The organism is Photobacterium ganghwense (assembly GCF_017329545.1).
Taxonomy (GTDB): Bacteria; Pseudomonadota; Gammaproteobacteria; order Enterobacterales; family Vibrionaceae; genus Photobacterium; species Photobacterium ganghwense.
This window is the reverse complement of record NZ_CP071326.1, coordinates 1,092,972-1,208,314: the sequence shown is the minus strand read 5'-3', so window position 1 is coordinate 1,208,314 and position 115,343 is coordinate 1,092,972. Positions and strand designations below refer to the sequence as shown.

113 protein-coding genes and 4 pseudogenes (2 of these 117 cut by a window edge) are annotated in these 115,343 nt (G+C 47.7%); 65 read left to right on the top strand and 52 right to left on the bottom strand.

Annotated features, from left to right (window positions below; all coding sequences use genetic code 11):
* Positions 1–163, top strand: partial view of an NAD(P)-dependent alcohol dehydrogenase gene (locus tag FH974_RS21655; protein ID WP_047885894.1) — the final stretch only. Its footprint begins 890 nt before the window's first position; only the last 163 of its 1,053 coding nucleotides appear in the window; its start codon lies beyond the left edge, outside the window; it ends in the stop codon at positions 161–163.
* A 432-nt stretch (positions 164–595) separates the two neighbouring features.
* Here the strand turns inward: FH974_RS21655 and FH974_RS21650 are convergent.
* Both FH974_RS21650 and FH974_RS21645 read right to left on the bottom strand, forming a co-directional pair.
* Positions 596–853, bottom strand: a pseudogene (locus tag FH974_RS21650) (IMP dehydrogenase); the annotation flags it as partial.
* Positions 854–991: 138 nt separating this feature from the next.
* Entirely contained in the window at positions 992–2,014 is a 1,023-nt protein-coding gene (locus tag FH974_RS21645; RefSeq protein ID WP_207104247.1) for a phage integrase, read from the bottom strand.
* Between the two features lie 189 nt (positions 2,015–2,203).
* Between FH974_RS21645 and FH974_RS21640 the strand changes: the two genes are divergently transcribed.
* The 3 genes from FH974_RS21640 (at position 2,204) to FH974_RS21630 (ending at position 8,194) form a co-directional block, all read left to right on the top strand.
* Positions 2,204–3,358, top strand: coding sequence for a DNA cytosine methyltransferase (locus FH974_RS21640; RefSeq protein WP_207103760.1), 1,155 nt, complete (start codon positions 2,204–2,206; stop codon positions 3,356–3,358).
* Positions 3,359–3,420: 62 nt separating this feature from the next.
* Positions 3,421–6,498, top strand: a complete 3,078-nt coding sequence (locus FH974_RS21635) for an ATP-binding protein (RefSeq protein ID WP_207103759.1) — start codon at positions 3,421–3,423, stop codon at positions 6,496–6,498.
* A complete protein-coding gene (locus FH974_RS21630) occupies positions 6,491–8,194 on the top strand; it encodes a response regulator receiver domain (protein WP_207103758.1) in 1,704 nt (567 codons plus the stop codon). Before FH974_RS21635 ends, FH974_RS21630 begins: the two co-directional genes overlap by 8 nt.
* Before the next feature lie 69 nt (positions 8,195–8,263).
* Here FH974_RS21630 and FH974_RS21625 read toward each other — a convergent pair whose 3' ends face one another.
* A complete protein-coding gene (locus tag FH974_RS21625; protein WP_207103757.1) occupies positions 8,264–8,854 on the bottom strand; it encodes a phage repressor protein CI in 591 nt (196 codons plus the stop codon).
* 97 nt (positions 8,855–8,951) lie between these two features.
* Here FH974_RS21625 and FH974_RS21620 point away from each other — a divergent pair, with 97 nt between their 5' ends.
* Genes FH974_RS21620 through FH974_RS21595 form a run of 6 tightly spaced genes read left to right on the top strand, consistent with a single transcriptional unit; the run spans position 8,952 to position 11,299 of the window.
* Positions 8,952–9,167 carry a hypothetical protein gene (locus tag FH974_RS21620; protein WP_207103756.1) on the top strand — a complete coding sequence of 72 codons (216 nt, stop codon included), beginning with the start codon at positions 8,952–8,954 and terminating at the stop codon, positions 9,165–9,167.
* 40 nt (positions 9,168–9,207) lie between these two features.
* Positions 9,208–9,753, top strand: coding sequence for a phage regulatory CII family protein (locus FH974_RS21615; RefSeq protein ID WP_047885884.1), 546 nt, complete (start codon positions 9,208–9,210; stop codon positions 9,751–9,753).
* A 9-nt stretch (positions 9,754–9,762) separates the two neighbouring features.
* On the top strand, positions 9,763–10,044 hold the full coding sequence (locus tag FH974_RS21610; protein WP_207103755.1) for a hypothetical protein: 282 nt from the start codon (positions 9,763–9,765) through the stop codon (positions 10,042–10,044).
* Positions 10,045–10,080: 36 nt separating this feature from the next.
* Complete coding sequence (locus tag FH974_RS21605; RefSeq protein WP_207103754.1) at positions 10,081–10,662, top strand: hypothetical protein; 582 nt, start codon at positions 10,081–10,083, stop codon at positions 10,660–10,662.
* Positions 10,659–11,075, top strand: coding sequence for a hypothetical protein (locus FH974_RS21600; protein WP_047885881.1), 417 nt, complete (start codon positions 10,659–10,661; stop codon positions 11,073–11,075). The genes FH974_RS21605 and FH974_RS21600 overlap by 4 nt, the downstream gene beginning before the upstream one ends.
* The gene (locus FH974_RS21595) at positions 11,072–11,299 is read left to right on the top strand and encodes a hypothetical protein (RefSeq protein WP_207103753.1); all 228 of its coding nucleotides are present in this window, start codon (positions 11,072–11,074) and stop codon (positions 11,297–11,299) included. The genes FH974_RS21600 and FH974_RS21595 overlap by 4 nt, the downstream gene beginning before the upstream one ends.
* Before the next feature lie 54 nt (positions 11,300–11,353).
* Here FH974_RS21595 and FH974_RS21590 read toward each other — a convergent pair whose 3' ends face one another.
* Positions 11,354–11,734, bottom strand: a complete 381-nt coding sequence (locus FH974_RS21590; RefSeq protein ID WP_157038324.1) for a hypothetical protein — start codon at positions 11,732–11,734, stop codon at positions 11,354–11,356.
* A gap of 440 nt (positions 11,735–12,174) precedes the next feature.
* Here FH974_RS21590 and FH974_RS21585 point away from each other — a divergent pair, with 440 nt between their 5' ends.
* The 3 genes from FH974_RS21585 (at position 12,175) to FH974_RS21575 (ending at position 15,029) form a co-directional block, all read left to right on the top strand.
* Positions 12,175–14,487, top strand: a complete 2,313-nt coding sequence (locus FH974_RS21585; RefSeq protein ID WP_207103752.1) for a rolling circle replication-associated protein — start codon at positions 12,175–12,177, stop codon at positions 14,485–14,487.
* A complete protein-coding gene (locus tag FH974_RS21580; protein WP_047885877.1) occupies positions 14,469–14,651 on the top strand; it encodes a hypothetical protein in 183 nt (60 codons plus the stop codon). Before FH974_RS21585 ends, FH974_RS21580 begins: the two co-directional genes overlap by 19 nt.
* A 171-nt stretch (positions 14,652–14,822) precedes the next feature.
* The gene (locus FH974_RS21575) at positions 14,823–15,029 is read left to right on the top strand and encodes a hypothetical protein (protein ID WP_047885876.1); all 207 of its coding nucleotides are present in this window, start codon (positions 14,823–14,825) and stop codon (positions 15,027–15,029) included.
* 106 nt (positions 15,030–15,135) lie between these two features.
* Here FH974_RS21575 and FH974_RS21570 read toward each other — a convergent pair whose 3' ends face one another.
* Positions 15,136–15,579: an ogr/Delta-like zinc finger family protein gene (locus tag FH974_RS21570; RefSeq protein ID WP_084712596.1), complete on the bottom strand. Its 444-nt coding sequence runs from the start codon at positions 15,577–15,579 to the stop codon at positions 15,136–15,138.
* Positions 15,580–15,798: 219 nt separating this feature from the next.
* Between FH974_RS21570 and FH974_RS21565 the strand changes: the two genes are divergently transcribed.
* A complete protein-coding gene (locus tag FH974_RS21565) occupies positions 15,799–16,422 on the top strand; it encodes a hypothetical protein (protein WP_047885875.1) in 624 nt (207 codons plus the stop codon).
* 146 nt (positions 16,423–16,568) lie between these two features.
* On the opposite strand, the gene FH974_RS21560 is transcribed toward FH974_RS21565, so the two are convergent.
* Both FH974_RS21560 and FH974_RS21555 read right to left on the bottom strand, forming a co-directional pair.
* Positions 16,569–17,591 carry a phage portal protein gene (locus FH974_RS21560; protein ID WP_047886332.1) on the bottom strand — a complete coding sequence of 341 codons (1,023 nt, stop codon included), beginning with the start codon at positions 17,589–17,591 and terminating at the stop codon, positions 16,569–16,571.
* Positions 17,588–19,372 carry a terminase large subunit domain-containing protein gene (locus FH974_RS21555; RefSeq protein WP_047885874.1) on the bottom strand — a complete coding sequence of 595 codons (1,785 nt, stop codon included), beginning with the start codon at positions 19,370–19,372 and terminating at the stop codon, positions 17,588–17,590. The genes FH974_RS21560 and FH974_RS21555 overlap by 4 nt, the downstream gene beginning before the upstream one ends.
* A gap of 175 nt (positions 19,373–19,547) precedes the next feature.
* Between FH974_RS21555 and FH974_RS21550 the strand changes: the two genes are divergently transcribed.
* From FH974_RS21550 to FH974_RS21440, 23 genes are all read left to right on the top strand, one after another.
* Complete coding sequence (locus FH974_RS21550) at positions 19,548–20,480, top strand: GPO family capsid scaffolding protein (protein WP_047885873.1); 933 nt, start codon at positions 19,548–19,550, stop codon at positions 20,478–20,480.
* A complete protein-coding gene (locus FH974_RS21545; protein WP_207103751.1) occupies positions 20,480–21,490 on the top strand; it encodes a phage major capsid protein, P2 family in 1,011 nt (336 codons plus the stop codon). The genes FH974_RS21550 and FH974_RS21545 overlap by 1 nt, the downstream gene beginning before the upstream one ends.
* Before the next feature lie 10 nt (positions 21,491–21,500).
* Complete coding sequence (gpM, locus tag FH974_RS21540) at positions 21,501–22,217, top strand: phage terminase small subunit (protein WP_047885871.1); 717 nt, start codon at positions 21,501–21,503, stop codon at positions 22,215–22,217.
* A 103-nt stretch (positions 22,218–22,320) separates the two neighbouring features.
* Positions 22,321–22,740 carry a head completion/stabilization protein gene (locus FH974_RS21535; protein ID WP_047885870.1) on the top strand — a complete coding sequence of 140 codons (420 nt, stop codon included), beginning with the start codon at positions 22,321–22,323 and terminating at the stop codon, positions 22,738–22,740.
* Positions 22,740–23,222, top strand: a complete 483-nt coding sequence (locus FH974_RS21530) for a phage tail protein (RefSeq protein WP_047885869.1) — start codon at positions 22,740–22,742, stop codon at positions 23,220–23,222. Before FH974_RS21535 ends, FH974_RS21530 begins: the two co-directional genes overlap by 1 nt.
* A complete protein-coding gene (locus FH974_RS21525) occupies positions 23,200–23,868 on the top strand; it encodes a hypothetical protein (RefSeq protein WP_047885868.1) in 669 nt (222 codons plus the stop codon). Before FH974_RS21530 ends, FH974_RS21525 begins: the two co-directional genes overlap by 23 nt.
* A gap of 20 nt (positions 23,869–23,888) precedes the next feature.
* Positions 23,889–25,004: a DUF2586 domain-containing protein gene (locus FH974_RS21520; RefSeq protein ID WP_047885867.1), complete on the top strand. Its 1,116-nt coding sequence runs from the start codon at positions 23,889–23,891 to the stop codon at positions 25,002–25,004.
* Between the two features lie 2 nt (positions 25,005–25,006).
* Positions 25,007–25,459, top strand: coding sequence for a phage protein (locus FH974_RS21515; RefSeq protein ID WP_207103750.1), 453 nt, complete (start codon positions 25,007–25,009; stop codon positions 25,457–25,459).
* A gap of 8 nt (positions 25,460–25,467) precedes the next feature.
* Positions 25,468–25,692 carry a TraR/DksA C4-type zinc finger protein gene (locus tag FH974_RS21510; protein ID WP_047885866.1) on the top strand — a complete coding sequence of 75 codons (225 nt, stop codon included), beginning with the start codon at positions 25,468–25,470 and terminating at the stop codon, positions 25,690–25,692.
* Positions 25,689–26,111: a DUF5675 family protein gene (locus FH974_RS21505; protein ID WP_047885865.1), complete on the top strand. Its 423-nt coding sequence runs from the start codon at positions 25,689–25,691 to the stop codon at positions 26,109–26,111. Before FH974_RS21510 ends, FH974_RS21505 begins: the two co-directional genes overlap by 4 nt.
* A gap of 19 nt (positions 26,112–26,130) precedes the next feature.
* A complete protein-coding gene (locus FH974_RS21500) occupies positions 26,131–26,715 on the top strand; it encodes a 3TM-type holin (protein WP_047885864.1) in 585 nt (194 codons plus the stop codon).
* Positions 26,716–27,000, top strand: a complete 285-nt coding sequence (locus FH974_RS21495; RefSeq protein WP_047885863.1) for a hypothetical protein — start codon at positions 26,716–26,718, stop codon at positions 26,998–27,000.
* Complete coding sequence (locus FH974_RS21490) at positions 26,997–27,263, top strand: putative phage tail assembly chaperone (protein ID WP_207103749.1); 267 nt, start codon at positions 26,997–26,999, stop codon at positions 27,261–27,263. The genes FH974_RS21495 and FH974_RS21490 overlap by 4 nt, the downstream gene beginning before the upstream one ends.
* 41 nt (positions 27,264–27,304) lie before the next feature.
* Positions 27,305–27,448 (top strand): DUF6890 family protein, encoded by a 144-nt coding sequence (locus FH974_RS21485; protein ID WP_169776039.1) that lies wholly within the window; start codon positions 27,305–27,307, stop codon positions 27,446–27,448.
* Positions 27,449–27,462: 14 nt separating this feature from the next.
* On the top strand, positions 27,463–29,358 hold the full coding sequence (locus FH974_RS21480) for a phage tail tape measure protein (protein ID WP_047885861.1): 1,896 nt from the start codon (positions 27,463–27,465) through the stop codon (positions 29,356–29,358).
* A complete protein-coding gene (locus FH974_RS21475; protein WP_207103748.1) occupies positions 29,355–29,690 on the top strand; it encodes a DUF2590 family protein in 336 nt (111 codons plus the stop codon). The genes FH974_RS21480 and FH974_RS21475 overlap by 4 nt, the downstream gene beginning before the upstream one ends.
* Positions 29,683–30,870, top strand: coding sequence for a baseplate J/gp47 family protein (locus tag FH974_RS21470; protein ID WP_047886330.1), 1,188 nt, complete (start codon positions 29,683–29,685; stop codon positions 30,868–30,870). Before FH974_RS21475 ends, FH974_RS21470 begins: the two co-directional genes overlap by 8 nt.
* A 19-nt stretch (positions 30,871–30,889) precedes the next feature.
* Complete coding sequence (locus FH974_RS21465; RefSeq protein WP_047885859.1) at positions 30,890–31,477, top strand: phage tail protein; 588 nt, start codon at positions 30,890–30,892, stop codon at positions 31,475–31,477.
* Positions 31,474–34,512 carry a phage tail-collar fiber domain-containing protein gene (locus FH974_RS21460; protein ID WP_053061868.1) on the top strand — a complete coding sequence of 1,013 codons (3,039 nt, stop codon included), beginning with the start codon at positions 31,474–31,476 and terminating at the stop codon, positions 34,510–34,512. Before FH974_RS21465 ends, FH974_RS21460 begins: the two co-directional genes overlap by 4 nt.
* A gap of 26 nt (positions 34,513–34,538) precedes the next feature.
* On the top strand, positions 34,539–35,078 hold the full coding sequence (locus tag FH974_RS21455; protein WP_047886328.1) for a baseplate complex protein: 540 nt from the start codon (positions 34,539–34,541) through the stop codon (positions 35,076–35,078).
* Between the two features lie 23 nt (positions 35,079–35,101).
* Complete coding sequence (locus FH974_RS21450; RefSeq protein WP_422894369.1) at positions 35,102–35,761, top strand: hypothetical protein; 660 nt, start codon at positions 35,102–35,104, stop codon at positions 35,759–35,761.
* A complete protein-coding gene (locus FH974_RS21445) occupies positions 35,752–36,486 on the top strand; it encodes a hypothetical protein (protein WP_047885857.1) in 735 nt (244 codons plus the stop codon). Before FH974_RS21450 ends, FH974_RS21445 begins: the two co-directional genes overlap by 10 nt.
* Before the next feature lie 130 nt (positions 36,487–36,616).
* A complete protein-coding gene (locus FH974_RS21440) occupies positions 36,617–36,949 on the top strand; it encodes a hypothetical protein (protein ID WP_047885856.1) in 333 nt (110 codons plus the stop codon).
* A 665-nt stretch (positions 36,950–37,614) separates the two neighbouring features.
* On the opposite strand, the gene FH974_RS21435 is transcribed toward FH974_RS21440, so the two are convergent.
* The gene (locus FH974_RS21435) at positions 37,615–38,658 is read right to left on the bottom strand and encodes a GMP reductase (protein ID WP_047885855.1); all 1,044 of its coding nucleotides are present in this window, start codon (positions 38,656–38,658) and stop codon (positions 37,615–37,617) included.
* A gap of 310 nt (positions 38,659–38,968) precedes the next feature.
* Here FH974_RS21435 and FH974_RS21430 point away from each other — a divergent pair, with 310 nt between their 5' ends.
* Positions 38,969–39,364 carry a hypothetical protein gene (locus tag FH974_RS21430; protein ID WP_242551905.1) on the top strand — a complete coding sequence of 132 codons (396 nt, stop codon included), beginning with the start codon at positions 38,969–38,971 and terminating at the stop codon, positions 39,362–39,364.
* Positions 39,365–39,737: 373 nt separating this feature from the next.
* Here FH974_RS21430 and FH974_RS21425 read toward each other — a convergent pair whose 3' ends face one another.
* Complete coding sequence (locus FH974_RS21425) at positions 39,738–40,592, bottom strand: DMT family transporter (RefSeq protein WP_047885854.1); 855 nt, start codon at positions 40,590–40,592, stop codon at positions 39,738–39,740.
* A gap of 155 nt (positions 40,593–40,747) precedes the next feature.
* On the opposite strand from FH974_RS21425, the gene FH974_RS21420 reads away from it, so the two are divergent.
* Positions 40,748–41,641 (top strand): LysR family transcriptional regulator, encoded by an 894-nt coding sequence (locus FH974_RS21420; protein ID WP_047885853.1) that lies wholly within the window; start codon positions 40,748–40,750, stop codon positions 41,639–41,641.
* Between the two features lie 234 nt (positions 41,642–41,875).
* Here FH974_RS21420 and FH974_RS21415 read toward each other — a convergent pair whose 3' ends face one another.
* Entirely contained in the window at positions 41,876–42,949 is a 1,074-nt protein-coding gene (locus tag FH974_RS21415; RefSeq protein WP_047885852.1) for a hypothetical protein, read from the bottom strand.
* A 353-nt stretch (positions 42,950–43,302) separates the two neighbouring features.
* Here FH974_RS21415 and FH974_RS21410 point away from each other — a divergent pair, with 353 nt between their 5' ends.
* Together FH974_RS21410 and FH974_RS21405 are read left to right on the top strand one after the other, a co-directional pair.
* Positions 43,303–43,749, top strand: coding sequence for an acyl-CoA thioesterase (locus FH974_RS21410; protein ID WP_047885851.1), 447 nt, complete (start codon positions 43,303–43,305; stop codon positions 43,747–43,749).
* Positions 43,750–43,921: 172 nt separating this feature from the next.
* Complete coding sequence (locus tag FH974_RS21405) at positions 43,922–44,170, top strand: hypothetical protein (RefSeq protein WP_047885850.1); 249 nt, start codon at positions 43,922–43,924, stop codon at positions 44,168–44,170.
* A gap of 239 nt (positions 44,171–44,409) precedes the next feature.
* On the opposite strand, the gene FH974_RS21400 is transcribed toward FH974_RS21405, so the two are convergent.
* The 9 genes from FH974_RS21400 to FH974_RS21360 form a co-directional block, all read right to left on the bottom strand.
* Positions 44,410–44,673 carry an Lpp/OprI family alanine-zipper lipoprotein gene (locus tag FH974_RS21400; RefSeq protein ID WP_047885849.1) on the bottom strand — a complete coding sequence of 88 codons (264 nt, stop codon included), beginning with the start codon at positions 44,671–44,673 and terminating at the stop codon, positions 44,410–44,412.
* Positions 44,674–45,060: 387 nt separating this feature from the next.
* A complete protein-coding gene (locus FH974_RS21395) occupies positions 45,061–46,029 on the bottom strand; it encodes a hypothetical protein (protein ID WP_146149698.1) in 969 nt (322 codons plus the stop codon).
* A gap of 213 nt (positions 46,030–46,242) precedes the next feature.
* Positions 46,243–47,586 (bottom strand): TldD/PmbA family protein, encoded by a 1,344-nt coding sequence (locus tag FH974_RS21390; RefSeq protein WP_047885848.1) that lies wholly within the window; start codon positions 47,584–47,586, stop codon positions 46,243–46,245.
* Positions 47,586–48,971 (bottom strand): TldD/PmbA family protein, encoded by a 1,386-nt coding sequence (locus tag FH974_RS21385; protein ID WP_207103746.1) that lies wholly within the window; start codon positions 48,969–48,971, stop codon positions 47,586–47,588. The genes FH974_RS21390 and FH974_RS21385 overlap by 1 nt, the downstream gene beginning before the upstream one ends.
* A 200-nt stretch (positions 48,972–49,171) precedes the next feature.
* Complete coding sequence (locus FH974_RS21380; RefSeq protein WP_047885846.1) at positions 49,172–50,155, bottom strand: CobW family GTP-binding protein; 984 nt, start codon at positions 50,153–50,155, stop codon at positions 49,172–49,174.
* Between the two features lie 106 nt (positions 50,156–50,261).
* Positions 50,262–52,325: an acetoacetate--CoA ligase gene (locus FH974_RS21375; protein ID WP_053061866.1), complete on the bottom strand. Its 2,064-nt coding sequence runs from the start codon at positions 52,323–52,325 to the stop codon at positions 50,262–50,264.
* Between the two features lie 11 nt (positions 52,326–52,336).
* On the bottom strand, positions 52,337–52,987 hold the full coding sequence (gene maiA / locus FH974_RS21370) for a maleylacetoacetate isomerase (protein ID WP_047885845.1): 651 nt from the start codon (positions 52,985–52,987) through the stop codon (positions 52,337–52,339).
* Positions 52,988–53,083: 96 nt separating this feature from the next.
* Positions 53,084–54,112 carry a fumarylacetoacetate hydrolase family protein gene (locus tag FH974_RS21365; RefSeq protein WP_047885844.1) on the bottom strand — a complete coding sequence of 343 codons (1,029 nt, stop codon included), beginning with the start codon at positions 54,110–54,112 and terminating at the stop codon, positions 53,084–53,086.
* Between the two features lie 68 nt (positions 54,113–54,180).
* Positions 54,181–55,323, bottom strand: a complete 1,143-nt coding sequence (locus FH974_RS21360) for a homogentisate 1,2-dioxygenase (RefSeq protein ID WP_047885843.1) — start codon at positions 55,321–55,323, stop codon at positions 54,181–54,183.
* Positions 55,324–55,759: 436 nt separating this feature from the next.
* Here FH974_RS21360 and phhA point away from each other — a divergent pair, with 436 nt between their 5' ends.
* The 5 genes from phhA to FH974_RS21335 all read left to right on the top strand — a co-directional run bounded on the left by phhA (position 55,760) and on the right by FH974_RS21335 (position 60,767).
* Positions 55,760–56,671 (top strand): phenylalanine 4-monooxygenase, encoded by a 912-nt coding sequence (gene phhA, locus FH974_RS21355; RefSeq protein WP_047885842.1) that lies wholly within the window; start codon positions 55,760–55,762, stop codon positions 56,669–56,671.
* Positions 56,664–57,005 (top strand): 4a-hydroxytetrahydrobiopterin dehydratase, encoded by a 342-nt coding sequence (locus tag FH974_RS21350; RefSeq protein ID WP_047885841.1) that lies wholly within the window; start codon positions 56,664–56,666, stop codon positions 57,003–57,005. Before phhA ends, FH974_RS21350 begins: the two co-directional genes overlap by 8 nt.
* 207 nt (positions 57,006–57,212) lie before the next feature.
* Positions 57,213–58,523 (top strand): paraquat-inducible protein A, encoded by a 1,311-nt coding sequence (locus FH974_RS21345; RefSeq protein ID WP_047885840.1) that lies wholly within the window; start codon positions 57,213–57,215, stop codon positions 58,521–58,523.
* 13 nt (positions 58,524–58,536) lie between these two features.
* Positions 58,537–60,186 carry an intermembrane transport protein PqiB gene (gene pqiB, locus FH974_RS21340; RefSeq protein WP_047885839.1) on the top strand — a complete coding sequence of 550 codons (1,650 nt, stop codon included), beginning with the start codon at positions 58,537–58,539 and terminating at the stop codon, positions 60,184–60,186.
* The gene (locus tag FH974_RS21335) at positions 60,186–60,767 is read left to right on the top strand and encodes a PqiC family protein (protein ID WP_047885838.1); all 582 of its coding nucleotides are present in this window, start codon (positions 60,186–60,188) and stop codon (positions 60,765–60,767) included. Before pqiB ends, FH974_RS21335 begins: the two co-directional genes overlap by 1 nt.
* A 330-nt stretch (positions 60,768–61,097) precedes the next feature.
* Here the strand turns inward: FH974_RS21335 and FH974_RS21330 are convergent, their stop codons facing one another.
* The gene (locus FH974_RS21330) at positions 61,098–61,313 is read right to left on the bottom strand and encodes a hypothetical protein (RefSeq protein ID WP_047885837.1); all 216 of its coding nucleotides are present in this window, start codon (positions 61,311–61,313) and stop codon (positions 61,098–61,100) included.
* A 285-nt stretch (positions 61,314–61,598) separates the two neighbouring features.
* Between FH974_RS21330 and FH974_RS21325 the strand changes: the two genes are divergently transcribed.
* Together FH974_RS21325 and FH974_RS21320 are read left to right on the top strand one after the other, a co-directional pair.
* Positions 61,599–62,513, top strand: a complete 915-nt coding sequence (locus FH974_RS21325; RefSeq protein WP_047885836.1) for an ROK family protein — start codon at positions 61,599–61,601, stop codon at positions 62,511–62,513.
* Positions 62,514–62,725: 212 nt separating this feature from the next.
* A complete protein-coding gene (locus tag FH974_RS21320) occupies positions 62,726–63,259 on the top strand; it encodes a cytochrome P460 family protein (RefSeq protein WP_207103745.1) in 534 nt (177 codons plus the stop codon).
* A gap of 289 nt (positions 63,260–63,548) precedes the next feature.
* Here FH974_RS21320 and FH974_RS21315 read toward each other — a convergent pair whose 3' ends face one another.
* Together FH974_RS21315 and FH974_RS21310 are read right to left on the bottom strand one after the other, a co-directional pair.
* Positions 63,549–64,601, bottom strand: coding sequence for a porin (locus tag FH974_RS21315; RefSeq protein ID WP_047885834.1), 1,053 nt, complete (start codon positions 64,599–64,601; stop codon positions 63,549–63,551).
* Between the two features lie 4 nt (positions 64,602–64,605).
* Positions 64,606–65,082, bottom strand: a complete 477-nt coding sequence (locus tag FH974_RS21310; protein WP_242551904.1) for a hypothetical protein — start codon at positions 65,080–65,082, stop codon at positions 64,606–64,608.
* A gap of 101 nt (positions 65,083–65,183) precedes the next feature.
* On the opposite strand from FH974_RS21310, the gene FH974_RS21305 reads away from it, so the two are divergent.
* From FH974_RS21305 to FH974_RS21290, 4 genes are all read left to right on the top strand, one after another.
* Complete coding sequence (locus FH974_RS21305) at positions 65,184–67,847, top strand: hybrid sensor histidine kinase/response regulator (protein WP_207103744.1); 2,664 nt, start codon at positions 65,184–65,186, stop codon at positions 67,845–67,847.
* A gap of 365 nt (positions 67,848–68,212) precedes the next feature.
* A complete protein-coding gene (locus FH974_RS21300) occupies positions 68,213–68,629 on the top strand; it encodes an ester cyclase (RefSeq protein ID WP_047885831.1) in 417 nt (138 codons plus the stop codon).
* 208 nt (positions 68,630–68,837) lie between these two features.
* Positions 68,838–69,119 carry a peptidylprolyl isomerase PpiC gene (ppiC, locus tag FH974_RS21295; RefSeq protein ID WP_047885830.1) on the top strand — a complete coding sequence of 94 codons (282 nt, stop codon included), beginning with the start codon at positions 68,838–68,840 and terminating at the stop codon, positions 69,117–69,119.
* A gap of 284 nt (positions 69,120–69,403) precedes the next feature.
* Positions 69,404–69,910 carry a GNAT family N-acetyltransferase gene (locus FH974_RS21290; RefSeq protein WP_047885829.1) on the top strand — a complete coding sequence of 169 codons (507 nt, stop codon included), beginning with the start codon at positions 69,404–69,406 and terminating at the stop codon, positions 69,908–69,910.
* Positions 69,911–70,463: 553 nt separating this feature from the next.
* Here the strand turns inward: FH974_RS21290 and FH974_RS21285 are convergent.
* The 6 genes from FH974_RS21285 to FH974_RS21260 form a co-directional block, all read right to left on the bottom strand.
* Positions 70,464–71,096, bottom strand: a complete 633-nt coding sequence (locus FH974_RS21285; RefSeq protein ID WP_146149697.1) for a HupE/UreJ family protein — start codon at positions 71,094–71,096, stop codon at positions 70,464–70,466.
* On the bottom strand, positions 71,078–71,680 hold the full coding sequence (locus FH974_RS21280) for a HupE/UreJ family protein (protein ID WP_207103743.1): 603 nt from the start codon (positions 71,678–71,680) through the stop codon (positions 71,078–71,080). Before FH974_RS21280 ends, FH974_RS21285 begins: the two co-directional genes overlap by 19 nt.
* A 2-nt stretch (positions 71,681–71,682) precedes the next feature.
* The gene (locus FH974_RS21275; protein WP_047885826.1) at positions 71,683–72,702 is read right to left on the bottom strand and encodes a HupE/UreJ family protein; all 1,020 of its coding nucleotides are present in this window, start codon (positions 72,700–72,702) and stop codon (positions 71,683–71,685) included.
* Entirely contained in the window at positions 72,699–73,556 is an 858-nt protein-coding gene (locus FH974_RS21270; protein ID WP_207103742.1) for a peptidyl-prolyl cis-trans isomerase, read from the bottom strand. The genes FH974_RS21275 and FH974_RS21270 overlap by 4 nt, the downstream gene beginning before the upstream one ends.
* 61 nt (positions 73,557–73,617) lie before the next feature.
* Positions 73,618–75,588 (bottom strand): DUF3604 domain-containing protein, encoded by a 1,971-nt coding sequence (locus FH974_RS21265; RefSeq protein WP_207103741.1) that lies wholly within the window; start codon positions 75,586–75,588, stop codon positions 73,618–73,620.
* 345 nt (positions 75,589–75,933) lie between these two features.
* Positions 75,934–76,410, bottom strand: coding sequence for a GNAT family N-acetyltransferase (locus FH974_RS21260; protein WP_047885824.1), 477 nt, complete (start codon positions 76,408–76,410; stop codon positions 75,934–75,936).
* A gap of 111 nt (positions 76,411–76,521) precedes the next feature.
* Here FH974_RS21260 and FH974_RS21255 point away from each other — a divergent pair, with 111 nt between their 5' ends.
* Positions 76,522–78,084, top strand: coding sequence for a Mur ligase family protein (locus FH974_RS21255; protein ID WP_053061865.1), 1,563 nt, complete (start codon positions 76,522–76,524; stop codon positions 78,082–78,084).
* Positions 78,085–78,282: 198 nt separating this feature from the next.
* On the opposite strand, the gene FH974_RS21250 is transcribed toward FH974_RS21255, so the two are convergent.
* The gene (locus tag FH974_RS21250) at positions 78,283–79,032 is read right to left on the bottom strand and encodes a MaoC family dehydratase (RefSeq protein ID WP_207103740.1); all 750 of its coding nucleotides are present in this window, start codon (positions 79,030–79,032) and stop codon (positions 78,283–78,285) included.
* A gap of 748 nt (positions 79,033–79,780) precedes the next feature.
* Here FH974_RS21250 and FH974_RS21245 point away from each other — a divergent pair.
* Positions 79,781–80,929 (top strand): serine hydrolase domain-containing protein, encoded by a 1,149-nt coding sequence (locus tag FH974_RS21245; RefSeq protein ID WP_047885822.1) that lies wholly within the window; start codon positions 79,781–79,783, stop codon positions 80,927–80,929.
* Between the two features lie 211 nt (positions 80,930–81,140).
* A pseudogene (locus FH974_RS21240) lies at positions 81,141–81,311 on the top strand (alternative ribosome-rescue factor A); the annotation flags it as partial.
* A gap of 236 nt (positions 81,312–81,547) precedes the next feature.
* Here FH974_RS21240 and FH974_RS21235 read toward each other — a convergent pair.
* From FH974_RS21235 to FH974_RS21200, 8 genes are all read right to left on the bottom strand, one after another.
* Positions 81,548–81,991 (bottom strand): DUF2753 family protein, encoded by a 444-nt coding sequence (locus FH974_RS21235; protein WP_047885820.1) that lies wholly within the window; start codon positions 81,989–81,991, stop codon positions 81,548–81,550.
* An 89-nt stretch (positions 81,992–82,080) separates the two neighbouring features.
* A complete protein-coding gene (locus FH974_RS21230) occupies positions 82,081–82,695 on the bottom strand; it encodes a superoxide dismutase (protein WP_207103739.1) in 615 nt (204 codons plus the stop codon).
* 230 nt (positions 82,696–82,925) lie between these two features.
* The gene (locus FH974_RS21225; protein ID WP_047885818.1) at positions 82,926–84,332 is read right to left on the bottom strand and encodes an amidohydrolase; all 1,407 of its coding nucleotides are present in this window, start codon (positions 84,330–84,332) and stop codon (positions 82,926–82,928) included.
* A gap of 198 nt (positions 84,333–84,530) precedes the next feature.
* Positions 84,531–85,892, bottom strand: a complete 1,362-nt coding sequence (locus FH974_RS21220; RefSeq protein WP_047885817.1) for an MATE family efflux transporter — start codon at positions 85,890–85,892, stop codon at positions 84,531–84,533.
* An 8-nt stretch (positions 85,893–85,900) separates the two neighbouring features.
* The gene (locus FH974_RS21215) at positions 85,901–86,629 is read right to left on the bottom strand and encodes a hypothetical protein (protein WP_047885816.1); all 729 of its coding nucleotides are present in this window, start codon (positions 86,627–86,629) and stop codon (positions 85,901–85,903) included.
* Between the two features lie 281 nt (positions 86,630–86,910).
* Positions 86,911–87,540 carry a protein-methionine-sulfoxide reductase heme-binding subunit MsrQ gene (gene msrQ, locus FH974_RS21210; protein ID WP_273859680.1) on the bottom strand — a complete coding sequence of 210 codons (630 nt, stop codon included), beginning with the start codon at positions 87,538–87,540 and terminating at the stop codon, positions 86,911–86,913.
* Entirely contained in the window at positions 87,540–88,553 is a 1,014-nt protein-coding gene (msrP, locus tag FH974_RS21205) for a protein-methionine-sulfoxide reductase catalytic subunit MsrP (RefSeq protein ID WP_047885815.1), read from the bottom strand. Before msrP ends, msrQ begins: the two co-directional genes overlap by 1 nt.
* Positions 88,516–88,866, bottom strand: a complete 351-nt coding sequence (locus FH974_RS21200) for a hypothetical protein (protein WP_146149696.1) — start codon at positions 88,864–88,866, stop codon at positions 88,516–88,518. The genes msrP and FH974_RS21200 overlap by 38 nt, the downstream gene beginning before the upstream one ends.
* A 22-nt stretch (positions 88,867–88,888) precedes the next feature.
* On the opposite strand from FH974_RS21200, the gene FH974_RS21195 reads away from it, so the two are divergent.
* The 3 genes from FH974_RS21195 (at position 88,889) to FH974_RS21185 (ending at position 91,337) form a co-directional block, all read left to right on the top strand.
* Positions 88,889–89,527, top strand: coding sequence for a hypothetical protein (locus FH974_RS21195; RefSeq protein ID WP_242551903.1), 639 nt, complete (start codon positions 88,889–88,891; stop codon positions 89,525–89,527).
* Between the two features lie 121 nt (positions 89,528–89,648).
* Positions 89,649–90,497, top strand: coding sequence for a patatin-like phospholipase family protein (locus tag FH974_RS21190; protein WP_047886320.1), 849 nt, complete (start codon positions 89,649–89,651; stop codon positions 90,495–90,497).
* A gap of 132 nt (positions 90,498–90,629) precedes the next feature.
* Entirely contained in the window at positions 90,630–91,337 is a 708-nt protein-coding gene (locus tag FH974_RS21185; RefSeq protein ID WP_207103738.1) for a peptide-methionine (S)-S-oxide reductase, read from the top strand.
* Between the two features lie 85 nt (positions 91,338–91,422).
* On the opposite strand, the pseudogene FH974_RS21180 reads toward FH974_RS21185, so the two are convergent.
* Positions 91,423–93,295: pseudogene (locus FH974_RS21180) on the bottom strand (PhoX family protein).
* A 663-nt stretch (positions 93,296–93,958) separates the two neighbouring features.
* Between FH974_RS21180 and FH974_RS21175 the strand changes: the two are divergent.
* Positions 93,959–95,536, top strand: coding sequence for a BCCT family transporter (locus FH974_RS21175; protein WP_207103737.1), 1,578 nt, complete (start codon positions 93,959–93,961; stop codon positions 95,534–95,536).
* Between the two features lie 101 nt (positions 95,537–95,637).
* On the opposite strand, the gene FH974_RS21170 is transcribed toward FH974_RS21175, so the two are convergent.
* Together FH974_RS21170 and FH974_RS21165 are read right to left on the bottom strand one after the other, a co-directional pair.
* The gene (locus FH974_RS21170) at positions 95,638–96,390 is read right to left on the bottom strand and encodes a 3'-5' exonuclease (protein ID WP_047885811.1); all 753 of its coding nucleotides are present in this window, start codon (positions 96,388–96,390) and stop codon (positions 95,638–95,640) included.
* Positions 96,390–98,270 carry a DUF294 nucleotidyltransferase-like domain-containing protein gene (locus tag FH974_RS21165; RefSeq protein WP_047885810.1) on the bottom strand — a complete coding sequence of 627 codons (1,881 nt, stop codon included), beginning with the start codon at positions 98,268–98,270 and terminating at the stop codon, positions 96,390–96,392. The genes FH974_RS21170 and FH974_RS21165 overlap by 1 nt, the downstream gene beginning before the upstream one ends.
* 100 nt (positions 98,271–98,370) lie before the next feature.
* On the opposite strand from FH974_RS21165, the gene FH974_RS21160 reads away from it, so the two are divergent.
* Together FH974_RS21160 and FH974_RS21155 are read left to right on the top strand one after the other, a co-directional pair.
* Positions 98,371–98,865, top strand: coding sequence for a GNAT family N-acetyltransferase (locus tag FH974_RS21160; RefSeq protein ID WP_107193897.1), 495 nt, complete (start codon positions 98,371–98,373; stop codon positions 98,863–98,865).
* Between the two features lie 230 nt (positions 98,866–99,095).
* Positions 99,096–99,851 (top strand): metal-dependent hydrolase, encoded by a 756-nt coding sequence (locus FH974_RS21155; protein ID WP_047885808.1) that lies wholly within the window; start codon positions 99,096–99,098, stop codon positions 99,849–99,851.
* 384 nt (positions 99,852–100,235) lie between these two features.
* Here the strand turns inward: FH974_RS21155 and FH974_RS21150 are convergent, their stop codons facing one another.
* A complete protein-coding gene (locus tag FH974_RS21150) occupies positions 100,236–101,153 on the bottom strand; it encodes a GGDEF domain-containing protein (protein WP_053061864.1) in 918 nt (305 codons plus the stop codon).
* Positions 101,154–101,457: 304 nt separating this feature from the next.
* On the opposite strand from FH974_RS21150, the gene FH974_RS21145 reads away from it, so the two are divergent.
* Positions 101,458–102,492, top strand: coding sequence for an AbrB family transcriptional regulator (locus tag FH974_RS21145; RefSeq protein ID WP_047886318.1), 1,035 nt, complete (start codon positions 101,458–101,460; stop codon positions 102,490–102,492).
* A gap of 304 nt (positions 102,493–102,796) precedes the next feature.
* Here the strand turns inward: FH974_RS21145 and FH974_RS21140 are convergent, their stop codons facing one another.
* Positions 102,797–103,096, bottom strand: a complete 300-nt coding sequence (locus tag FH974_RS21140) for a putative quinol monooxygenase (RefSeq protein ID WP_047885807.1) — start codon at positions 103,094–103,096, stop codon at positions 102,797–102,799.
* Between the two features lie 44 nt (positions 103,097–103,140).
* A complete protein-coding gene (locus FH974_RS21135) occupies positions 103,141–103,503 on the bottom strand; it encodes a MerR family transcriptional regulator (protein WP_047885806.1) in 363 nt (120 codons plus the stop codon).
* Positions 103,504–103,732: 229 nt separating this feature from the next.
* On the opposite strand from FH974_RS21135, the pseudogene FH974_RS21130 reads away from it, so the two are divergent.
* Positions 103,733–104,689: pseudogene (locus FH974_RS21130) on the top strand (IS110 family RNA-guided transposase).
* Positions 104,690–104,748: 59 nt separating this feature from the next.
* On the opposite strand, the gene FH974_RS21125 reads toward FH974_RS21130, so the two are convergent.
* The 5 genes from FH974_RS21125 to FH974_RS21095 all read right to left on the bottom strand — a co-directional run bounded on the left by FH974_RS21125 (position 104,749) and on the right by FH974_RS21095 (position 108,541).
* On the bottom strand, positions 104,749–105,714 hold the full coding sequence (locus FH974_RS21125) for a phosphotransferase (protein WP_207103735.1): 966 nt from the start codon (positions 105,712–105,714) through the stop codon (positions 104,749–104,751).
* Positions 105,715–105,872: 158 nt separating this feature from the next.
* Positions 105,873–106,103, bottom strand: coding sequence for a hypothetical protein (locus tag FH974_RS21120; protein WP_207104245.1), 231 nt, complete (start codon positions 106,101–106,103; stop codon positions 105,873–105,875).
* A 175-nt stretch (positions 106,104–106,278) separates the two neighbouring features.
* Entirely contained in the window at positions 106,279–106,737 is a 459-nt protein-coding gene (locus FH974_RS21110) for a GNAT family N-acetyltransferase (protein ID WP_047886317.1), read from the bottom strand.
* Between the two features lie 61 nt (positions 106,738–106,798).
* Complete coding sequence (locus FH974_RS21105) at positions 106,799–107,266, bottom strand: hypothetical protein (RefSeq protein WP_207103734.1); 468 nt, start codon at positions 107,264–107,266, stop codon at positions 106,799–106,801.
* Between the two features lie 201 nt (positions 107,267–107,467).
* Positions 107,468–108,541, bottom strand: coding sequence for a hypothetical protein (locus FH974_RS21095; RefSeq protein WP_207103733.1), 1,074 nt, complete (start codon positions 108,539–108,541; stop codon positions 107,468–107,470).
* Positions 108,542–109,151: 610 nt separating this feature from the next.
* Here FH974_RS21095 and FH974_RS21090 point away from each other — a divergent pair.
* Positions 109,152–110,051 carry a VirK/YbjX family protein gene (locus FH974_RS21090; RefSeq protein WP_047885801.1) on the top strand — a complete coding sequence of 300 codons (900 nt, stop codon included), beginning with the start codon at positions 109,152–109,154 and terminating at the stop codon, positions 110,049–110,051.
* 266 nt (positions 110,052–110,317) lie between these two features.
* Here FH974_RS21090 and FH974_RS21085 read toward each other — a convergent pair whose 3' ends face one another.
* Positions 110,318–111,223: a hypothetical protein gene (locus tag FH974_RS21085; protein WP_169776038.1), complete on the bottom strand. Its 906-nt coding sequence runs from the start codon at positions 111,221–111,223 to the stop codon at positions 110,318–110,320.
* Positions 111,224–111,800: 577 nt separating this feature from the next.
* Here FH974_RS21085 and FH974_RS21080 point away from each other — a divergent pair.
* Positions 111,801–112,079 (top strand): hypothetical protein, encoded by a 279-nt coding sequence (locus FH974_RS21080; protein WP_047885800.1) that lies wholly within the window; start codon positions 111,801–111,803, stop codon positions 112,077–112,079.
* A 144-nt stretch (positions 112,080–112,223) separates the two neighbouring features.
* Here FH974_RS21080 and FH974_RS21075 read toward each other — a convergent pair whose 3' ends face one another.
* The 3 genes in view from FH974_RS21075 to FH974_RS21065 are tightly spaced (at most 11 nt apart) and all read right to left on the bottom strand, a layout consistent with a single transcriptional unit that may run on beyond the window.
* On the bottom strand, positions 112,224–113,162 hold the full coding sequence (locus FH974_RS21075; protein ID WP_047886314.1) for a hydroxymethylglutaryl-CoA lyase: 939 nt from the start codon (positions 113,160–113,162) through the stop codon (positions 112,224–112,226).
* A gap of 7 nt (positions 113,163–113,169) precedes the next feature.
* Positions 113,170–114,021, bottom strand: coding sequence for an enoyl-CoA hydratase-related protein (locus FH974_RS21070; protein ID WP_053061860.1), 852 nt, complete (start codon positions 114,019–114,021; stop codon positions 113,170–113,172).
* 11 nt (positions 114,022–114,032) lie between these two features.
* Positions 114,033–115,343, bottom strand: partial view of a carboxyl transferase domain-containing protein gene (locus tag FH974_RS21065; protein WP_373689512.1) — the 3' portion only. The gene runs 321 nt beyond the window's last position; 1,311 of the gene's 1,632 nt are visible here — the last part of the coding sequence; its start codon lies beyond the right edge, outside the window; it ends in the stop codon at positions 114,033–114,035.

Genomic DNA, 115,343 nt, shown 5'->3' with positions numbered 1-115,343 from the left:
CCTAGAAGAAACTCAGGAGATGCTCGATTTTTGTGGTGAGCACAATGTGGTGGCAGATATTGAGATGATCGATATCCAAGATATTAATGACGCGTTTTCAAGACTATTGAATGCAGACGTAAAATATAGGTTTGTAATTGATATGGCGACTTTGAATAGCTAGCCTTATATTTGCTTCGGATTGTTAGGGTTAGACTTGGTTTGTCACAGAGAGCCGCTGTTCATTGTCAATCTGAGGAGTGCACTAGTAATAGGCTAGAAGCATTGTTGAATCAATAGATAAGCTCTGCGTTTAATTATAACTTTTATAGAAGTGTTTAACGGCTTTAGATAATTTTTCTAATCTATCGTTGCTGTGTTAGTGCTAGAGCACTAACACATTTCTGTCCATGGGCGTTCCAGAAAGCTCGGTCCGACGCTGCAACAGTTGTAGTTGATGCCAGACTTTATGTTAACCACTACAATATCAAGTTATGGTGGTAAATATCACTTTATGGTTGTTTCAACAATAAAGTCGCAGGTGTCGCCACTAGGCGATTCTGGCAACGAAAAAGGCCGCTTAAAAGCGGCCCTAAAAACTGCGGAAAAACCGAGTTTACTCTTTACCGTAAACGTTGTTTTCCTGCTCGCGGACGCGGATGAACGTGGTGCGTTTTGTTAGCTCTTTCAGCTTCGCCGCGCCAACGTAGGTGCAGGTTGAGCGCACACCGCCCATGATGTCCTGAATGGTGTTTTCTACTGGGCCACGGAATGGCAAGAGTACGGTCTTTCCTTCAGCAGCACGGTAGTTGGCTACGCCGCCGGAGTGCTTGTCCATCGCGCTCTGGGATGACATGCCATAGAATTTCATAAAAATCACTCATTTCATTATATTTCAATAACTTATTTTTATCTTGGTTTGTTTTTCTGTATGGATATACAGCTATTTAGGGCGGTTTTTTGCTATGTTTTTCATGTCTGCCGCCATTTTGTCGCCACTGGCGGCAGGGTGCTAAAGGCTTGAAAGTGGGTTCTTTGTGAGTGCATCAGTGAGGTGATCGGGAGAGAAGTGTGCGTAACGCATCGTCATCCCAATATCAGCATGGCCGAGAATTTCTTTCAACACGAGGATATTGCCACCGTTCATCATAAAGTGGCTGGCAAATGTATGGCGAAGAACATGGGTAGCCTGGCCGGCAGGAAGACCATCACATACCTTGTTTTTTAAAAGGTAGCAAAAAGGGGTATAGCATTCTTCGAACAGCTTACCCGATGTGGGTTTATAGATCTCGTCGTAGAGTTCCTGGCTGATGGGTACCGAGCGATTTTTCTTGTTCTTGGTGTTGGTGAACGTGACCTTGTATTTGCTGAGCTGACTACCACGTAATTGAGCGGCTTCATTCCATCGTGCACCGGTAGACAAACATAGCTTCACGATTTTGAGCATGTCCTTACGCGAGTGTGCCGAAACATGCTCCAGAAGTAAGCGAATTTCATCCTCACTCAAGAATGCCATTTCACGTTCGTGAACTTTCAGTGGCTTGATGTCTTCGAGTGGGTTAGGGCCATCCCATTCACCCAGTTCCTTCAGCTTACTGAACACAGCTTTGAATCGTGCAAGCTCAGAATTGATGGTAGCAATGCTGGGTTTTCCCTTTTGCCATCGCTGGTCAACAAAATTGATATCACCAGATAAGCGAAGTTGGCGAAAATTAGAGTACACCTTGCTGCTAAACTTGGGCGCTAAAGGGTTGCCCATTGCTTCAGCCATTTTGAGCATCTTGCTCTTAATGAATGCCCCATTGCCCAAACTGATCCCATAGAGCGAGTACCAGACTTCCAATAAGTCAGTTAAGTGACGTCTATCCGCCGACTTTCCTAACCAGGGCTTGTCGTCTATCTCACGCATCGTGAAGCGTTCAAAGGCCGTAGCTTCGCCTTTGGTTGCGAACTTCTTTCTAACACGCAAACCTTCGCGGCCCTGAGGGTAGCATTCGCAAATCCAGGTACCATCTTTTTGTTTTCTAACGGACATAATCATATATACTGTTTTTATATACAGTTATTCTAGGGCCGTTTCCTTTGTTTTCAATGTTTATTGATGCATATAGCAAACATATGATTGAACACATATTCGGCAGTTGACTTTTTCCTTGTGGTGTAATTGAAGTTCAACTGTATAATCGGCCTGTTTTTATAGTCTTTTTTTTGGTGTTGTTGGTTCATGAGAGCAATTGATTTATTCGCAGGGGCAGGTGGTTTTTCGTTAGCCGCGCATAAGGCAGGTGTTGACGTTATTGCAGCTGTTGAGTTTGATCAAAGCGCTGCAACAACATATCAAAACAACTTAGTTGAGCGGTTGAATGTACCAACGCAGGTACACGCTAAGGATATTAACGCCATAGATATTCCTCAATTTATGGCCGACCTCGGCATAGAGGAAGGAGAACTAGACCTATTGTTAGGTGGTCCGCCTTGTCAGGGTTTTTCTGGGCACCGGCTGGGCGACAGTTCAGTTAATGATCCAAGAAATCAACTATTGATTAAATATTTTGATTTCGTTCATGCAATAAAACCAAAAGTTTTCTTAGTGGAAAACGTGCCTGGTTTGCTATGGAAACGCCATGAACAGCACCTTAATAAGTTCTTAGATTTAGCCAGCGAGAATGGTTACAACGTTTATCAACCAGAACGAATCAATGCTAAAGACTATGGCGTGCCACAAAACCGTCTGCGGGTTTTTATTCTTGGCGTAAGGGAAGACATTCAACTTGATGACATTCAATGGCCACCACGCGCGACGCATTTCAAACCAGGAACACGACAACCAGCTTGGTTAACGGCTTCTACAGTGTTCGAAAGGCCACCACAAGAAGAGCTTGATCGTCTGTTTGCCCGATTTGTAACGAAAGACGGTATGGAGCATGAACAAGCATGGAGTCTTATAGATTCCTTACAATTTGGAAAGCCGATTCCGTCGCCAGAGGAAGACCCTTGTGCCTTTCATATGAATCATACGCCAGAGCTGATTCAACGATTTGCCAAACTGGGGCCGAATGGAAGTCGTGATGAATTTGACGAGCAGTTACCATGTCACAGTAATGGACATTCAGGTCACAAAGATGTGTATGGTCGTGTTCGATACCATATACCAGGTCCGACAATGACAACAGGCTGCTATAACCCTTCAAAGGGACGGTTTGTACACCTTTGGCATAACCATGGTATTACACTTCGTCACGCAGCCCGCTTCCAGACGTTCCCTGATGATTACATCTTCCACGGTAACGCCACAGCGCAAGCCCGGCAGATAGGAAATGCTGTACCAATAGAACTTGGTAGGCATCTCATAACAGAGATATGCAGTAGATTGAATTAAAAAAAGTGCCTACAATGTTAGGCACTTTTTTTTTGCGTAAATTTAAGAACTAAAGGCAAAAAATGGCGAAAATAAGAACTAGAGCTAGAGCTTTGGACATGCTAGGTAGGCAGCAAATTGCTGGTATCCCTACTGCATTGAATGAATTATTTAAAAATGCTCATGATGCTTATGCGGATAATGTTGAAGTCGATTTTGTTAGAAAACGAAATTTATTGATACTTCGTGATGATGGCTTAGGAATGACTCGTGAAGAGTTTGAAAGTCGCTGGTTAACAATTGGTACGGATAGTAAATATTCTCATGCTGGTAGTATGGGTATGCCGAGTGTTGACTTGAATAAATCCCGAAGAGTCGTTATGGGTGAAAAAGGGATAGGTCGATTAGCTATTGCGGCAATAGGTCCTCAAGTACTAGTTCTTACCCGGTCAAAAAAGTATATCGATGATACTAATAGTAATAAACACTCAGATGATAATCAAAATGTAAAGCATAATTATGAACTGTCAAATTTGACTGTAGCGTTTGTTAATTGGTCATTATTCGAATTGCCTGGGCTTGACTTAGAAGAAATTGACATTCCAATGTTAGAGGTACCTGGCGGTGAGTACTTATCAACAGAGCAATTTCATAGTTTGATTAACGAATCTCTTGAAAATGTTTTAAAGATTGAAGATAAATTAAATTCAGAGTATTTAAAAAATAATCCTAAAGAAACAACAGTGCCTGATGATTTGTTTGGATTACAAACGATCAAAAGTCAGTTGGATTCATTCTCGACAATTGATCCGAGTATGATTAATAGGATTGGTGTTGGTCCAAGTCTAGTTGGTGAGGGGCATGGAACTCATTTCATTATATCTCCAATTGACGAAGCTTTAATTGATGATATTGGTGATTTTGCATCTTCTGTAAAAAATGATGCATCTAGACTAGAGAAGGGATTGCTAGGTTTTACAAATACAATGCATGTTGATGTAAGGCCTCCAATATTGGCAAAGTTTCGATATCATACTCTGTCAAATGAAGTTCGTGAGTTGATCGGGGAAAATGCATTTTTTACCTCTGAAGAATATTTGAAAGCTGACCATCATATAGTGGGTGAGTTTAATGAATTTGGTCAGTTTAATGGAAAGATCACTATTTATGGTGAAGAATCTAAAGATTACACCCTCTCTTGGACTGAAGGAGGGAATAGATTTACAAAATGTGGTCCATTTAGATTTAATTTAGCATACGTCCAAGGTAGTGCTAAGGACTCAAAACTCCCTTATGATATATGGAAAGATCTAACTCTTAAAACTGAGAGAATAGGTGGTCTTTACGTTTATAGGGATGGTATTAGAATTCTACCTTATGGTGATGTTGATTATGACTTTCTTCAAATTGAAAAAAGGAGGACATTAAAAGCCTCCACTGCATTTTTCTCTTACCGAAGAATGATAGGGTTTATTGAGCTAACTAAAGATAATAATAGTTTCTTACAAGAAAAGGCAGGTAGAGAAGGATTTATTGAAAATAAAGCTTTCAGAGAGTTTAAATCTATCTTAGAAAACCTTTTTATACAAGTAGCTATAGATATCTTCAACAAGAGTGGTGATTATTCAGATTTCTTTCTCGAAAAAAAGGATAGATTAAATAAAGATCATGAAAACTTAAAGAAAAGAAGTAAAACGGTTTCACATCAAAGAAAAAAACTTTTAGAAAGTTTGAATGAATTCTTTAAAAAGTCACATGAAAAATATTGGGAAATAGAAGTCGAAAAAACAGTTAAGTGGGTTCAACAGAAAATTGAAAATGAAAATAATTTTGACGATCATTTAGAAGATTTCGTTTTTGGTCTAGAAAATAAAATCCATATTGATTTTAAAAAACTCATTGAAGAGTTAGAAATTTCAAAGCCAGCAGGGCTTGGATTAACTAAATCTCTCGGTGATGACTGGGATTCATATCAAGTCAATAAGCAAGAAATATATGCCAACATTATTAAACCAGCCAAAAGAAAATTGGAAACAATGTTGTTAGACTTTGAAGGTATAACAAAATCGCCAATTGAAATTAAAAATAGGCTGAGTAATTCTATTGAGCAAATTATTGAAAGTTATGATAAAGAAATTAGAAATAAAGTTAGTAACTTAAATAATTTACTAAATGATTTACAAAAGTTGGTTTCTAATGATATTAAGACAAGCCGTGAAAATGCGAAGTCTGAATTCAGCCGAACTTTCTCTGATTTTCTATCGACGGATGTCTATTCTAAATCACATGCAGAGTTGGCTGTTATTAAAGAAACTGTAGAAAGTAAATTAGAGCAAACAACAAGCCAAATTACTACTAAGCTTGATGATTTAACAAATCAGTTAAATAGTTCAAAGTTTGGTAATTTCGATGATTCCATTTCTTCTAGTTCTTTGATTGCATCTTTAGAATCACAACTTGAGCTCATTAAAGAAGAACATAATAATAATATGGAGTTGGCTCAACTCGGAATGGCCATCGGTGTGATTCATCATGAATTTGAAAGTCATATCAGAAGTGTTAGGAGAGGTATTAAGGAACTTCAACCTTTATTGGCAAGAAGTCAGAAAGCGACTCATTATTTGAATAATATTCGTGCTAGCTTTGACCATCTAGATGGCTACTTGAAGTTGTTCACTCCATTAGGGCGACGACTAACGCGAAAGAAAGTATATGTTAGTGGTAGTGTAATCTATTCTTTTGTCAGAGATTTATTTGAAGAAAAACTTGAAGAAAATGATATCGAATTGATTTTTGATTCATCTTTTAAAGAATCTAGTATGTTTACATACACATCTTCTTTATTACCAGCCTTTGTTAATATCATTGATAACTCAATTTACTGGTTGAGCCGTTCAGAGAATAGAAGATACATTAAACTCGGCGCTATTGAAGATGGATTCTATATAACTGATTCAGGACCAGGAATACCCATAAGAGATAGACTTAATATTTTTGAATTTGGTTTTACTAGAAAGCCTCATGGACGAGGAATGGGGTTATACGTTACGAAGCAAACACTGAATCAAGTTGGTTTAGATTTAGAACTCGGAGACTATTCATCAGATGAAGGTGCAACGTTCTTAATCAAGAACCTAGAATTAGGAAAACAAAATGGCTAATGAAGAAAATTTTAAAACTAGCTCATTAATAGTAGCTACAAGCTATTTACAAACTGTTCTTGCGGTTGATGACCAACTTGGATTCGGACAAATAAATAATTTTCCTGATGATGAGATTCCTAGTGACGATATGGATTCGTCTGCTTCTGATCCAGGTGATGGATTTGGTAACCAAGATGCTACTGATAACACTCCCCCAAAAGTAGAATTTAGTCATTATTTAGACTATCAGATGTTAGCTAATTCATTCTCAGAGATGGGGTTAATTTGTAGTGGCTTGAAACCTGATTTTTCAGATGATTATGATAAATGTATTTATAATATTTATAAAACTGCAAAAAATGCTGATTTAGCAATTCTTGATTGGGAGATGGAAAAACAAAAAGATGGTAGTGCCGCTCGAGCTGTAATAAATGAATTAGCAAAGTCAGACTGTAAAGAAGGAGGGCGGTTGCGTTTGGTTGTCATATATACAGGTGTCCCAGAAGTTCATTTTAATAAGGATATAGTTGATGTCCTTGCTAATAACTTGAAGGACTCCATAGCACAATTTGATGACTTTTCTATAAATGTTAAATTGAATGAAATTGATCTTGTTAAAAATGGTAATTCATGCGGTTGGAGAGTTGTTGTATTAAGTAAGAATAGTATTGAACCAGATAAATTGCCAGAGCGAGTTGTAAATGAGTTCGTTGAGCTAACTTCAGGAATGTTATCGAATTCGGCACTTACTTGTGTGGCGGAAATAAGAGATAAAACTCATAATTTACTCTTTAAATATAATAAAAAATTAGACTTTGCATTTATCTCTCATGTTTTAGGTGTAATGTCACTTCCTGAGTCTAGACCTAATACTCACAATGTAGCTTTTGATTATACTGTAGATTTGATATCAGAAGAAATTAGAGCTATATTGCAAACAAGTGAAAAACTCAAAGATTCTATTTCTGAACGAAATCTTACAGAATGGCCCAAACATATTAATTCTGGAAATGATGATAAGTTCAAAATTAATTTTGGTAATGATAATAAAGAATTAGATAATGACGAGTTGAGTGAACTTTTAGCACTAAACTCACATCATAATTACGATCAAACATTAACTGACTTGGGAATAACTCCAAGTAAATTTAAAAAAGGTGCTATCTCTCTTCGTTTAGGTGAAGAACAAGATAATTTCATGATGAACTTATCTTCGCTAGAACAAACCCGTAGAAATGTAAAATTATATAACTCTCAGTTACCTGTTTCATTAAAGCAAGGTACCGTTGTTGAATGTGGTAATGATTTATATGTTTGTGTACAACCGTTATGTGATAGCCTGAGGTTAAAGGTTGAAACTGATTTCATTTTTATAAAATCCACATATGAAGATGGCAGTAAAAAATTTAATTCTGTTATTGAATCAGATAATGGATTTTTGAAAATGTTATTTGTCCCCAATTTCATTGTTAAATCATTTAGTTTTTATCCAGACAAAGGAAGAGGTGAGGTATTGAGTGAGTTTATTGAAAATAATCATTTTTTCACCTCTTCAGCGTATCATTGCCATGAAGGCGTACCAGAGGTAATGAAATTCAAATGGCTTGGTGAATTAAAAAGTAGCGTTTCTCAGTCTTTATCTAATAGTGTAGCTTCACAATTATTAAGAGTTGGTCTAGATACAAACGAATGGCTACGATTACATAGTAGGTAATAATAAGTCTTAGCGGTGTTTCCGCTAAGACTTACACCAAAATATATAATAGCTAAAGGCTATTTTGTCTCATATAGCCTTTCCAATAACCTCAACATCTCCCTCATCCAACTGAACCGTGGACTGAGAGAACTCTATCGCCACCATATTTCCTGGTAACTTCTGCATTGAGTTGAGTGATACATCACCGTCGATGTTGATCAGGTACTGTCCGCTGATTGCTTTGGTTTTACTTTTATCCACAAACAGCTTTTTCCCCTCATGCTCAACCAGCATCAGGTGCTCTGCGTTAGGCATTCCTTCGAGGAACATTGGATCGAAGAACATCTTACCTTTATCGATAAGGTCGCCGTTCTTGAGTTCGAAGTAGGGGAGCTCAACCTTGTCTGTCGAGTTGGATGGTTTACCACCCTCATACATCTCACCCTCACCAAGTAGTAACCATTTTAGGGATACCCCTGTCGATAAGTGTATACGTACGGCGATTTCGAAAGGTGTCTGGTTTCTCGTATGCCAAGTTGACACAGTCCCATGACCAATTCCAAGCTTGTCAGTTAGTTCTTTGAATTGTGAAAGACCCAGTGCTTTGACGAATCTTGAAGTGAGATCTTTGCCTCCTATATAGTCATAAGGCTGTAATTGGTCTTGACGGTTAGTCATTTGATCACCTATTATCAAAACCTAGTCAGGTGACTAAGTGGTAAGTCGAATCAATGGGGATTGATTTGAACAACAGTTAACAAGAAAGGATACCATCATGAACTCAACTTCAATAGTCTTTAGTGCACCTCTTTCACCGTACGTCACAGTTCAAAAGTTCTCTGATATCACAGGTATAGCGATTGGTCAGGTTAACAAAATGCTCCATGAAGGCCGTCTCCCAATCCGCCCTAAAACACCCGGTAAGCCAAAAGAAAAACCGCTCATTAACATGCTGGCGCTAGTCAAAGAAGCGGATTCGCAGGTGTTCTAACTAAGTCATTTGAATATAGCAATGGGGATGGGAGTCCACTATGTCTGCAAATGAATGCCCTAAACATACTGCGTTCCTCAACGCATGCACCACTTTCAGTAAAGATCATGTCATTAAGCATCTGGCTGCAAAGTTCGGCCTAGATGCTCAAATGCAGTGCAACAAGCTCGATGCCAACAAACCTCATAAGCTGTTCGTAGAAGAGCTGCTGTTACTGACCAAAGCCACCCTGAACCCCCAAACAGGGGCAATGGACTTGCAAATGGTTGATGGCCTGTTGCTAGAGCTGGGGCTTACAGCGGTACCGCTGCCTGCTGGGCAGGTTGAAAGCCTGAAGCGAACGCTTCCTGAACGAATGCTCGAAATTAACGCGGCAACCGGTGAGCTAAGTGCTCATACGCTTCAAATCAACGCCACTAACCGAGTTAACCGTCGCACCAAAGAACAAGTGGTTAAACGCGCGCAAAGTGCGGTACGTGAACTCGTGATGCTCATGAATGAAGTCGAGGGCAAGTTTCAAGCGGTACCGGTACTTTCATGCGCTGTCGATGCATTGGGTGTTATGCCTATTCCTGGTCTTTCTTAGGAGGTCGCAATGCAACGCTTTCATTCTTCACCAGTTCGCCCCGCGTCAGACTCTATTGCAAAGTGTCACGCACTGTTTAATTGCGAAACCCGGCTTGGCCTGAGTTACGACAATTTGGAAGAGTCGGTAAAACGTACATTGTGTTTTTCTGCGGGGTTAAAGCAGCGTCATATCACCTTGAAGCTGCATGAAATGACCATGCACGAACGCAAGGCACTTCACCGGGCAATCAATCTTTTGGCCGATGCCTTGAAACCATTGGCTCATCACTCTTTAAAAGAATTTCGATAACAGCCCCTCAGGGCATCAGTTGGTCAGGAGAGCATCATGAATCAGGGAACCGTTACATGTCAGGCATCCACTCAATCTCTTGAGTGTTTTACCGAACAAGATAAACAACACCGTGAATGTTTGGATGTGATTCAAGAGATCATGGGGTTGGCTATTTCCCATCACCAAATCATTAAAATTTTGGTTGAGTTTCTGCCGTATACGGCTCAATTTTCTGTGAGAGCGTTTGATATTAACTGGCAATCACAAGTGGTATCGGGGGACGCTTATGAAGCCAAGTTCTATCTGAATCGCAACCGTATTAAAGACAATGCGACGCCACTACAACAGCTACTCGATATTGAAGACGATTTGATTGAACTGGTTGCTGAAGCCAAAGCGCAGCCAGCCAAGCCGGTATTGAACATTCAATCGCTGGATGACCTGGCGACATTCGCTGAAACCCATCCGTTCTCTGGCACTCAAATGCTGAATTTTTATGAAATCCGTCATGTGAATACTCAAAATATCCCAGAGGTTGAACGTTTGGCTGAAGCGCTGGAAAACGAAACCTACGGCATGGTTGGGCTGGCTACCCCTGAACTGATTCGTGGTTTTGTCGCAGGGGGTGAAGCATGAGCCAATCCCACATTATGGTAGCAGCTAATGAACTGACCGAATCGCTGGATTCTGTTGGTTTAACCTCTGCCGAAGTGGATGTTTTCGTGAATATCTTTCAATACATCCATGATGTCTCTGGTGAATGGTTCGCGCTTGATACGGTGAAGGTACAGTCTTTCCATGTTGCTCATGATGCAACGTTAATTCAGCCAAACAAGATTTTTGCCGGGTGGTTTGCGTTCTGGATGTGTGTGTTTAATCACGCGGAATCAGGTTCTGAGTTAGAAGTTCAGGCATTGGGCGCTATTCGCGGTTTGTTTTTCACGGCTGCCCATAATCGCCAAATCACCGTTCCTTCCGTTATTGAAACTTGGTGGCAGGAAACCAACGATGTTCATCACAACAATTCGTTGAGCGAGGTAGTGGCATGAATTACCTCGCTGTTTTTCTTGGTGCCGATGGTGGTATTACACGTAACGCAACAACCGAAGAAGTAATGAACCTGCAGCTGGGTGAGTTTGAATCTCTCGAACTGGCCATTCAAAACGCCTGCGAAGTGCTGGAATGTACTCATGCAAAAAATGGCGTGTTGCTGAAAGGCGAAAATAGCGGCGGTTTTTTGATTTGCGATACACATGAGTTCGCTGAGTTATGAGTGGGTGATTGTCTTGGCGGGAGATAAAAGTAACGCCCCAAAAGGGGCGTGAGATTACTTGTTATTTGTTCTTGAGAGGGATTCACCAGCAAGAAAAGACATAACAATTTCGAGTCTCGTTAGTGTGATGTTAGAAACATCACAACCAAGCTCGATACCTGCTCTCACATAAGCAGCTGAGTCAAAGATTTGTAGTACAGCGTTATCTTGACTCTGGATCGTTTTGTACTGAGCAAGTAATGCATCATCACATGTTGGCTCTTGTGTTAGAAGCTCAACATATTTTTTATGTTGATACTCAGAATGAATAGCTTTTATTGCTGGTTTAACGGTATGTGTGATTGCGGCAATCAAAGCAATGAACAGCCCAATTACAGTGTTGAATTGAGTACTGGATACAACGGCAGACCCTAGAAAAATTTGTAGGATAGACATTGCTGAATCTAATCGAGAATAGAAACAAGCATTCATTTGCTCTAACCGATTGGAGTAACGAATTTTAAATTGGGTGTCATGCCTCGACATATTTAATCCTTATTTTTGGTTGGTGGTGGTGGTGGGATTTCGCGTTGTGGCACATGGAACTTATCTGAATCATTGTTTGAACGTTTATCAGTAAAACCAGACATTTGGCTCTCCTTTAGCTGGGTGGTTGATGACAAAAGCATCTTAGCTAACGCGTGCCAGCTGCGACAGTGGGCCGTCTTCCCCACGTTACGGGGAACTTATCCGACGATTAGTTTGTTTGTGACTATTGGGGGATATTGGTGCTTATTGGGGATAAACGAAGGAAATGGAAAAATAAATCACATAAATAAAAATAGTGTGAAAAGTTTTACAAATTAAATTTTTTGGTTAGCTGGGAGGCATTCATCGTGAGCTTGAATGTAATTGAACATACCGAGAAGACTCTCGGTTTTTTTGCACCTAAAGAAATCCGACAATTCACATCTGCCCAACCGGCAGCCATTAGCAAAGCTGAATTCTTCCTTGCCGATCATTCTGACGACAAAATTTTAAAACGTGCACTCGGCTACTTCGATCCAAAACTTCCACCGGAATCAGCCCCGCAGGGCAGTCGCGAAGCGGCTGGGGATAATAGCCTTGTCCAGTGGCGCAAAAGTCCGACAAGGGAGGAATTAGCCGCTAAGAGGGCGACAGTCACCACTCAAGCCAAGCGTAACCGGCTAACGAAGTGGGCAAACTTGCTGTCTCGTTTGCCTCGGCACTTAAACGGGAAACCCAAGCCATTAGAGGTTGTGAAGCCACTGACGTTTACTCCGATCCATCTGGATTGGCAGAAAAAACCGGTGAAATGTTTGCAGGCCCATGGGTTTGTTGAGAATGCGCCAGTAATGGCCAGGTTGCAGCATCGCGATTGGTCGAATGAATGGCGTATTCGTGTTGAGGCCCAGGCTCGCACGTCAGAAGCTCCGCCACCTCAGGCAGGTGATCGGTTCACTGAACAGCTAACTGAGCGTGCAGTCCGGAAAATTTTTGAATCCGGTGCTTATTTGCAGGTACTGCGCGGAGGGTATACAACATTCACGACGTTAACGTTTGATGATGAGCAACGGGAACGCATTCTTACCAGCAAGCCTCAAACCAAAAATCGTATCAAGCCGGGTGTCTGCGGCACTATCGTGGTGATGGGTCCTCATGGCCGAGAACCTTATCGTTTGAAAGCCAGTGGCAATTTCACCTGGTTAGATGACATGGGCAAAGCTGGAGAACTGGCTGCCATCAATATGGGGGCGATGAAATCAACCGGAGAAACAGACTTTACGGGTCAGGAAGTTTTTGAACTTGGTGCGCCCAGCATCCGGGCTGAAGGCCCATGGACGAAAATTCGTGACTATCATCCCGATTCATCAATTGGCAACGAAGTCAGCCGGTTTATCGACTTGGCGCAAAAAACATATCAGCGCGGTTGGGTTCCTGATTTTATGCCGGCTCGCGTTAAAAGAGGCCGGAGTCCGGTTCGGGAGGCGGGGGAAAAGTGCGGGAAAGTAATTGCCGATGGTCCATTCACACCTATTCGTCGCGGTGACGCTAAGGACAAGATCTTTCAGAATCCACGCTGGAAGGAAGTGAAAAAGAATGTTTTTAAAAAACGGTCTGTTCCGTTGGATTACTGTTGGGTGGCTGAAATGCCAGCCAATGAAGATGGATTGCCCAACCCTCATGTCCATTTACTGATGCGTTGGAAAGTGCCGGAAACTCATTTCTATGCTTGGGCCGGCCGACTGGAGCGACTATGGGGTAATGGCTTTGCGAAGCTAGAACGAATTCGGTACGCCAAAGCAGGGGCAGGGTATCTGGTTAAAGCTGTCGGCTACACCACAAAAGGTAAAAATGGGAATCAAGGCATGATTCGTGGCAACCGTTATGGAATTGGGGCATCTGCTAGGGCGGTTGACTGGGAAAATGTGGCAAGTTTCCAGGCCGATAATATGGCGGCGATTATTGCTGAGTGTGAAGAAAAACTGGCAAGAAAGAATGCCCACTATGAAGAACTCGAACGTCGTGCTCGTATCAAGCTGAAAGAGACAAAGCGAATCCATCAAATCACGCGTAATAACAAAAAGCTTTCTGAAGAGCAGCGCTTTTCACGTATCGAGAAGTATAAAAGCAGGATGCTTGCGCTTGATGCTGAAATTGAGCAGGTCAGGGAGGAACGCCGTGACCGTGGTGTCAGAGCTGTGGGTCATTACCAAATCACTTTCTCCGGAAGTAACTCGACTGAGAATTTCGATAATTTCTTAGGTTGGGCGTTTAACTGTCGTCAATGGCAGGCGAATAGTAGAAATGAAGCCATAAAAGATGAGCTGGAGCGGGCCAAAGACGAGCTGGTTCGGCAGTTAAGGGTAGAGCATAAAGCGCTGCGGGATGATCTTGATTTAACTGATGAGCAACTTGCCAGGCTTGAGTATGTTCATAACCGGTTGGAAGAAGTCGAGTCTGATATTAACTATCAGCGTATGTTGCGTTTACAAATGGCAAATACGCTGCAGCAGCAACGGAGCTACTGGCGTGGTTTTGTCAGTAATTTAGCATCACAAAGAACCAGTAATGACTATTGGGCTGCGTTCTTTAATCGCTATGAGCAGGATTGCCCTGAAGAAGATCAGGACAAACTGCTATCTGCTATACATTCGGAGGAGTATTTATGTGTTTTGATGGATTAGGGCTGAAGGTTCTTCGTCAACAAATTAGGGAGAACGCCGAGCGCGCTGCTTCTCAAGATCATGAAAAGGCTGACGTTCAGGCCAAGGTGTACACTGCTCACAAGACCACTCAATCTGATTTTGTGCTTGATCCGCTAGCGCCCACGGAAGAGGCGGAAGGTTAATTTGAATACAGTACCGATGACGCTTGCAGCCATCGCAAATTTCTAATCTGGGCTTTTTGATTAAACCATCATCAAAATCAGTTGGTTGAGTCACTTTTTTAACTACACGTGCTGCACATTGATTAATATTACTGTATATTCATACAGTGCTTGAGGCAAGGAGTACTGTACATGGCGCATTCAATCAGTTGGCAGGCGATTGATTTTATAGTTGAGGCCTTAGCCGCAAAAACTTACGGCGAAGACAGAACCGAGGTTGGTGTATACCTGGTGGAACTGGTAATGAAGGACAGAAAAAAGCCGCTCGATGCGGCTCAAATGAAGATGGTAAAAGCAATGCTTTCAGAGGCTTCGGACGTTTGTAAAAACAACAAGTGAAATGGCAAAAACTTAAATCCACCGTAATAACAGAATCTTGTCTTTATCTGCTTAATCCCTTTTATTGGCCAGAGCTGATTTTTACAGTGACGCTATGTTGATTTTGTTAAAACATGGCTAGTTGTTCGCGTAATTGCTTAGCGCCTTTTACAGATAAAGTTTTTACCAGCGCGACAGCTAATTGTTCTGATGCTCTCGAAGAGGGGCTAAGGCTGTGGCTGTAGTATAAAGACATCACGAATCTATGGCCGCATGCCGGATTTTTGCATAGGTAGTAGAGGTCTGCGCAATCATTTGTTAAACGATTCGTTTTTGTAATCACCGCACGATCACCACACCCACAAGTCACGCGGCTACCGTTCACATGGGGAACCGTAGCCGCCGTACTCATCTTCGATTGTACTAAGGAATGTTTATAGCCCAAGGGGCTGACAAAGGTATGACCGCATTCCGGGTCGGTACATGAACACAGAAGGTTCGCGCAATCATCCGTTACTGCTTCACTGCGACTGATAATGGCGCGAGAACCGCATTTGCAGAGAACTCGCATAACTGACTTAACCTGTTGACTGACTGCTTCAATGGTAAGGTATGCCTGTATTTATGTACAGTTGAGTGTTTCTGAAATCCCCTGCCTCAATAGTTTTTGTGGCATATCAAATAACTGATATGTGCTGCTAGTTATATAAATAAGGAGATTGTAGATATACACTAACCCCCTAAAAACTTCGAATAATCATAATTTAACTCATATTGTACGGACTGATTTATGAAACAGTTATTAGGTTTATACATTTTTGTATCATTTGTTGTTACGGGGTACTCCATTTTTACGACAAGCGAGCGAGACAGCTTCGGGAAAGATCACTTCACGGAAGGGTTGATGTGGCCTGTGGGGTTGTTTAATTATGTTTTTGAACCTGAAATAGATGGTGGCTCGTATGATTCATTGGTCGAATCTTTGAGCGAACTTCTTGAATCAAGGGATACAGACCATGATCGTTATTTAGGAGCTATCGCTGCTAACCAAGTTCTCCTTCATGCCTATGTTGAATCCGACCCTAACCTTACGAAACCTGAAGTGAAAAAGTTGGTAGATTTATCTCGTATGGATAAGTTTGCATCGTTGATCACTGTGAAAGAGCAAGTAAAGCAAAGTGTTGCTGAACGGCTTGATGGATTGGATTTTGATGGCTTGATACTAGCTGGTCAAAACGCCTTCAGCAAAACCATGAAAATCAGCGAATCACGACCTCTATATGCAACAGCGGAAGACTGTGTTGACGGACTTATTCGTGCATATAGAGAAGAGCTAGGCCCTGATAGTTTAATTCGATATGACCAGTTGCAGGAGTTTAATGAGAAATGTGGACTTCCTAGGGAGGAATGGTAATGGATGCGATTAAACTCATATTTGTCTTATTGTTTTTACTCTTTTGTATCAGCTTTCCTATGGTCGCGATGGTTATCGGTGTCGTTCTACTTCTAATAGGCGCTCTTTCCCGCAGGAAATAAACAATAAAGGCCGCATTTGCGGCCTTATTCTAAATCCAAGTTGAATTCCAAATGCAGCGATTTGGGAATTTCCCGGTCGTTGTTCACTTCATCCATAATCAGTTCGCAAACCGGAATAATTTCGTCCCTCGCGTATTCACGACCTACCTTCTCAGCGTCGCCAAAACTGGCCATGCCTTGTGGAATCATTCCGCTTTTACCGGGTGGGTAACGGTGGCCCACCAGAATGTCCTGCGCGGTAATATTTTTGATGCGCTCGAACTCGTCTTTGGTGGCAATGTCGCCAACGGGGATCAGCTGAATGCCTTTCTCTTTGCCGTTGGGCACATTCACAAACATGCTGCGGAAGTTGCCCACGCCCTTACTGCTGGCGATGGTTCGCTTCATCATTTCTTCATCTTCCGGGCTAAGGTTCGGGTCTGTCGCATAGAAGATAAAGCCCATGTGGGCACCGTTTTTGTAGTACCGGCGGCGGAACAGGGTGGCATCTTCATTGAGCAGGCTGCTTTGAATGCTGCCAAGGTAGTCCGGCATGCCATAGATTTGCTGCTGCGGGTCATACTGGCCTAGCCAGATAATGTCGTTCTCGTTGTAGTCTTTGAATTGGTTATCGCGTAGAAGGAATCGCCAGCTGCCGTTCTTACGGCGCCGTAAGTACATTGACGAAATGTGCTCTAACCGCACAACGCGGCGGAAGTGATCGCGAATTTTCAGCAGCGCACCGTGGCCGAAGGTGAAGTAATCACGGCTGAACCCCTGAAACTGGCGCTTACGCATCTCGCCGCCATTAATGAATCGTCCTGTAACATGGTTAGCGCGGGCAATCAGAGCGCTGCCGTGGTAAGCGTTGGCTCGGGCAATTTGCGCCAGACCACTGGGGGAAATGGGCGGTTCCCAGTAGTCGTCCATGTCGTTGTAAAACAGTTCGCTGTATTCGGTTAGCCAGCGTCCGGCGTCTACCGGTTCGGCGTAGCTGTCAACGCTGTAGCAGGATGCTGCCGGCAGTTCGGTTTCTGTCTGCTGCTCTGGGTGTTGTGCTTCTGTCATGCTGCTGTGGCCCATGTCGATTTTCGTTGTTTGGTATGGTTAAGCGGTTCATTGATCAGGGCGTGAGCCAGTGCCCAGAAGGCATCGGCATGGCCGGTCATTTCACTGCGTTCTGCTTTATAGGTAATGCCATTGCCACTGTTGGTGGTTACCCGCTTAATGGCCATGAAGGCCATGGAAATGTCTTTGTGCTCGGCGTCGTACTGCAGGCGGTTGGCTTCTATCACATCTGCCATTTTCAGCACCATCCGGGTTTTGCTTTCGGGGTTATAGTGAATGGCCACCGCTTCCCGTGGGTGGGTCGCGCTAATCAAATCCCATACGCCGCTACCAATGCCCGTGGTATCAATGCCGATGTAGGTGACGTTGTATCGCTCGAAGACTTTGTCAATTTGCTCGGCCTGGTATTGGAAGTTAAGCCCGCGCCAGTAGTGCTTTTCTAGTACCCGGAATTTCTCGGGTGCCACAATGGGCGGGGCGACCACAACCAGGCAGGCGTTATCCCGTGTTCGTGACGGGTCATACCCCAGCCAGACCTCACGGTTTTCAAAGGGGCGAGGCGTGCCGGGTTTGAAGTCCTGCCAATGGGAGGTATCGACCATGCAGCGTTCCATGTGGCTGAACTTGAAGACGGACATTGAGCCATCCACAAACACACACATGAACAGGTTATTGAAGTCGTCTTCGCTGTATTCGTCGCGCAGTTCATCAATATCGAACAGGCCACAACCACCGTTAGCGGCATCTTCAATCGTGACCACGTAACGCCATTGCCTGTCGGGGCACAGGCGGCCGCCGTCCCGGTATTCATCAAAGGTTGGGAAATCCAGTCTTTCCCGTGCTTCCTTGCCTTTCTTCCAGCTGTCCCCGGTCCAGAACGGATACGCCTGATGGGTTTTGGCTGATGGGGTACTGAAATAGGTTTTCCGCCACTTTTTATGGGTAGCCATGGCGGAGGCCAGTTTGTTCAGTTCATCAAACTTTGGGATCCAGAAATATTCGTCAACATAAACGTGGCCATGGTAACTCTGGGCGGTTTTGCTGTTGGTCGACAGAAAACGCAGCTCGGCCCCGTTTGAGAGAATGATCGGGTTGCCAGTCAGCTCAACGCCCAGGAACTCTTTGGCGATTGACACAATGTAGCTGCGGAATACTTCAGCCTGAGCGCGGGAGGCGGACAGGAATATCTGGTTGTCGCCGGTCAGAATGGCATCTTCCAGTGCTTCACCACTGAAATAGTAGGTCGCCCCAATTTGGCGAGACTTCAGGATATTCCTGATCCGCTGTTTGAGGTTTTCACGCATAACCAGCTGGTACTTGAACAGCGAGGCATGCCAGTCTTTAAAGTGATCAGCGGTTATTTCGCTGATGTCGTTTTTCTTTCCTTTCCCTTTGCGTTTTTTCAGGTTGTCGCGGCTGCCGGAAGTGCTTTCTTTGCTGGCTGAATTCGAACGGTTATTGCTGTTGTTCGATCCGGGTTCCTGTCTGTTTTTCTCCTGTGTCCGAAGCTTTTTCAGGTTGGTGTGGTGCTTTATCAGCCGGTCGAGCATGTCCAGCTGGCGCGTCGTTGGGTCCGGGGTATCCAGCAGGGTTTGAATACGGGTTGCGATTGCTTCATCAACAGTGAATTCACGCAACATATCCCGCCAGCCGAATTTGTCAGCCCAGTAATAAACAATGCGTTCATTAGTGAGGCCAAGTTCGGCAGCGATCTCTTGTGGCGTCCACGCCTTTAAATAAAGCGCTTTCGCGGCTTGTCTAACTTCAGGTGAATATGCCATGCCGCAATCATACGCTTCTGAATAAGGCGTATGACTCACTGAAATTCCACTAATTTCGGATGAGGCTTATATCCGAATTTCAAGGAATTCAATTGAATGAATGCTTGCTCTCAAAGGCGTAACCTTCGTCGTGACTGATAGGAAAATGACTGACTAACGACGGAATTGGGATTCGATGAGTAAGCAAACGGGCTGGGTAATCGTAGCAACGGAAGGGGCAACCGTAGACGGTCGCACGATTACGGCTAATTGGATTAATGACATGGCCGCATTGTATTCGACAGATGAATACACCGCATTGATATGGCCTGAGCATTTCCGCTCGTCATGGGCACCGTTTGAAGGGAAAAACTGGGGAACAGTTGACGAAGTAAAGGCAGCAAAATTTAAAGGAAAACTGCGCTTGTTCGCCAAACTGACCGCCAACGACTACCTGCTGGAAGCCAACAAAGACGGGCAGAAGCTATTCACTTCCATTGAACCTAACCCTGATTACAAAGGCGAAGGCCGTTGTTACCTGATGGGGCTGGCAGTGACTGACTCCCCGGCCAGCACCGGAACGGCTCGTCTTAAGTTCTCTATTGGCGAACAAACACATGAACGTGAATACAGCCAACTTGAGGAACTGAACCCTTCCGATTTTTTCGCGGTTGAAAGTGATGACCGCAGCGCACTGGCGAAAGCCTTCAGCACCATTGCTGAGTGGTTTTCCAAGGGCGGGCAACCGCCATTTCCACATTCAACCGCAACACCGCACGACGAGGACACAGACGTGACCGAAGAACAACTCAAAGCCGCGCTGGCTGAGCATTTTAAGCCGTTCAGCGATCAGCTGGACTCGCTGCAAGAGAAGTTTAATACCTTCTCTGCGGGCAATCCGGAAACGCCACCGGAAGATGGCCAGAGCGGAAAGCCAAAGGATGACGAGGGCGATGACGCCTCTAAAAAATTCAGCCAGCAATTAGCCGCTGAACTGGCCAAGCAGCTTAACCCGCTGGCAGAAAAACTGACTGGCCTTGAAGCCCAGTTCGCCGAACTGAAGCAGGAAGTGCCGGGGCAAACGCCGGGTAACTCAGGCACCAGCAATGACACAATGGAGGTGTATTAATGCTTAACGCTATTTCAACGAAATACCTCCTGGAGTTCACTGCCGCGACGGTAACCGCTGCCGGAGCGACATCTGGTGCAACGCTGTTTAACATCTCGGCGCCAATGGAAACCAAGTTGCGCCAGGCAATTATGCAGTCTCATGCCTTCCTAGGAATGATTGCGCTGTTGCCTGTTCAGCAAATCAAAGGCCAGGTGGTTGATGTCGGTAACGATGGCCTTTCAACAGGTCGTTCATCGGATGGCCGTTTCAGCGTGGAAACCGGCCAGAGTGGCAATACCTACGAGCTGACGAAAACAGACTCCGGGGCCCATATTAATTGGGAAACCATGACGCAGTGGGCTAACTCTGGCCAGAAAGGTGAATGGCTGAAGTTGATGCAAAACTCGATTGCCCGCCGCTTCGCGCTGGACATGTTGCGCGTTGGCTTCAACGGTACTTCCATTGCCGCTGCGACAGACCCCGTTGCTAACCCGTTGGGTCAGGATGTGAACAAGGGCTGGCTGACTATCGTGAAAGAAAAGCAAGCCGCGCAGGTACTGCCTGCCGCCACACTTGACCCGACAGGAGCCACTGCAGGTTCATATAAAAACCTCGATTCACTGGTGCAAGACCTGATCAACACCACCATTGCGCCAGAGCACCAGGAAGACCCTGATCTGGTTGTTCTGGTGGGCTCTGACCTGGTGGCTGCTGAGCAGCACCGTTTGCTGGAAGCCGCGGCAACGCCGACTGAGCACAAAGCGGCGCAGTCTCTGGCGAAAACCATTGCGGGTAAGCAAGCCTACAAACCGCCGTTCTTCCCGAAAAAGGGTGTCTGGGTAACGAACCTGAAGAACCTGCAAGTGCTGACACAGGAAGGCACCCAGTGGCGTAGCCAGAAAAACAACGAAGACAAGTTGCGTTTCGAGAGTAGCCACATCCGCATGGAAGGCTACGCGGTGGGTAACCTGAATAAGTTTGCCGCTATCGAAGACGTCACGGTGGCTGACCCAGCCCCGGCGGCGTAGGGGATAGCACATGGTGAGTCCATTAAAACGACAACGTGATGCGATTCTTGCCAATCAGCTTGCGGCGGCAATGCCGCAAGCTGGCACCGTTAACACCGACAGTCTGCACATTAAGCTGATTGAGTTAGAAGAAGACCGCAAACGCATGCGTGCTCAGTTCAACGCCCGTGCTGATCGCACCGACCATAAACGCAATGTGCTGATCCCGAAATACAAGCCACTGGCTGAAACCTATCTGGCCGCCGGTGAAAAGTACGAAAACCCGATATTCAGCACCTTGATTGTCTGGCTGTTCGATATCGGTGATCTGAGTACCGCGATTGACTGGTGTTTGAAAGCCATTGAGTTGGAATTACCCACACCGGAATTTATTCGCCGCGACTGGCCGACCTTCTGTGCTGATTCGGTACTGAAATGGGCCGAAACACAGGCTGAGCATGGCCACAGCATCGAACCGTATTTCAGCCAGGTATTCGCGAAAATTCGTGATGACTGGCGTCTGCACGAAGAAGTGAACGCCAAGTGGTACAAATTCGCCGGTTATTTCCTGCTGCGTGATGACGAAGGCAAGCCGCGTCCATCGGCGATTGCTGATAAAGCGACGTTGGAGCAAGCCAAAGCTTTTCTGCAACAGGCGAATGAATACCACAGCAAAATCGGTGTGGGCACGATGATCAGCAAAATCGACATGCGCCTGAGCGCGCTGGAAACCGGGAAGAATTTGTAAGTCTCCCTACCCCTCGCGCCTCGGCTGGCGAGGTAAGGATAGCCACGGCTAATCCGATACCGTCGACCCAGTGGGCAGAGGCGCAACTATTGAGAGAGTAACCATGAGCTTTGGCGGACGAATTGATACAGACACTGACACGCAGTTACCGGGTGATGGTTGGCCAGATTTGAGCACAGCAGAGTTTCGGAAAATGCGCCGCGTGCCCTCAGTGTTTGATGAGAGTTCGATTGTGGTTGCGATTGAGGCGGCATCGTTATTGGTGCAAGGGCAGTTAGATGCCTTGTTTATTAACAGCCAGCCACCGGAATTACCAAGGCAAAAAGCCGCTGTGTATCGGCGGGCTGTATATGGAATGGCTCACGCTGATCTGCTGCCTGAGTTTGCAACACAAGACCGCAGGGAAGTCGCAGAAAACGCAGCAGAGGATACGCCAGAGCAGGCAGACCGTTTCCGTGCACAGGCAACAAGGGATATTTGCCTGCTTCTTGGTCGTAGCGTGAACAGGGCGGAGATCATTTGATGGAAACCAAGCTGCAGCACCTGCACGGATTTCTGGTCGATAGCCTGAAAGGGTTGGTCCACCCAGGGAAAATTCATGCTTCGCAGGCCGGTGGCAAAGTCATTGTGGATGGCGAAGACAGAGGGAACGAAGGATACCGAATAGCTTACTGGCAATACGATGCCGGAGTGCTGATTGAAAGTTTTCCTCACCTGAAAATGGACCCTAAAACTCTGTTTGCCATGCTGGCGTGCTGGATCAGTCAATTCGATGGTGATCGTGATGTTCTGGATGATTTGAGTGATCCGGAAATTGAAGTGGATGAAAACAACGAGGCCACTGCTGATGTGCTCATTCGAATTACCTTCGCAGAGCAGATTGAAATCGTACCTGATGAAAATGGCCCAATTGTTTGGAATGACATTCGGTACAAGCTGAATCCAGTTGATATCTGGGTTGCAGAAGAGGCAGAGATTACCAATGACGCCGGTAATTACGCTTAACGCCAGTGATGCGGTATCGGCCAGAAAAGCCTTAGAGGCACTGACGTTATCACCAAAACAGCGGTTTTGGTTGCTTAAAGACTTAGGCCGCTGGGAAATACGTCAGACAAAAAGCCGCCTGAGGCGACAAAAGGACACTGAAGGCAGGCCGTTTGAAAAGCGAAAACGTGGTGAAGACCCTGTGCTCAGCAGCTTTGCTGATGGCATGGAGCCTTATGTTGAGGACAGGCTGCGGCTCAACCTTACCTGGAAGAGCAAAGGGAAAGCGAGGAAGGCGGCGGCAAACCAGCTTGGAAATGTCGAGCAGCATACCGCAGCAAGCCACGTGAAAAAGATGAATAAAAGGTTCGGTGAACCTGACTACCAGGCACCGGCGACAGACAATCAGGCCGTTGCGTTGCGGCGGCTCGGTTACAAGATGCGCCGTAAAGGTGGGGGATATAACCGCCTGAGCAAGCGAAATATCGCAAAGCGAATGACGCTTGGCCAGGCAGGCTTAATTATCAGGATGATGCGTACCGGTTCACGCAAAGGTAAGCAGAATTGGACCATTGAGAACCCGCAGCGCCAGTTTTTGGGAACGGACAAAGAGAGAGTTCGTAACCGGCTGCTTCAAAACATTGAAAAGGCCAGACAGCGCCGATAAAGACAGGATAAGGAATAGCAATGGCAATCGGTAAGGTTGAAGTCAACAACTTGAATTTAGGGCAGGGCGGAATTCCTGAAATTGAACGCCACCTGCTCTTTATCGGTACCACGGAAAAAGCCGAGCTGCAGGGTAAGGTGACCCGTGTTTCGTCCATGACCAACTTGGATGAAGTGGTGGGTGATGATGCGCTGGGGATTAACCTGAAAGCGGCGCAGCTCAACGGTAAACAAAACTGGACGGCAGCGATTTACGGCCTGACAGGCGAAGAAACCTGGGCGCAGGCGGTTGATACCGCCAACAAAACCGACTCGTTCGAAGGCATTGTGATTATCGATGAAACCATCAGTGCGAATGGGTTCAACGACATGCAGGCCAAGCACTCTGAACTGGTCAGCAAGCTGGGGCGCTGGGTGTTTTTCCTTGCCGCCGTGCCGGGCATCGACGTGCAGGCACAAACCTGGTCAGCCTATGAAACGGCCATGCTGGCACTGGTGAAAGATGTGGCTGCCAACATGGTGGTGCCGGTACCGCAGTTGCACGGAAATAACGTCGGGGTACTGGCTGGCCGCCTGTGTGACCGCAGTGTCACAGTGGCAGATACGCCAATGCGGGTGGCGACGGGTGCCGTGCTGGGGTTGGGCGAGCCGCCAGTTGATAGCGCCGGGAAAGAGCTGGAAATGTCGACCCTTGGCACGCTGGCCAATGCGCGATATTCGGTACCGCAATGGTATGCCGATTATGAAGGCGTGTACTGGGCTGATGCCATGACACTGGAAGCCAAAGGGGGCGATTACCAGTTCATTGAGTATGTTCGCCCGGTTCACAAGCTGAACCGCCGGGTTCGGGTAAAAGCGATTCGCCGTATTGGTGACAAGATTCTGAACTCCACCCCGGCATCAATTGAAATGAACCGCCAGTACTTCAGCGGTGACATGCGCCTGATGTCGAAGACCACCGAAATTGGCGGTATTACGTTCCCTGGTGAAATCATGCCGCCGCGTGAGCAGGATGTGACCATTCAGTGGATGACCAAAACAAAGGTCATTATCGGCCTGATGGTACGCCCGCACAACTGCCCCAAACACATTGTGGTCAATATTGCGCTTGACCTTTCTAACCCTGCGGAGGCGTAACCATGAGTCGTATTTCTGGCAAGAATATGCGCTTTAACCTGGGTGACCTGAAAATCAGTGCTCAGAAATTCACCCTGTCGATTACCGATAACAGCGCCGTCAGTAAAACCAACGGCGTGCCGGATGGCTGGGTGGATGGTGATGTGGAAGCCTCCGGTGAAATGGAACTGACGACCTCCCAGTTCAACCTGCTGTCGAAAGCGGCCAAAAACGCAGGCGCATGGCGCAACCTGCCAGCCTTTGATGCCATGGGCTACGGCAAGACGGACAAAGATGAACTCAAGGTTGAGATGTTCGGCGTCAAAATCAAAATTTCTGATCTGCTGGATGTGGACGCGAACGGTGGTAGCGCACTGGTGCATAAAATCCCGTTCGATATCACCAGCCCGGACTTTATTCGCATCAACGGGACACCTTACCTGCGTGATGATGAAACTGAAGACCTGGTGCAGTAGGGGGCGGAATGACCGATGTTATCGACGAGGGCAGCCGTGTCGAAGCCCAATTCACGGAAATGGCGGTGGCCAGACAACTGGCAGCCGCAGCTAAAACGAAAAGTGGTCACCCGCTCAGCGCAGAGAACTGCACAGAATGCGGTGATGAAATCCCGCAAAAACGCCGCGAGCACGTACCGGGATGCCAGTACTGCACCGGCTGTCAGGCACTCAACGAAAAGGGACGACTGTGAAGCGATTTGAATTGAAACGCCGTTATTTCCCGCATGGGACGTACAGCACGCTGCACCGCGAAGACGGCAGCCAGGTGTGTGTGATGGTCGAGCGGGCATGGAAAAACAACGCTCAGGGGGAATCGTGTATTACGGAAGGGACATACACGATGTACCCGCACAAATCGCCCAAATTTGGTGAGTGCTATGCGCTGGAAGCCAAGGCGTTGGGGGTTACCCGGTACGGCCCGAGCCTGCGCAGCCACATTCTGATCCATAAAGCGAATTACCCGAGCCAACTGCAGGGGTGTCTAGCGCCAGGTGTGGATTTCGGATTCGTCGGCGATGAGTGGGCGGTGGTGAATTCCACGGCTGCATTTAACGCCCTGATGCGTGAGCTTGGCGGTGAACCGGCTTCGCTCACCATTGTAAAAGACTGACGGTAAAGGACAGATAACGATGTGGGACAACGTAAAGCAACTGATTGGAAATACCGCCCCGTTGATTGGCTCTTTGATTGGCGGTCCGGCAGGGGGCGCGATCGGCAGTTTGGTGGCCTCTGCGTTAGGCGTGGAAAACTCACCGGGTGCCATTGAAGCGGAGCTGCGCACTAATCCGGATGCCTTGCTGAAACTGAAGCAGCTGGAAATGGCACATGAGGTGCAGTTGCGTGAACTGGCATTTCGACATGCGGAGCTGGAAAGCGAAGAACGAAGACTGCAGGTGACACAGCAAACGGCCACCGTTCAGGCTGAAATGGCCAGTGCAGACCCCTTTGTGCGCCGCTGGCGGCCGACGTGGGGTTACACCTTATGTCTGAGCTGGGCGCTCATGTTCTTTGGACTGTTTTTTGTGATGATTTTTCACCCCGCAGAGGCGGCGAATGTTGTGAACGCCATCGTGGCGTTGTCACCGCTGGTTACTGTCGCTCTTGGCGTGTTGGGCGTGAATATTCACAAACGTTCGCTAGACAAACAAATTGCCGCCGGACAAATGCCGTTGGGCCTGTTTGCTGGGATGAGACAAGCCGTTAAAGGGGGCTAGATGAGTGCAACGTGGGTCTCAGTCATTATCGCGGCCATTGCTGTAGTGATCAGCCTGTTGGCGCTCATCTTTGGTCGTTCCGATAAAGGGCAGGCGACCTCCAATGAACACGCCAAACGGATTCACCAAAACGAATTGGCTACTGAGCGACTTCGTGGGGATGTGGCGGAAAAATACGCAACCAAACACGAACTGCGTGAAGCAGTAGACGATTTAAAAACCTCAATTAATGGGCGATTCGATCGCCTGGAAGACAAGCTGGATAAAGAGAGAGACGCAGCATGAGCAAGAAAACCATCATTCTGACCATTGCAGGAACGGATATCAGCTTTGACCCGACCCCGGAACTGTACGGCGAATACATGGGGCAGATGGCCCAAGGAGATCTGGTCGATGCCGCGCATAACTTTGTGATGCAGTCAGCCTCTGAAGACTGCAAGCCAGCACTGCGTGAGCTGTTTGACGATAACCCCGGCGCACCGATGCAGGTTGCAGGTGCGTTGATTAAGGAATACTCGCCGAAGGTGGCGATTAGCGTAAAAAAATAGATGACCTTGTCACGGCCATAGAACTAAGTGACCTGAGCAAAATGCTCGCCTGGCGCAGAAAGTGGTTGCCGGGTGAGCAAGATACCGAAGCCAACCTGGCAAGGGCTGTCTGGTTAGAGAAGAACTACTGGGAAAACATGCGAATGGAGACAGCCAATGGTGTCGCCAAAGCATTCAGCCCATAAAGGATGTATGACCCATGAGCCTACCTGAACCGCTGCGATTTACCGTTGGTCTGATTGACCAAATCAGCAAACCGCTTGGCGATATCCAGCGGCAGTTCGGTGATATGACCCGAACCTATCGCGACGGTACCCACACCATGGTGGCAGGGGCTGCAGGCGTGGCTGGTGCAGGGTTCGCCCTGCAGGCTGCGCTGATGCCAGCCATTGAAATGGACCGGGTGCTGGGTGAGGTGAAGTCGTTAGGCGTGGCGGATGCACAGTTGCAGCAACTGAGCGACACGGCCCTGCGGTTCTCTGTCGAGTACGGCAAGTCGGCCACCGAGTTTGTGGCAGCCTCTTACGATATCCAATCCGCGATTGCCGGTTTGGCGGGTAACGAGCTGGCCGAGTTTACCAAGGCGTCGGGGGTACTGGCGGCGGCAACAAAAGCTGATACCGGCACAATTACCAACTATGTCGGCACCATGTATGGGATTTTTCAGAATGCCGCCCACGGCATGGGGAAGGCGAACTGGGTCAACATGCTGGGTGGGCAAACCGCTAAAGCCGTGCAGATGTTCAAAACCACCGGTGATCAGATGTCGGCGGCCTTCACCTCTGTGGGGGCTTCTGCCACTTCCGTTGGGGTGGGCATGACAGAGCAGATGGCGATTCTCGGTACCTTGCAGGCAACCATGTCAGGCAGTGAAGCCGGGACCAAATACCGGGCATTTCTGGCCGGTGCGGCTAAGGCACAGGACGCTCTGAATATGCGGTTCACCGATGCGCAAGGGCAAATGCTGCCGATTGTCGACATCCTGCGCAACATCAAGGGTCGGTACGGTGAAACCATTTCCGTTGCGGAGGCGGCGGAGCTGTCAAAAGCCTTTGGTACGCAGGAAGCCGTCGCCATGGTGCAGTTGCTGATGCAAAACACCGAAGGGCTGGCTGACTCGATTGAAACCCTGGGCCAAGTCAAAGGACTGGACGTGGCCGAGCAAATGGCCGGAACCATGACTGACCAGTGGGAGCGGTTAGAGCAAGGGGTGTTTGCGGTTAAAGCCGCCTTTGGTCAGGCTCTGCTGCCAGTTGTGCTGCCAGTCGTTCAGATGTTTGCCGATGGTGCCAAAGAAATCCTGCTCTGGACGAAGTTGTTCCCCAATATCACCCGTTATATCGGCTACGCGACAATCGGGTTCTTTGGCCTGGTTGCTGCCGGCGGCGTGATCACCATGCTGTCCGGCGCCATGCAAATGGCGTGGACCACGCTGTCACTGGGTGTCGGGCTCATCAAAGGTGCCAGCGGAGCGGTCTGGATGCTCACGAAGGGATTCACGACGGCCGCGTTTGCCGTGGTGAAGTTCAGTATGGCGCTGTTGGCTAACCCGGTATTTCTCATGGTGGCGGCTATCACTGCCGCAGTGGTATCGGTCGGTGCGCTGATTTACTACTGGGACGATCTCAAAGCCAGCTTTGGCGACACCACCTGGTTCCAGATTTTGGCAGGCGCAGTAACCTTGTTTTCCGCGCCTTTCGTGGCGGCGTTCAATATCGTGAAAGGGGGCTGGCAGTGGGTGATGAGTGGTTTCACTGACACCTCTGGATTTGATGGCCTGTTTGCAGTAGCTGACAGCCTGCGCAATGTGTTTGGTTCAGTGTTTGGCTGGATTACCGAACAGCTGTCTGGCCTGTGGGACATGGCCAAAGGCGTGATGGAATGGTTGCCGGGATTCGGTGGTGATGAGACGGAAGTCAAGTCGGCCGCTGTGCAGCAGGCACTGCCGAGATCAACAATCCCCCCAGGTGGGGCGGCGCGCAGTATAGCCAGCTACCAGACCAGCTCAACGAACTACGGCGGCGTGAGTATCTACGCCCAACAGATGAACAGCCCGCAGGACTTTGCCAACGAAATGGAGATGTTCGCCGGATGAAGTATCAAGACATCCTGATTGAAAACGGTGATGTGGTGCTGGATGCCGGGCGTAACCCTGTGCTGATTCAGGACCGGGCGGTGATCGCCCAGGACATTAAGCACGCCATTATTGAAAGCGGGCTGGCCGTGGAGATGGTGGCCGAGCGCAGCCGGAGTAAACGGGCTGACCTGCGCATGAAGCTGGAGCTGCTGGTTGAGGAAGATGTCCGGCTGGTGCCAGGTACGGTGCGACTGGAAGAGCAGACCGAAGGGGTGATTTATGTGTTCGCCGCCACCCTGGATTTTGGCGAACTGTCGTTGTTTGTCGATGTGGAGCAAAGCCGTGGCTGATATCCCCCAACCTGATTACGAGCAGATTGTTAAAGACGCTGGCATTCCAACGGACAAAGAGAGCTGGAAAGCCGTGCTCAAAGCCGAAATGGAGAAAGCAGGCTCTGTTATCAACAACGACAGCCGATTCTCCCCGTTCTGGCGAATGATTGAAGCGGCCGTGATCAACTGCACCACCTGGCTCATCAACATCCTGCTGGTCAAGCATATCTTGCCGAACATGTTTCTTGCGACCGCCCAAGACCATTATTTGGACTTGCTGGCGTGGGCCTGTCGGGTCGACCGGAAGCCGCACAGCAAGGCGAAAGGTCAGGTGGCCTTTCAACGCTCGGCAGTGAAGGGCCCAGCACTGATTATCCCTAAAGATACCTGGGTGCAAACCGAGGCTATCAATGGCCATATCTACCGGGTGCGGGTAACGGAAGACACCACGTTGCCCGAAGACGAAACCAGCGTGGTGGCCACCGTGGAAGCGGAAGAAGCCGGAGCGGCCTATAACCTTGGCGGCGGCTATTACCATATTTTGCCACAGGCGATCCCCGGTATTGCTGCTGCGACCAATACGGACGACTGGCTGACGGAAGCCGGGGCAGATAAGGAAAGTGACGATGACCTGCGACTGCGGGTGCGAAATCAGTGGTCAGCCGTGGCCAAGTGGCACATTGATGCGGCGTACCGTTCGCTGTTGATGGAAAAGGCTGGCATCCAGAATGACAACATCCATTTCGAGCATAACGCTCCGCGAGGGCCGGGTACGGCGAATGCGTTGATTTTGCTGGATACCGGTGAGCCAGCCGCTGAAATGATAGAGATGCTCAACAACCATATTCGTGACAACGGCCAGCATGGCCATGGCGATGACCTGAAGGTGATGGCGATGCCGGGGGTTGAGCAGGATGTCTCGGTACAAGTGTGGCCAGCGCTGACACTGACACTGGAAGAGCGTGACACGCTGGTGAGTCAGGTCGAGCACTTTATCCGGGCGGCCTTTCGCGAGAACACCGATTACAGCCCGACCCGGACAAACCCGATTGCACGGTTCAGTTTCTCCCGGCTGGGGCAGGAGCTGCATGACCAGTTTCCGGGGGTTGCGTCACTGGAGTTTGGTCAGCCGGATATCGTGAACAACCTGACCATCCCGCGCCTGCGAAATCTGGAGGTCGCCCTTGCAGCTTCCTGAGATTAGGTTCAAGTGGTGGATGGGACGGGGCGAGCTGACCAAGTTCGCCCGAGCCCTGCAGCACTACTGGGGTCATGTTGAAGCCGCACTCAAGATGCCGCTGCAGCAGCATGACCCGCTGACGGCCCCCATAGGCCTGGTTGAACTGATGGCGTGGCAGCGTGATGTCAGCCGGTTGGGGCAGGAGCCGGAAGCGCTGTTTCGTATCCGGGTGGCCCATGCCTACAGCTTTGCCCGCGATGGCGGCAGTATCGCGGGCTGGGAAGACATGTTTTCCAAGCTGGGCTATCCGCATATTACCCAGGACGAACGGCTTAGCCACGTCGACTGGGATGTGATTAGCCTGAAAATTCAGGACGGCGACCTGACCGAAGTACCCCAATTGCTCGATACCGTGATTCAGCAGTATGGCCGTACCTGTCGGCGCTATCAGTACACCACTTATATCGACCTGCCATTGCAGGCCAGACCGCAGACCTTTGAAGCTGAATATGACATGGCCACAGTGACCCAGCCAATGGAAGTGGCACTGCTGCCCAGTCTGCAGAACATTGACATGGAATTAGAGTGTGTGGTGATCACACACCCGATGAAGGAAACCGCATGACCAATACAACCTCTGTCCAGATCCTGACCAAAGCGGGTGAAGAGCTGCTGGCGCGCCTGGCTGCTGAAGAAAAAGAGCTGGTGATTGATAAGTATGTTTTCGCAGATGTGCCGGAGCGCCCTGATTTCCCGCAGCGCGAAGACGGAGTGCCGACCGACTATGTGGTGCATGAGTCAATCATCCATGAGAAAGGCCGCCTGAATCCCAACTCGGTGATCTACTCGTCCACGCTGGCCAGCGATGTTGGCCCGTTTCACTTCAACTGGTCAGGGTTGTACTGCAGCGAACATGATGTGCTGGTCACCATCCATTATCCACAGCGTACTCCGAAGACTGCCGATCAGCCGGGGGTTGCCGGAAACACACTGGTTCGTTCGCAGGTGCTGCAGTACACCGGTGTGGCTGACATCACCAATATCACGGTGGATGCATCCAGCTGGCAGTACAACGCCGACCCACGAATGAAGAAGATGGACAGTGATTCGGCGCAGGCCATTGTCGACCAGAACGGCAAGGACTGGTTTATTGAGGACGGTTTCCTGGTAACTCCACAGTCGACGGCTTTTAAGGTAGCGCCGGGCGCAGGCTATGTATCCGGTCACCGTGTCACGCTTGAGTTTGAGCGCTTCCTGCAGGTGCCGGTCAAGCCGTCATTCATTTATATCGATGCGTATCGCGAAGGCACCCCAACCGGTGAGTGGGTAACAACATTCAATTTTGTTGTATCTGCCGATGAGAAAGACGACTACCTGGACGCTCAGGGGCTGCCTCACTACGTGGTGAAAATCGCGCAGGTGATGGCGGATGGAACGGTGGCGGATTTGCGGCCTGAGGGTGGGCAAGAAGCAACAACGAAAGTTACATCTAGTTTTGTTAGTATCTCTAAACAGCCAATGAACTGCGGTCATATCGTAACACGTGGTTTTTATATGCCAGGTGATAAGGGCAATGCAGAATTTGCCTTTACTGGTAACGAGATAGTGAATGAGGCAGGTAAGAGCTACCTAAATATTGGGTTGGTTTATGATGCTAACGGGCGTGAATTTGAGATAATTAGCAGCCCATTAAACTATCGGCAATTTGGAGCTGTTCTAGATGGTCAATCGACCGTTATGCGTCAAATTAAAGATTGTCATGATTGTGCGAACTTAAAGAAACTTCCAGTTGTCAATGAAGATGGGATCGCGTTAATTGATGATAGTTATTTGGCAGTCATCAATACCAATGTTGATTGGGGAATGACAGAGTTTGTCATACATGAAGATGTTGGCCGTCCTGCGACATGGGATTTTCCGGTTTTGTTCCGTGCTGAAGGTAATCCTCTCTCTGATTTTCAGGGCGTGCTCAATCATGCTGATTTTTATGAAACATCTAGTCATGTTGCTAGCCTCTCATCGTTACACAATGCTTATGTGTTCATTGAGTCCGATCTTGAGCATATAAAAAGAAAACCTGAAAGCACGACGTTTATTTACAAGAAAGAACCTAATCGTGTTGTTAAGAACGGAGAGTTGAATAAGCCGCTTAGATTTGATTATTCCGGAGCAACAAGCCTGTCAGTAAAATATAGAAACTTAGAGGAAAGCTATATCACAATCAAGGGTGGGTTTATTGACTTAAACAGAAGCCCGAGCCATGTGTTTCTTGATATAGCAAGAAATAACACGATTTGGGAATTGATTGGTTTTAAAGATAAAACTCAGTCAGATGAGCTAAATATTCGAGCTACGATGAAAATTACTCATGCAGCGGATATTCGTCTGATTAATGTTAATGGAGAAGCACCAACAAGATTGGAAGGTACGGAAGGGACGTATGGTTTAAGTGGCAACGGTATTGTTGACCTTCAAATGGAAAACATTAATGGTTATTGTGGCTGGGGTTTTTCTGGGTTTAATAATATTAATGGGCTGTCATTAAAATCATCAAAAATAAACCGTATCGACTGTCATTTTGGCCTGTGGGACTTTTATGCAGAGGATACTCACTTCAAGGAATGGGGAGTAATGGTCGGTAGTGGTGGTGGTTATTTAAAATTAAAGAACTGTTCTAGATTTTTTGGTAAGTCAACCAAGCTTAATGCTTCTCAGTATGGGTATAAATCTGTAGTTCAGTTCCGTCCAGATTATGGCGCTGAATGGCGTGGTAATATTGACATTGATGGGTTGACACTGGTTATAGATTCTAAAATGCCAGTCACGGACAAAATCAAAATTGTTGATTTTGTTTCCAGTGGTGATTATGGCGCTCAACAAATAACTGAATGGGGGAGAAACATTAACATTCATAATGTTGTCATCAATGCACCAGACAGCCATTTAAATCGCCATGAGTTCGGTGTGGTCTGTGTCGATTACAATAAATACGCTATTACTACTGGCGTTAGACTACCAGCACGAATTGTTGTCGATAACGTTAATTATTCAAAGGAAAATGCAAATGCATATATATCAGCGGTCAATGGACCTAATGATAAGCATGTAAAAATGCCGGTTGAATCTGCATCGGTTCTATCCGGTGCTCATAATTCAGTTTGGTGTATATCGAGAATTTTTAATGCTAATCGAAATCCGTTTCATGATGATGGTATACCAGGGGCAGAAACGTTAATTCAGTATGATCCGATACCCGATGATAGAAACATTAATTCAGACAAAATCAAATTAAGGGTAATTATTACAGATTGCACAATGTTTGACGTGGAAGTTACTGTTGACCATCTTATAGAAGTTCACGGCGGGTCATGCATATCATATGACGCCAATTCTGGAGGTTTAGTTTCAGAAGGCGAGGCATGGTTTTATGGGTCACAGATCATACCATTACCAAGCCGAACGTCTGGTAATGCAGACTTTTCTCACCATCATCTACGTGATTGTACAATAGTAAAAACAGCTACCCAATATATTCCGACAAAATGTTTAAGCTCAAAAGGAACATTGGTGGAAAAAGGCGCCACGTATGATTTTGTAAGTCCCATCGATTTATTTCATGGATATGTTCAAGTGAATGAACGATTTGAAGATGTTTCTTGAAGATGTTTCTTGAAGATGAGAAAACAATGCTCACTCTCGACGGCACTCAACTCCTACTCAAAAACCTGCGCATCAGCGTGCGTCAGCAACTGGCCGGAAAAGATATGTCCGGCCAGACCTCGGCGACAGACCAGGCGGAAACTGGCAGCAAAGGGAAAACCCTGGCTGTCTCCGGTGTGGTGCCGTTCAGCAGCGCGGGCTTGCTGAGCCGGATTTTCACTTTGGCTGAGCAGCAGGACAACGGTGCCCGCCATGTTTACCGCATCAGCAACCGGACAGCGGAAACCCTCAAAATCAGACAGGTCAAGTTTCAGGGGGCGATACGAGCCGATGAGCAGGATTCCCTGCGCCAGTGGTCTGTGTCCTTTGAGTTGGTCGAGCACTTGTCGGTGCCAGAGCGGGTTGAACAGCGCCAGCCGGATAAACCTGCCGCCCAGCAACAAGCGCAGGGTATTACCACACCGGTGACGGCATCGGCTGAGCAGCCGAATGTCCCACCGGGGACGGAAGTTGAGCTGACCGGCTGGCAAAAGACACTGAAGGATTTTGATAATTGGCTGGCATGAACAATTCCCGCTTCACAATCCAAATGTATATCGGGGCGCAGAAAGTGCCCGTCAGCGACCATCGCCTGGTCTTTGATATCAACACGCCGGGCAGGGCGCAGCTGACGGTTAAAACTACCCCAGACAAAAACAGCGTAGTGGCCGTCGACCTCGGTTGGGGGGATAGAGTAAGCCGGGTGTTCACCGGTTTTATTGAACGGGTGCTGCCGGCTGAAAAGGGATATTCCAAACTGTTCTGCCGTGAGCTGGCCGCCGTACTATACCACCCGCTGCCTGTTGTGATCCGCCACCCGACCCTGATGCAGCTGCTGAGCTATGTGACCGCCAAGACTGGCCTGCAGTTTGTGGTACCAGAGCGGGCCTACAGCAAAACCGCAATTCCTTGTTTCTACAGTGACGGTAATGGTTACCGGGTGATGGATGAGCTGGCACAAGCCTTCAACATACCAGACTTGTTTTGGCAGCAGCAGGGCAATGGCCAGGTGTATGTAGGCAGTTGGAAGGATTCCTACTGGGGCGATAAGCCAACCACGCTGCCTAATGAATTCATGACCGGACACACCGCCAATAAAACAGTGACCGTTCCTTGTATCCCGAAACTTAAACCGGGCGCGCTAGTGAACGGTATCCGACTTAAAGCCGTTGAGTTTTCCGGCACGGAGAGCAAACTGACATGGATGTAGATTCCCTCAAGCGTATCATTTTACGCCTGTTCCCCGAGCTGACGGCCAAGGCCCATCTGCCAAAATGGGGCAAGGTGGTTGATCTGCCAGAGCTGCCGGAAGAAGGCGATAAATCAGACCGCTTCTATCCCCATTATGCGGCCGATATCCAGTTGCTTGATGAACAGGGCAATACCCTGAAAGATACTCCGCCGCTACAGGCCGTGTCGCTTCCGGTGAGTGGAATCGGAGAGTTTGCCGGAATGCTGGCACCGCCTGCGATTGGCAGTATTGTGGAGATTGGGTGGATGTTTGGCCAGGCGGATAAACCATTCATCCGCACTGTGTTACCGCTGGGCTGGAGACTGCCGGCCATCAAAGCAGGGGAGTATCGCTACCAGCAACGCAAAGGCGTGTATAAGCACGTCGACCAGAGCGGTAACTTCTACGATGTCACCGACAAGCTGGCCAAACTGCAATGTGAATTGCGTGAAGTGAAGGCTAAAGCATCGCAGGATTACCGCAGCCCTAAGAGTTGGTTTGGCTCAGATAGCGAGAACCTGTTGAAGTTGGTCAGCGATCTGATGCAAGTGGTTAGTGACCTATCCAGTGCTTGTTCCAGCCACACACACAAGAGCCCAGAGACGGGAGCACCAACCTCACCGCCAGAGCAATCAGCAGATATCAAAGGCCCGGGAACTCAAGCATCCAAACTTAAAGCCAGGTTAGACCCCATCACCAAGTAATCAGCCTTCCACATTAACAGCGCCCAATAGGGCGCTTTCTTGTTTATGCGTAAGGGAGTTGAATCATATGCATGCAAGGACTTATTCTGTCTGTTGAATTGGCAATGGATGACAGAAAGAAGGAACCCAAATGTTGTTTACTTATAATGTTTGTATTAACACGAAGACTTGGTATGCGTATCCAACTGGGAACAGTAAATACGAAAGCAAGTTAGGAACGCCAACGCCTGAAAACATTCGGCAAGCACTTTATGAGGCTTGTTGTAGCCCAAACCCCAAGAATGAAAACTACAGTGCTTGGTCGGCGACGGTAGCGAGAGATGGCATTGAAAATTTCTTTGTGGTGTCGGTTAAGTCAGAGAGTCAAAGCGAAGCTAAGGTATTAGCTAAAAAGCTGATTGCAGATAATGGCTGGACTGACGTAAGCATTAGTACATATCCAACAGCGTCTCACACTGTTTGATACTCTAGCAACGACATCGATTGAGTAAGCGCCGTTAATGAATGGCGCTTTTTTTGTACCTATCGATTACGCCACGGAATCGCGCACTCACGTGACGGAATCCGCACTCCTCCTCCCCTCCCGCGCGCTTTGCCTTGTGCGGTTTTACGAAATTATTTTTTGCGAAAATAGCATGCCAGCCACATACAGGGTTCAACGCTCGAAGCCTTAGCTGGCGCGGGGTATTCAGAGATTCAAAGCCCCTAAGAATGGCTTACAGCGAGTTTTTAAAAATTTCAAAAAATGAAATTCTATCAGGTTTTCTGAAATTTTCCGACACGAAAACATGGATGCATGCATAGGTAAGCACTTGATATCACAGGGTAGGGAATAGATTTCGTCACGATCTCAATGATCCCGTGTTGATCTCATTGGGTTGAGTGGTGGCGTTTAAGTGATTCATATTTATTGGGTTGTGGTGATGTGATGTAAAGATCAGAATTTCAATTTTGATCACAGGGTTTGGTGGGGATTGGGCTGTGATATTGAAAAGTTTTCGAGTCACGAAATAGCTGTGCTTTTATTGGCGGCTTTTTATAGCTGTCGCCACTTTGTCGCCACTAGGCGTTTCTGGCAACGAACAAGGCCGCTTAAAAGCGGCCCTAAAAACTGCGGAAAAACCGAGTTTACTCTTTCCCGTAAACGTTGTTTTCCTGCTCGCGAACGCGGATGAACGTGGTGCGTTTGGTCAGCTCTTTCAGCTTCGCCGCGCCAACGTAGGTGCAGGTTGAGCGCACACCGCCCATGATGTCCTGAATGGTGTTTTCTACCGGGCCACGGAATGGCAATAGTACGGTTTTTCCTTCAGCAGCACGGTAGTTGGCTACGCCGCCGGAGTGCTTGTCCATCGCGCTCTGGGATGACATGCCATAGAACTTCATGAACATCTCGCCGTCTTGCTCGATCACTTCACCGTTGCTTTCCTCGTGACCGGCCAGCATGCCGCCCAGCATCACGAAGTCGGCACCGCCACCGAAGGCTTTAGAAACGTCACCGGCACAAGTACAGCCGCCGTCACCGATGATCTGGCCGCCAAGGCCATGTGCGGCATCACCACATTCGATGATTGCAGACAGCTGTGGGTATCCAACACCGGTTTTTACGCGGGTGGTACAGACCGAGCCTGGACCAATGCCCACTTTAACGATATCGGCACCGGCGAGAATCAGCTCTTCACACATATCACCGGTCACTACGTTTCCGGCACTGATCACTTTGTCAGGGAAGGCTGCGCGTACTCGCTCAACATACTCGACCAGGTGCTCTGAGTAACCGTTGGCAATATCGATGCAAATGAAGATAAGATCATCGCTCAAGGCCATGATGTCTTTGGTTTTCTGGAAGTCGGCATCAGACGTACCGGTCGACACCATGACATTGTTTAGCACGCTAGCATCGTTGTCGCGGATAAAGCCTGCCCAGTCTTCAACGGTGTAGTGCTTGTGGACTGCGGTCATGACTTTGTGTCGCGCCAGGGCTTTCGCCATGTCAAAGCTACCCACGGAATCCATATTAGCGGCAATAACAGGTACACCAGACCATTGACGGCCACTGTGCTTGAATGTAAAATTGCGGGTTAAATCAACTTGAGAGCGGCTTTTTAGAGTTGAACGTTTTGGACGAAACAGTACATCTTTGAAACCCAATTTCAAGTCTTGTTCGATACGCATTAGTTTTTCCTTAATCTATCGAATTTTGCTTCCTGGCTTTCAGCTATTGGCAGATAGCAGTTAGATCACCAGTTAGCAGGCACAAAAAAACCGGAGCGTTGGCAGACGCTCCGGTTTTCAGCATTATAGGCAGAGAAAGTTAATAAACAAGTCTGATAATGTAATTTTTTTTGTGTTATCCTTCCGAAGATAGTACGTCGAAAAACGTACAGTTATGTCAAAATTTACCGATTTCCTCCTTCAAGACTTCCATTCTTCGATAATCACTGCATAATTCCTAAAACTGGGCGATTAACTGGATTCATTGACCTTGTTTAATACAAAAAGAACAAATAAATTTTTTCCGCTCGATTTTTACGGTGAAGAGGGAAGTTGGCGGTTCATCATTCGAGCAGAACATCCGGGCGAGATTCTGGATGCGATGTATTGGCGGGCATATGTTTCCTGCCATCGTAAAGACTTTGATTTGCTTCACATCGCGACCGATAAGTTTAATTACAAGTACAATTACTCCTCGTCTGATTCTTCAGAAATGCACTACGCATCTGGTGCTGAGCAACTTCGCGTGAACATGATGGGGCCAATAGTTCCAATCTCTGTTTTTCTGAAGACCCTTGCCGAGCAGCAAGGAAAGTGGATCAAGAAAGCAGCCGGTACTGCAGCAGGAGCAATGGCACTGTCTGCGTCACCGACTGACCAGCCTTAAATCAAGGTGTTTAATCGTACTGATAAGAAAAGTGCTGGCGGGCACTTTTCTTATGCTGAAAAGCAATGAAAGATTCTCATTGCACCGTTATCTTGCACCTAATCTTACACTTTGATTTTTTCTAAGCCTGTTTCCTAATCCACTTTTCCATACGTTTTTTGTGCTAAGACACCTTTATCGAGTCGACTTCTTCGGCCAATCGTCTTGCAGCATCAGCCTAGCTACAACCAGCTTTGCAATAGTCAGCTTTGCAGCATGAGTCTCGCAATATCAGCTTCAAATGATCCAGCTAATAACATCCACCTCATAGCATCAGTGAAATTTTCCTGCATGGTTCTATCATGCCTTTGTGATGGTTTTGAACTGCAGAGATCTACAACGTTTCACGGGATTTCTCGTATTTTGCCAGCAGAATAAGCGGGAAAATGATCATTGCTGTTCCCAAAGCCATAATGAGATCAGGCATTTCATCAAACCATATCAGCCCGGCAATAACGGCCGCAATCAGGCCACTGTATTCAGCGCTGGCGATCTTGTTACTGTCTGCTGCGCGGTAAGCGACAACACAAGTACCAGCATAAATAAGAATAAAACTGCTTGAGCCCGCAGCTGTTAGTAGCGGTTCAAAGTCCCAGGCTCGCCCTTCCCATATTGCCAGGCCTAATGATGCCGGAATCCCAACCAGGTTAGTCAGGAGCAGTGTCTGAGGAACGCTCTGGTGTTTGGGTAATTTTCGAATCAACAGGTTATTTCCGGCAATGGTCAACGCAACCACCAAGGCAGCGATCGCCCCCCAGTTAATTTCGGTTGGACGAATAATGACCAATACACCTAGGAAACCAAAAACGCCGGCAATGATCGAATAACGTGAAAGCTGTTCTTTGAACAGAACTAATGCCATTGGCAGCATCAATAATGGCGCTGCGTAGAAAATGGCGTTAGCGGTTGCCAATGGCATGGCGTTGATGGCTATCACCATAAATACGGCACCTAGTAGCCAAATATGAGCTCTGAGTGCGTGCCATTTCAATCCATCCATAAAGCTGGCTTTTCCGGCATTTAAGCAGAAAGGTAGCAGAATGATCACTGCGGTGATTTGGCGAAAAAAGACAAATTGGAAGATGGCAATATCTCCACCGAGTGTTTTGATCAGAGCATCGGAAAGAATGGCGATAAGGTTACCGAATACCAGTAATCCCATCGCCAGTCCGACAGAGATGTTGGGCATAACTGCTCTCCTGACATTACTGGCATTAATTTGTTTGAGTCTTATTGAGTCGATCGGGCGTGCGCTGTGCCTCAATCTGTCATGCCATAAGCTTATGTCAGACTTTACTATCGTATAAAATGATAAAAATTGATTCAGTATGAGCTGAGATAATAATGAGGTTACCACCGCTGAGGGCTGTTCAATGTTTTGAAGCTGTAGCGCGTATGAACAGTTTTTCGAAGGCAGCAGATGCTCTGAATGTGACGCAAAGCGCTGTCAGCCATCAGGTGCGATTGTTGGAAGAGTATCTGGGCGAAGACTTGTTTATCAGGCAGGGGAGGCGGTTATCGCTGACTGTAACAGGTGAAAATTACTTTACGGAGGTGACGCATGCTTTACAGGGAATATCGCAGGCCAGTCGCAAAATACGGGAAGGTGAGAGTGGTCGTATCCGGTTGTCACTGTATAGCTCTCTGGCTGTAAAATGGCTGGTTCCTCGCCTGGAAAACCTGAGACAGATGCATCCCGAAATCGATTTAACATTGAATATGGTGACCGAAGAGCCAGACTTTACCGACGATGTCGCCGATTGTTTTATTACGGCGTATCCACCGAAGAAAAACTATGTCAGTGAGTTTCTATATAAGGAGCTGCTCTATCCGTTTTGTAGTCACAGACTGTGGCAGCAGATGCAGGACCAGCCGTTACCTGATGCCCTCTGGCAACACCCTCTGCTGTCGGTGACATCTATCTTTAAGCGGGGAGAGGAGGGATATGACTGGAAAGTGTGGTGTCAACTGGGCGGATTCGAATTGCCTGAATCGATTAAGATGAATCATTTTAGTCATATGGTCCTCGCGGCTGAGGCGGCCAAGTATCATCAGGGGATCGCATTTTTGAATGATTATTTCCTGACTGATCAAGATCGGCTACAGCATCTGGTACGAATACCAATGCATGAGTTACCGACGGGTGACAACATGTATTTTGTGTACAAACAATCCCGAGCTCGCCAGCCAGAGATAATCACCTTAGGTCGGTGGCTTAAGCAGCAGTGTGTCGACTGACGGCTGTGGTATCTCATGGTGGGGTATAGCAGTGAATTTCTGCTCATCGGTGCTATTTATTAGAATCACAAACAATAAAAAAACCGGCAGGTTAGCTGACCTTGCCGGTTTTTCATTTGTATCAAATTGTCGCTGATTTTATGCCGTTTCTTTCATGTTGCTACAGTGGCAGTTAATGCTAGGGCTAAGCCTTAATATTCGTCTTAGTCTTAGTCGATAGCGAGCCAACGGCGATTAGCTTTCGGTTACACCATGCCACTGATAGTGGTTGTTAGGTTTTTTGCTGACAATCCCTTCTTCCATAAAGCGTTTGAACAGCTCATCAACTTCTTCGGTACTCACTTTCAGGTGACGTGTGACAGCACGCTTGGTGCAGTTAACCTTGTTCGTACTCAGGGCTTCTATCGCTTGTTCGTAAAGCGTTTTCGGCTTCGCTGGCTCCTTAGGCGGTGAGGCATCAGTGTCTGCCTGTGATGCCGGATCGTCTGAATCGCCTTGTGCGGTTTGAACTGATGGCTGATGGCTCAGCAATTCAGGCTCCGCCGGTGAGCAGGCAAAACTGTCAATAGTAAACCCACCTCCCTGACGGAATTGATTTCTGAAACGCAGCTCTTCGCCGATCAGGCCAACGAAGAAGGCCGCGAAGAAATCGAGCAGCACAGACAAGAAAACAACCAGACCTAGCTGTGCGGTCTGGGTTTCGATTCCCAATGATTTGGCCAAGCTGTCGATAAGGCCGATCACAGATCCCTGCGTTACAACAGGCAGACTGTCACGTTCTGCCGCGAGCTGCATTTGTTGCTCACGAAGCTTGTCATTTTGTTCCTGGATACGCGCTACACCGGTAGCGATACGCTCCATCTGAATATATTTTTCTGCAGCGATATTATTGAGTTCGATCTGTTTTTCGATCGCCTCAATCTGCATATTGTAGCTATTAACCTTACTTTGCTGGACGTTGATATGGCTTTGGGCTTTGTTGGTCGCACTGTTGATACCACCAATGGAACCACCAATGGAAATGGCTGCCAGTACTGAGTAGAAAGCGAAAGCAGAGAAGGCGCCTGCATAGTTGCGACGTGAACGGCGCTCGCCAAATTCGTACCAGGCAAAGAATTTACCCAGCTCAAAAATGACCGCTAGTCCACCAAACAACAGCTGCATGACGGGATCTTCATCAATCGATAAAAACAGAAGAAGAGAAAAAATGATTGATGCAAGAATCGAGGCTCCGGTAAAACTGTATACCGTGACCATTGCAAAATTACCCTTAGGGTATCGAACTGGGAGGTTATCGTTGTAAAGCATATGCGTCTAACTGTTGGACAAAACTGAGTTGTCTGACGGAACCTGCCAATAAAATGTTAACTGCATACCGACAGGCTCTAAAAATGGTGGCTTAGGATACCGTAAATACTTCGCTAATCCTTTATAAATTCAGGTCTCTGCTGTTTTCTCGGCCATTTTTTACACTCACCTTTCATAACTGAAGAAATCTTGTCCAAGCATAATTGTGGCTGGTTAAAAATGTGCCAGATAAAGTGATGCCAAAAGCATAACTCTTCGATGGTTGTTGCAAAAATGTTGGTAAGAAATTACTTTAATGATTCTAACGTCTGTTTAAATTAATCGTTTATTTTTTGCTTAATAAGGATTTGGTCATGGAAGCATTGTTGAAGGATTACCCCGTCATTACCGAAATTCCAGTCGCATGGGGGGAGATGGATGCCCTGAATCACGTAAATAATGTGGTGTATTTCAGATATTTTGAAACAGCCCGATTGGACTACTTTTCCAAAATCAACATCATGGAAGAGATGAAGAAAACCAATATCGGGCCGGTACTGAGCGAAACATCCAGTCGCTATAAATTACCGGTTACTTATCCTGATACTCTGCTTGTTGGTAGTCGAGTGTCTGTAGTGAAGCAAGACCGATTCACGATGGAATACCAAATTGTCAGCAAGCGATTGGGGAAAGTGACGACCCTTGGCAAAGCCGAAGTCGTGATGTTTGATTTCTCTAAAAATGGCAAAGCGGAAATCACTCCGTCACTTGCCTCACATATTTTTACACTTCAGCCGGAACTGACTAAAGACGAGCCGTAACTGATAGTATAAATTGTCACTTTATCATCGTATTACTGGATAATCAGAGCTGTATGCCATTGCGGCAATGTTGTTGCGGCTCCGATGCACAAACGACCTTTAATTCCTTCTATACTCCTAGTAACCCAATCTTTTTTCACCATTTTCATCTTACAGGCAGGAGTAAAGCCGTATGTACATTGTGACTCAGCATGAGATAACCGATCCGGAACTGTTCTGGCAGAAGGCGAGTGGAACGCTGACACATCCGCCGGTGGGAATGAGGTTGCACAGCACTATGGTTGTTGAAAGGAACAAGCTTTGTCAGTGCATGTGGGAAGCTGAATCTATTGACGTGGTCAGAGACTTTTTGGAACCTGAATTAGGCGAAGCCAGTGTCATGACTTATGGATTGGTGGATCCGGACAGGGCAATTGGTTGATACATACTGTCAGGTTGCTGGGTTCAGCAATTTTCATTCAGTAGCTAGGTAGTTTTTGGCTTTCTGGAGTAAGGTTCTACAGCGGAAGCATTGAGCGAAATAAATGTCGGGTTGGGTGCTATGAAGGGAATTCGGCTGAGTTGGCTTTGAGATGATACGCCTGTTACCGACTGCCGGTAAAACCACTCATTAAACGTTATTCAATGAAAAAGTGGCGCCGGAGCGCCACTTCAAAATGCTTACTTCTTGTAAGAACCAGCGATGTTGTCGATGCGCTGGTTAGCACGCATTGCTTCCTGGTATGCAGCGTCAGAAGCAGCGCGAGTTTCGTTGATTGCGCCAGCCATAGAGTCTTGCTGAGATTGCAGAGAAGATACTTGCTCAGACAGCGCGTCAACTTTGTTAGTCAGTTGAGTCATTTGATCTACTTCATCAGTGCTTGAACAGCCCATCAGAGTTGCACTTAGGATAAGGCCAGAGATCATAGTTAGTGAACGTTTCATGTGTTTCTCCATTGTGTTGGTTTTTTTTCGTTGACAAGAACAACTAGCATGATGTCATTTTTTTGAATGCATGAGTGGCTCTGTCAGATTAAAAGTGAAGATCCGTCTCATTTGGATCTTTGCTTCCCCTGACAACCATCAACACGATCAGGTTACTGATCGTCACCTCTTATTGTCACTTGTTTTCAATGTCACTGCGATTGCTAAGTATAGTGACGCTTTTTCAGAGTATTATCAGAGGCTTGATAAAAACTGAACAGTTATGTCAGATTTCTGTGAGAAAGAGTGCGTTTTTTAAATCATTAATAAAAAATTCAGCGAAAGAGGATGGGGGAATGTCCCCCAAGTTTGCTAAGCAGTAACTACAGAATAAATCTCAATAGGAGGTTAGTCACTCTTAATACCAAACGCCTGTGCAAGTTCGTACACGTTGTAATTGGAACGAAGATCTAACCCGGTATTGCGGTTCTCATTGTTATCGGAAATGACTTTAAAGTTATCCTTGCTTGTTCGGCTGAAATGCCCCTCGTCCAAAAAGTGCTCCTGAATAATGGTGACTTTTCCACCATAACGTTTTTGCCAGTAGAGCAAACCGGCACCATGATCCCAATGTTTCTTTAATCGTTTGTTAAATTCTGCTTCATCAGGGCAGTTGGGATGAAAAGCCCAGCCTTGCCACATACTGCAGCCTTTGTCGAAAATATCCTGGCTGGCCCCACGAGTAATGCAGCCGGCAAGTTCAAACAATTTAAAAGGCCTGACAAGCAGTTTTTGCAGGAAAGGATTTTTGATTTTTGTCAGGTTGGTCATGGCTATTTCGCCATCAGGAAGATCTTTAAACAGTTCTGATAACCAGCGCATTTTGTCTGGTCGAATAATCAAATCTGAATGGAAAAATGCCATTCGAGGTGCGAAATGAAAAATGAAATCGATGGGAAGGTGCATGTATACAATCGGGAGCTGAAGATGCTTATTAAAATCGATGAGAATGGCATCCGGAGTCAGCTTTTTGGGAGCCCCGGCTCTAGGGTCAAAACCGACAACAGGTGTCCAGCCTGCATCGGATACCATTTTCTGCTGCACATAGGCCCAGTCTTCATCAACACTCCAGACTAACCAGGGGAACTCGACCCCGTCTAAGGCTGCTTTCCAGTCGTCAGCGGCCTTAAGTAAAGTTTCCCAGTGAAGGTGAGTATCAAACTGCATGTTCAGCGCCTGAAAGGCGCGCCAATTGGCATTACCGAGCCGCTTTAACAAGCGGTCTTTATCACTGAACATCCCTGGGAGATTTGTATCCGACTCAGGTTGATTGATGACTTTTTCCAAATTGGCTTGCATGTATTGAGGTATTTGCATGACGCTTCCTTGTGACCAATAAATACGGCTGACCAGAATGGTAAGAGGGGATCCTCCTAATTGAAAATAGTGTGGAATGTTGCCGTATACAAGAAAGATTGACGGAAGAAGAAAGGCTCGAAAGAAAATAAAAGGATGGGGGAAATTAGGCGATGGTGAAAAAACAGCGGGACGTACCCGCTGCTTGGATGAGTCTGGATGAAAAATAGACGTTTATTTTCCGCCAATACTCAGACGGCTGAATCGCATTTTCGGCGCGTAGAATTGACGTGCATAGTCAGTAATCAGATCACTACCTACCGCATCAATTTCTTTTAACATTTGATAGAAATTGCCTGCGACGGTAATCCCGCGGACCGGTTGAATACGCTGACCGTCACGGCACAGGAAGCCGCTGGCACCAAACGAGAAATCACCACTGACGGCATCGGCGCCGGAATGGACGCCCTGAAGCTCAACCAGTTCCAGGTATTCACCGGCGGTTAGCTCAGCCTCAGAACTCTTACCGGTTGCGATAACCGTGTGGCGTGGCGAAATTCCCAGCCCACCTTTTGCCGACCGGGCGGCATTCGCGGTGTTTGCAATACCGAAGTAGTTGGCGGTATGGCTGTTGTGAAGCAGGCTATGCAGTTGTCCCTCACCGAGCAATACGGTATCTCGGGTTGCAAAGCCTTCACTGTCGAATGCCTTTATGGACGAGCCGCCCTGCACGTAAGCCGTATCAGTCATAGTTAATAGCGGGCTGGCGACCTGTTGATTCAGTGAGTCGCGCCATGGATTGATGCCTTTCATGGCCGATGGGCCTGAAAAGCACAGACTGAACGCACTGAACAGGTTGCTCAGGCAACTCAGGTCAAAAATGACGCTGTAGCTGCCGGTATTTACCGGCGCCCCTTCAAGCAGAGCCTGAGCTATATCGTAACCATGGTTGATTGCGTACTCGCTATCCAGTTCGTCAAAACGCCGACCGGAAGACATGCCGCCATGCATAGACTGCTTACCGTCTTTCTCATACAGGGTGTAGGCGTAGCAGTAGGCTGAACGCTCCTGGTGGAAACAGCGGGTGCCCAGCGTGTTCGCCAGAATGATCTGGCTATCTGATTCACTATAGCCGTTGTACGGCGCTGAGCTGGCGTGGGGTTTAGCAACTACACCGCTTTCCAGTGTCAGCGCCAGGACAATTTTGTCATCGACAGTTGCGGTGTCAGCCTGATAGATTTCAGGACAGTTGGTTGTCAGTTGGCTATCAGCACAGCTGATTGTCTGATGCTCATCCTGTTTTGTGTAACGGGCATTGGTCAGCGCCTGTTCGACCATCAGATCAAGGCTGTTTGGCTCGAGTGACTCGGAGTAGCTGGTGGCGATACGTTGATCTTTGATAATGCGCACACCGATAACTTGTCCGGACGTCACTTTGTACTCATCAAGCTCACCTTTGTCGGCTTTTAGCGAAAAATGGTGACCGGCACTGGCAATAACATCAGCCTCTGCGCCAGCAGTACGCACGCGGTCCAGCACTTGGTCAATGGCTTGCTGGAGTTGTTGTTGATCGGCCATTAGTTCCCTCCTCCTACCAGAATGTTGTCGACCTTCAGTGCGGGTTGGCCGACCGTTGTCGGAACCGACCCACTGACCGACCCACACATTCCTGCCGCCATGGCAAAGTCTTCGCCGACCATTGAAATTTCTTTCAATACTTTCGGGCCGGTGCTGATCAGGGTGGCAGTTTTGAGTGGACGCGTGATTTTACCGTCCTCAATCAGGTAGGCTTCCTGCACGGCGAAGTTGAATTCGCCGGTCCCCGGCTGAACGGAACCGCCCCCCATTTTCTTGGCATAAATGCCGCGTTCTACACTGCTAACCATGTCATCAAGCGAGCTACTGCCCGGTTCAATAAAGGTGTTACGCATCCGGGATGCCGGGGCAAATTTATAGGATTCACGACGGCCCGAGCCGGTACGGGCATAACCGGTTTTCAGAGAGCCCATGTGATCAACCATAAAGCTGGTTAGCTTCCCGTCTTTGATCAACTGGGTTCGCTGGGTTTCCATCCCTTCATCATCAATGTTGATGGAACCCCATTCATTGGTGAGGGTACCGTCATCGACCGCATTCACGACCGGGTTTGCAATCAGTTCACCCATTTTGTCGTGGAAAACGGAGGCTTTTTTCGCCACTGAGGTTGTTTCCAGCAAATGGCCGCATGCTTCGTGGAAAATGACGCCACCGAAACCGTTACCGATAATGACTGGCATTTCGCCGGTCGGGCAGGTTTCTGCGAACAGCTTCACCATCGCCTGCTGTGCGACCGTTTGTCCCAGAGCCTGCGCGTTCAGGCTGTTGCTGAACTCCCAACCAGTCAGTGCGCCTGGGGATTCAAACCCTGTAGACTGCTCACTGCCGTTTTTAGCAATAGCGGTTGCGGCAATACGGGTATAGTGACGGGTATCGCCAATGTGAAGACCCGTAGAGTTAAAAATTTCAACCTGCTGCTCACGTTGCATGATGCGACCAATGAACTGATTGATTTTTTCATGCTCGGCACGCGCTGCGTCGTTGCACTGGCGAAGGAACGCAATTTTCGCTTCCAGGTAGCCGTTCTGGCTGAGAGGCTGCTGGCAGGTATGAAGGTTATTGTGTCTGCTGAGATTCAGTGAACCGGCTTGAGCGATCTGATCACGCTTGTCTTTTGCCGCCAGCAGGCTGGTGACGCGCTTCAGTTCTTCTTCGTCTGTGCTGTTGGTGTAGCCATACAGAATTTTATTGCCGAAGAACAAGCGTATGCCGATGCCGAAATCAATACCTGAGCTGATTTGATCGATGTCACCGGAAATCAGTTCTACGGCACTTGACTGATGGTGTTCAACGAACAATTCAGCAAAGTCCGCACCCAGAAACAGGGCATGGTCAATCACCGCTTGTGCAGTTGAAGGGTTTAGCATGGTTGCTCCTTGCTTAATCGCCATCCGAGCAGTGCCCGGATTGGGTAATAGACACTCAGCCCACAACAGCGAATGAGTCGATGCGGGCTGTGGTGAAGTCCTGAACTGTTTTTATAACAATCCTGCTTCACCGATGGGTGATGTCAGTTTCATTATTAGCAGTCAAAATGATTTTTAACAGTTCAGTTACAAGGTTTGGGTCACTTTTCACTCGTTAATGAACACAGGATAGTTTCCAGTTCATCGTAAGGAAGTCTTTCTTTATCAATAACCTCGATGCGGGATTCGAAGTTTTCCAGGGACAGTTCGTTGACCGAAACCACCCGGTTAACAACGTTGAAGGCAAAACAGCCACGTTCGGTATTCACGACGGCCTTGACTCGCTGGGCATTCAGGTTTGAAAACAGGGTAAACAGCTTAGAAAAGTCAAACACCAGATCTGTCGCAAAAAACCAGCCGCAACTGCGATAACCCTGACCGCTATTTTCACGGCGGATAAACTGTTGTCCCGGTGCCAGTTCCAGCCCCGGGAGTGGCGCAGCGTCTTCCTCATGGCCGTGATGGTGATGGCTGTGGCTTGCCTGACGCTCAAGACGTTCAACTTCCAGCCATTCAAGCGCAAGTTCACCTTGCTCAACATGACCTAATACGGCTTTGGCCGGTGTTAAGGTATCGGCATACTGTTCAAAAGCGCGCAGGTCATCCGGCTGACTCTGATCAACTTTGTTGGCGACCAGAATATCTGCCAGCGCGATTTGATCCTGGAAATTTTGATTGTCAGTGTAGATTGAATCGGAAAACTGACGCGGATCAACCAGCGTGATGGTTGCTTTCAGGTCGATGTAGTCGCGGTAAGTATCAGACGTTAGTTTATTGATGATCTCTTTCGGATGCCCAAGGCCGGTCGGTTCCAGAAGCAGGCGATCTGGCTTTTGTGCCAGCAGGGCATTGATACCGACAGACATCGGTAAACCTGCGACACAGCACATGCAGCCACCCGGAACTTCTTTTACGATGGCACCTTGCTGATCCAGAATCGCGCCGTCTACGCCGACATTGCCAAATTCATTGATCAGAATGGCCCATTTTTCATTTTCCGGTTTACGGGCAAGCAAAGAGAGAATTGCAGTGGTTTTACCGGCTCCAAGGAAGCCGGTAATGATATTGGTTGGGATGCGCTTCATAAATTTTGGCCGCTCATCATGCTTGATAATGGCATCATCATAACATCCCAGCCGGAAGCGAAAAGAGGGTTTTCAGGCGCTTGTAGCCGTCTAACCCTCAAAAGTCTCAGGGAAGCTTCAGCTCCGGACGATTTTTAAACTCTTCCAGAGCTTCAGGGTTGGCCAGCGCACCCAGATTTTTGACGGGCTCGTTGTGAACCACGTTTCGGACTGCCAGTTCAACCAGCTTGCCGGATTTGGTTCGAGGAATATCACTGACACTCAGAATCACTTCCGGGAGATGCCGGGGTGAGCAATGGGTACGAATCCGATCCCGAATGGTTTTTTCCAGTTCCTCACTAAGAGAGACGCCCTCATTGAGTTGAACAAACAGTACCACCCGAACATCATTGGCCTTGTTCTGACCGATAACCAGTGAATCTTTTATCTCATCCAGGCGGTTAACCTGGCGGTAAATTTCCGCTGTACCGATACGTACGCCACCTGGATTCAGAACTGCGTCGGAACGGCCATAGAAAATCAGACCACCGTGTTTGGTTAGTGAGACGTAGTCACCGTGATGCCAGACACCGGGGAAAGTGTCCCAGTAGGCACTGTGATAACGGCTGCCGTCCGTGTCATTCCAGAAACCGCAAGGTTGGTTGGGGAAGCTGTTGCAGCACACCAGTTCGCCTTGACGTTCATACAACGGATGTCCTTCGCCATCAAACACCTGAACATCCATCCCCAATCCACGTCCCTGGCATTCGCCACGATATACCGGGCTGATGGGGTTGCCGATCGCAAAGCAGCCGCATATATCCGTACCGCCGGCAATAGACGCGAGTTGAACATCCTGATGAATGGACTGGTAGACGTAGTCAAACTGCTCAGGAGAAAGCACCGAACCGGTCGAGCACAAGGTACGCAGCTTATTCAGCTTGTGAGTTTGAATCGGCTGGATTACCTGTTTCTCCAGTGCTTCAAGATACTTGGCCGAGGTGCCGAACAAAGTAACGTTTTCTAGTTCAGCCATGTCCCACAATACATTTCCGTTGGGGTAGAAAGGCGAGCCATCATACAGGATCAGCGTAGCTCCTGATGCCAGTCCGGTGACCATCCAGTTCCACATCATCCAGCCGCAGGTAGTGAAGTAAAACAGCCGGTCGCCCGGTTTTACATCACTGTGTAACTGATGCTCTTTCAGGTGATTTAGCAGCGTGCCGCCCACACTGTGAACAATGCACTTGGGTTTGCCGGTTGTGCCGGAGGAGTAAAGGATATACAGCGGGTGATCAAAACTCACTGGGGTAAAACCGAGTTCGCAGGGTTCCGTCGATGACAGAATCTGCGTCCAGTGATGTTCGCTGACACCCGGAATGGTTATTGCGTTTGTTGTATCGGTTACATTAGTGACGTTGTCACTATTGGCGGAGAGGCCAACGTATGGGATTGTGACCACGTGGGTCAGGCCTTCCAGTTCAGCGGCAATATCGGCTACTTTCTGGCGGTAGGTGTGCGTTTTACCGTTATAAAAATAGCCATCGGCAAAAAACAGGACTTTAGGTTTAGTCTGACCGAAGCGCTCAATGACGCTGTCGGCACCAAAATCCGGAGAGGTTGAAGTCCAGGTTGCGCCTAGTGCGGTGGTGGCCAGCATGGCAACAATGGTCTGCGGCAGGTTTGGTAAATAGCCCGCCACCACATCGCCTTTCGTGACGCCAGCCTGGTGCAGGAATCCGGCAATCTGAGCGGTTTGGTGATAGAGCTGTTCCCAGCTCAGTCGTTGAATCCGTGAGCTGTCGCCTTCACTGTGGAAGACGAGCGCGTCTTCTTTTGCTCGCTGGTGCCAGTTCTTGAGCAGGTTTTCTGCATAGTTCAGTTTTGCGTGCGGGAACCACTGGGTGTCTTTGGCTGGGGCTTGGCTTGCTGGCGGGCAGTAGCTGACTGGCGGTTTTTTCGCGCCTTCAACACCGCAAAAGTCCCAGAGCAAATCCCAGAATTCTTCACTGTGGTTGACACTCCACTGATGTAGCTGGTTGTAGTCGTGAAATAGGGTGTCTTTTTTTGCGCTGACTGCAACCATGAACTGGTACATCAGGCTGTCATGTATCCGGTCTTTTTCCGGCATCCAAAGCAGGGCTGATTGTGCGCCTGATGGGGTTGCCGTTGTTGAGGCAGTTGTGGTCATAATCTGTTACCTCAAGGTTGCTGGTTGTCAGGGTGGGCGGCAATAAATGCCGGTAGCGCCTGGCAGCGTGCTTCAATATCCAGTAGGCGAGGGTAATGGCTGAGATCGAAACCAAAACGTTTCGCGTTATAGAGTTGAGGAATCAGGCAAATATCAGCCAGTGAGGGTTCATCTCCGCAGCAAAAAGGGTGAGAATGGCGACTTACCATGACTTCCAGGCTTTGCAGGCCTTGCTTCAGCCAGTGGTGATACCAGGCCATTTTTTCGCTCTCGTCAATGGCCAGTGGACCGGTCAAGTATTTCAGCACCCGTAAGTTGTTCAGGGGATGAATATCGCAGGCAATCGCGAACGCGATTTCTCGGCATTTGGCTTTTTGCCATGGTTCGGAAGGCAGCAGTGGTGGCTCCGGATAACGTTCATCCAGATACTCAATAATGGCCAGTGACTGACTGAGAAGTTCGCCGTCATTTTCGGATCCTGCCGCCGGATCGGGAATGAAGCCCGGCACCAGTCCGCTTGGATTAAGCGCGGTATATGTTGTGCTGTTTTGTTCGTTGTCCAGTAGTGATACTGGCTGTTGTGCATACTCCAGCCCTTTGAGGTTAAGGGCGATTCTGACCCGATAAGACGCGGAAGAACGGTAATAATCGTACAGTTTCATGATAACAATCCTTTTATGCGCTAAACCTGTTTCGCTCTAAGCACAGTGCTGACACCTGGGTGTCAGCACTGAATCAAAGCGCAATAAGTACCGTTTTTACACGTGATGCGGATCGTGGTGGTTCAGATCTTCATCGTGATATTTGTGCTCGTAACGCACAACCGTCTGATCGATGGCGCCAAAAATGGAGTGCCCGTTGTCATCAAACATTTCGATACGGACTTTGTCACCAAAGCGCATGAACGGTGTTTTCGCTTCACCCTGATCGATAATTTCTAGCATGCGGCGTTCTGCCAGACAGCATGAGCCGCTGCTGCGATCTTTGTTTGAAACTGTACCTGAACCTATGATGGTACCGGCAGAGATAGCACGGCTTTTCGCAACATGCTGCACCAGTTCCGCAAAGTTGAACGTCATGTCTGTACCTGCATGCGGATTACCAAACAGCTCGCCATTGAGATGCACCGTCAGAGGGTGGTGAACTTTGTAGTCATGCCAGTTATCACCCAGTTCGTCCGGGGTCACGGCGACCGGAGAAAAAGCAGAAGCAGGCTTGGACTGGAAGAAACCAAAACCCTTGGCCAGCTCGCCAGGAATCAGGTTACGCAGCGAAACATCATTTACCAGCATCAGCAGTTTAATATGGCCGTGAACTTCTTCGGTGCGGGTACCCATGTCGACATCATCAGTAATGACTGCGATTTCTCCTTCGAAGTCGATGCCCCAGTTTTCGTCTACCGCTAGGATGTCGTCCATCGGGCCAAGGAAACCGTCAGACATTCCCTGATACATCAGCGGATCGGTCCAGAAGCTTTCCGGCATTTCGGCACCGCGGGCTTTGCGAACCAGTTCAACATGGTTAACGTAAGCACTGCCGTCTGCCCACTGGTATGCGCGTGGCAGAGGAGAGGCACACAACGCCGGATTGAACGGAAAGGTATCCGGTGCAATACCGTCATTAAGGTTACGGTACAAATGCTGCAGATCGGCCTCGACCTGATCCCAGTTATCCAGTGCAAACTGGAGAGTAGGGGCGATGTCGTGGGCATGAACGGCCGTTTTCAGGTCGCGGGAAACAACAATCAGCTGGCCGTCACGACCATGGTTAAGAGAAGCTAGTTTCACGTAATACTCCTTGTTTCAATGTTAATCCTTGGGTGGGCCGCAACGTGAAATAAGTGCGGCCTGCTGCGTTATTCGTTGGTCTTAGGTCGACTTTTCCAAGAATAAACATAGTCTTTATTTTCAGCACTTTCCGCTTGTTCACTCACTTCGAGTGGCCAGCGGGTATCAATCATGACGGCGACCTCGTCGGTTTCTTTCTTCGGTGATGACATACTGGCTGCCAGCGCTTTCGGATGCGGGCCGTGTGAAAAGCCGCATGGGTGGTGCGTGATCATGCCGGCTTCGATGTTGTCACGGCTGAAGAAATTACCGCGGTGGTAGAACAGCACTTCGTCATAATCATCATTGTTGTGATAGAACGGCACTTTCAGTGCATTCGGGTCACTTTCAATTGGGCGTGGTACAAACGTGCATATCACAAAACCATCTGCCACAAAGGTAGTGTGTGCCGATGGCGGCAGGTGATAGCGGTGGCTCATCAGCGGGCGGATATCACGCCAGTTCAGTTTGAACACGGTCAGATCCCCCTTCCAGCCCTGTGCATCCAGCGGGTTGTACGGGTAAGTGATAGTGTTTAACTGGCTGCGTGCTTTCAGCTTCACTTTCCAGGTCTGGTTGTCACTTTGCTGCGCCAGGAAGGTGTCGTTGATTCGTGCATATTCCAGCACGCCCGGGTCAAACACCGCATGTTTACCGACAATACCGCGTTCTGCCATTTTGTAGCCGCTGTTGGTGGCTTCGATCAGCAACATTTCAACCGGCTCGTGCGGCTCAATACGCCAGCTGGTGGCGCGTGGCAACACAATGTAATCACCGTCACGGAAACTCAGGTGGCCGTAGTCACAGAACAATTCACCGCTGCCGTTATGGATAAACAGAACTTCATCTCCATCACCATTGCGGGCCAGGTGGTCCATCTCTTTGTCGCAGCGCCATGAACGCAGACGGACATTGTTGTTGAACAATAACAGGGCGGCATCCCAGGGCGAATTGCCTTGAGTTTCAATCAGGTTGGTATCAATCGCTCGCGGACGCAAAGGCCCTTCCCATTCCGTCCAGCCTGTTGGCGGGTGGCTGTGGTACATATGACTGGCCGGACCAAAAAAACCTTCCTTGCCACACTCGCGCTCATACGTGCCTTCCGGTAGATCACAGTGTGCCTGCCGGGAGACTTTCCCTTCAGAAATAGGAAACTGAAACCATTGACGCATTGCCTGTCCCTCTGGTTATCGGTGGGTAAAATTTGACGTTAAATCCGTGGTTAACGTTTTGTTAATTCATAGCTTAACTCTGGCCCAGAGCGTGCTAACAGGCAACTGTTGCCGAAATTTAGCTTTTTGTCAGATGTTCGGTTTGCTTTACATATCCAAGTAAATTCAATGAGTAATGGCAACCCCCAGTGTTTACAAGGGCTCTGGAGGGGTTTTTCAGGGTTGAAAATGGTGTGTAAATGAAATGTTACAGGTGGGGTTTTTCTGATTCTTGAGAAGGGCTTCCTTTGTCCACCTGAACCCTCCTAATCTAATTAATAACCAGCGAGGACAATCACTTTCCTATTCCGGGGAAGTGAATCCGAAAGCTGAACTGAATGATTAGGACCAACCAAATTTGCCAAGGTGAGGCAGAAACAGATGAAGTAGGACGATTATGGGTAGTGCGACTAAATATGTATCAAAAAAGCCCGATGAACGAGGCTTTGTGGACTGGGATCAGTCTGAAAATCAGATTTGGCATGATTTGGTGACTCGTCAGCTTAGTTGCGTGAGCGGACGTGCCTGCCAGGCCTACATTGACGGCCTGAAAATGTTGAATTTACCAATCGACAAAGCGCCGCAACTGGGGGATGTCAACCGGGTGCTGAAAGCACAAACAGGCTGGGAGTGTGTCGCAGTACCCGCCCTGATTAACTTTGACAGGTTCTTCGAATTGCTGGCAAACAAGCAATTTCCGGTTGCCACCTTCCTGCGCAGCCGCGAAGAGTTTGATTATCTGCAAGAGCCGGATTTTTTCCATGAAATCTTCGGTCACTGCGCCATGCTGACGAATCCGGCGTTTGCTGAATTTACGCATACCTACGGGAAGCTGGGATTCAGTGCTTCACCGAAAGATCGGGTATATCTGGCACGTTTGTACTGGTTTACCGTAGAGTTCGGTTTGCTGCAGGAAACCAACGGCATCCGAATTTACGGGGGCGGTATTTTGTCATCGCCGGGTGAAACGCGATTTGCGCTGACAGGTGATTTCGAAAGTGCCAATGATTCGGTCAACGATCCTGAATCGGGCTTAAACCAACAGAACACCGAACAGATTGAATTATCACAACGTGAGGTCAAACCGATTTACCGGCCATTTGACCCGATTGATATCATGCGAACACCATATCGCATTGATATCATGCAACCTGTCTATTTCATCCTGGATGACATTCAACAGCTTTTTGAGCTGGCTCAGCAGGATATTATGAGTATGGTGGAGCAGGCGAAGGCAATGGGCCTTCATGAACCGCTGTTTCCACCGAAAAACAAGGACGAAGACAAAAAAGTGGGGAACTATGTCTGAATTACATGAACTGAAATGTGAAGCTTGCCAGATTGATGCGCCAATGGTGACGGAACTGGAAACAACAGAGCTGGTGAAAGATATTCCGGAATGGGACGTATTGGATCGTGATGGCATTAAGCAGCTAGAGCGTGTATTCAGCTTTAAGAACTTTAAGCAGGCATGGGCCTTTGCCGACAAAGTGGCCGAAATGGCGGAAGAAGAGTTCCACCATCCGACGATTACTCTGGAATGGGGCAAAGTAACGGTTTGCTGGTGGAGCCACTCCATCAAAGGGCTACATAAAAATGATTTCATTTGCGCAGCAAAAACCGATCAGTTGCTGGCAGAATAATGACATAAAAAATCGCGGCAATCTTTACGGTTAGCCGAGCTTTCATAAAACCCTAAGTTTAATAAACTTAGGGTTTTTTCATGTTACGTTAAGGTAAAAACAGTATTTTATTGCTTATGGAATGAAATATATTTGCGTTATGATTGCGAAAAATCATACGTGAGCCTTATCTATACTGATAATAGATAAGGGATTTAGAGGTTACATATGGGCAAACCACAAGAGCCTGACACGCTGGTTGGCTGTGAAGAGTGTGGGTTGGTGGTTGAACTGCCGACATTAAAAGATGGTGAAAAAGCAACGTGTCCCCGTTGCGATCACACTTTGGCGAAAAGAATAGCTTTGCCCTTTCAGCGTCCGCTGTCTTATGGCGTTGCCAGTCTGGTTATGCTGGTGGCAAGCATCAGCTTTCCTTTCATGTCATTTAGTGTGAAGGGGATCAAACAGGAAATCACGCTTATGCACGCAGCAGAAATGCTGAGTGTGTTTCAGAACAGTTTACTGGCGCTTTTGCTTCTGCTGACGGTGCTGATTCTGCCGGCAACCTACCTTATTTCTTTACTCTATTTTTATTTTCGGGCCTGGACACTGGTGATGGGCAGAAGCAGTAATGCGATCAGTGCAACGGAAAAACGTCTGTGCCGGTTGATGCTGCGTATTGAACCCTGGTTGATGGTGGATGTATTTCTGATTGGGGTGCTGGTCAGCCTGATCAAGATCGCTTCATTGGCTGATATCGGGTTGGGTATGTCATTCTGGGCGTTCTGTATTTACACCGTGCTGGTGGTGAAATGCGTGTCGATGGTTGACCCTACCTGGTTATGGATGCAGTTCTTGCCGATGGAACGACTGCCGCAGGTCAAAGCCGGTGACTCCCACCTGTCTGACAATCACATCAGTTGCCATTATTGCGGTCAGCTGAATGCCATTGATCAGGACGGAAAGCGATGTGTGCGCTGCCACGGTAAATTGCATGGTTATCATCCGCAAGCGATGCTGCAACGTTCCTGGGCGCTGCTTATTGCTGCCACCATCTTTTTTATTCCGGCAAACCTGTACCCGATGATGTACACCGTGAGCTTGGGTAATAGTGAAGGCTCCACCATTCTGGAAGGGGTGGTGCTGCTATGGCAACTGAAGTCTTATCCGATTGCGGCGGTGATTTTCTTTGCCAGTATTCTGATTCCGTTGGCGAAAATTTTTGCCCTTATCTGGCTGTATTCACATGCCCAGAAGGCCACGTCGATGGATGATATGAAAGCTATCAAGAAGCTGAAGCTCTATCGGATGACCGAATTTATTGGTCGCTGGTCAATGATCGACATTTTTGTCGTGGCGATTCTGGTTGCGCTGGTACAACTGCAAAACCTGATGGCGATCTACCCGGGTCCGGCGGCACTTTCATTTGCAGGCGTGGTATTACTGACCATGCTGTCTGCGATGTCATTCGATCCGCGCGTGTTCTGGACCAAACAAGAAAGTGACACGAATTCCTCACAAAACGCTGTGAACCATTAAGAGAAAGAAATCTATGAGTGAACAACCCTCATCAAGGGCTAAAACCCATGTGATTAAGCAGGTATCGTCCATCTGGCTGGTACCCCTGATTGCCGTTGGTATCGGTATCTGGATGCTTGTTCAGTACATTACCAGTCAGGGCCCGGTTATTACCCTGCGTCTCGATACCGCAGAGGGGATCGAAGTCGGTAAAACCGAGATCCGCGCTCTGAATGTAAAAGTGGGTGTCGTGACCGATGTGGTCCTGAACGATGATTACAGTGCGATTGAAGTCACTGCCCAGATGGATAAAGACGCCGAGCGTATGCTGATGGAAGATACCTTATTTTGGGTCGTGAAACCGCGCATTGGTAAGTCGGGTGTCTCGGGGCTGGATACGTTGCTCTCTGGTGCGTATATTCAGTTGCAGCCGGGCCATGCAGACAAAGAAAAACGTCATTTCGATGTGCTCGATATTCCACCGGTCGCGCCACCTGATGCAAAAGGGCTGCGTTTGATTCTGACCCACAATGAAGCCGGTAAACTGGGGGTGGGCGATCCTGTTTTGTATGAGGGCTTTACGGTTGGCCGTGTTGAGAAAGTCATGTTTGACACCAACACCAAGAAAGCACACTACCAGCTGTTTATTTTCGAGCCTTACAACGGACTAATTCGTAAGCGTACCCGTTTCTGGCTGACGTCTGGTGTTGATATGCAGATTTCGGCAGAGGGCTTTAACCTGAAAATCGGCTCAATTGAATCCTTATTGACTGGCGGGGTAAGCTTCCGCGTGCCTAATGGTTACGATCCGGGTGAGCTGATCACGAAAGACAAATCTGTGTTCCGCTTGTATGACAGTATCAAAGATGTACGTGAACGTTTCTTCGACGAATATCTGGAATATGTCATGTTGTTTGATGAGTCCGTTCGCGGCCTGAAAGCGGGGGCGCCAGTGGAATACCGTGGTATTCGCATCGGTACGGTTCAAAAAGTGCCGTTGAATATGGCGATTGGTGTACGTGAAGGCTTTAGCAACCGTCCAATTCCGGTATTAGTACGTATCGAGCTGGGACGTGTCGCTGAGCATGTCAGCAACGAGACGCTGGAATCGTTAAAGGTCAATCTGGAGAAGGAATTTGGTAACGGACTTCGCGGGACCCTGAAAACAGGCAGTCTGCTGACTGGTGCGTTGTTGGTTGATCTGGAAATCTATAAAGATGAGAAGCCGTTTGTACCGCGGCAATATGGTGAATATACGATCTTCCCGACCAAGGCGGGTGGCTTTGCTCAAATTCAGCGTGAAGTGATGGCTGTATTGAAGAAAGTCAACAATCTGCCGATTGAAGATACGCTGACAACACTGACTCGAACCATGGAAACGTCGCAGCAGACATTGCGAGCAACTGAAAAAGTGGCTAGTCAGCTTAACAATCTGTTAGCGCAGCAAGAGACACAGGCGCTGCCGGGCGAGATTCGTAAGAGCCTGCAACAGATTCAGAATACCCTGAATGGTTACGGGCCAGACGGCGTGCCATATCAGAATCTGGAATCTGCACTGCAGCAGTTTGAGCAGGTAATGGCTGACCTGCAGCCTGTTTTACGCCAGTTGAATGATAAACCTAATTCACTAATCTTCTCAGATGAAGCACCGGCTGATCCGATTCCGGTTGGAGGAAAACAATAATGAAAAGAGTCGTCTTACTGGCACTGCTTCTGGCCGGGTGCAGTTCATCGGAACCGACCACCAGCAAAACGTATTTGCTGCCAACCACCGAAACGAATTTGGCGACCTCGTTCGCCAATAAACATCAGCCGGTTGTTGTGGTAAGACCGGTTCAGGTTGCGGAGCACTTGTCCGGTACAGGTCTGGTTTATCAGACCAGTGAAACGGAAGTTGTTCAGGCGCGCCAGAATCTGTGGGCAGAGAGTTTGTCTAAACAGCTGACCCGCATCATTACGCAGGAACTGCGTCAGAAACAGTCTCGCTATTGGTTTGACGAGCTCTCACCGGTCGTCAGTAATGCGAATGTGCCGAAACTGCAGGTGAAATTTGACCGTTTTAACGGGCATTTCACGGGACTGGCACAACTGAGCGGACAGTGGATTTTGACCGATGCGGAAGGCAGAGCGGTCTCCAGGCAACCATTTTCGATTCAGGTACCGCTTGAATCCGGTGGATACGATGCTCAGGTTCTGGCGTTGTCAGAAGGGGTCTCTCGCCTGACTACACAGATTAGTCAGAGTATCAGTCAGCTGACGCTGTAACGTGAACCGAACACGCTGGTCTGCCAACTCGTTAACAGACCAGTGAAAAATAGCAAAAAAAGAGAGCCCGAAGGCTCTCTTTTTTGTCGCGGCAAACTCGGCGCTGACTGATCCTCTGATGTCGCTACAAGGAAATGGTCGCGGCCAGAATACCTTTACCGTCAGTTAGCTTAGTAGCCAGTTAGGGTATCGCTTGCCTGAATGTACCGCGCTGTGCTCATGTTGAATATAGGGATCCTGACATAGGGACCCTGATACATTGTCCTCAAGTGGGTTACCTGTATCTTCGTTACGGCTACATGCACTTTGGTACCGTTCTCTTACTGCCGCTCAGCGATGGCATTTTCGGTAATATCCGTTGACCCAGCACTCTGGTAAGGATTCGCCAGAGGGGAACGCAAGATATTGTTTATCAACACTGACCGGGTCAGCCAGATCCTCACCAGACTGATACTGCACAGTAACTTCATTGGAGAATGGGTTGATCAGGGATGCCATGTCGATGACATCCACCAGATCGCCGGTACGGGACTCTTTCAAAAACATTTCTCTCTCCATAGTTTGCTATGTGACTGAGAATACAAACCGAATCTTGGCTAAAGTTAGCCAAGCAAACATCGATCACTGTTGGTTATCGTTTTGGTTTAATTATGGCTGATTTTGCGCGCTTTGCTTTTGGTGTCGATCAGCCTGCTGTAAAGCGTGTGCAGCGTATGGTATTCGGTGGATAGTGTGATTCTAGCGACCGGTTATGTTCAAACGATACGCGCGCCAACCTAACCACCAGATAAGCTTCAGCTACGCAGCTATACGCATCAACAAGGATATTAAATGAGTCAGTTTTATTGGGGTGTGGACCTTGGCGGCACCAAAATTGAGTGTGCGGTGATGAATACGGAAGATCAGTGCGTCCTGCGACACCGAATTGATACTGAAGGTGAGCAGGGGTACGAGCACGTTATTGGCCGGATTGGTCTGCTGGTTAACACTTGTGCCAACGAACTTGGTGTATTTCCGGCGCGAGTGGGTTTCGGTACGCCGGGTACGCTGGACCCGGCAACGGGGGTGATGAAAAACTGCAACTCCACGTTTTTAAACGGACGAACGCTTGATCGTGATCTGGAAGCTGAATTGGGTGTGCCTGTGGTGCTGGCCAATGATGCAAATTGCTTTGCCTTGGCAGAAACCCGTTTAGGTGTAGTAAAAGATATTTGCCCCGATGCACAGGTTGTTTTCGGCATCATTATGGGAACCGGTGTCGGCAGTGGCATTGTGGTGCACAACCAGGCTCTGTACGGCTGTCATGGTATCGCCGGTGAGTGGGGACATAACGTTATTGAAGCTGGTGGGGTTGCCTGCTACTGCGGAAAAGCCGGATGTGTGGAAACCGTGATCTCCGGAAAAGGACTTGAACAATATTTTCAGCAACAGGCAAAGGTCAGTGCGCCGGTGCCACTTCAGCAAATTGTTGCCATGTCAGCGCAGGGAGAACCGGCAGCGCAGAAAACATTGGAGCGGCTTTACTCGTACTTTGGAAAGGCGGTTGCTCAGGTGATCAATATTCTGGATCCGGATGTCATTGTGGTTGGCGGCGGAGTGGGCAATATTGACAGCCTTTACGAGCATGCTGAGCAGGCCATTTTACCGCATTTGTTTAATCCGGTGCTCAATACCCGAATTGTCAAACCCAAGCTGGGTGACAGCGCCGGGGTTTTCGGTGCAGCGATGTTAGTTAAACCGAATTAAGTGGCAGCTGTGAGTGAATGTAAACCCAGCTAGTCTGTTGGCTGTTGACTCGCCTGAGTGTGTCAATGGACTAACTGTGTCTGCGGAAAAGAGATTCTCCTGAGGAAGCTATACTTCTGGCAATGTGATAACGGTTAAGCGGGCAGGTAACTGCCGGCCAGACTCAGATTTCATGCCCAAATTCCATGCCCACATTCCCTGATAGGAGAGTAATGATGAAAGCTGACTTGTCTCAGGTAAAGCGTCTTCAGGTAAAACTGCCTTTAGTGTTGCTATTCACGCTTGGGTCTTCTGGCAGTATTGCTGCCACGGACCTGCCGCAACCCTCGCACGGAATAGATTATCCGGCAGGATGGGATCAATGGTCTGCAGTCGCTGTTTCGCACCGTACGGATAACAACACAATCCGCTTAATCTTAGGCAATGAATTGGCGGTGAAGGCCGCGCGGGAAGGCCAAACCAATCCCTGGCCGGACGGGGCGATATTAGCCAAAGTCGTGTGGAAAGATACCGAGCTGGAAAATTGGAAAGCAGCTACTGTGCCGGGTGAGTTTGTCCATGCTGAGTTTATGTTCAAAGACTCTAAACGTTTTACAGAAACGTATGGCTGGGGCTGGGCGCGTTGGGTTGGGCCTGAACAAAAGCCTTTTAATGAAGGCGCTGGCGTGTGCGTGGCATGTCACACGCCAGTTAAAGATCGTGACTGGGTATTTACCGATGTGCCTTTCTTTCCACAGTTTAAATAACGGGTAACGGATGTTTTCGTGACGTTGTGACAAAACCTATTGGCAGATAAACCCTGTTGGTAGATAAACCCAATCAACCCCAATACGGCAAGGTGCTAAGGTTTCTGGAATTGGCACCTTGTAGCTTGCATCCAGTAGCGGCACCTTGTAACGGAATCAGGCACCTAACTCCTGATAAACAGGTGCCATGTAGACCATATCGGCCATATCGATAGGTACTTGGTAAATTGAAGATAGGCCAATTGGTAACCAAAATCCCGCAGAGACTTAACACCGTTCCGATAAAGCCTCAGAAAATAAAGCTCAGCATCAGAGTAAATAACTGGGCATCTTTATCTTCCCCGAGACGTTTGCTTGGCACCGTAAACTGGCCGGGGTTTAATGCATCATAATCCGAGCGTGCCATGTAAACGCCTTGCCATTCAGCATTCAGTGAAATTGTGTACGTTAAATCGTATCGAACACCCGCCGTCAGACTCTGAGATTTTCTGCGATGATGACTTTCGCCGTATACCAGATATGGTGTGAATTTATCTATGGTATAAGCACCGGACAAATACCAGTTACTTTGCAATTTATCCGTCTGAGCTTCAGCAATCAGCTGCCAGCCATCCCAGGAATATTCAGCACCCAGAGTATAGATATTCAGCGTTTCCTGATATGGATTCGGATCCGAGGTCAAGGTGTACTGAGTATTCATATAGCCGAAGTGAATGCGGTAATTAAAACCGCTGAGTTCGACAGATAAACCCGCCATATGATTGGTATCGAATGTCAGGGTTTCATCGCCGAGGCGCGTAGTATTATTGCGTTCAAAGCCATAATAGGGTGACAGTGTCACAATGGCTTCATCATTCAGCTCTTTCAGCCACAGGGCAGAGATACCGTCAAAATAGGTAAACCCTAAAATACTGTCATAAACCTCCTGAGGGGGACGTGCCCATGGGTAGGTCTGGCCGACGTAGTAGTACTCCGACATCAGAAATAAGGGGATGCGCAGACGTCCGCCTTTCAGGTTGAGCCCGCCGAACTGATAGCTGAGATAACCCCATTCCATTTCAGGATCAGACCAGTGATCCTGAGGGCGTTTAACAACCTGTAACGATGCCCTGAAAGCATCAGATAACTGCCAGTCAGCCTGCAAGCCAAATGTCGTATCACAGTCAAAACAGGTGTCATCGACAATTTCACGATGTACAAACAGCGGTGCGGCGTTATCGGTACGAGTCACCGATGTTGACCCGAACCCGCTGACGGATAATGAGTCAGAAAGCGGAATGGCGGCCTCACTGAAAGGGGCGGCGACAAGCAGTGGAAGTAATAAGGTAATGTATTTGGTCATTCCGTTACTCTCCTTGTAACACCGTGATCAGAATATTGGCATTTTCGGGCACATCGCGAATGGGCGCATACGCGATGCCGTTCGGATTGTTGTTCAGCCACTCCAGAATGTCTTTAATGTCGTCACTAGACAGTTCTTCCGGCGGTGTCCCTTTGCCGGAAAATGACAGACTGGCCCAGTAGCCATTCATTTGAGATACCGACTTGCCAAGTAACATGTTGTAAAACTCTTCGCGGTGAATGGAGTTTTCAGATAAATCAACCAGGACGATCTTAATGCTGCCGTTCAGTTTCTTGGTTTTCCCTTTGTAAAGCATGCGGGCTTTACTCTTACTTAGCGGGGGAAGATCGCTATTGAGCGTAAAGACAGCAAATTCAACGTCGTTTCCTTCCCTTGCGAGCGTCATTTTGCTGGTGGTGAGTAGTGAAAATACGATCAGCGTAGCGAGGAAAAAATGTGTAAAACTCAATCCTTTGAACATCGATAAAGTTCCATCGTACTGCTTATATCCTGCTATAAATACTAGTAGACATTGATGTGACTACAAATAGACATTTCAGGAATGCAAAGCAAGGAGCAAATATGGGCCTTCTTAACAGGCTTTCAATCAAACTGCGTATATTAACGCTGGTTATCCTGCCGATGGCATTCGCGGGGGTATTTACCGGAGAAGAAGTCACAAAATTGTTGGATAAGGTGAAATCACTGGGAATGTTGCAGTCCCGAATCGAACTGCTTGATGCTAATTCCGATTTTTCACAGGCTGTACATACCCTGAAAACAGACAAACTGGCCAATATCGGCAATCCGCATTTATCCATCCCTGCCTATGAATCGCTTTCTCGTTTCGAGTCGCAACTGGCCAGTGCATTCTCACTTACTACCTTACCGCAGGTACAGACTCAAACGTTAGAAATGAAAGAGCTGTTGGAAGAGTATGAGCGAGTTTCACCAGAAGAAGTGAATGACTGGTCAGACTGGGGTATTGATCTGGTGACGCAAAACCTGGTGCTGCTGGAAAAGCACAAACTGGCCATCGGTGAAGCGGCGATTGAACAAAAGGTCGATATTCTCTTTCAGTTACAATGGCTTCAACTTTGGGCACAGCAGGAAAACTGGTATATCCAGCTGATTCATCAAATACCGCAAAACGCTCCCGTTTATAAAGAACAACTTGATACCCTGATTGAACGACAGCAGTTGATCATCGAGCGCTACCTGACGATCAATGCCACGCCAGCGCAAATTGAATTGCTCAGCAATACCTTTGCCAATCCGGTGTTTGCGACCAGCCACAGTTATCGTAACCAGATTTTTGATGACAATCAGGTCACCGTCGGAATGACAGAAATGGTGAAAACGCTGAACGAGCGTTATGCCCTGATTCAGTATGTTGTTCACACACTCAGCAGTGAGTTGCACCGAAATATTGATGACTCCATTCAGTCAGCCCGCACCCTGATCTGGTTTTATATTGCCGGTATTGTGTTTTCATTGGTCGTGACCCTGATTCTGGGCATGAATCTGTTCCATCGTTTTGGTTCGTATTTAAACCGGATACTGAAATCAATGGCCAGTCTGGAAAAAACCGGTGGTCACGAAGCCAAAGTCGAGGCTGATGGCAATGATGAGCTGACGCAGTTCAGCCATAAACTGAACCGCCTGATTGATGAGAGAATCCAGAACCGGATCAACCTTATCCGAGCTAAAGAAGAGGCGGAAAAAGCCAACAAGGCGAAAAGCTCCTTCCTCGCGAATATGTCTCATGAAATCCGTACGCCGCTAAATGGTATCATTGGCATGTCGGGGATTCTGGCTGATACGGAACTGACTCCATCACAGGTGGAGTATCTGCAAACCATTGAAACCTCCTCACAGACCTTGTTGCTGCTGATAAATGACATTCTGGATCTCTCGAAGATTGAGTCAGGGAATCTCGTGCTGGCACCAACGGAGTGTGACGTTCAGGAGGTCGCCTATGACACTATCACGATCATTCTTGCGCGCGCCGCGACACACGGACTTGATCTGCAAATTAAACTTGACCCGGCTTTACCGGCTCTGGTCATGCTGGATGAATACCGGCTGCGTCAGGTACTGATCAATTTACTCTCTAATGCGGTGAAGTTTACTCACAGTGGTTCCATTACCCTTGAAATAACGAATGAGCGTGTGAATGAGAAACATGTCAGGCTGTCGTTCTCGGTCACGGATACAGGGATAGGTATCGAAAAAGATAAGCAACAGCAGATTTTCGCTCCTTTTACTCAGGAAGACGGGTCAATCACCCGCCAGTTTGGTGGCACCGGGCTGGGACTGGCAATCTGCCGCCAGCTGGTGGAGTTAATGGATGGCGAAATTCAGTTGCAGTCAGAGAAGGGAATCGGCAGCCGTTTCACGTTCAGTATCGAAGCACCTGTTTATCAGCAATTCCCTTCGGATGTTGAGCCTCTGCGAGGTAACCATGTGCTGATCGTCGGTGATAGCTCTGATCACCGGGAATGGATTCACCATGAATGCCGCAAAAATGGCGTGCATGCTGAAGCCCTGACTGTGGAGCATTTTCTCGGCAAAGCGCAGCGCGTTGAAACGGACAGCTATGACTTAGTCATTTACTGCCAGAACTCGCTGACAGAATCAAAACTTCACCTGTCTGAGATTCGTCAGTTGTTACCGGGATTGCCGGTGGTGCTGAGTTGCCGTCATCTGGATGATAAGTACGATTTTGGCAACAGCGTTGATGGGGTCATTACCTTGCCATTGCTTGGGCGACGTTTCGTCAGAACACTGAAGTCAGCGATTAGCTCGGGTAAAACAGAAGCCAGTACGCTGGGAAGTGACACCGTACATACCGAGGAAACCGAAAAAGTCCTGATCGTGGAAGATAACATCGTTAATCAGCGAGTGGCATCTGTTTTGCTGAAAAAAGCAGGATACCAATACGACATTGCCAGTAACGGGCAAGAAGCTGTCGAAGCGTTTAAGCTGGGATCACCTTACTATGCGGTGTTGATGGATTGCATGATGCCGATAATGGATGGCTTTTCAGCGACCCGAGAGATCCGCCGCTGGGAAAACGATCAGTCCGACATTATTACCCGTACCCCAATCATTGCGCTGACAGCCAGTGTGCTGGACGAAGACATTACCAAATGCTTTGATGCCGGCATGGATGACTATGTTGCGAAGCCGTTCAAAAAAGAGGTTTTGCTGGAAAAGCTAAAAGGTTTGAGTTCTCTGGTTTAAGCGTGGGTCGGGGCACTGACAGCCGGATAGCCGACTCTCTGAACCAATATTATCTCTGCCCGGTTTTTGGCACTTGCGGCTTAACATTAACTGGTTAACCATTGGCTGATTAAGAATCGCCCTGAACGGAAGGGCTTTAGGGTGTTTCTTCTTTGCTGTTGTTTTTGCGGCTTTTAGTCAATTATTCGCTTTTAACTATTCGCTTTATTTTAAATAGTCCACACTTGAAGGGCGGCCTGTCGACGCTGCCAATTTGGCATCTGGCACTGCTTTTTCAACGGTGGTATGCGCGTTTAAGTCACCGATTTTAAATCCACGATTGAATGGTTACGTAAATGGGGCCCGTTATTGCGAGGTAACCATCTATGAGTATTTTACTTGAGCAAGCAAAACTATTTTTTGAAGCCTGTGAAACTGGTCAGGGGTGGGAGATATGCAGTGCTTATTGCCATCCCGATGCCACCTTCTCAGCCCAGGCCGATGCTTTGACTGAGATAGATACGCTGCAACAATACACCGAATGGACCAAAGGAATATTAACGCCTATACCTGATGGGCACTATGAATTACGGTTCTTTGCCGAAGACGAATCGCGAGACGCTGTAGCAGCTTACGCCGTGTTTCATGGCACCAACACCGGTCCGGGTGGCCCGGATGTTCCTACCGGAAAAACCATCGCGGCAGATTACGTGTATGTGATGCAGTTTGAGGACAATCGAATTCGGCACATGACCAAAATCTGGAACGATACTATCAGCCTCAGACAGTTAGGCTGGGGATAACCGGTGAAACGAGGTAGGGCGTTAGGCAGGGAAGCCTGCAAATGCCAGTGGATGTCGTTGTCGGATACTGTTGTTAGGATGCTGTCGTATAAGCTGTTGAATCTGATTTTTGAACGGAATTTTACGCGTAACCCGTTCTGACTCTTGCTACTTTGAGTGATTTATCGCACACTTCGGGCGTTTTTTACTGTGACAATAGGTTTTCATTATGGCATCCACTGCAGCAGCTCTGCATATTCTGGTCAAACACAAAGAACAGGCCGACGATATTTTGATGCAACTCAAAAAAGGCGCTAAGTTTCAGACGCTTGCAAAAAAATATTCAACGTGTCCGTCAGGTAAGCGTGGCGGTGACCTCGGTGAATTTCGCCGCGGAGCGATGGTGCCGGCGTTTGATAAAGCGGTATTCAGCGGCAAGGTGCTGGAGCCAATTGGTCCGGTAAAAACAAAATTCGGATACCATATTATTAAGGTGCTTTACCGTACATAAGGGTAAAACCTGTATTGGCACTGTTCGAGACAGTGTCGACAAGATGGCAGGGTATATTCGAACGGTCCTCCTGTATGCCTGCCATCACTAACATATCCTTATCTCATTCAATCTAGGCTCATTCAAGCAGGACACACTAAAGTCGGACACATTCAAATCTAATCCTTTCAAATATGCAGCATGCGAAACCAACTTCGGCTACGTTGAGCGCGAGTGCATATTAACGTTGCCAAACACTTTTCTGATGTCATTATTGTCTATAAAAACCCTTTGGAGTCTTTTTCATGTCGGATGTGATTCGTTATCAGATTCATCCAACTAAGGATCAGTTACAAGATGCCACCGCAATTCTCGCTACACAGCCTAATGCGAAGCATTTAGTGACTCCTATAAATTTGGCCAACGATTTTTGTGTGGTGGTTGCCATTGATGGCGAAAAAGTGGTGGGGGTTGCTACTATAAAAGCACTTAAGCAGGCAGATATTGGTGAAATTGGTCACCTTTACGTTCTTCCCACTTATTTAAGGCAAGGTATTGCGAAACAACTTACCCATTTACGCATCGAATATGCGCTGAAACATGGTTTGGCGTTACTTTATGCGGTGATTAAAGAAGGTAACGTAGCATCGACACAAAACCTTATTAAATTTGGTTTTCAACATTTTGGTTTATTTACCAATGTGAAAAAGACCGGGAAGAATTTCGACTGGTACTATCTGGTTCTGGAAAATTCTCTGGATGGTGAATCCGTAATGGCTACATTAACTCATCCTCGTCAACGCCTTCTATAGAGATGTTGTTAATATGGTATTTTGTCCCTCTAGTCGTTACACCGAAATGTCAGCCTTAATAAGCAAGGCGGAATTTTACGTTTAATTACTGTTATTACCCTAATACAATAATGAGTCAGGGTGAATTTCTCTGACTCGTTTTTCCCAATCGCGTTAACGTATTAGGTTAGTCGCGGTTCTCATTAGTCAATTTTTTATACTTCCTCTTATATCAAGTAATCTAAGGTTTTTGTAAAAAACACCAGAAGCTATTCAATCAGAAGGCTCAAGTTAATATCGTTATAACTCAGCTATTACCTCATGCATAAATAGAGAGAACGTCTAAACTTCATAGCAAAGTAATCTATTGGTTGAACAACAAATCAATGTTTTATTTTTTGAACGTCATCCAAAAAGAAAGGATGCAGAACGTCGGGTTGAATTGGGTCAGGCGAAACACCTTCCAAAAGCATTCTTCATCGACTAACCATCGTGACCTGCCCCTAGTATCCTTGTTAGCTTTCAGCCTCATTTTGAGGCTGCTTCAAACACCTCTGACCGTCACATAAGATCATCAAATAACCGTCTTCAGATACCAACCAAAGAGCAATATTCCGCTGGCTGATACCCAGCTACCTAACACGCGCACTGCAATCCGTGTCCATGCAGATTTCAGGGCAACCACACTCGCGCTGACTAATGTCATAAGTACAAATAAAGCGCCGATGGTGCCAATTAGTCCTGCTGCTGCCGGGCCTGCTTGAAGGGCCTGACCGTTAAAAACACCATGTGCAAACCCGACAAAAGCAATGACTATAACCAAATGGCGTTTGGGTATGACGACATCCGCTGCGACTAATACGCCCAGCAGTACAAAAGAAATGGCGGCAATGGGCAGGGAGGATGAGTCGATGGTCGTAGTCAGGCCAATGAGACCGCCAATACACCAAGCAATGGGGAATGCAAACATACCTAAACGGCTGGCCGATGCTCCTGATAGCCCGCAGTAGAGTGCTAATGCGATGACAGTGAGTAGGTCTTCAGGCGTGATGAATAAATGCGTAATGCCATCATAAACAGGGCCCAAACCGGTGTTCACAAGGTGAGCGTGTGCAAAGCAAGGCAGAAGCGCAAGCATTATTGCGACGCCGGCATTCCATCTTTTCAAGCGAGTGAAGCGTTTGAGAGTTACAGCAGAGCCTGCCACAAAAAGACGCCTCCCATCACCATGACAACGGAACCAGCACCTCGCAAAATCAGTTTCCCAGAATTAAAGCGATGTAACAGACCTAAACTGATACCCACACAGTGAAGTGTGCCAGTGCCAACCACAAAACCTATCGAATACAGCAGTCCATTTTGTCCTTTAGGTAATTCTGTGCCGTGTGCATAGCCATGAAAAAGGGCGAAAAATCCAACTAAGGCAACGATAAATTTCATGTTTGCTTTGGCTTCCATCAGCACCATAAAACCCAGCACGATAGCCGAAAGGGAGATACCAACTTCGACGCTGGGAAAAGGTAATCCGAGTAAGCCGATAAAACCGCCAAATGCCATCATCATAGGAAACGCAACGGGTAAAAGCCAAACGGCTGGTCGACCTAACTGAGCCCCCCAGATGCCCACCGCAATCATGACTAAGATATGATCAAGGCCAGACCAAGGATGCCCCAAACCAGTGACGAATCCGGCTGCGGGGTTTCCTTGAACGTGGGCTTGGGCAATCGGTGATATCAACACACTTAATGCGATGCCTGATAGCAGCAGCTGACGGTGATACGCCTGCCTCATGTTTATAATCCTCCAGCCAGTATGACTGTTCTTTGAATCGTCCAGTAAGCGCCCAGGCTTCCGACGAGATAGCCGGGAATCCACGAAACCCATTCAGGCCAGCGAACGTTGAGCGTGTTAAATGCCCAGAGCATGGCAAGCGCCAAGCCGACAAAACCGATTTGACCGAGTTCGACGCCAATATTGAATGACAGGAGTGCCAGCGGAAGCTCTGCTTTCGGCATGCCAGTGGTGGTCAATCCGCTGGCAAAACCAAATCCGTGTAGTAGTCCAAATCCGAATGCCACTATCCATGGATAGTGAATTGTCCAGCTTGGTTGTCCTCGGCGTGCTTTTATGATTTCCGGGCCTAAAAACAGAATGGACAGGGCAATCGTGGCGTTCAACGGCGGCAGTGGTACGGACGCAAGTCCTAGTGTTGCCAGCCCAAGCGTGATGGAGTGAGCCAGCGTAAATGAAGTGATGGTTTTAAGTAATGCTAGTTTTGTTTTGACGATCAGCATTAAGCCAAGGACAAACAACAAATGATCTATTCCCAGCAATATGTGGTGCAATCCCAGCGCCACATATTCCGCGCCAGCCTGATGCCAGCTTCGCTCGCCTCTCAAGGTGACCGATGGGCGAGTGGGGCTGGCGATATAGGTAAACTCACTGCCGTCAGTGAATACAGTTCGTACCAAAACATCGGTGATGGTTTTTTCTAGTCTGGGAAAGCGTAAGGTCGCGCCGTTAAATTGTGTTTTATCGACGGCGACAATTTTTGTGGTGATGTGTGCATCTTTGCTGGCGAAGGTTGAGGCGGGTGCTATTTCCTCCCATGCATCTGGCAACTCCAGTTGAGCAGGATGAGGTTTGCCGTAATAAATCGGGGCTTTCCAGACGACCTGATAACGCTGTTCATCCAGCTGGGTGATATCCACAACACCGGGCTGGCTTTCATGGGCATTGGCGATGTTGCTGAGGGTGATTAGCAGCAATATTAGGCCAAGCCATGTTGATGAACGGCAATATGGCTTCTTCATGGCATCGCCTTTTGGCTGCCGCTGTTATCAATCTTTACTGTGTATTGCTGGCGCAAACGCTGATAATGGATATCCAGAAATTGCTGGCGACGCTCTGAAAGTACACCTCGCTCCACGGTGGCTTTTACTTCTCTTAACTCTGGTATGTAACTCGGGATGCGATGCTCAACTTTGACTAGGTGATAGCCATATTGTGAGCGAATAGGGCCTGCCCATTTTCCCTGCTCCAAAGTATCTATTGAGTCTGCAAAAGCTTTTCCGAATTGGTTATGAATCGTTCTGATAGACATCAATGGATAATGGTTTGCCAGTAACGTTGAGTCGCCTAACTGCTCGATATTCGCTTGTGAATGGTGCTGGTTAAGCTGCTTTTTTAGCGACTGAATCTGTGTATCAAGTTCTTCTTGAGTATGTTGAGGGGAAAAATAAATTTGTGAGAAGGCGAGTTGACTGTCAATCACAAAGTCATCCGCATGGCGCTTCAGGTAGCTTTCTAACTCGCTTTGAGTGGGGGCTTTTCCGGCAGAAAGATCGATATAGAGCGACTCTAACTTCATGCGCAATCTGCGTTTAATATAGAGATCCTCGTTTTGCAGCCCTAAAGACAAGGCTTCTTGGTAAGTAATATCGTCTCTTATTTTTTCTTCAATTAACTGAGTGAGTTCTTGTTCACTGGGGGGACGCTGCCAAGTGTTGTGAAAGTTGTTGATGATATTTTCAATGTCGGCCCGGGTGACATTGATGATCTTCAGCTGTCCTTGTTCAGGTTCGTCGTTTATATAATCGAAAGCGACAAACAACAAGGCACCTATCAGTAAAAAATGAATCAGAGGTTCCCGAATGAGTTTTTCCATAAACCGCCAAAAGTCAGATGAAATTACCCCTTCATTACGGTAAGAAATGAAGGGGTAAAGGTTATTGTTTAGACGGGGTATACCAAATTGGAGAGGTATACGCGCGCTCGGTTACTGTCATCGGTACCTCGTCTGAAAACTTCGCATCAGCAAAATATGCTTTGTCGTAAGCTGTCCAGCGTGGGGTGGGTATTTCGATAACACGAGCGTAATAGAACGCTTTTAAGCTCGGGTCAAAGTCGGGATCTTGCCATACGGTTATTAGTTCTGATGAGCCGATGGTGTTTGTCCACGTCGCGTTAGCCACATCCACGGTATTGCCAATCGATGGCAAGTTACCGTCTTTATCTAACTTACGGTCACCAGACCACACGACATTGTAAACTTTTTCTTGTGGTTTTCCCGCTTTATCAAGCCAGCCTTTAATGATTTGAATACGGTCTAGGTTGCTGGAGAATGAGTCTTTCAGTGCCGCGACAAGGAAGCTCGGTGCTTTAGCGCCATTGTCCGGTGTGGTGAGGTCACCGCCCATCGGTACGCCTTTACCGTAACCGACCGCGCCGGGGTTGCGACTGAGGACATCTTCTGGCTTGAAGTCCCAACCGCCAAAGAATCGTACCAATATACGCGTACCGGTGGTGGCGTAGACCTCTTTCCGTTTCATCGCATCCCAAATTGACGCGCGGGTATTTTCTTCAGCCCATACCGCAGTCAGGCCGGATGCGCCTAACTGCCAGTCTTTCACCGTACGACCTTCAAAATCGAATGCGTTGCCAGTCGAACGTTCAGCGCTTGGTTCGCTCGCTGGGAACTTGCCAAAGAAATTGTTTTCTTCCGCTGAAGAAATGCCTGTGTGGTCATCGGTTGAACCAACCAAGCCAAATTTAAACGGGTTGGTGCCAAATTCTTCCTCAAGTTTTAGACCATTTTTTAACGCTTCACGTGCGTATTCCCGCTCAATCATGCCTGGCTCTTTTGGCACGACATTTAAGTTTCCTTTATCCCAGATTTCGAAATTGGCAAATTCATCGGCGGGTGCGAGAGAAGGGTGTTGCTCTGATGTCCCTTTGCTTTGCGTGACTTCGTACAACGGTTCCCATCGTGCACGCGCTTCGGCCCATTTTGCATCAATTGGCTTACCGTCTGGCGTTTCGGTGGAAAACATCAGGCCGTTCGACAAGTTACCATTGTGTGGCACGGCTAAAACCTGCCCACCGGTTTTCTCTTCGTACCCTTGCATCCAATCCCATAACTGGTTTGGGATCTCCGTATCAAACGTCGTAAGCGGTCGCACTTGGTCCGCTAGTGCCTTTCCATCTCTGTATACGATATTACGGTGCAAGTTATTCCCGCCACCATAATTGGATGTCCACTCGTAACCAATCAAAGCGGTAAAAGTACCTGGTTTATTGTGGCTTTCCACAATTTCCGTCATGTCTTTCCATGTGTCCATTTGTACTTTTGTATCTGTCATGGCTTCAGGTAATTTACCTTGTCCTTGTAAAGTAATGATTTCCATCACCACTTTACTGGCATCCTCCCCTCCGGCTTGCATACCTTCATGCCAGCGTTTCAGGGTTGGATCAGTCATGAATGAGCTTTTGCCCTCCAATACCGCGCTCATTACGCCCATTGCATCGGAATGGTCGGCAACCATCATCCAGTCATACGGTCTCGACAGCCTGACGGCCTGGCCGGTACTGGATGTGATTTCTTTGCCTTCCGCGTAACGAAGTGCTTCATCTGGTCCGACACGCGTACCCGCTGCAATCGCATCAGCAGACCAGGAAGTATGCAGATGTAACTCCCCCCAGAGAGGACGAGTCGAATAGGCTCGTCCGGCGTAAGGTGAATAACCTTTTTGTTGGAAAAAACGTGCAACTTGTTTCGAATCAATCGAGCCCGCATCGGTAGTGACACTTTCAGCATAAGAAGGAAGCGTCATGACAGTACAACAGGCGGCGACGACTGCACTTAACATATTGAGTTTCTGAATGGGGAAAGAGGTAGCTGTGGCGTAATGGTGTGTCATGCCTAGACTCCTGGAAACTGGCGGTATCAGGTGAGAACCTTCACTCGATTCAGGCGATGAAGACTAGTTGCGATGCAAATATGCCCAAGTAAAAAGTGTATACGTAATATGTGGAAAAGCCATTTGGGCCGAAGTCAGTGGATGTCGTTCGTATCTATCTTGTTATAGGGGCTTATGGGTTGGGCTTAATGGTTTCGTCTTTAGGGTATGGTCTTGATTGTATTAAACTCAATGACAACGTATGGGGTGAGCTGGTGTTTGGATGAGAGGGCAGGTACGATTCGGTCAGAGGATTGATCGCGACCTGCCATGCTCTGCTGTTTCCTCAGTATATTGTGTCGACACTTAACGGTTGATGAGATCCATACGCATAATGTGCTGAGGTCCGGCGGGGCCGCCTAGGTAAAGTTCTTTGGTATCGTCAAAGCCTGCTTTTATGTAACAGCGGTGGGCAACCGGGTTCTGGCAGTTAACTGTTAAGTAAACCGCGTGATGATCTGGGTACACGTCCCGAAGATACATCGGGAGTGCCGCCATGGCAGCCTGACCATAGCCTTTACCCTGCTGACGGGAATCGATCAGAAGCGCCCGTAATCCGAGTGAGGTCTGAGGGCAAAACGGGTAGTTTTCCGGGTAGGCGGTATCAATTCGGAAGTAGCCAATGACAGTCCCCTCAAGCAGAATGACATGCCGGTGAAGGTGAGGGGGAGACTCGCTAATGAAGCCCTCCGGCAGGAGGGTAAATCGCTCCTGACCATCTGCTATCTTTAGAGAAATGATCTGGCTGGTATGGTGCGGGGCGTAAGGTTCAATATGAATCACGATAAATCCCTTCTATTGTTTCGCGAATGTCCTTAAAAGCAGTAAAATACCAGTATTTTCATCACGTTTCGATTTTTCGTGGTGCTTGTTCGTGTAGTTTGAGAACCACCAATGAATTCCAGTCATCATTCCTTACTTGCCACACTCAATGCGCTCGATGTGAAAGCGTTCAAAACTCACAGTCAGAAAATCCAGCCCGGAGATGTGTTTGTCTGTCGTCAGGGGCTGACCTGGGACAGTCACTTGTCTGCAACTGACGCTGTAAACCGTGGGGCGATTGCCGTTATTGCAAATCGTCAGCTGGAAATTTCGGTACCCTGCCTTGTAAGCCCGAGCCACAGTACCAGTATCAGTTTGATCAACCAGTATTATCAGTACCCGCAGGATAAGCTGAAACATATCGGCGTAACAGGCACCAATGGAAAAACAACGGTGGCGTATTGTTTGAGCCAGCTACTGAACATTGATGGTATGTCGGCGTACACAGGTACGTTGGGCAGTGCCTTTGCCAATGTTTTTTACCCGCTGGATAACACCACGCCCGATGCGATTACGTTGCTGAACCTGTTTCATGCGATGCAGCAAGCCGGGGTTACACACCATGTGATGGAAGTCAGTAGCCATGCGCTATCGCAGGATCGTGTAACACATATTGATTTTGATGCCGTTGTTATCACCAATATTGGTTCGGATCATCTGGATTATCACCGTAACCGAGAAGATTACATTCAGGCCAAGTTGCGCTTGATTGACCGATTAAAGCCGGGAGGTACGGCGGTCGTGAATCTGGATGATGAGCAAGTGGTGTCGGTGCTTGATCGGTGCCGAAGCAAATACGCCATGCTAACGTTCAGCCGTTATGACCCGGATGCTGACTTGTACGCACAGAACATTACGGCCACGTGCAAAGGCGCAACGTTTGTTCTGCATTATGGTGGGGAAACGTATCCTGTGGCGACAGTTCTGCCATTCGATTTCAACATTGAAAACACACTGGTGATGCTGGCGTTGCTGGTTGCTTCAGGGCTGAATATGTCAGACGCGGTCAACCGACTGGGCGCACTGCAACCGGCACCGGGTCGCAGTGAAGTGTATACCTTAGCCAATGGCGCAACCGTCATTCTCGATTATGCCCATAACTACGACAGTTTACTGAACTTATATCAGAACGTTCGGGGTGATTCGCCAGTCCCTGAGTTGCAAGTCACCGGTTCGTCAGCCCTCATGTCGCAGGAAAATGGCGCTGGCAGAGTGCTGACCGTCATTGGTGTGACGGGAGAGCGGCTGGAAGATGCGCCTGAGATAGGGCGGTTGTGTGCCGGAAAATCGGATCATGTCGTCTTTACGACCGATAATCCGCTGGGTGTGGATCAGTCGGATATGTTTAGTGCGTTGACCCGCGATCTGGACGCATCGCTGATGGCGAAAGCTGTAATAGTGCCTGATCGGGCACTGGCCATTGAGCAGGCCGTGAACCAGCTGATGCCTAATGACGTGCTGTTGTTGTGCGGGAAAGGCCATGAAGAGTATCAGTACATCAGCCTGAATAAGCATGATGCTGAACCTTATATGGGGGATCTGGCTGCGTTACGACGTGCGGCAATGGGAAGGGGATGGAGCGTGGATGACCTGGAAGCGAAAGACACTTTGGTTCATCTCGCCATTAAAAACTGAGGGGTTTCTTTCGGTTCAGCAGGTAGAGCGGAAAACAGTAAGAGCGATTGCAGCGAGCCAAAACTCAGAGAGTCCGCAATTCTGAAATAAAAGCGGCGTCAGAAAAAAATAAAGCGCCAGTGGCGCTTTATTTTTATGAGAGGACGGTGTTTAACCTGTATCGAATAGCGGTAATATCGAATAGCGGTAAGGCCGCTATCAGAAGTGCAGCTGAATAACCGATTCAGCCACACAGCCCGGACGACGAACGCCTTCAATTTCGACTGTCAGCTCCTGAACAATTTCCAGGCCACGTTTGATTGGTGTAACTGACTGAATACGGGTTGTTGCACGCACGCGGTTGCCGGACTTGACGGGGTAAGGGAAGCGTACCTTGTTAAAGCCCAGGTTAACGGTCATTTTAGCGGTCGGAAACTTCTGTTTGTTCGGGTCCACACTGTCAGTCAGGGCAGAAAGTAATGACAAAGTCAGAAAACCGTGTGCAATTGTGGTTTTGAATGGTGACTCCTGAGCAGCACGTTCAGGGTCGGTGTGAATCCACTGGTGATCTTCTGTAACGTCCGCAAATTTGTTGATGCGGTCTTGATCCACCATTAGCCATTCACCCGTGTGAAGTACTTCCCCCAGAGATGCCGTCAGTTCTTTGTACAACTGCTCCGCTTCCGGTTTCATGACAACAGGAGCCGGCGCAGGTTTTTCAGCTTCAGTCTTTTCAAAAGATGGCTTTTCAAAAACCGGCTTCTCAAGGGTTTCGACAGCATGAACAACATTGTCGTCATTTGACGCAGACGTTTTTCCGGAAATTAACGCGCCAAGCTGTGATTTATTTGTTTTATTCACAAAATCAAGCCAGTGCTCACGAAGTGAGGGTGACAGCAAATCTTTCAACTCAAATGAATGAGGAAAAATGCTTTCACGCTTCTGCTTGATAAAATCGGCAACTTTCATGATTCGAAACCTTTTAATACTTCTGTTCGCCACAAGAACAAGGCGATGTATTGTAACGTTAAATTAGAAGATGGGAAGTTAAAATGTGTTCCAGGTCTCAGTTTGGTGCTGGTCAGATGAGTTTAACTTAAATTAAAACAATTAGTTACACTGCATGTAAGAATAGTGCAAAAAATCTAATTGCGAATTTTTCTCACTGAGTGTTTGCACCAAAATTAATCAAAAAACAAATTTAAGCGAACAGTTGTACTCTGTGTTTGTTACTTTGAGCGTACACTTGTATTTTATTTTTCAGCTAACACTTGTTCGTGTATATAAATGGATTGAATTTATAAAATTACAAATGAACAGTATTTAAAATTTTTTTGGCACGAACAAAAATATAATAGTGGATAAAATGGTATTTTTCTTGGCTCAACACCAAATATTTTTGTTTGTGGGGTACGACTTTACATCGTCCTGACTTTCTGGCTGGCATACACAGCAACAGAGTTCAGCTCGCTTCTTGTTTTCCGTCTCTTCGATTCGGTTTGATCCAGCTTGTTTCTTCCTGTCTGTCGCACCCTTCCTTCTAGCCACTGTGCGATCGCCTGCTCCAAACGGCAGGCGTACTAGGACAGCACTTTGTTCTCAAAATCTCAATACAGAGAAGTAGGAAGTACTGCCACCAGAGCTACGCTTAAAATCTGACTCCATCTGGGTGTCTGACTAATACGATAAGTGAGCTTTAGGCTAGGTACATACATTTATGAACAGTTGTAGGACGCTGGTACTTGCCACTTGTCTGGTGGCCTCCGGCTCTGTGTTCTCTGCCCAGTTTGACGACATTGCCGTTAAGCTCGATCAATATGTAAAAAAAGAAGTAAAGCAAGGTCTTCCGGGTGCCGCTCTGGCTGTCGTGATTAACGGTGACATCAGATTGTTACGGGGCTATGGCGTCGTCAAAAACGGTTCGAATAAAAAGGTTAACTCAGCCACTGTATTCCCGCTGGCTTCTATATCTAAGACATTCGCTTCAGCGGCGGTGTCGATTCTGGTCGAACGTGGTTTGCTGGAATGGGATACCCATGTCGTGCCATACCTCGAAAACATTACCTTCAGTGACGCTGATCTGGGTAAAGAAGTGACTCTACGCCATGTCTTGTCACAATCGACAGGGTTGGTCGCGCAGGCCTATTCTGATTTGCTGGAAGACAATGTGTCTTATCCTAAAATTCTTCAGATTCTTAACAGGGTAAAATTCGTCTGCGAACCGGGTAACTGTTACAGCTATCAGAATGTAGTTTATAACTTATCGGCAGACATGCTGGCCTTGGCCGCCGGAGTGGATTACCCGACGTTTGTTAAAGAGCAGGTCTTTATTCCGCTCAGGATGGACAATGCCTCCTTTGGCATGGAGGGCTACAAACAGGCCGATAATCGGGCTTCGCCACATGTTAAGGTGAAGTCGGGCTGTGGGGCTGTGCAGCCCACTCCGTTCTACTATCGGGTGCCTGCCGCTGCCGGAATTAATGCAAGTGCGCAGGATCTCGCGAAATGGATGCTGGCTCAGATGGGGCAGCAGCCGACAGTATTAGAGCCGTCTCTGCTGGAGATTATGCATAAGCCACATGTCAGGGCGAATCAATACCGTTATCGCGCCAGAATGAGCAATGTGACCTACGGGTTAGGATGGCGACTGTTTGATTACCGTGGGCTGACTGGTTTTGTGCACCATGGAGGATGGGTGAAAGGGTTTCGTACGGAAATGGTTTTTAACCGCAATACCCAGACCGGAATGGTGTTTCTGGCAAATTGTGAAAACAACCGGGTGGCGAGAGATATCGTATTGTTTTTCCTGCAACTTTACCAAGAAAGATACGGCGTACAATTGGCTGGTGCGGACACAAAAAAATAGTGTACTTTTACCCGGTTCACCGCTTGTATTCCTGTGTCAGCAGCGCTATGCTCACTCACGAAAAACAGGGGAGCTGGCGTGAAACTGAACCGTTACTTCCTTGTGTTTCTTGCTTGTATAGACACATGACTGGTTATTTAACTATTCCATCCCATTGAGGTGAAATATGGCGAAACATCGTAAAGCAAAATCATCGGTAAAAGACACCGAGATTGGTCATGAACTTCGTGTCAATGACACTGAATTCGGCCGTGGTACCATCCGTGATAACGCGTTGAAGGCAGTGGTTACCAGCCAGCTGTTCCGCTCTCGCGTTGAAAAAGCGAAAAAAGGAAAAGGCAGCTTCAACCGCAAAGCAAAACATGCGGGACGAGAGTCCTATCCAATGGCTGCGTAATTCGCGGTGATTGAATAGGGCTCTTGGAAAGGCTATTTCCGTTGTCTCAATTTGTGTGGTGGCGTTTCTTTACCGGTTAAGCCGATGGCTCTGGTAAACAAAGCCCTCAGGTAAATAAGGCTCAGACATCAGTCTGAGCCTTATTTGTATCTGGTGTATCTGGCGGGTAGTGATGACGCCAAGCGACAGTCTACTGCTTGCTATGAAAAATTGAGTGTCTGCTAGTGCAGCCGGAACCGTGCGATTAATTCACACTGATTGCTGACATTGATGTTCTCAACCTGTCTGGCGACAATTGGGTTCGGATGGCGTTTCAGAAATTCAATCAGCGCGCTTTTACAACAGCCCAACGAGGCGATAAAACTTTCACAGTTGCGTCGTGGACATTGCGGAACCATTGCCATGACCTGCTCTGAGGCAAGCTGAAGATACTTCAGCTCAAATTCATCATCGCCCTGATTGCGCCAGAAGTTAGCCAGATTATGGCAGGACATCACTTTAATGGTGAGCAATTCTTCCAGTTCATCCCGGGTGCCTTTCATCGGCGTAAGCTGTTGAGACTCCGCCAGCGCAAGCTGATAATGGACGACCGCGATAGAAGGATTGTCTTCCCGCTCAGAATGAAGTGCGCGTAGTGTCAGTTGTTCCCAGCGTGATACGTCCATGATGTCCTTTCCTCAATAAACCTTTTAGCCCAAGAGCCTCTTAACCCAAGAGTTTCTCTTTAGTGCCTCTCGACCTTGGGTATTTCAAACTAAACAGATTGCAGCGCGTCAAGGTAATGTTGTTGTACCTGATCCCAGTCAACAACCTGCCACCAGGCGTCAATGTAGTCAGGGCGTTTGTTCTGGTAGTTCAGGTAGTAGGCGTGTTCCCAGACATCCAGTGCAAGGATAGGGGTTCCCTGTACCTCGGCAATGTTCATCAACGGGTTATCCTGGTTGCTGGTGGAAGAAATTTCCAGACGACCGCCCACTACGGACAACCAGATAAAGCCGGAACCAAAGTGTGTGGCAGCCAGTGTGGAAAACGCCTCTTTGAAATCCTCGAAACTGCCAAAATGACAATGCAGGGCTTCTGCCAGCAAACCGCCCGGCTGGCCACCACCATGGGGAGACATACAGGCCCAATACAGGTTGTGGTTATAGTAACCCCCGCCGTGATTCCGGATGGCTGGTGCAAGGGAAGACACATTGGCAAACATGGATTCCAGTGTCATATCTTCCAGTTCTGTACCGGCGATCGCCTCCATGAATTTCGTGAAATAGGTACTGTGATGACGGTCATAGTGGATTTCCATGGTCTTTGCATCGATGTACGGTTCCAGAGCATCATAGCGATAAGGTAGCGGGGTAAATTGATATGTCATGATCGTACTCTCTTGGTTTATTATCCCCACATGTTAATGAGAATTAATATCATTATCAACCATGTTTTTTGTACGATAATTCGATGATGAGACTAGAAGCCAACTCCAATGAAAAGGAGAGGAATGAAAAACAAAAAAAGCAGCAATCAGATTGCTGCTTTTTATGATTTTTACCTGTCTTTTTATATTTTTTACCTATATAGACAGACGGCTAGCCTGAGGGCTGCGAATTACTGAACGACTTCGCCGCTTTCAATCACAGTTTTACGTACGGTATCTGCAAACTTAAGTGCTTCATCGCGAATCGCTTTTTCATCTGCTGTCAGCAACTGGCGATCCTGCATCAGTACTTTCCCGTCAACGATGGTGTGTTTAACATTCGTCGCGTAGGCGGAATACACCAGTGCAGAATACGGGTTGTAAACCGGCACCATGTTCGGTGCTTTGGTGTCCACCACAATGATGTCAGCCAGTTTGCCTGGCTCCAGAGAGCCAATCTTGTCTTCCATGTGCAGTGCACGTGCTGCGCCTATGGTTGCCATCTCAATGACTTTTACCGGCGGCATGGCTGCCCGATCTTTGTTTACCAGCTTGTGGACTTTTGCCACTTGGTTAAATTCGTCAATGGTGCTGATTGTATTTCCGGACATTGGCCCATCCGTCCCCAGACCAATACGCAGTCCATCATCAAACATCTTCAGTGCTGGTGAAACACCTTTGGCAGATTTAATATTGGCACTCATATTGTGAGCCACGCCAACATCATGCTGTTTAAGCAGAGCAATATCGCTGTCGCTGACGTTGATAACATGCGCACCCACCAGGTTAGGTGTCAGTGCGCCAATGTCAGCCATGTACTCAACCGGTGATTTGCCGCCGCTGCGCTCTGCAATCACCTGATTTTCACGCTCAGACTCTGCCAGGTGGATCAGCACTGGCACGTCATATTTTTTCGACAGCTCAGTGATTTTCTTCAGCGTTTCTGTGGTGTTAGTGTAGGGTGCGTGAGGAGCAAACGCCGGTGTAATACGCGGGTGATCTTTGTAGGACTCAATAAAATTGACCGCGTACTGAATGCCTTCATCTGCATTGGCGGCATCAGCAACCGGGAATTTAATCACCGTTTCACCGAGAACTGCCCGCATGCCAATCTTGTCGACAGTCTTGGCAACCTCATCCTCGAAATAGTACATGTCGGCGTAAGTGGTGACACCACCTTTGACCATTTCCACGTTGCCTAATTGAGCACCGATTCGCACCATATCACGTGACACCAGTTTGCTTTCCAGCGGGAAAATATAACGGTGCAGGCGATCTGGCACATCATCCGCCATTGAACGGAAAACGGTCATTGATACATGGGTGTGAGTATTGATCAGGCCGGGCATGACAATATCGCCATCGGCATCAATCGTTTGGCTGGCTTCATACTCTTTGAGATCACTACCGTCGGTAACGGCTACGATCTTATTGTCTTTTACGGCAACCAGACCATGTTCAAAGACGTTCTTCTTCTGATCCATGGTAAGTACCGTGGCGTTTTTAATCAGAAGATCGACTTGTTCGACGGCGAAAGCAGAGGCACTAGACAGGGATGTCGCGGCGAGAGAAACAGCAAGCAGGGTTTTCTTGAACATGAATGACTTTCCAGACATTGATTAGCTTGCGCAGCATGATACCTGATGTCACTAACTTGAAAATCAGTATTCAGTAAAGGCAAGTCATTCTGTGATTGAGGTCACTGGATATTAAGAAGGTGGTCAATAGTTAAACTACAGACCACCATTTTCAACATGGCAAACGTTTACCTGTGGTTAAGCCGTCAATAATTGCTTTTAACCCATCGACAAAGCCGGTTGAGGGCGAGCCTGTTGCCTTAGCTGAAAAAGCATCCAGACAGCCAGTGTGGTACTGCACAGTGGCAGGGCTATCCAGACACCATTGACTCCCCAGACTCCGGCCAATGCGAAAATAAACAAAGTGATCAGGATGAGTTTTCCGCCAGTCAACATTGTGGCCGTTTTAGCCTGATTGATTGACTGGAAGTAAGTCGCGCCGACCAGCAACATGCCTTCCATTGGTAACCCCCAGAAATAGAGTTGCATGCCTTCGATAGCGACTGGTTGCAGGGCAGCGTTATCACCGGCAAACAGGTAAACCACCCATTCCGGCATGCTGTACAGGAAGATGACTCCCAGCAAAGCAAAAGTGATGGTCGTACCAAAAGCCAGATTACGGGTTTTTGTGACGCGATCATGCAGTCCGGCCCCGGTGTTGTAGCTGGTAATTGGCTGAGTGCCGAGCGCAATCCCTTCAAAAATCAGGTAAAAGAATGCTTCGGTGTAACTGATCACCCCGTAAGCGGCCACATGGATGGGTTTCCCAACCCAGAGCAGTGCTTTGTTATGAAGGGTCAGGACCACGGACAGATAGAGGTACATCAGAAGGCTGGAAAAACCCAGTCGTACAATCTGCGTACAATGTTGCCAGCGCAAACGCAGGGTATCCCAGCCAATTCGCAGTTCGCTTTTTTCAGAAAAGAAATGTTGTAAGCACAACCAGGCAGTAGCCAACTGCGAGAGCATGGTCGCGATGGCAGCACCGGTCAGCGCCCAGGGGATCACGACAATGAACAACCAGTCGAGTATGACATTCAGTACCCCGCCAAAAATCATGATCAGCGTAACCCGGTTTGGCTGGCCGTCGTTTCGTAATAGTGCGGAGAAGGCCATCGACAGAATGGCAAAGGCTCCCATGGCGAAATACCAGAACAGGTAATCCTGCGCCATTTGCAGAATTTCCCCTTCGGCACCCAGCCAGATGAGTATCGGTTTGCTGAACATCATGCCAAGGCTACAGGTCAGGACAGAGACAATAAGACACAGCGTGAAGGCATTGCCAACAATTTGTCGGGCTTGTGCTTTTTGTTCCTGACCCAGCTTGATGGAGACCAGTGCAGAGGCTCCCATGCCTATCATGGCACCCAGCGCATACAAAATGGATCCTATCGGGTAGCCAAGCATAATACCGGCAAGGCCGTTTTCACCGATGAAATGGCCGACAAACATGCCGTCAATTGCCACATAAACACCGGTGACCAGCATGGCGGCAATGGTCGGCAACGTGTAGCGGATAAACAGGCGATAAACTGAATCGTGCTTGAGCGGCAAATATGCGCTCGGGGAATCCTTTTCCATAGGGTCTTTCACGTCAATGTGTAATGAGCCGTCAGAAGCAGGTATTTGTAGACAGTGCGTGAACCGTGATCCCTTGTGAGGGGATGATGGATGGTATGCTGACCGGGCTGAAGGCCCAGTTGCTGCAATTGCGCCGGTAAGGACGTTTCAGGTACCAATAGTCGAACACCATCTTTCAAATATGCTTCTGTGTTTTCTGGCAGTTGCCCCAGCCACCAGGCAGGGATTTCCTTACTGGCTTTACTGCGATCAAACCAGTGGTCTGCTACTAATACCAGATGTTGTGGCAGATGGGTATCCGGTTGTGTGCCGAGATTGGTTGTTGTGGCAGCCGTACTGCTGCCTGCCTGTGCTTCTGTGTGTTGCTCAGATGCTGAGTGTGTTTCTGAATCTGCATTGGCCTGAGAAATGTCTCTTGTCTGCACAATCGCTTTGATGAGCGCCTGACGACGGGCAAGGTTTGCACTGAGCAGACGGTGTGCAATTACCCAAACCGCAAATTCATCAGACTGAATGCAGAATACCGGCTGCGATAATTGCTCTTCATTTTGCCGCTGAATCAACTCGGCAGAGAATCCGGCTTCTTTCAGGGTAGCGATGATTCGACGACACAGCGCTTTTCCGAGGTGATTTTCACGCATACCGCGGTTGTGAACAGTGGGATAGTGCTGTTCACACAACTGCAGACAATCAGACTGAAAGCGTTGAATGCTGGTTGAAAGGTAGTCAGAAACCAAATGAAATTCCGCCGATAAAAACCATGGTACAAAGAGAACCGGCTCCGGGATGAGGAGCCGGCTCTGAATCTTCAGTTTATCGTATCAGAAAAAATCGTATCTTCTATGTTATTTCAGGTGGTTAGACGGGATGAATGTTGCAGAATCACTATCTTCTCTACGCTTACACAACCTGAGGAACAGCCTTCGCATTTTTAGTTCCGGGGCGTACGACGGAAAAATCGGAAACAGAGCTTAATGATCAGGCGATAACCATTGCTGTCGACCAGAGGCTTCTCGTTTTACGGTGTCGCTCCGGCGGGTAGCCAGCGCTTAAAAGTGCGATAACGGCAAGCCAGAAGTACGAAAGCAAACAGCAGGTAGAGCAGGGGCTCGACGACACCAGATTTGACTGACCAGTAATAGTGCACCGGAGCCAGTACAACAGCAAGATACACCCAGTTGTGCAGTTTTTGCCAGCGAGTCCCCAAGCGTCGCTGCATACGTTGGGGTGACGTTGCAGCAAGTGCGCACAGAATCAGCCAGCACGCCGCGCCTACAGTCAGGTATGGACGTTCTGTGATTTCAGAGAGCAGCAGTGACCAGTCCAACCCCAAATCGAGAACAAGGTAAGCGGTCAGATGCAGAACCGCCCACGAAAAACTGTATAACCCGAGCAGTCGCCGTACCCGTACTAATAACCCTTGCTTCAGCCAACGGGCAACCGGCGATACACACAGGGTTAAAAGCAGGGTATTGAGCGCGGCTTTGCCGGTAAAATGGCTGATGCCTTGAACCGGGTCGGCCCCGAATCCACCGGTTAGCGTCAGTAAAACCAATTGCGCCACAAAGAGCAGAGACACAACATGAATCAGCGTTTTCAGCACGGTAATATGTCGGGGAGACAATTTGAGACGGTGCGGCATCGGCATCAGTAGTTCCTTTTCAAATCCATACCTTTATACAATCCGGCCACCTCACTGGCGTAACCATTAAACATTTGCGTTGGCTGGCGACGGCTGCTGAATAAGCTGCCTTCGCCGATAAAGCGCTCGCTGGCCTGGCTCCATCGAGGGTGATCCACCTTAGGATTAACATTGGCGTAGAAACCGTATTCATTAGGTGCCAGCAGGTTCCAGGTGGTCGGCGGCTGTTTGTCTGTCAGGGTAATATTGACGACAGACTTGATACTTTTAAACCCGTATTTCCAAGGCACAACAAGGCGGATTGGGGCGCCATTCTGGGGTGCCAGCGTTTTGCCATACAGGCCAACTGCGAGCAGCGTCAGCGGGTGCATGGCTTCGTCAAGACGAAGTCCTTCCACATACGGGTAGTCAATTCCACCGCCGAGGCGGCGTGAGGCTTGGCCCGGCATTTGTTTCGGGTCATAGAGGGTCTGAAAGGCAACGTATTTGGCGCCACTGGTTGGTGAGGCTTTTTTCAGCAGTGAAGCCAGTGGAAAGCCTATCCAGGGAACGTTCATCGACCATGCCTCAACACAACGCAGGCGGTAGATACGCTCTTCAAGAGGGAAGTGCTTATAAAGGTCTTCATAACCCAGTGTCGTTGGGTTCCGAACCATGCCTCCAACCTGAATATTCCACGGATTGGTGCGAAATTGCTGTGAATTGGCTGCCGGGTCAGATTTGTCTGTGCCGAATTCGTAGAAATTGTTGTACTTCAGAATCTTATCTTCGGGCGTCAGTGCCAGCTGCCGGTTAGAATATGAAGACGAGCGGGTGGCCAGAGCCCTGCGGTTATCCGGCGCGGGTTTTTTATCGCCTTCGAACAGGTCGAACAGACCGGCTTGAGCCTGACTCGCTAATGGAAGACCAACCATAGTGATCCCCAGCTTTTTCAGGATATCGCGGCGTTGCCGGTAGACGGTTTCCGGTGTAGCTTCATTTTCACTGAGTGACCAGCGGTTGGATTTTTTGATTAACATAGTGTCCTTTTCCCGTCGTTACGTTGAGCCATGCAGGCTCATCTCCGTGGCTGATAAGTGAGGTGACGAACCAGATCTCCACTGCCAAAAGAACAAGAAGTGCTCTGCTCAGTAGCATTGGGTAATGGGCAATGAAAAATACGGTTCCATCAGTCTGATTGATAAGACCTGAGCAGCGCAGAAAAAATTTCAAATAAATCGTGGCGATTAAGCCGTAACATTGCAGAGCGTTTCCAGACAACCTATCGTTGAAGCAGAACTTGTCAGAATATGGACTTGAAATTAACAGGAAAGGCGATACTGTTGCGGGCATCCGTCGTATCCATAAGAACAACATGAAAAAGCCTAAGCCAGCCTCCCCAAACATCAGTATTAATCGCCAAGGTTCCAGTTGTAACAGCCAAGGTATTGGAGCCTACCAACATGACATTTCAGATCGTCGACCAGTCATGAGTGAGGAAACGACTGGTTGTACGCATGACATCCAGAGTCAACACCGTGAGTTACTGGATTACTACGCAGGCATTGAGCTTCAGCATATCTATCTGGAAGTGTATGCCGAGCGGTATCACTCACTGCGGCAGTATTTTGAAGCGTATTACTGCTACCGGCACGGTCTGGTTACCCGACAGAATAAACCTGACTGGGCGCAGATTTTACCTCATGCGATGCCTTCAAAAGCCGCCAGAGCAACAGGCTATCTAAAGCTGTGTGTCAGCGAGTTAAAATTGCCGCTGGAAGTCATGGTCGGGAAGCTGAAAACGCTGGTCAGGGATGATGAATTGTCCGTCGCGGCCATTCAGCATTTATTGGAGCAAGAGTTAGCTTATGTACGTATCACCCGAGAAGAATGGAAGCGATTAAAAGACAAGGGGCTGCTGACGGCGATGCCTGCTGATTATTATCGCCCGGATGCGCAGTGCTATCAGGATGCAGACAGCCGATTCCAGCGAGCAGCAATTAGCTTTAGTTGAGTCTGGCTCCGTCAATGGATGTGCTGATGGGAGTATTCCTTGTCTGTTCAGGAAATGTTCAGGATGGTCTTACCTTTATTTCCTAACATACTGACAAAACAGGACTCACAGGATGACCAACATGGAAAAGACAACACAGGATAGCACGCAGCAGGAAAGAAAGTCGGCATTGATTGTGGAAGGCGGTGCCATGCGGGGAATTTTTGCTGCAGGTGTACTGGATCAGTATCTGGCGGCCAACTACCGCCCGTTTGATTTTTGTCTGGGCGTTTCTGCCGGTTCAACCAATATTGCGGCCTGGCTGGCCAATCAGTCCGGACGTTCCTATCGGGTGATTACCGATTACTCCTGTCGGCCTGAGTTCATTGACTTACTGCGGTTTGTGAAAGGTGGCCACTGGCTGGATTTGGATTGGCTGTGGGACATTACATTGAGAGAAATTGCGCTCGATACCGAAACGTTGTTTAGCCAGCATATTCCTTTCTATATTGTGACGACAGTGATTGAAACGGGTGAAGCTGCCTATATTAAGGCAACGGCGGAAAACCTTAATCAATTGCTCAAAGCCTCCTGTTCTGTGCCGATTGCGTACCGCGACTATCCTGAAATTAACGGCATTGCGATGACCGATGGTGGCGTAGCGGATTCTATCCCGGTGAAAAAGGCGTATGAAATGGGTGCCAGAGATATTACCGTGATCCTGTCACGTCCCCGTGGATACCGCAAAACGCCGTCACGCAGCCCCTGGCTGGTGCGCCATACGCTGGCTCAGACTCCTAAATTAGCGGATGCCATATTGAACAGGGCAGAGAGCTATAATCAGGCCATTGATTTTATCGATAATCCACCCGAAGACTGTAACATGACAGTGATTGCACCGCCTGCGGATTTTCTCGTTGGTCGCCTGACAACAGACAAGAAAAAGTTGGAGACGGGCTATCAGCAAGGTCTGGTAGCCGCAGGCATCTAGTATTGAGCCTGACCGCATCATGTTTGAAAGTACCGCATCATGTTTGAAAATGTGGTTTGAAAATGTGGCTTGATAGTGGGGTCGGGGTGCTGACTTTAACATATTCTGTTGCGCGATGTGAGGATAGCCACAATGCGAACTGAAATTCTGGGCTTTTCAGGTGGCTGTTACTGGTGTGTGGAGGCAGTATTTCGGTCATTACGGGGTGTGATGAAAGTCTTACCGGGCTGGATTACGCCACGTGACCGTGTAATGGTTGATAGTGTCTTGGTTAATGGTGTTTTGACCGAGAGTGTGTTGGTCTGGTTTGACCCCGATGTGATTCCGATTGAAAGTCTGGTTGCCATTCACCAGCTTACACATAACAGCTCTTCCTCCCATGTCCGGCGTTCCCGTTATCCATCAGCAGTGTATGTCTATCACGGAGAACAATACTGTGCGGTTGAGAAGGCGCTGAATGAGTTAGCGTTGCAGAACGATAATCGTAATCACGTTCAGGCTTTGCAACATCGACAGGCCTCGCTATCCCAGCCTACGGCTATTTCAGCGCCAGTCACGCATTCACCGCAGATAGCTTCTTCGACTCGAATGGTTTCTCCAACTCGAATGGCTTCTCCAGCTCGAATGCTTTCGATGACACAAATCTTGATGATTCGTCGATTCACCTCCAGTGACCCGGGTATGCACGATTATTATTATGCCAACCCGGATCGCCCCTTTTGCAATGCTTACATCACACCCAAACTTTCCCGGTTACTAACGCACTATCGGGAGTTGGTGCCCGATGATAAGCAAACTGTGATTGCTGCACAGCAAGCCATTAAAAACCCCAAAAAATAAATGAATTGAAAAGGCATGAAAAAAGACGGGCCAAATGGCCCGTCAAAAGAGTGCAAGGAGCGTTAAGGTTCAGATATCGGCCACGTTAGGCGCCGATAATACCGCCGTCTTTACGGGTAATGCGGATAACGGATGAGCGAGGAATGGTGTTGCCGCCGTCAGGGAAGTGTGACGGTGCCAGTTCTTCGCCCGGATGCTGAACCCCGATGAACATGGTTTTCTGATCCGGACTGAATGTCAGGCCAGTGATCTCACAGGCGACAGGGCCAGTCAGGAAGCGTCGCACTTCACCGCTTTCCGGATCGCCACACAGCATCTGGTTGTTGCCCATGCCAGAGAAATCCCCTTCGTTGGTGTATTTACCGTCGGTTTGGATCCAAAGGCGACCAGCATTGTCGAAGCCGATACCGTCAGGGCTGTTAAACATATTGTCTTTATTGATGTTGTCGCTACCGCCCATCAGTCCTGTATGGACAGTCGGGTTACCGGCAATCAGGTACAGATCCCAGCTGAAGCGTTTTGCCGTATGATCTTTGCCAGAAGGTGCCCAGCGAACGATGTGGCCATAGGGGTTTTTTGGCGCGCGGGTTAACACCGTCAACCGGCTGATTGTCTTTCACACCACGGTTTTTGTTGTTGGTCAGGGTACAGAATACGTGCTGGCTCTTTGGATTAACCGCGACCCATTCAGGACGGTCCATTGTTGTCGCGCCAACTTGAGTTGCTGCCTGACGGGCAAAAATCAGTATGTCTGCTTGGCTGGCAAAACCGTTCTCAGGTGTCAGACCATTTTTACCGAATGTCAGCTCAACCCACTCACCATCGCCTTTCAGCTCTCCGTCTTTCGCATCGAACTTAGCAACGAACAGTGTACCTTCATCTAGCAGATCACGGTTAGCGGCTGGATTGGAAGCGTTGTATTTGTTCTTAGACACAAAACGGTACAGGTGCTCGCCTCGTTCATCATCACCCATGTAAACCACGACATGACCGTCGTTATTGATTGTCAGTGCCGCATTTTCATGTTTGAAACGGCCCAGCGCAGTGCGTTTTTTAGGCGTGGCGTTCGGATTCATCGGGTCAATTTCAACAACCCAGCCATGGCGATGTGGTTCGTTTGGCGTCTTTGCTAAATCAAAGCGTGGATCATGCTTGTACCATTCGTAGCCGGCATCCTGCTCAGACAGGCCGTAACGGGCATAGGTACTGCTCAGGGCAACAGACGAGTTGGCACCAAAAACGCTGTTGAAGTTTTCTTCACAGGTCAGGTAAGTTCCCCATGGCGTCTGGCCGTTTGCGCAGTTATTGAATGTCCCCAGTGCTTTTTTGCCAGTTGGATCTGCCTCTGTTTTCAACAGGTCGTGACCGGCGGCAGGGCCTGTCATCATCATCTCTGTGTTGGCGGTGATACGGCGGTTTAGGCGGCCTGATTGATTGAACACCCACTGACCGTCTTTTTTCATCAGTTCGATCACCGAGATTCCGTGTGCAGCCTGAGATTTTTTCACGTCATCAGCAGACATGTTTTTGCCCTGATGAGCAAACAGGTATTCGTGATTGGTGTATTCGTTGTTTATCGCCATGACTGCACGATCGTCGCTGATCTGGAAGAAGGTCATGCCGTCATTGTTATCGCCAAACTGTTGTTCCTGCGCCTGACTGTCTGCCCCCTGACTAAAGGCCGGAGCACCTTTAAATAGTGGGTCGCCCCATGAGATGAGTACGTCAGCCTGATAGCCTTCCGGAACGATAATCGTATCTGATGTTGAGGCTGGAATGCCTTTAAAACCCAGAAGCTTACTGTTGCTTTCAGCAGCAACAGCCGTTGCAACCGGTGTCGCTGCAAAAAATGCCACAGTACCGGCGGCCGTCGTCGCCTGCAGGAACTGCCTGCGGTTCAGCCCCTTGCTGATAATTTGATTAAATCTTGGTTCATCGTGGCGCTCAACACTGCTCATACTGTCTTCCTTTCGAAAATCTGATTTGAAGATTGTTATGTTTATTTGATGCGGCCACATGCTATATGCCAACTATGGCACTTAAGTGACTGGTGTGTGACAGAAATCTTACAAATGTGCCGATAAAACAGACATGAAAGGCATTTTGTTTTGAATGTGACTCAAAGAGATTGTGACCCATCGCCAATGTGACTTAGAGATTTGCTCTAAGACTCGGCCAGCAACGCGCTGAATGACCAATAATAATTAATACAAGCCCGCTTAATCACTGCTGAGAGATCACGACTGCGGATTTCAACGTATGCTTATTAATGGCGGTTAAACGTGGATATTAAGGCAACGACTCAAAGCATTCATTTGAAGATAAATTGGCTATTGATTAGTGTGCAAACTATTTTTTGTGTGACTTAATTTCATTGAATCTTGATGTTGTAGGATTAACTTAAGATTAAATGATCATTTTTTGCCTAAATTACATTGATCTTGACTTTTATTGTCTAAAAATGGTTATATATTTTCATCGTGTTGATTATTACAGGGCTAAATATTCTTGCTGAGAGTGTTTGTCAGGATCATCATCTGACTTTTTAACGGGTGGAAAAACTCGCTCACTGGTCAAATAATGCTTCTGTAGAACATCCCTTCTGTAAGTTGGATGACAGTATGAGTAAACGTATAGACAAATACAGTATCGACAATACCGATTACACCGTAGGGCAGGACAACATCCAGAAATGGGGATTTGATGTCCATAACCCTGTGTTTGGAACCAGTGCTGGTCTGATCCTGCTGTTCCTGGTTGCAGTGCTGGTCAGTGACCCGGCAGCAGCTAAGTCGGTACTGAATGGTGTTAAAAACAGCATTATCAATGGGTTCGACGCATTGTTTATCTGGGCTGGTAACATTTTTGTGCTCTTTTGCCTGGCCTTGATTGTGTCGCCATACGGTAAGATCCGTATCGGTGGTAAAGATGCCGAAGCGGATTATTCCCGTACTTCATGGCTGGCAATGTTGTTTGCGGCCGGTATGGGTATCGGTTTGATGTTCTGGAGTGTGGCTGAGCCAGTTGCTTACTACACCGGCTGGTATGAAACCCCATTGAATGTCACGCCGAACACGCCTGAAGCTTTTGAAGTGGCAATGGGCGCAACTATGTACCACTGGGGTCTGCACCCGTGGGCAATTTATGGCGTGGTGGCATTATCCCTGGCATTTTTTGCTTTCAATAAAGGCTTGCCACTTTCTATTCGCTCGATTTTTTACCCGATGCTGGGGGATCGCGTTTGGGGCTGGCCGGGTCATATCATTGATATCTTCGCGGTGCTTGCCACGATGTTTGGTCTGGCTACGTCGCTCGGTCTGGGGGCTCAACAGGCGGCAAGCGGTATCGAACATGTGTTCGGTATTGATGGCGGCATTGGTCTTCAGGTGGCAGTGATTACGGTTGTGACCTTGCTGGCTATCTTTTCCGTTGCTCGCGGGATCGATGGTGGTGTGAAACTGCTGAGTAACATCAATATGCTGGTTGCACTGGCACTGTTAGTGTTTGTTGCGCTGGTGGGCTTTTCTGTTTCGATGAGCACAGTGCCGACGACGGTTGCTGGTTATGTGAAAAACTTTGTAGCGTTGAGTAACCCTCATGGCCGTGAAGATCAGGCTTGGATGCACGGCTGGACGGTGTTTTACTGGGCTTGGTGGGTGTCATGGTCACCATTTGTGGGGATGTTTATCGCACGAGTGTCGAAAGGCCGTACTATTCGCGAGTTCATGATCGCGGTGCTGATTGTTCCTACACTGGTAACAACACTGTGGATGTCCGTTTTTGGCGGTCAAGCGATTGATCAGGTCATGAATGGAATTGGTGTTCTGGGTGAGAAAGGTTTGACAGCGGTACCGCTGGCGATGTTTGAGATGTTTGAGTCATTGCCAATGAGCACGCTGCTGTCGGTTATCGCTATTATTCTGGTGATGGTGTTCTTTATTACCTCTTCAGATTCCGGCTCGTTGGTTATTGATAACATTACCGCAGGCGGTAAGATGGACTCTCCTATGCCGCAGCGTATTTTCTGGGCAAGTATGGAAGGGGCTGTTGCTGCTGTACTGTTGTATGTCGGTGGTACCGAAGCGATTGAAGCACTGCAGGCCGGTGCAATATCCACTGCCTTACCATTTGTCTTCATCCTGCTGCTGATGTGCGTCAGTCTGGTTATGGGCTTCCGCACTGAGCGCTTCCGCGACTGATTCATTCGACAAGCTTTTCAACAAAAACGCCGTCAGTTATGACGGCGTTTTTTTATGGGCTGTTTTTATGGTCTGTTTTTATGGATATAGATGAATTGTGACTATAGCCAGATTTCTGACAACGGTGTATCCGGCGAAAAGTGATAGGCAATTTGCGCTTGCAGCAATTCCGCAGTGGCCAGTGCATCGGTCAGTGCGTGATGGGGATGATAGGCCGGCAACCCATAACGCGTTCGGCTTCGTCCCAAACGAACCGAGTTGGGGCGGATGCCCCGCATACGTTTCAGGAAACCGCCGTGATCCCGTTGTTGAATCGCGGACTCAATCGCCATGGTATCGACCACCGGAAAATGAATGCGTTCGCCCAGCCGGGATTGCAATGCTGCAGCCATGAATTCGCGTTCAATCTTATGGTAGTGGACCACGACCACTTTTCCGGCCAACGCGTTGAGCACTTCTTCCAGTATTTTCAATAAATCCGGTGCATTTTCCAGAGTGGAGTGGGTGATGCCATGAATGACCACGGATTCTTCGTTGAGCGGGCGCTTCGGGTTAACAAACCATTCTGCCGATTCCCGGCAGCGAATACGCTGTAACGTGAATGGCACCAGCCCGATACTGATGATTTCATGTTTCTTCGGATCTAAGCCGGTAGTTTCAAAATCCAGCGCGACAAAAGGAACATCACAGAGTGGAGTATCGCCACTCACCATCGGCGCAGCGTAATACGCTTTCAGTCGTTCATCCTGCGCATTTTCTTGCAGGGTTCTGAAAAAGGTCGGCCAGTCAGGGGTGGCTCGGGTGTTGAGCAGCGGGCGACGCATTTGTTCGCGGGTGAAGGTAAAAATGCTCATTAGCGACGATTACCCTGATAACGGAATTTAATAAAGTTCTGGGCGTTGCTCAGAATCTGAAACGCGTCTTTCAGGTTTCGACGTTCGAAATCAGACATGTTTTCCGGCTCAATGCTGTTATCCGCCTCAATGCCGGCTTCAATGTCCAGCGCCTGATGGCGGATTCGGACCATGTAGATGAACTCCATCGCATCACGTAAATCCTGTCCCCGGCCTTTAGGTAAAATGCCGGCGTCAATGATGTCATCAAGACGTTCAAACGAGTTTTGCGAACGTGAACCAACGGCCAGCGCATGCACCCGAATCAAATCCGCCAGCGGAGCAGTCCCACGCCGTTTAAGGTTGATGGAATTGTTGTGTCGGCCATCTTTTTCCATCACAAAATCTTTAAAGAAACCCAGTGGCGGGGTACGGCTGATGGCATTTCGTGCCAGACAGGCCAGAAAACGGTTATTTTTTCGTGCCCGACGAACAATGAAGCTATTGAGTTGCTCTGCCCATTTGACCCGGCCGTATATACCGTCCAGATCGAAGAAAATGGAGCTGTTCAGCAAAGCCTGGGGTTTAGGATTATCAATCCATTCTGCAAAACAGGCTTCCCACTGCGAGCGGGTTTTACGCCATTCAGCATTGGTTGCCATGATATCGCCGTCACAGTAGCTGTAACCACAGGCGGCCAGACCGTCACAAATGAAGGTAGCCAGTTTTTCGAAGTAAGCACCGTGTTTGGCTTCGTCATAACGATCATCGAGGATCAGTGCGTTGTCCTGATCGGTCACAATCAGCTGCTCGTCACGGGCCATCGAACCCAGAGCCAACAGGCAGTAGGGCACTGGTGGCGGGCCAAACTCCTCCTCAGCCAGTTCAGCCAGGCGCTGTTTGAAACTGCGACCTATTACTGACATGGCGCTGCCGACCATGTGAGCGTTGGCGTCTTCGTTAACCATACGCACAAAGCAATCTTTGACCTGCTCAGATAACACCCGCAGGTCATGAACGGTTTTCTGCTGATAAATCGAGCTGACTAAGAGCAGGCTGTTCTGGGATTCGTAGCGGACAATGTCTGTCATGCCAATAATACCAATGGGATCGCCTTTGCGAATCACTGGCAGATGGTGCACGTTGTAGCGCAGCATGGTCAGCATGGCTTCGAACACATAAGCGTTGTGATCAAGAGTGATCACATCGGTGCTCATCACATCTTCAATCGGGCTGGTTGGATCAAGTCCCTTTGCCAGCACACGTGAGCATAAGTCGCGGTCAGTCAGTATGCCAACCAGCGGCTCAATGTCATCGTCCTCACCGGCAGGCATGGGGTTAACGACCAGAATGGCAGAGACATTTTCTTCTGCCATGGTCATGGCGGCTGCCTGGATAGTAGTATCGGCACCAACCTTCACGGGTTCACGGGCGAGGAGTGTGCGGACTTTCGATGTGGTGAGATCATTTTCCTCAGACTGGTTGGAAATGGCATTCCGCAGGCGGGCACTGTCTTCCACTTCGACAAAGTCAGCAAAGGAATCATACGATTCGCACAGCGAATTAAATACAGCTTCTGGAATGCAATAAACCAGTGTATCTTCAATAGCGCGGGCGGGCATGCGGACACGGTTATTCATCAGAAGGCCCATTTGTCCAAACAGGGCCCCCTCATCAATGCGGTTGTAAAGCTCACCTTTTCGACGATAAATCTCTACGGCACCGCTGCGGATCATATATAAGTCGTGAATGTCATCGCCAAAATTCACGATCATGGTATCTGCACGGTAGTATGCGACCTCGACGTTCAGGGCAACGTCCCGAAGGCTCTCCTCTGGGAGCTGGTTAAATGGCGGATACTGACTGATGAAATTCAGTATTTCGATTTGTTCGGCTTCCATGGTATGGCCTGTGTTGCTTGAGTGTTGCTAACCAGTATACATGAAACCGCATCAACTTGCTTTAAATTCAACCTGTTAGAAGGAAATGACAGTGACTTTGATGAAGAACTGCACCTATTGCGAACACGGCGATGAAATCCTTACGATTTTCAACTATGCCATTGAACATACAACGGCATTATATGAATACGAGCCCAGAACGGATGCGGTTATCAAAGCCTGGTTCGAGGGAAAAACAGAGCAAAATTACCCGGTGATCGGCGCGTTTACCCCAGATGGCACCCTGATGGGGTTCGCTACCTATGGTCGATTCCGTCCTCAGCCCGCTTTTCAGTACACGGTAGAGCACAGCGTATACCTTAACCCTGATTATTTCGGGCAGGGTATTGCTGCGCTACTGATGGAAGAGATTATCAGACAGGCTAAAGAGCAGGGCTATCACGTGATGGTTGGCGCCATTGATGCCGAGAATAGCGCCAGCATTCGTCTGCATGAAAAACTGGGATTTAACGCCGCAGGGCTAATCACGCAGTCTGGTTATAAGTTTGATCGCTGGCTTGATCTGGCCTTTTACCAGTTGTTGTTAACGGAGTGATCTCTTGTCTGTTAACGTCAGGTGATGGTCAATTATGACGAAAATCTGATCAATTATGCGACGATAAACACTAAAACCCTGTTTTTTATTGAAGTCCTGGTTAATTGATACATAATACTGTTCATATATCCAGTTTATGAGACGAGGCTGTCCGGTCTGGTCATACGCGGAAGGTACAAATTCCATCTGCGTGTACGCCGGTAACTGGTACAGCCTGGTATGTGATTACAGTGGCTAATTTCAAAACACACCTTGGAACGGCCGCGCTAACCAGTAGTTTGGCGGCCACCGCTCTGCTTTCTGCAGGGCATGTTGTGCCGATCACCGCACTTTGGCTGATGTTGCTCGGCACCATCGGCGGATTACTGCCCGATATTGATTCTGACAATTCCACATCCATGGCGACTCTGTTTCGGTTGTTTGGAGGGTTAATCACATTCAGTGTGGTCGGTCACATCTATCAAATGGTGTCGATGCTTGAGCTGATTATTTACGGCACCTTCTGTTACTTCACCATTCGTTACAACTTTAAAGCAACTCTTGAGAAGCTGACCGTGCACCGTGGTTGCTGCCATTCGGTCGCTTTTATCATGCTGGCCGGACTGTTTGTCGTCTGGCTACTGCACTTGCTGGGCTATCAGGAGGTAACGGCGTGGTTATCCGGACTGTTTATTTTCAGTGGCGGAGCCGTTCACCTGCTATTGGATGAAATCTACAGCGTAGATTTAGCCAACCGGCGGCTAAAAATGTCATTCGGATCTGCGTTGAAGATTTTTTCGCCACGAAATCCGTTCCTGAGTGCCTTACAGTGCCTGTTAATTGCGGCACTGTATGTGCATAGTCCACCGCTGGAGAAAACCTGGCAGACACTTTCTCATTGGAGTGACTTTCGGTTTAAGCCAGATTGGCTGAACAGGAAAGATGTTGTCGGATTTTTTGATAGTTTGTTGGCTTCGACACGTGACAGTATTCATCATGGTCAGTAACGAGTCCATGTCGTGGCGGGGGATTTGCAGTTGTTGCTGACGAAGTGCGCATGCTGGCTGCCCGAACACAAGATTCAATCCGTGAAAAACAGGTGCTCTGTGATGATTAACCACTAAACATCATTGCAGGGTGTTCATTCAAAAGGGAGCTTTGGCTCCCTTTTGTGATTGAACGGTTGTTGTCGTTATGACAGTAAAACAGTGAGGAAATCTAAGTCGTTTAAAGGTCGGGGAGTTATAAGGATAAAGCCCTGAAGCCTTGCAGAAAAACACCAGAGAATCATGGCACTAAAGTCACTGTGTTCATTAATGATCGTAACAGCGGGATGTGCATGACAGGTCAGGGGGCTTTTTAATAATCGGCTTTCATTTAGGTTAGGGGAGTTACTTATCGGCCTTTTGCCTGCAAATGTCGTGAAAAGCGACGACTTGGTTCTTACCATGTTTTTTGGCGTGATTCAGCGCAATGTCTGCCTGACGGACTAATTGCTGAGCATGGTAATTGCCGTCCTGCTGCGTTTGTGTGCCGATACTGATGGTAAAGGACAGGCATTTGTCATCCTGAACCGTGACAGAATGATGCGCCACATCCTGACGCAAGCGCTCAGCCAGCATGTGGCAGTATTGTTGCGGCGTATTGGGTAACAGGATCAGAAATTCCTCGCCGCCCCAGCGCCCGATGAAATCTGTCTGTCGGAAACTGTTTTTACAGCTTTGGGCAAACAACGTAATGACATCATCGCCGACATGATGGCCATAGGTGTCATTGATGGTTTTAAAATTGTCGATGTCAATAAACAGACAGGAAATCGGATAACCATACTTGCGGGCACGGCTGATTTCACATTCCAGAATGCGCTCAAATCCATGCCGGTTTGTCAGCCCTGACAATGAATCAATGTAGGCTTTTTTCTCTAATGAACTAAAGTCGTTGTATTTTTCGGTAATGTCGATGACCGAAAGTTGGACCGCCATCTTGTCTTTCCAGTGAATGATAGACTCGGCAATCAGAACATGAACGACTTCTCCAGAAGGTTTGGTCAGGCGGAAGGTCATAATACGTGGTGATGCCTGGCCACTCATCAGTTCAGCGTAAAATGCCCGTTCGGCTTGAGGGTCACAATCACACAGAACGCTGAGCAGGTCGGGTAAGTTAAGCAGGGTGTCTGGATTTTCGGCACCAAAAATTCGGCATAAGTTGTCGTCAACATACTCAATGTTGAAATGGTCATGAATCAAAATCCCGAATGTCGACGCAAACGCATTATCCTGATCTTGTTGTAATCGTGGGTATTTCGCCATCAATTGTACTACTTTTCGTGGCCTGTCTGAGAATCGTTTTTTATGCCTCTACGGCATCATTAATAACACAGGTATCAATATCATTAATATGTGATGTTGATTCCAAAAATTCAAGGGTAATCGCATTTTAAACGTTAATTACTTTTAAGAATCAGACCTCTGTCATCTTTTTAAATCATGCATACGGTTCGTAAAGAATGCACATGAGTGTAAAGAAAGTTAGACGTTATTTGTCTGATGAAAACTTGTTGTTATGAAATTGTTGTGTTCCAATGTTTTCAACAAAAATACTCAGGACAACAAGATGTTAATGACATTTGGCTATATGTTTGGTGGCGCATGGCTAGGCACCTTGAGCGGGGTCCCTATGGGCGGGATGTTTGGTGCAATGATTGCTGTATTAATGGGCGGCAAACTACATCGGCCAATGATATTGCCAAATGTAACATTAATAATTATCCAGATTGTACTGGGTGTTAGTGTCGGCAGCCTGCTTGAAGTGAAGCAGTGGCAGGAAACGTTCACTTTTGAGTTAGGTGTCGGGCTAGTGTTTTGCTTGTCATTACAAATGCTGACAGGGTATTGGTGGCTGAGAAAAATGGCTAATTGGGGCAAAGACGAAAGTTTGCTCGGCTGTTTTCCCGGTGCAATGGGCGCGGTACTGGCCATTGCCGACAGCCAGAAAGCGCCGTCACAGCGTGTAGTTTTCACCCATACTGTCCGGCTCGTTACCCTGATGTTGTTGGCCACGGCCATTGCTATGTACGGTTTACCCGAGGTCACGCAGGCCGCTCAGGCGGCGGAGGTCGTTGATGTCGCGCCACCTGTGGACATGGTGATATTGGGCGCAGTAATGCTGGTGTCCTACGTGGCTGGATTCGGACTGGGGAAATGGGGGTTGCCCGCAGCTTATATGGTCACCAGCCTGGTTGTCACAGCTGGTGCTCGTTACTGGTGGCCGGACGCAAATGTAAGGCTGCCGGAGGCAACCGGGATGATAGCCATGGTACTGCTCGGGGGGCTGGTTGCTGTGCGAATTCAGACGGTCACATTTCGGCAGATGCTCAGCTATATGGCTGCAGGCGTGGCGGTAATGTCACTGGGACTGTTGGTGACCCTGTTGGTGGCATTGGTGTTCAGCTCGCTGACCGAAAAATCGTTTCTTGTGCTGGTGATGTCCTGGGTGCCGGGAAGTGTCGAAGCCATGACGGCAACTGCGTTGATGTTGGGGTTGGAACCGGCTTTTGTGATGCTGAGTCATGTGATTCGTTTATTGGTATTGCACATATTGCCGGTCATTTGGATGTGTAAAAACAAGTGGGCGGCCAACAGGGTCTGAAGGCTGACATCGATTCAGAGACGACGTCTGACATGACTTTGGGTATGGCATCTGGCTCATTCGTTGAAAATTATAAGAAGTAGTGAAGAATCTTGGTTCCTCGCAATGTCGTTCTTTGTACGATCAAAGTAGGGTGCATACACCGAAAGGGTGGCGAAGCGTTGCCCTTGGTGTCAGTTGCTCTTGGTGTAGGTTGCCTTGGCCGTAAATGGGGGGCGTGATACTCAATTCCATGCCCCAAGATGGCGTGAGGTGTGATGAAAACAGCGCCAAACATTAACACTATTGACGCCATAGGCTCTTGTTAAGCGTTTTTAGCTACATCACTGGCAAAATACTGTACCACCTCAGTCAAATCATGCTTCAAATATTCTAATGTGTGAGGTTGAACGAAATGAAATTTGAAATCTTCCTCACTATCAAACCTTTCCCACAATAAAAAGCGACTCTTATCATTGATGCATTGATGAAGTGTAAAAATTGAGCATCCTGGCTCTTTTAATGTCTCATCGCAAAGTTTCTTAAGGTGTTGAAATGCTATATTGATGTCCACAGATTCTTTGACTTTTAACTCTGCTGTAATGTAATAACCTTTGTTAAACATGAATGACTCCTTTTTAGTGAAGTCAGTACACTAACTCCTAGAGTTCACTCTAGGTCAAGTATTTTTTCGTCATACGCGTTTATTTTGTAGCGTACTATTTCTAACTCATCATTCAGTCGTTCTATCTCGCGTTCTAAATTGACCTTATGAGTTAAAAGTAATAATTTTCTATCATGCAATGTATTAGTGCCGGCTAAGCGTAGTTTCGCAAACGTTTTGATTTCCGCTAGTGGCATGCCTGTAGATTTTAATCGCTTAATCCAAGTCAACCATTCGATATCTGTTTGATCGAATATGCGTTGTCCAGAAACATTTCTACGAATATTCAGTAATAGTCCTTCTTTTTCATAGTACCGTAGCGTATGAATTGAAATATTTGTTTTTTCTGATACTTCAGAAATTTTCATATTAACTCCCTATTAAACGCTTGTATGGATAATAAGCTTGTCATTTGGGTAATGTGAGACCCAAGCTTTAGCTGCAACTAAAGCTTCTTATGCGGTAGTTCGTTTAAACGCTGGCTCCTCTGTCGAGAGACCGATAACAAACATGAACGCCGCATAGGACTCCAAGCATCAACCTCGAATAGTCGACTGGGTCTCGAACCCGCATTTCGCAAGCAAGAGTTAGCTTATTATGAATACAAGCACACATCAAAACATTCATGTAGGTGTTGATACAGGTAAGTCACAACTAGACATTTTTATTCGCCCAATTGATATCTTTTTTACTGTTAACAACGACGAGAAAGGTATCAAAGAGGCCATCAAAACAATCAAACAACATGTCCCACAGCGTGTTGTTGTCGAAGCAACTGGACGTCTAGAAATGCCGTTCATCATTGCTTGTTCAGAAGCAAAACTTCCCTTTGTTATTGCCAACCCCATACATATAAAACGGTTCGCCGGAGCCATTGGTCAACGAGCTAAAACAGACAAATTAGATGCTAGACTCATTGCTCACTATAGCGAGGCCATTCAACCTAATCTGACGCAACTGAAACCTGAAAATATGCGTTTAATGAGTGATTTAGTCGCTCGCCGTCATCAACTGCTGGCCATGCAAACCATGGAGAAAAACCGATTACAATCATTACCAAAACATCTGGCTGGCACCATCAAACCCGTGCTCACGACCTTTAAAAATCAGATAGAAAAAACTGAGTAAAAAATCCTATCTCTCATTGAATCATGCCCCGAGTATCAAAACAAAAATCGTCTTCTGCAGAGCGTTCCCGGCATCGGAAAAGTCGCAGCTGCATCCATCATTAGCAACGTTCCTGAGCTTGGGCTTATTACCAACAAACAAGCCGCTGCACTCATTGGTGTTGCCCCCATCAATCGAGAAAGTGGACGCTATAAAGGCAAGCGAGTCATTCAGGGGGGACGAGCACAAGTACGCACCGTGCTCTACATGGCTATGATGTCTGCAATGCAGTGTAACTCTGTTTTTAAAGATACTTACCAGCGACTTTTAGATGCAGGGAAACCGAAAAAAGTCGCCATTATTGCGTGTGTAAGGAAGATGGTTGTGATCTTAAATTCGATGCTTCGAGATGGCGTCATGTGGAACGAAAACATAGCCAGAAATTAGCTATTGACGCCATAGTCGTTTGTTATGTGCACTTTAGAGTTTTTGTGAATAATTAAGTTCTATTTCTTGTGTCGAATTGAATTGGTTAAACATGACAAATATCTTGTAAATGATTCTGTAAAATCACCTACGTCATCTTCATTACCGTCTATAGCATTCAGAACAATAGATGCATAACTTAAAGTATGATGTGCATAGCAAACTGGTTCTGCAGTTTCCCAAGCTCTTTGCAATTCTGATTCAGGTAAATAATGGCGCCAATTTGACAAATAATTCTTGATTAGCTTCTGCTTCAAACTCGTTTCTGAAAACTGATAAATGAAATTACCGTCCATAAATGGATGAGTAATGCAAGCATCGCTCCAATCAAAAAACAAATAAGATTCGGCAGTTCTTGCCATGTTACCTTCATGTAAATCGCCATGAACAAGACAATCTGGCAAAGAATATTCTTTAAGATTGTGAACTGCTATTTCTAATTTCGACAAAAGGTTACTATCAAAAACAATATTTTTATCGTTTAAAATCGCTGCAATTTTGGGTTGGCTAAAATGCCAAATGAGTTGTGTTGCTAAATTTTCGATACTTCGTGATTGGCACCCTGATTGTTGTAACTTATTAACATGCTCAACAGATAAACTCTGTGCCTCCCCCCATATCTGGTATGCGTCATTCCACACCGTCAAATCTACATCTTCATCCAGCGGCTCCCCAAAATCACTAGTTAGTTGCCAACGTCGATCTTTATCAATAGCTAAAACATCCGGCACTTTATCCTTGAAAATATGAGCAAGAAGGTTACAGACACCCGCTTCATTAGAGAACAGTGGCAATGATGCTGTTGCTTTAAAATATACATTTCCTTTTTCTGTTGGAATGCGCCACACATCACCTAAAAACCAATCTTCGACAATGATTAATTCATCAACTTTCTTGTAATTTAGTTGTTTAAGTGTATTCTCGATCCAGTATTTGGCATCAAGCTTCCAATCAGAAAGGTGTTTAGAACACGGTTGAGTACTCATTCAAAGTTTGCCTTTAACTATGCGCTTGTCAATATGCGCTATCCCAATGGTATGGTGCATTATGTCCAAATTTTCTATCGAGCGTTTAAAGTCATCACTCTTAAACAGCTTGTTAGTTGCGTAGCTTGCCACTGGCAGAGTAATAGAGATACTGAACCTCAATCTAAATTATCTGGTGTATGAAGATTGGTACCGCATACTGTACATTTGTAATCACCAGTTGCTTCACCTTCCATTAATGCACCAACTATTGCAGCAAATAGACCCGAGAAGAAACCTTTAGCTTTTTTCTCAGTTACTTCCTTTGGCTTAGAGAAACTTACGTACCTATGCAGCGTAACTTCTTTACAATTACAACAAAACGCCCTTGTCTCTTCAGAACCGTACATTTTTACCAATCTGATTACTCCCTGTAAGCTAATTTTCCCCAAGCAACTAACGCCCAATTAAGGTGTGAGGCACGCAATACCGAAGCTTCCGCATAACACCGTAACCACTAAAACTAACGCATAGTAAAAATGCCACGCGTGCCGAATCCCTCTTGAACAGTTTGTTATGTGCGTGCTAATTGAGGTACTTTTGCCAATGTTGCTGACCTTTCAAAACTACTCTGTAATCTTCGTAGTCCAATGAACAGTAGAGCTTTTTAGCTGCAACATTATCATCACCGACTTCTAGTGTGATTTTGAGGTAATCATTATCACGACAATACTGTTCGATACCATTCAGTTGCGCCCTGCCAACACCTTTACTGCGAAAGCTATCCGACACCATAAAGTCATGGATATTCATCACTCTTTGCGCACGATAAGTTGAGAACGATTCAAAACAAACCGCAAAACCGGCAGGCTTGTTGTCGACAAAACTGATAAATCCGTGGAAATAAGGCAGCGCAAACAGCTGAGCAATAACAGAGGGATCTAGTTCAACCGAGAATCCAGATAGGTACTCTCTGAACAAAGTCTCGAATATACCTTTATCCTCAATGCTTTCTGTTTCGATACGCCTAATTGTAATTTCCATATTCATTTCCACCAAAGCAACGGAGTGTTGGACGTCCCTCTTAATGGCCTTGTTAGGTGCATTATTCACACCAAACATCACAAGTTTCGCCTCTATTTAAGTTTAATAGCTTCGCGCTAGCACATGCACCATATGGACTACCTTCTATAAATTTTACTTGCTCACCTGTTTCCCAACCGAGACAATAAGTTTGTGCCTTAAAGGTTTCGCCATTAATGATAAATAACTCGTCATTATTAGCAATTTCGATTGGATAGCCTTGAACGCTAGGAGCTTTGGGTTTAGTAGTATCAGTTTTAGCATTAAGGTCTACAGTTCCTAAATGGTCTTCTACAGACCACTTTATTTCACCTTTGCCTTCTATATACATTTTTACCCAAAGAGGGCTGATATCTGCGGGAAATATTTTGCCTTCGAATAAGAGCGGCGATAACTTCATAGTCCACTTTTCGAGTAACAGCCTATCTCCCTTAGCTGTTACAACGATAATATTGTCATCATCTATTTCCTTTTCAATATAAACGTTCATTACGTCTGCGAACGTAGAAAAGGAAATGAATATCCCTATGATAGCAACAAGGCTTTTGAACATACTCCGATCCTTCTGTGCACCTAACGCTCTGTTAAGGGGTGAGCAACGCAATACCTAAGCCGCCGCATACCACCTTAAACACTAAAACCAACGCATAGTTAAAATGCCACGCGTTGCGAATCCCTCTTGAACAGTTTGTTAGGCGATTGTTGCTCGCATATACTCCTCGTGCACTGACTCCCTCAAAGCCAACATATACTCAGATGTCCTATTTTCAGGAAGATTAGTTTTTCTTTTTGGGCTGTCTGCGTTTTCCTGCCAGTAACGAAGCCTTTGGAAAAGTTTACTACCATAACCATACTTCTTCCCCCACATAGTAGAGAATGTATGCTCAAGCCTACCAAAGTACTCTTCTGGCTCTTCAGTAGATCTAGGAAGCATCATATCTGCTATTTTGGCAATGGCTTTGTCCATACTAGCCAGTAGCCACAATTGGTCAGTGTCTTTGTTAGCTAATGTTAGCCAGTGCTGAAGTAATGCCAAATCCCACCCCGCATTCCTGACGCTTTTCATTGAGCTAGACTTGAGCATTTTAGGTATTTTCTCGCCACTAAAGTAAATCGCCATGAAGTAAAATGCAGGAGCACAAAAAACATACTCCTCAAACATCCACTCTAATAACGACTTCACAGCTTCGTAATCGTTGTTACACTTGGAGCGAATGCTCAACCCTTTTTTGATGACAACTATATTAAACTCGAAGGCTTTGACACGGTATTCCGTGTCAAAGTTAATTAACTCGCCTGCTTGATAACGAGGGACAACTTCAAAGGGGATAGAATTAATGTTATTTAATGCTATATCCAAATATATATTTGCGTCCAAATTATCCGCTGAACGGAAATAACTCAGCTCTTCATCTGCACGTTCAACAGAAGAGTTTTCAATGTATTCATGGTATGAAAGACCCGGTTCCGATTTGATACTTGAAGCATTAAAAAAGGCTTGAAGAGCTGCGGTCAGCCTATGGCAACGGCTCACTTCAAACTCTGGCGATAGATCAACACCTTTAACCAAGTCAATAAGATATGAGACGATGTTTCTATCAAGCAAACAGCTAACCTGTTGGTTACTGTTCAACAAATAATTTTCAAGTTTATACGCATGGTCAGTGTCAATTCCATAAGGATTCAACAAGATTTTTGACTCAATCAAAAGCTTTTCGATCTCTTTAAAGTCGCTGAGCCTTTCTTGGTATATTAGTACTTCCATGCTTTCCTCAAATCGCCTAACAATTTATTATAAGGCTCTGCGCCTGTTTAGTCCGTTTCTAGGCTGCCGTTTAGTTCCAGAACGACTGACGTTCAATCCATGACAAATCAATGTGACAGGGCAGGGATAGTTCGCTTAACTGCATATATTCCGGATGTTTGCCCGATAGTCTTCCCAAAACTGACTATACCGTTAACCTGTGTATATACTCAGTATTTTAATCTGGTCACGATAACGATTTCATCATTGCCAATGTTAACCTTGGTTCCAATTTCGATGAATGTACCGCATCACAATATTGTTTGATTATGTGATGAAATACTTATCAATCTAATGCGCATTATGTGCATCTGAGTAATGAAAGAGCGGTGTCTCACTTAAGCAGATAGTGGCGTGTAGGTGAATTGCGGAAACCCAGCGTCTAAAAATAACAAAACGGTATGAAATTAGAGCACTTATAATGAGGTTTTTAATCAATTCTGAGAATTGCAAGTGTGATGAATGTTGTTCTGACAATTGCATACAATAAAGTACAAAGTCCAGATTGCTAACTCGTATGACGACGACTAGCCTAGCACCAAATTTGAACACTGTATCATTGGTGCAATCTATGAACTTGTGGACGGCAGCCCAAGACACCTATGCCAAGCGTGTCGTAGTTAAAAATATAAAGAATGCAACCTGGCAGAAAAAGTCGGCGTATATCGGCAAATATATTGTTCGCGGTATGCTGGCTTACCGTCAGTTACAAAGCCTGTATGACCAGTTTTCATTTGGCGAAAGGCAAATGTTGCTGGAGAAGCAGCCTGAATTCTTCTTAAAGTGTATGCGACCATACTTGCGTGACGGTCTGTCAAAACAGCAGACAGTTGATGTGATTTTGCAGCATTATGGCTGGTTTGAATCCACATTTTCACACTCAGTGCGTCGTGCCGTGTATCAGGACGGTTTTGTCCTCAAATCCATTCCACTGGAAGCGTCCACTCTTCAGCTTCGGTTAATTCACGACAGCAAATTTCATCGCGAAGGGGAACTGACACTTGTTCTTTGTGATGAACAAGGCACCAAATATTACATGGTGACGTTTATTGTTGTCGGAAACAAAGCCTATATTGGTGGGCTTCAGGGTGGTAGAGACATGCAGGATTTCAGTCGCATGTTTACCAAAGGGTTATACGGCCAGAGACCGAAGTCGTTTGTGGTTGAAGCCCTGCGCATGGTATTAGAGCTGTTAGGGATTAAGCAGTTGTTTGCGGTAAAGAATGACGCTCATGCTTATTCGTCTAAGCGTTATCGCAAGAAGCCGGTTATGATGGACTACGATGCATTATGGGCAGAGCTGGGCGGTACAGAACATAACCGATGGTACTATGAACTGCCGGTAGTGGCTGAGCGCCGTCAGCTGGAAGAGATTAAACGACCGAAGCGTAAAATGTATCGTGAGCGCTATGAATGGCTCGACCAATGCCGAGATGACCTTGCTTCACAGCTTTTGCAGGCGGCTCGCTGAACCTGTTATCACTCATCAGATAGCACTTCTTCGTTAGCAGGGACGCTAACGGCAGAGTGTCCACTTTTTTGATTGTTTGTTCTCATTCCTTTTTATTTTTCTCACTCTTTCTAGTGTTCTTTCATCTCGATGTTCAGCTTAAGACATTTTATCAATGTCAGTATTGGCGAGAGCTATAGCCACCATAATCATTTACTACTCGCTACCCACTCCCAGCAATAAAAAATAAACCCAACCAGAGAGGATGATTTTAAGCCCGTTCCGTTTTAATCCGGGGTGGGAATTTTGCGTGATAAGCGGTCAATACCGCCAATGGTGGTAAAGAACAGTTCCAATTCCATCATGATGCCGGGATTGAGTTTGTAATCAAACTCATCCTGAAAATTTAATTCCGGTGTTACTGCCAGATAGAGCCAGTCTTTATACAGCCGATGTTTCCAGGACATGGAAACCCAGGAGTTGGTGATAGAGTAGTTGGGGCGAGAGTCTGCACTAACGCCAAGCGAATATTGCATCAGGTTACTTTCGTTGATTCGGTCGAAGATCTCTGCCTGATTAACAAACTCCCAATTATCATCGTCATCCAGAAACTGGGCGCTGGTGCTCAGTTTCAAAATAGTGGTGGGATCTGTGGGACTGGCGAAATAGAAGTTCAGCGACGTTAATGATCCCGGCCCTTTTGAATGGTAGTAAAAGAGTTCCTGCTTGATTCGGGTCGTCCAGTTATCACTAACCTGATCAACGCGCCAAATCTCTGCCCGGGTAAAGGGATCAAGGGGAAGTTTGATCTTCAGACCTAAATCAAGGTTTGTTTTCCAGTTTCCCCAATTACGACCTTGTGCACGAAAGCCGCCAATCGCCCCATTGCTGCTGTCGCCATTACTGATACCGCGTTGTTTGTCTTCAAGGCGGTCAAAATCATCCGGGTCTGTGTCAAAAATCAGCTTCCAGTTTTTTTCTGTGTGGGGGAGATCCAGCTTCAGTCGAACACTGGCATCACCGTCAAAGTACTCGCGGTGGCTGTAACGGGGCTTGAAGCGAATTTTCAGATAGCTACGGTTTTCCATCGGCTCTTCACCGTCCTTTTTCGAAAGGTAATGGTCGAATGCAGTGCTGTAGTCATGGATGCTATCTGATATGGAGTCCTGAGTTTCGTTTAACCAGTCTTCCAAATCCGAATCGTCCTCCGCATCTTCATCCGTTTCAGCAACAGCAGTAAGGCTGGCGTGATTGACGGAGGTTGTATATGGGTTCGCGGAGGTTGTATAAGGATTTAGGTGGGTGTCGGTTTTCTCCTCGTTTAACGCTTTATTGCCAGTCTCAGTATAAAGACTATCAGCCGCGTTAGAAGGCAGTGAAAAGGTTAACGTAACGGCTGGAATCACACACCGCCAACAATTAAACGAGAACAAAAATAAGGGTTGGAACCGTTTGTTCATTTTCCCTCCTGTTATTATTCTCACGTTAACCAAACAATCTGTTTAATTATAGTTTTTGTGCCACACCTGATAGTTAATCAAATCTGGAGTTATAAAATGAGATCTTATTCCAACTTTTAAAAAGAGACTTCTGCAACATTCCGGTGTATCACTCAGGATTATTGGATAAATATAGCCTAAACAAGAGTTTATTTCCGTCATATTTCATTACACTCTGACAGGCCAATTTACTGGGCGTTACTGGCTCTTCGACTATCCTTTACTTGTATGCAAAATGTGACATGCAAGTATGGCTAATTGGAGTACGCCTATGGACACTGTAGATTTTGACGGAATCAAGCGTGATATTTCTGATAAAGTTTCCTCGATTTTTGAAAACTTCGAAGAAAGCAACAGCCGTTTACCTACCATGGAAGAATTCAGGGCTTTATTTGATAGTCAGGCAGAACAGTATATCGGGCCATTAGATAAACTGACCGTAGAACAGGGAGGAGCGAAATATGAACGATTCCTCGAAAGAGAACAGAAGCTTTGGCGTGCAGTAAATGAACTGGAGGCTGAACAACGGTGCTTGCGCTCTGACAGCTGATAACGAGTGTCAATACGCTTTGTGAAGACCACGTGTTTTTCTGGTACACACTCACAGACAAAAACGAAGGAAATCGCGAGATTCCCTTCGTTTATTTTTGTTCCGGTATAGTTAGCTGATTCGTAAAGACAAACTATAAAATTATTACATACACTGATTACGCTCCTGAGCACTGCGAAGCGCCAGTGACACATTGGAGCGTGGTGCAATCCCCAGCGACTGACAGATCATCCATCCGGCTTCGGCCAACTTGTTGAGGTCGATGCCTGTATTGATCCCCATCTGCTGGCACAGATAAACAACATCTTCTGTGGCGACGTTGCCGCTGGCACCCGGAGCATACGGGCAGCCACCTAATCCAGCGGTACTGCTGTCAATGGTGCTGATGCCCATTTGCAGAGCCTGGTAGATATTGGGGAGTGCCTGACCCCAGGTATTGTGGAAATGAACAGCCAGCAGGGAAGGGGGCACAAGCCTGCTCACGGCTTCCAGCATACGCGCTACCCGCAAAGGGGTGCCTGTGCCTACGGTATCTCCCAGTGAAATTTCATGGCAGCCCATTTCCAGCAGCGTTTGAGCAATCAGGGCGACTTTGTTGGGATCGGTTTCACCGTCATATGGACAGTCAATCACACACGATAGATAGCCCCGAACCGGTATCTCATGAAGCTTGGCCAGCGCCATAACAGATTCAAAGCGTTGCAGGCTTCCACTGATTGAGCAGTTGATGTTGTGCTGACTGAAGCCTTCTGAAGCCGAACCAAAGATGGCAACTTCGCTGGCTTCAGCGGCAAGCGCCATTTCAAAGCCCTGAATGTTCGGGGTCAGGGCGGAGTAGGTTACCCCCGAGTGACGTTCAATGCCTTGCATGACCGACATGGAATCGGCCATTTGAGGAACACGTTTAGCTGAAACAAACGACCCCGCTTCAATATGGCGAACACCGCAGGCAGAAAGTGAATTGATAAACGCAATTTTGGCTTCTGTACTGACCTGTTTTTCATTTTGAAGGCCATCACGGGCACCCACCTCGACAATTTTCACTTGCTTTGGTAGATCCTTTGCCAGGGCGTCAGCGGTCATCATGAAATTACTCATGTGGCACGCTCCATACTGGCCGTCGCTTCTCGAAGAAGGCGTGCAGACCTTCCTGACCTTCAGACGAGGTGCGTATCTCTGCAATCAGCTGACTGGTATGTTGTCTCAGCTCGTCGTCGAGTGGCATCAGTTCGCAGGTTTTACACAGGGCTTTTGCAGCCTGCAGTGCGGCCGGGCCGTTTGCCAGAATCTGCCCGGTTAATTGCGCCAGCAACTCGTCCCGTTCTTCTGCCGTGACCACCAACTGATGAACCAGTCCCATGGTTTGGGCCTGATAGCCGGAGAATCGCTCAGCGGTCAGCATAAAACGCCGGGCCTGACGTTGTCCCAGAGTCCGGCAGACATAAGGACCAATAGTGGCAGGGATCAGCCCCAGTTTGACTTCGCTCAGGCAGAACGAGCTCTCCTTCATCGCAATAACGATATCGCAGCAACATACCAGACCCACTGCGCCGCCGAATGCACTGCCCTGTACCAGTGCCAGCGTTGGCGTCGGGAAAGTATCAAGTTGATGAAGTAATTCAGCCAGTTTGGCGGCATCCTGTTCGTTTTCCTCCTGGCTGAGGTTAACCATCGACTGCATCCAGTTCAGATCCGCCCCGGCGCTGAAATGTTGCCCGTTTGCAGTGAGGGTCAACATGCGAACGTCACCTGACTCGCGTAACTGAGTCAGGTAGCGAAGCAGATCAGCAATACAGCGATCGTCAAAGGCATTGTGTTTGTGAGGACGATTCAACGTAAGGGTGGCGACTCCATTGGTCGCCAGAGTACAAAGAACAGGATCGTCATCTTGATGGTGGAAAATCTGTTCAGCGCTCGGCGCCGGATGTGTTTCGACTGTCATTTGACTCTCCTTTACATCCTGAAAATACCGAAGGTGCTTTCTTCTATCGGGGCGCGCAAACTGGCCAGCAGCGCCTGACCCACCACTTCGCGGGTCTTGCGCGGATCCAAAATGCCGTCGTCCCACAGTCGGGCACTGGCATAGTAGGGTGACCCCTGATTGTCGTAGAGCTCGCGGATGGGTTGCTTGAAGGCTTCTTCTTCGTACTTCGTCCAGGTTTCACCGTTACGACGCTTATTATCACGGTTCACCTGTGCCAGAACCCCCGCCGCCTGCTCGCCGCCCATGACCGAAATACGGGCATTCGGCCACATCCACATCATCGTCGGGCTGTAGGCGCGACCACACATGCCATAGTTACCGGCGCCGTAAGACCCCCCGATGATGACGGTAAATTTCGGCACATCGGCACAGGCCACAGCCATCACCATTTTGGCACCGTGTTTGGCAATACCTTCTGACTCGTATTTTTTGCCGACCATAAATCCGGTGATGTTCTGTAAAAACAGAAGCGGGATCTTACGTTTGCAGCATAGCTCAATGAAATGCGCCCCTTTCTGAGCAGATTCAGAAAACAAAATGCCGTTATTGGCGACAATACCTATGGTTTGTCCGTACAACCGGGCAAAGCCACAAACCAGTGAGGCACCGTACATTGCTTTGAATTCATCAAATTCCGAATCGTCGACGAGGCGGGCGATCACTTCCCGAATCTTAATAGGCTTGCGCAGATCGGTACCGACTATGCCGAGCAGATCATCGATTGGGTACAGCGGTTCTTTGTACTCAAGCGGTTGGAAATCAAAGTGCGAGTAATCCGGCGTTTTGTAGTCAGCATCGTGCAACCCCGATGGACTGTTCGCCATGGATGTTCTCTTCGGCGGGATCGTCGGAATCGGCGACATGCCGCAGTTACTCACAGCCTGACGAGCCAGGCTGATCGCGTGCTTTTCGTCTTCAGCAAAATAGTCAGCGACTCCGGACGTTTTACAGTGGACATACGCCCCGCCCAGCTCTTCTGCTGTAACAATCTCACCTGTCGCGGCTTTCACCAAAGGGGGGCCGGCGAGGAAAATGGTGCCTTGTTCTTTGATAATGATTGATACATCGGCCATCGCCGGTACATAAGCCCCGCCAGCAGTACAGGAGCCCATCACGACCGCGATTTGCGGAATGCCCTTGGCTGACATACGAGCTTGATTAAAGAAAATACGGCCGAAGTGATCCCTGTCTGGAAAAACGTCTGCCTGATGGGGCAGGTTCGCCCCGCCGGAGTCCACCAGATAAATACACGGCAGGTGACAGCGCTCAGCAATTTCCTG

Bases quoted from the DNA above. Each gene is read 5' to 3' on its own strand.
- FH974_RS21645 (WP_207104247.1), bottom strand. From the start codon at position 2,014: ATGTCCGTTAGAAAACAAAAAGATGGTACCTGGATTTGCGAATGCTAC.
- FH974_RS21640 (WP_207103760.1), top strand. From the start codon at position 2,204: ATGAGAGCAATTGATTTATTCGCAGGGGCAGGTGGTTTTTCGTTAGCC.
- FH974_RS21635 (WP_207103759.1), top strand. From the start codon at position 3,421: ATGGCGAAAATAAGAACTAGAGCTAGAGCTTTGGACATGCTAGGTAGG.
- FH974_RS21630 (WP_207103758.1), top strand. From the start codon at position 6,491: ATGGCTAATGAAGAAAATTTTAAAACTAGCTCATTAATAGTAGCTACA.
- FH974_RS21625 (WP_207103757.1), bottom strand. From the start codon at position 8,854: ATGACTAACCGTCAAGACCAATTACAGCCTTATGACTATATAGGAGGC.
- FH974_RS21620 (WP_207103756.1), top strand. From the start codon at position 8,952: ATGAACTCAACTTCAATAGTCTTTAGTGCACCTCTTTCACCGTACGTC.
- FH974_RS21615 (WP_047885884.1), top strand. From the start codon at position 9,208: ATGTCTGCAAATGAATGCCCTAAACATACTGCGTTCCTCAACGCATGC.
- FH974_RS21610 (WP_207103755.1), top strand. From the start codon at position 9,763: ATGCAACGCTTTCATTCTTCACCAGTTCGCCCCGCGTCAGACTCTATT.
- FH974_RS21605 (WP_207103754.1), top strand. From the start codon at position 10,081: ATGAATCAGGGAACCGTTACATGTCAGGCATCCACTCAATCTCTTGAG.
- FH974_RS21600 (WP_047885881.1), top strand. From the start codon at position 10,659: ATGAGCCAATCCCACATTATGGTAGCAGCTAATGAACTGACCGAATCG.
- FH974_RS21595 (WP_207103753.1), top strand. From the start codon at position 11,072: ATGAATTACCTCGCTGTTTTTCTTGGTGCCGATGGTGGTATTACACGT.
- FH974_RS21590 (WP_157038324.1), bottom strand. From the start codon at position 11,734: ATGTCTATCCTACAAATTTTTCTAGGGTCTGCCGTTGTATCCAGTACT.
- FH974_RS21580 (WP_047885877.1), top strand. From the start codon at position 14,469: ATGTGTTTTGATGGATTAGGGCTGAAGGTTCTTCGTCAACAAATTAGG.
- FH974_RS21575 (WP_047885876.1), top strand. From the start codon at position 14,823: ATGGCGCATTCAATCAGTTGGCAGGCGATTGATTTTATAGTTGAGGCC.
- FH974_RS21570 (WP_084712596.1), bottom strand. From the start codon at position 15,579: ATGCGAGTTCTCTGCAAATGCGGTTCTCGCGCCATTATCAGTCGCAGT.
- FH974_RS21565 (WP_047885875.1), top strand. From the start codon at position 15,799: ATGAAACAGTTATTAGGTTTATACATTTTTGTATCATTTGTTGTTACG.
- FH974_RS21560 (WP_047886332.1), bottom strand. From the start codon at position 17,591: ATGACAGAAGCACAACACCCAGAGCAGCAGACAGAAACCGAACTGCCG.
- FH974_RS21555 (WP_047885874.1), bottom strand. From the start codon at position 19,372: ATGGCATATTCACCTGAAGTTAGACAAGCCGCGAAAGCGCTTTATTTA.
- FH974_RS21550 (WP_047885873.1), top strand. From the start codon at position 19,548: ATGAGTAAGCAAACGGGCTGGGTAATCGTAGCAACGGAAGGGGCAACC.
- FH974_RS21545 (WP_207103751.1), top strand. From the start codon at position 20,480: ATGCTTAACGCTATTTCAACGAAATACCTCCTGGAGTTCACTGCCGCG.
- gpM (WP_047885871.1), top strand. From the start codon at position 21,501: ATGGTGAGTCCATTAAAACGACAACGTGATGCGATTCTTGCCAATCAG.
- FH974_RS21535 (WP_047885870.1), top strand. From the start codon at position 22,321: ATGAGCTTTGGCGGACGAATTGATACAGACACTGACACGCAGTTACCG.
- FH974_RS21530 (WP_047885869.1), top strand. From the start codon at position 22,740: ATGGAAACCAAGCTGCAGCACCTGCACGGATTTCTGGTCGATAGCCTG.
- FH974_RS21525 (WP_047885868.1), top strand. From the start codon at position 23,200: ATGACGCCGGTAATTACGCTTAACGCCAGTGATGCGGTATCGGCCAGA.
- FH974_RS21520 (WP_047885867.1), top strand. From the start codon at position 23,889: ATGGCAATCGGTAAGGTTGAAGTCAACAACTTGAATTTAGGGCAGGGC.
- FH974_RS21515 (WP_207103750.1), top strand. From the start codon at position 25,007: ATGAGTCGTATTTCTGGCAAGAATATGCGCTTTAACCTGGGTGACCTG.
- FH974_RS21510 (WP_047885866.1), top strand. From the start codon at position 25,468: ATGACCGATGTTATCGACGAGGGCAGCCGTGTCGAAGCCCAATTCACG.
- FH974_RS21500 (WP_047885864.1), top strand. From the start codon at position 26,131: ATGTGGGACAACGTAAAGCAACTGATTGGAAATACCGCCCCGTTGATT.
- FH974_RS21495 (WP_047885863.1), top strand. From the start codon at position 26,716: ATGAGTGCAACGTGGGTCTCAGTCATTATCGCGGCCATTGCTGTAGTG.
- FH974_RS21490 (WP_207103749.1), top strand. From the start codon at position 26,997: ATGAGCAAGAAAACCATCATTCTGACCATTGCAGGAACGGATATCAGC.
- FH974_RS21485 (WP_169776039.1), top strand. From the start codon at position 27,305: ATGCTCGCCTGGCGCAGAAAGTGGTTGCCGGGTGAGCAAGATACCGAA.
- FH974_RS21480 (WP_047885861.1), top strand. From the start codon at position 27,463: ATGAGCCTACCTGAACCGCTGCGATTTACCGTTGGTCTGATTGACCAA.
- FH974_RS21475 (WP_207103748.1), top strand. From the start codon at position 29,355: ATGAAGTATCAAGACATCCTGATTGAAAACGGTGATGTGGTGCTGGAT.
- FH974_RS21465 (WP_047885859.1), top strand. From the start codon at position 30,890: ATGGGACGGGGCGAGCTGACCAAGTTCGCCCGAGCCCTGCAGCACTAC.
- FH974_RS21460 (WP_053061868.1), top strand. From the start codon at position 31,474: ATGACCAATACAACCTCTGTCCAGATCCTGACCAAAGCGGGTGAAGAG.
- FH974_RS21455 (WP_047886328.1), top strand. From the start codon at position 34,539: ATGCTCACTCTCGACGGCACTCAACTCCTACTCAAAAACCTGCGCATC.
- FH974_RS21450 (WP_422894369.1), top strand. From the start codon at position 35,102: ATGTATATCGGGGCGCAGAAAGTGCCCGTCAGCGACCATCGCCTGGTC.
- FH974_RS21445 (WP_047885857.1), top strand. From the start codon at position 35,752: ATGGATGTAGATTCCCTCAAGCGTATCATTTTACGCCTGTTCCCCGAG.
- FH974_RS21440 (WP_047885856.1), top strand. From the start codon at position 36,617: ATGTTGTTTACTTATAATGTTTGTATTAACACGAAGACTTGGTATGCG.
- FH974_RS21435 (WP_047885855.1), bottom strand. From the start codon at position 38,658: ATGCGTATCGAACAAGACTTGAAATTGGGTTTCAAAGATGTACTGTTT.
- FH974_RS21425 (WP_047885854.1), bottom strand. From the start codon at position 40,592: ATGCCCAACATCTCTGTCGGACTGGCGATGGGATTACTGGTATTCGGT.
- FH974_RS21420 (WP_047885853.1), top strand. From the start codon at position 40,748: ATGAGGTTACCACCGCTGAGGGCTGTTCAATGTTTTGAAGCTGTAGCG.
- FH974_RS21415 (WP_047885852.1), bottom strand. From the start codon at position 42,949: ATGCTTTACAACGATAACCTCCCAGTTCGATACCCTAAGGGTAATTTT.
- FH974_RS21410 (WP_047885851.1), top strand. From the start codon at position 43,303: ATGGAAGCATTGTTGAAGGATTACCCCGTCATTACCGAAATTCCAGTC.
- FH974_RS21405 (WP_047885850.1), top strand. From the start codon at position 43,922: ATGTACATTGTGACTCAGCATGAGATAACCGATCCGGAACTGTTCTGG.
- FH974_RS21400 (WP_047885849.1), bottom strand. From the start codon at position 44,673: ATGAAACGTTCACTAACTATGATCTCTGGCCTTATCCTAAGTGCAACT.
- FH974_RS21395 (WP_146149698.1), bottom strand. From the start codon at position 46,029: ATGCAAATACCTCAATACATGCAAGCCAATTTGGAAAAAGTCATCAAT.
- FH974_RS21390 (WP_047885848.1), bottom strand. From the start codon at position 47,586: ATGGCCGATCAACAACAACTCCAGCAAGCCATTGACCAAGTGCTGGAC.
- FH974_RS21385 (WP_207103746.1), bottom strand. From the start codon at position 48,971: ATGCTAAACCCTTCAACTGCACAAGCGGTGATTGACCATGCCCTGTTT.
- FH974_RS21380 (WP_047885846.1), bottom strand. From the start codon at position 50,155: ATGAAGCGCATCCCAACCAATATCATTACCGGCTTCCTTGGAGCCGGT.
- FH974_RS21375 (WP_053061866.1), bottom strand. From the start codon at position 52,325: ATGACCACAACTGCCTCAACAACGGCAACCCCATCAGGCGCACAATCA.
- maiA (WP_047885845.1), bottom strand. From the start codon at position 52,987: ATGAAACTGTACGATTATTACCGTTCTTCCGCGTCTTATCGGGTCAGA.
- FH974_RS21360 (WP_047885843.1), bottom strand. From the start codon at position 55,323: ATGCGTCAATGGTTTCAGTTTCCTATTTCTGAAGGGAAAGTCTCCCGG.
- phhA (WP_047885842.1), top strand. From the start codon at position 55,760: ATGGGTAGTGCGACTAAATATGTATCAAAAAAGCCCGATGAACGAGGC.
- FH974_RS21350 (WP_047885841.1), top strand. From the start codon at position 56,664: ATGTCTGAATTACATGAACTGAAATGTGAAGCTTGCCAGATTGATGCG.
- FH974_RS21345 (WP_047885840.1), top strand. From the start codon at position 57,213: ATGGGCAAACCACAAGAGCCTGACACGCTGGTTGGCTGTGAAGAGTGT.
- pqiB (WP_047885839.1), top strand. From the start codon at position 58,537: ATGAGTGAACAACCCTCATCAAGGGCTAAAACCCATGTGATTAAGCAG.
- FH974_RS21335 (WP_047885838.1), top strand. From the start codon at position 60,186: ATGAAAAGAGTCGTCTTACTGGCACTGCTTCTGGCCGGGTGCAGTTCA.
- FH974_RS21330 (WP_047885837.1), bottom strand. From the start codon at position 61,313: ATGTTTTTGAAAGAGTCCCGTACCGGCGATCTGGTGGATGTCATCGAC.
- FH974_RS21325 (WP_047885836.1), top strand. From the start codon at position 61,599: ATGAGTCAGTTTTATTGGGGTGTGGACCTTGGCGGCACCAAAATTGAG.
- FH974_RS21320 (WP_207103745.1), top strand. From the start codon at position 62,726: ATGATGAAAGCTGACTTGTCTCAGGTAAAGCGTCTTCAGGTAAAACTG.
- FH974_RS21315 (WP_047885834.1), bottom strand. From the start codon at position 64,601: ATGACCAAATACATTACCTTATTACTTCCACTGCTTGTCGCCGCCCCT.
- FH974_RS21310 (WP_242551904.1), bottom strand. From the start codon at position 65,082: ATGTTCAAAGGATTGAGTTTTACACATTTTTTCCTCGCTACGCTGATC.
- FH974_RS21305 (WP_207103744.1), top strand. From the start codon at position 65,184: ATGGGCCTTCTTAACAGGCTTTCAATCAAACTGCGTATATTAACGCTG.
- FH974_RS21300 (WP_047885831.1), top strand. From the start codon at position 68,213: ATGAGTATTTTACTTGAGCAAGCAAAACTATTTTTTGAAGCCTGTGAA.
- ppiC (WP_047885830.1), top strand. From the start codon at position 68,838: ATGGCATCCACTGCAGCAGCTCTGCATATTCTGGTCAAACACAAAGAA.
- FH974_RS21290 (WP_047885829.1), top strand. From the start codon at position 69,404: ATGTCGGATGTGATTCGTTATCAGATTCATCCAACTAAGGATCAGTTA.
- FH974_RS21280 (WP_207103743.1), bottom strand. From the start codon at position 71,680: ATGAGGCAGGCGTATCACCGTCAGCTGCTGCTATCAGGCATCGCATTA.
- FH974_RS21275 (WP_047885826.1), bottom strand. From the start codon at position 72,702: ATGAAGAAGCCATATTGCCGTTCATCAACATGGCTTGGCCTAATATTG.
- FH974_RS21270 (WP_207103742.1), bottom strand. From the start codon at position 73,556: ATGGAAAAACTCATTCGGGAACCTCTGATTCATTTTTTACTGATAGGT.
- FH974_RS21265 (WP_207103741.1), bottom strand. From the start codon at position 75,588: ATGACACACCATTACGCCACAGCTACCTCTTTCCCCATTCAGAAACTC.
- FH974_RS21255 (WP_053061865.1), top strand. From the start codon at position 76,522: ATGAATTCCAGTCATCATTCCTTACTTGCCACACTCAATGCGCTCGAT.
- FH974_RS21250 (WP_207103740.1), bottom strand. From the start codon at position 79,032: ATGAAAGTTGCCGATTTTATCAAGCAGAAGCGTGAAAGCATTTTTCCT.
- FH974_RS21245 (WP_047885822.1), top strand. From the start codon at position 79,781: ATGAACAGTTGTAGGACGCTGGTACTTGCCACTTGTCTGGTGGCCTCC.
- FH974_RS21235 (WP_047885820.1), bottom strand. From the start codon at position 81,991: ATGGACGTATCACGCTGGGAACAACTGACACTACGCGCACTTCATTCT.
- FH974_RS21230 (WP_207103739.1), bottom strand. From the start codon at position 82,695: ATGACATATCAATTTACCCCGCTACCTTATCGCTATGATGCTCTGGAA.
- FH974_RS21225 (WP_047885818.1), bottom strand. From the start codon at position 84,332: ATGTTCAAGAAAACCCTGCTTGCTGTTTCTCTCGCCGCGACATCCCTG.
- FH974_RS21220 (WP_047885817.1), bottom strand. From the start codon at position 85,892: ATGGAAAAGGATTCCCCGAGCGCATATTTGCCGCTCAAGCACGATTCA.
- msrQ (WP_273859680.1), bottom strand. From the start codon at position 87,540: ATGCCGATGCCGCACCGTCTCAAATTGTCTCCCCGACATATTACCGTG.
- msrP (WP_047885815.1), bottom strand. From the start codon at position 88,553: ATGTTAATCAAAAAATCCAACCGCTGGTCACTCAGTGAAAATGAAGCT.
- FH974_RS21200 (WP_146149696.1), bottom strand. From the start codon at position 88,866: ATGCCCGCAACAGTATCGCCTTTCCTGTTAATTTCAAGTCCATATTCT.
- FH974_RS21195 (WP_242551903.1), top strand. From the start codon at position 88,889: ATGAAAAAGCCTAAGCCAGCCTCCCCAAACATCAGTATTAATCGCCAA.
- FH974_RS21190 (WP_047886320.1), top strand. From the start codon at position 89,649: ATGGAAAAGACAACACAGGATAGCACGCAGCAGGAAAGAAAGTCGGCA.
- FH974_RS21185 (WP_207103738.1), top strand. From the start codon at position 90,630: ATGCGAACTGAAATTCTGGGCTTTTCAGGTGGCTGTTACTGGTGTGTG.
- FH974_RS21175 (WP_207103737.1), top strand. From the start codon at position 93,959: ATGAGTAAACGTATAGACAAATACAGTATCGACAATACCGATTACACC.
- FH974_RS21170 (WP_047885811.1), bottom strand. From the start codon at position 96,390: ATGAGCATTTTTACCTTCACCCGCGAACAAATGCGTCGCCCGCTGCTC.
- FH974_RS21165 (WP_047885810.1), bottom strand. From the start codon at position 98,270: ATGGAAGCCGAACAAATCGAAATACTGAATTTCATCAGTCAGTATCCG.
- FH974_RS21160 (WP_107193897.1), top strand. From the start codon at position 98,371: ATGAAGAACTGCACCTATTGCGAACACGGCGATGAAATCCTTACGATT.
- FH974_RS21150 (WP_053061864.1), bottom strand. From the start codon at position 101,153: ATGGCGAAATACCCACGATTACAACAAGATCAGGATAATGCGTTTGCG.
- FH974_RS21145 (WP_047886318.1), top strand. From the start codon at position 101,458: ATGTTAATGACATTTGGCTATATGTTTGGTGGCGCATGGCTAGGCACC.
- FH974_RS21140 (WP_047885807.1), bottom strand. From the start codon at position 103,096: ATGTTTAACAAAGGTTATTACATTACAGCAGAGTTAAAAGTCAAAGAA.
- FH974_RS21135 (WP_047885806.1), bottom strand. From the start codon at position 103,503: ATGAAAATTTCTGAAGTATCAGAAAAAACAAATATTTCAATTCATACG.
- FH974_RS21125 (WP_207103735.1), bottom strand. From the start codon at position 105,714: ATGAGTACTCAACCGTGTTCTAAACACCTTTCTGATTGGAAGCTTGAT.
- FH974_RS21120 (WP_207104245.1), bottom strand. From the start codon at position 106,103: ATGTACGGTTCTGAAGAGACAAGGGCGTTTTGTTGTAATTGTAAAGAA.
- FH974_RS21110 (WP_047886317.1), bottom strand. From the start codon at position 106,737: ATGGAAATTACAATTAGGCGTATCGAAACAGAAAGCATTGAGGATAAA.
- FH974_RS21105 (WP_207103734.1), bottom strand. From the start codon at position 107,266: ATGAACGTTTATATTGAAAAGGAAATAGATGATGACAATATTATCGTT.
- FH974_RS21095 (WP_207103733.1), bottom strand. From the start codon at position 108,541: ATGGAAGTACTAATATACCAAGAAAGGCTCAGCGACTTTAAAGAGATC.
- FH974_RS21090 (WP_047885801.1), top strand. From the start codon at position 109,152: ATGAACTTGTGGACGGCAGCCCAAGACACCTATGCCAAGCGTGTCGTA.
- FH974_RS21080 (WP_047885800.1), top strand. From the start codon at position 111,801: ATGGACACTGTAGATTTTGACGGAATCAAGCGTGATATTTCTGATAAA.
- FH974_RS21075 (WP_047886314.1), bottom strand. From the start codon at position 113,162: ATGACCGCTGACGCCCTGGCAAAGGATCTACCAAAGCAAGTGAAAATT.
- FH974_RS21070 (WP_053061860.1), bottom strand. From the start codon at position 114,021: ATGACAGTCGAAACACATCCGGCGCCGAGCGCTGAACAGATTTTCCAC.